Here is a 110,511-nt window from a genome sequence, read left to right as displayed (position 1 = left end):
TGCTCTCCTATCTCCCCCAGAACAACGTCGAGGACCCCCCAAGAGTCGACCCGTGGGACGATCCCGACCGCCAGGACGACGAACTCAAAGACCTCGTTCCCGACGCGCCCCGGAAACCCTACGACATCACGGCGGTCATCGAGCGGATCGTCGACGAGGGCTCGTTCTTCACGGTCGCGGATTCCTACGCCCGCAACCTCGTGACCGCGTTCGCCCGGCTCGATGGCCGGCCGGTGGGCGTGGTCGCCAACCAGCCCCGCGTGAACGCCGGCACGCTCGACATCGACGCCTCGCTCAAGGGCTCGCGGTTCGTCCGCTTTTGCGACGCGTTCAACATCCCGCTCGTGACGTTCGTCGACGTCCCTGGCTTCATGCCCGGCACCGATCAGGAAAAAGGCGGCATCATCAAACACGGCGCGAAGCTCCTGTATGCGTACTCCGAGGCCACGGTCCCCCTCTTGACTGTTATCACCAGAAAGGCCTACGGCGGCGCGTACGACGTGATGGCGTCGAAACATATCGATGCCGACGTGAACTACGCGTGGCCCACCGCGGAGATCGCGGTGATGGGCCCCCAGGGTGCGGTCAACGTGCTCTACGACGACGAACTCGACGCGGCCGACGACACCGAGGCTCGCCGCGAGGAGCTGATCGACGAGTACCGAGACACCTTCGCGAACCCCTACACGGCGGCCGAGCGCGGCTTCGTCGACGACGTGATCGAACCACACACCACCCGCCCGATCCTGATCGACGACCTCGAAATGCTCTCGAACAAGCGCAAATCCGGCCCCGACCGGAAACACGGGAACATTCCGCTGTAATGACGACCGATCAACCCGCCGACGGCCAGGATCGGATGGACGCACTCGCGGCTGCGATCCCCGACGATGCCGACTCGGGCGAGGCCGCCGCGATCGCCGCGGCGCTCGGGGCGCATCTCCGTGACCAAGCTGCGGCGGCCGCCGAGGCAGCGGTGGACGAGGAACCATCGTGGGAGGGGGATCGATGGCGGTTCGCCGGGCGCGTCTCGCAGTTGCAGCACCGTGACGTGCGCGTTCCGCTCGACGCGCCGACCGATCCGTGGGCCGCCGCCGGGCGAACCGACCGACTGTAGTGTGGTCGGACGCGGTCAGTTCCGACAGACGGCGAGGATGTGCTCCGAGAAGTCCACGGCGACCGGGTCCTCTCGAAGCGTCCGCACGACCTCGCGAACGTCCTCGATCGCCTCCCCGTCGGCCCCTGAGAGTTCGTGCTTCATCCGGGCGGCGACGCCTTCGAGGCCGACCAACTGCTCGACAGCGAACCCCGCCTGCTCCAGTTCGGCCTCGAACTCGGCGGCGCGGAAGAAGTGACACTCGGCCCATCCCTCGCCGTCACCGCGTTCGGCGACGAGGTCGGCGGTGTAGTCGCCGGTTTCCGCGATAGGGCCGAGCAGCCCGTGACTCCCATCGAGGTTGAACTTGATGATGTCCTGGAGGGCGGCGAGACGGCCGATGACCGAGACGAAGACGGGTGCGTCGGTGCGGGCGACCCGTCGGAGTTCGGCCATCGCGCACGCGCGCTCGTCGGCGTCGACGACGTGACTCAGCGGGCCGCCGAGACAGCACACCGCGTCGAAGGTGTCGTCGGCGAACGGGAGGGCGCGCATGTCGCCCTGTTCGGCCGTAACGTGGTCGGCGAGCCCTCGCTCGGTGGCGTTTTCGCGAGCGAGTGCGACCTGTGTGGCAGAGAGATCGACGAGCGACACGTCGTGGCCACGCTCGGCGAGCCAGACGGTGTATCGACCCGCTGCACCACCCACATCGAGAACGTGGCTACTGGCACGTCCATCCGCACCCGATCGCTCGCGATCCGACTCGGGCAGGTCGCGAGCCAGGTACGCCGTCGTGTTCGCGAACTCCATGCGGGTCACTGGATCGCGGTCGAGACGCTCCCACTCGCCCTCGGCGAGTTCGTCGTAGTAGCTCTCTGGGTCCATGTCGCTCATCGGCGATGCTCCGTTCGGGATCGGTCGCGGTCGGTGTCTCGTGGTTGAGTGTACATCCGTATCGAATCGCGTGTCGGTCGTCGAACGAATAGGGACAGTGCGTCGGGTTTCACCCCGACCGGCACGATCCGTGCGAGGCTCCACCTGACGAAAAGTTAGGACTGCGGTCCATTGCCACGAGCGCCGACACCGGGTGGAGTAGGTGTCACGAATTCGATCTCACTGCCGTCCAAGAAAGCTCTTTCGTTGAACCGACTGGCGGGACGCTCCGCATGGTTTATCACCCGACTCCCAGTAGCCACCGCCAGGAATGTTCGAGAAGGTTCTCGTCGCCAATCGAGGGGAGATCGCGATTCGGGTAATGCGCGCGTGTGAGGAACTCGGCGTCGACACCGTGGCGGTCTACTCCGAGGCCGACTCCGAGGCGGGACACGTCCGGTACGCCGACGAAGCCTACAACATCGGCCCTGCCCGCGCGGCCGACTCCTACAACGACGGCGAGGCGGTCATCGGGGCGGCCGAGAAGGCCGATGCCGACGCGATCCACCCGGGATACGGGTTCATGGCAGAGAACGCCGACTTCGCCGCCCGCGTCGAGGAGACCGAGGGTGTCACCTGGATCGGCCCGTCCAGCGGCGCGATGGAGCGCCTCGGCGAGAAGACCCACGCCCGGCAAGTGATGGGCGAGGCCGATGTTCCGATCGTCCCCGGAACCACCGAAGCCGTCGAGGAGCCCGAACAGGTCCGCGAGTTCGGCGAGGAACACGGCTTTCCCGTCCTCATCAAGGCCGAGGGCGGCGGTGGTGGGATGGGCCAGAAGGTCGTCCACGGTCCCGACGAGGCCGAAGAACAGCTCGAAACGGCGAAACGCGAGGGAGAGGCGTACTTCTCGAACGATTCGGTCTATCTGGAGCGGTTTCTCGACAACGCCCGTCACGTCGAGATCCAGATCCTCGCCGACCAGCACGGCAACGTCCGCCACCTCGGCGAACGGGACTGTTCGCTCCAGCGACGCCAGCAGAAGGTCATCGAGGAGGGCCCCAGTCCCGCGCTCACCGACGATCTCAGGGAGAAAATCGCCGAGGCCGCCCGACGAGGTGCCGACGCCGGCGACTACTACAACGCCGGGACGTTCGAGTTCCTCGTCGAGGACGAGGATCGCAACGACGACGGACTGCTCGACGCCGACACCGACTTCTACTTCCTCGAAGTCAACACGCGGATCCAGGTCGAACACACCGTCACGGAGGAACTCACCGGCATCGACATCGTGAAGTGGCAGCTCCGGGTCGCCGCCGGCGAGGAACTCACCTTCGCCCAGGACGACGTCGAACTCGAGGGTCACGCGATGGAGTTCCGGATCAACGCCGAGAACGCCGCGGACGACTTCTCGCCCGCCACCGGCGGGGCGTTCGATATCTACGACCCGCCGGGCGGCATCGGCGTCCGGGTCGACGACGCCCCCCGGCAGGGTGACGACCTCGTGACCGCCTACGATTCGATGGTCGCGAAGCTCATCACGTGGGGCGCAGACCGCGAGGAGTGCGTCGCCCGCGGGAAGCGCGCGCTCGCGGACTACACGATCGAGGGCTTCCCGACGATCGTCCCCTTCCATCGTCTGATGCTCACCGATGACGAGTTCCTCGACGGCAGACACACCACGAAGTACCTCGACGACGGCCTCGATCCCGAGCGGATCGACGCCGCCCAGGAGAAGTGGGGACTCGAAGACTCCTCCGCGGACACGGGCGAAGAAGAGGTCACGCGGCGCGAGTTCGTGGTCGAGGTCAACGGCAAGCGCTTCGAGGTCGATCTCGAAGAGCACGGCGCGCCGCCGATCCAGGCGGGCGGCTCCGGTGGCGGTGGCAGCACCCAACAGCTCGACGCCGCGGGGCCGAGCGACGGCGGCAGCGATGACGGCGGCAGCGCGAGCACCGCCGAGGGCGAGCAGGTCACCGCCGAGATGCAGGGGACGATTCTGGACGTGAACGTCGAGGTCGGCGACGAAGTGTCGGCGGGCGACGTGCTCTGTGTGCTCGAAGCCATGAAGATGGAAAACGACGTGGTCGCCTCCCGTGGCGGCACCGTCGCCGAGGTCGCCGCGAGCGAAGGCGAGTCGGTCGACATGGGCGACGTGCTCGTCGTTCTCAACTGAGGGCCACTTTTTTACTTCGTCGGGTGCGCTCGCTCGCCCACCACTCTCTGCTCACGGGTGCGAAGCACCCGTTCGCACGGTACGAGGGACACGAAGCGTCCCTCGCTATCGCCGGCGCGAAGCGCCGGCTGTAAGAGGTTCCGAAGGAACCTCTCTCCTCGCAAAAACCTGTCTTGCTGAGCGTAGCGAAGTCCTTCGAAACGGCTTCGCCGTTTCGTGATGACGAAAATCGAAGACTTCGAACCACAAGGCTCGGAAGACGAGCGGTGAGAGGCGCGACCGACAGGAGCGCCTCAATGCGAACGGCGAGGAACGAGCCGTGAGCGAAGCGAGTCTTCCGGTGGACTAAAAACACCCGCTCACTCGGCCTCCGGAAGAGCGGAGCTCTTCCGTGCTCTCGTTCGCCTCCGGCTCACGAGAACTTCGGCCTCGTTCACGGTTCAGATGCTGGTGCCGACCGCAACCGCGCCCACACCGCGACCGCCGAAGCCCTCGCGCCCGTCAGGGCGCTCGCCCTTCATCCGCTGTCAGAGAAATCTCCGACAAGCCTCGTGCTCGTTTCACTCACACGAGACGCCAGGAGAGCAAAGCTCTCCTGAGCTCTGGCTCGCTGTGCTCGTCAGGACGCCAGGACCGCACCGCTCCGCGGACAAAAACCGATCCCACGCAGACGGTTCGTGTCACACTGATTTATGTCCCGACGACCGTACTCGCCAGTATGCAGGAGACGCGCCGCGAAGTCCTCGACGCCATCGCCGACGGGCCGATTTCGGGCCCCGATCTCGCCGCCAGGCTCGACGTCTCGCGCGCAGCGATCTGGAAACACGTCGAGGCGCTCCGCGAGGCCGGTTTCGCGGTCGAGAGCGACGACACCGGCTACCGTCTGGCTGGCGTCCCCGAGTACGGCGGCCCGGCCATCGAGTTCGGCCTTGACGCGCCCTTCACGGTCGAATACCACGACAGCCTCCCGAGCACGAACGCCCGTGCACGCAAACTCGCCACCGAGGGTGCGACCGACGTCGCGGTGGTCGCCGACGAGCAGACCGGCGGTCGGGGACGACTCGATCGGGGCTGGGTCTCACCACCCGGCGGGATCTGGCTGAGCGTGCTCTGCCGGCCCGATCTGCCGCCGGCCCACGCCCCGATCCTGACGCTCGCGGCGGCGGTCGCAGCGACCGAAACCGCCCGCGAAGCCGGCGTCGACGCCCGGATCAAGTGGCCGAACGATCTCCTCGTTCCCGGGACGGACGGCGACCAGAAACTCGCGGGGATTCTCACCGAGATGGAGGGCGAGGCCGATCGAGTCTCGTGGGTTGTTATCGGTATCGGGATCAACGTCGGTGTGGAGGACCTCCCCGAGGGCGCGACCGGCCTGCTCGCCCACACCGAAAGCGTGGATCGACGACGGTTCGTCCAGCGCCTCCTCGAACGGTTCGACGCGCTCCGGACCGATCCCGAGCGGGTCATCGGGGCGTGGCGCGAGCACGCGCTCACGATCGGGCAGCGAGTACGGGTCGAGACCCCGGCCGACGAGATCGTGGGCGAGGCCGTCGACGTCGAGTTCCCCGGCAGCTTGGTCGTCGAGACCGACGACGGCCCGATCCGTGTTCACGCCGGCGACTGCGAACATCTCCGTCCGGCGTGAAAACCGTCGTCTACGATCCGCTCGCCGGTTCGTCGGTCACGTCGTCCGTCGAGGACTCGTCCGTTTGTTCTCCATTGACCCGCACCGTGAGAACGGGCACCGACGAGGTACGAACGACCCGCTCGGCGACGCTTCCCAGCAGGAGACGGTTGATGCCGCCGCGGCCGTGGGTTCCCATCACGATCAGGTCACACTCCTCGCTCTCCGCGTACTCGACGATCTCCGAGCTCGGTGCGCCGTCGGCGAGCACGCGCTCGAACGGGACGTCATCGACCCATCCCGCGGCCCGATCGAGCGCCGCCTCGCCCTGCTCGTTCAACATCGATCCGAGGCCCTCGATCGCGGTGTCGGCCGGTAGCCCGGCGTAGCCCGCGGTGTTGACCACGTAGATCGCGTGGAGCTCGGCGTCGTGGATCACCGCCAGTTCGGCGGCGTGATCGACCACGCGATCCGCTCCGGGCGAGCCGTCGGTCGGGACGAGGATGCGATCGTACACGCCCCGACGTTCGCACCGGGTCGTGTTAATTCTTCTCGCCCATGGGGAAAAGTGGCGAACGCGAGCGACGCTGCCGACCTACCCGACGTTGACGATCTGATAGCCGTCTTCGACCAGTCCTGCGATGTCCGGCCCGTGTTCGTCAGCGCCGCCGTCGAGCGCGATGCCGGCTGCCTCGACCTCGTCGTCGACCTCGAAGAAGTTCGCACAGAACCCACACGCCCGGCGCTCTTCAGCCCGGAACCGATCCGTTCGCCGCTCCGCTCGGCAGCACCACGCGCTCGACGTCGCCGACCCCCGCCCGGCGGACGACCGCCCGAATGGGGTCGCGTGCGCCGTGGAGGTTGTTCGAGTCGCCGTCGAGCACGAGCACGCGCGCCTCGCGGCCAGGCTCGATAATTCCACAGTCGAGATCCAGGATCTCGGCCCCGTTGATCGTCGCCATCCGGAGCACCTCGCGGGCCGACACGTCCGTGAGCTTCGCGGTGAACTCCATCTCGCGGAACATCGAGGGGCTGTCGAGCATCGCGTTGTCGGTCCCGAGTGCGACCGTCGTCCGGTCGGTGAGATCGTGGACTGGCGGAACGCCGACTCCGGTCACGAGGTTCGAGCGTGGGCAGATTACCACTGGCCGGGCCTCGCGCTCGACGCGATCGAGGTGGTCGGGTTCGGCGTGGACCATGTGGACCAAAAAGTCGGGATCGAGGTCAAGCGCGGGGGCGATGTCGTGAGGGTCGCGCTCGCCGGCGTGGATCCCGAACAGTTTGCCCGCCTCGTGGGTCGTTTCGCGCTCGCGGGCGAACTCGTCGTCGCGCGCGCCGCTCGCGCCGTAGCCGTCGCTCGCCTCCATCGCCGCGACCGAGCCGCGGCCGAGCACTGTCGCATCCAGATCGGAGTCGGCGAGCGCATCCTCGATCGCATGCACCCCCTCCACGTCGCCCTCGCGGAACTCGCAGAACGCGCCCGTCCCGGTCTCGCGCATGAACGTGATCGTCCGGCGCATGGCCGCGACGAGTTCCTCGTGACTTGCTTCCCGGAGCAACTGGTGTTTCAGCCCATCGGGCGGTGCGACGAGATCGTCGAGCGAGAGACCACCACCGGCCTCCTTCGCGATCGAGTCGCCGATGTGGGTGTGGGCGTTGATGAACGCCGGTAGGACGACGTTCGCGGAATCGACGGCGGTCTCTTCGACTGCGACGATTTCGCCGTCCTCGATCACGACCCGGCCCTCGATCGGTTCGAGTTCCCGTCCGCGGAGAATCGTGCCCTCGATGTTCATGCTCGCGCTCGGTCGGCGGCGGCCTTGAATCACACTGTCGGCTATGAACCCGGTCCATCACCGGCGGTGGCGCGCGGGAGCGCCGAAGGCGCGACTCGCGCGAGGGATGAGCGAGCGAAGCGAGCGAATCGGTTGGGGAGGGCGTGGCCCACGGTCTCTCATTTGTATCGCGATTCGTCGTAAAACGATCTGCTTCCGTCACCGGGTTCTGCAGCAAGTCGCTCGGCCATCTTCCGGCCAAGAATCCGTCTTCCGTCGTCACTTGGTCGCAAACTCGTCGAGCGTCGCGTGAATGCCTGGCCGGACGTCCGAGACGAGCGTGCCGTCGATGTCGAGCCCGAGCACCGAAACGGCAGCCGTTCCAACCCGCTCGGTGAGGTCGCCTGGCGCGTACACGCCGAGCCGCCACTGGTCGCGCTGGGTAGTGTTGAGCGCCTCGACCAAGGTCGACTGGCGGCCCAGCGGCCGGATCTCGCTGCTCACCACGACCCGCGAGGAGGACTCGGTCATGCTCGGGCGCGCGGGCACGTCGAGGATCACGTCGCCGGCATCGACCCCGGCGCTGTCGGCGATCTCTGCCTCCCACCCGCGGACGGTCGCGTGATCTGCGTCCACGATCTCGTCGGGCGTATCGCGGAGTTCGGCCCAGACTGCGCGTTTGTAGAGATCCCGTCGACCGAGTCGTGCGGCGTCCGTCGCGGTCCGGTCGTGGCTCCGGAGTGCCACGAGGAGGTCGTGGTCGTCCATCCGGCGGAGATCCTCGGCGTCGATCGCCTCGTCGCCGCGTTCGTTTTCCCCATCGCTGTCGCCGTCGAGCAGCCGCTCGGCCGCGCGCCGGAGCATCGCCTTGCCGATCCGCGCGACGGGGTGGCTGTACACTGTCGGGTTCATCAGCGCCCGCGCGAGCAGCAGCGATTCGGCGGTCTGGACGTTGCCCTCCGCCAGCGCGAGTTCGCCGTCGACGAACCGGAGCTCCCGGACGAGCCGGCCGTGGTCTACAGTCCCATAGGGAACGCCGGTGTGGTGGGCGTCTCGCACCAGGTAGTCCATCCGGTCGACATCGAGTTCTCCAGAAACGAGCTGGCCGAGCCGGCCCTCGCCCGCCACGAGGCCCGCGATCCGGTCGGGATCAAGGTCGTGGGTCGCGAGGATCGTGGCGACCTCCCCGGTCGCGAGGAGCTCGTCGACGTCGTCGTGGAACTTCCCGGTACGGCGGTGAACGAGGGCTTCGAGGTTGTGGCTGTAGGGACCGTGGCCGACGTCGTGGAGCAGCGCGGCCGCCCGGACGCGTTCGGCCTGGCGACCCTCGATGCCGAGATGGGAGAGGGCACGGTCGGCGAGGTGGTAGACGCCGAGGCTGTGTTCGAAGCGAGTGTGGTTGGCGGAGGGGTAGACGAGATCGACAGTACCAAGCTGGCGGACGTGGCGGAGGCGCTGGACGGCGGAGGTGTCGAGGAGGTCCCGCGCGACGCCCGCGACCTCGATGTGGTCGTGGACACTGTCCTTGATCGTCTTCATCGGCGGAGGCTTCGGCGCGTTCGGTGAAAAGGTTACGTGCCCAACCCGTCGCTGTCGTGCCGGTCGCGGTGCGCTCGCTCAGTCGATGTTTTCGATTGCCTCGTCGATATCGAACGACTCGGTGGTTTCGGTGCCGTCCTCGCCGCGTTCGACGGCCTCCTGCTCCTCGTCGATCTCGACTTCCGGGCCTTCCTCGTCGGTGAACTCCGTGTGGACGCCCCAGGGCATCTCACTGCCACCCCGCTGGCACGGACGTCGGTTCTCGCCCCGTCGTGAATCGTTGCGGGAGTTTCTGGTTCATGATCTGGTCACTGGGACGTTACGGTAATCGACGTAGCGATTTATACCCATCGAGACCCCTGACGCTGAGACTGTCGCTGCTCGTGGAAGCTATCGCGGTGGTTCGTTCGCTATCGTCGTCTGGCGTTTATTCGGACACCTCCGCCCCTCGCACAGCCTTATGTCCGGGCCACACTGTACGGGAGTATGTCCGACGTGGCTGCCCCGGATCTCGACGGTCGCACGGCGTTCATCACCGGGACGACACGGGGAATCGGCAAGGCGATCGCCCTCTCTCTCGCCGATCGTGGTTGCAACGTCGTCTCGACAGGCAAGACCGTCGACGACACGGATTCAGATCTCGACGGGACGATCCACGAAACCGCCGACGAGTGCGAGGCGCGCGGCGTCGCTTCCCACGCCATCCAGCTCGATCTCCGCGACGCCGAGGCGGTCGCCGCGGCCGCCACGGAAGCGATCGACGTCTTCGGCGAGATCGACATCGTCATCAACAACGCCAGCGCGATCGAGATCGCGAACATCGAGTCGATGCCCGCGAACCGCTTCGACCTCATGACGGCGGTCAACGTCCGCGGGACGTATCTCACGTCCCGCGCGTTCGTCCCGCACCTGCGCGAGATCGGCGGTGGACGCATCCTGACGAACGCGCCGCCGGTGGCGATGGATCGCGGGCCGGGGAAGGCCGCCTACGCATGGTCGAAAATGGGGATGACGTTCGTCACGCTCTCGCTCGCGGGCGAACTCGAAGCCGACGGGATCGCGGCCAACGCGTTCTGGCCGGTGACCGCGATCGACACCCGCGCGACGCGGTACTTCGGCATGGGCACCGAGGACGACTGGCGCTCGCCCGCCATCGTCGCGGACACGGTGCTCGAACTCCTCGATCGCGACACCGAATACACCGGCAACGCGGTCTACGACGAGGAGATCCTCCGCGAGGCCGGCGTCGACGATTTCGCCGAGTACAACCTCACCGAGGGCGATCCGGCACCGTTGTCCGCGCAGATGTTCGATTCCGACTACGAACGACCCGTGTAGCGAATCGCTCCCCGAATCTTCGAACGCTCGTCTCGGCAGTCCGCACGACGGGACGAGCACAAGCGTTTACTCCGCCCACGGCTCACGCCGAGCTATGGTGACGTTTCTCTCCGGGGGCACGGGAACACCGAAGCTGCTCCCCGGAGCCGAGTCGGTCTTCGATCCTGCCGACACCACAGTTGTCTGCAACACCGGCGACGATGTCGAGATCGCGGGCCATCTCGTCTGTCCGGATCTCGACACCGTGCTGTTCGAGCGCGGCGGCGTCCTCGACCGCGAACGGTGGTGGGGGATCGAGGGCGACACAACCGAAACCCACGACGAACTCCGCGCGCTCTCCGAGGAATCAGGGTTCGACACCGGCCCGCGCTACCTGCCCGACGAGCGCCAGACCGACGGACGCGATCTCGCGCGCTGGCGACGCTTCTCGGGCGTGGGGGAGTTCATGACGATCGGCGACCGCGATCGGGCCGTCCATCTCCTCCGAACGAGCCTGCTTGACGAGGGCCACACGCTCACCGAAACCACCCGATTGCTCGCCGACGCATTCTCACTCGACGTCTCACTACTCCCGATGAGCGACGATCCGGTGGCGACGATGATCCACACTCCCGAGGGGCCGATGCACTTTCAAGAGTTCTGGGTCGCCCACGGTGGCGAGCCGGCGGTCGAGGATGTCGAGTTTCGCGGGGCGGACGGAGGGGAACACGGCAGCCGGAACGGCGATGCAGCCCCGACGGCCGCGGTACGCGACGCGCTCGCCGAACCGGTAGTGATCGGCCCCTCGAACCCAGTGACGAGTCTCGGGCCGTTGCTCGCGCTCGACGGCGTACCCGAAGCGCTCGCAGAAACCACCGTGGTCGCGGTCTCGCCGTTCGTCGGCGAAGAGCTCTTCTCGGGACCGGCCGCGAAGCTGATGGCGGCGGTCGGCGTCGAGCCGAGTACCGCCGGCGTCGCCGAGTCCTACCCGTTCGCCGACGCGTTCGTGATCGACGACGCCGATCCCACGGCTCTCGGCCGGCCAACCGTGACGACCGACATCACGATCGACGATTCGAAGGACTCGACGCGCGTCGCGCACGCGGTCGAGGAAGCCCTCGAACTCGGTCGGGGGGCGCCCTGATGTTCGAGCCCCGACTCGCGCTGGCGAGCCTGAGCGGCGAGTCCGACGCCGCGTGGGCACGGGCGGTCGAAGAACACGTCGGCGCGGCTTTTCTCGGCGGGATCGCGCTCGACGAACCTTCTCGGCGGGCGGCGCGTCAGCTCGTCGCCCGCGACCGCACCGAGTTCCTGCCTGACGACCCGGTCGCGTTTGTCGACGCTCAACTCGCTTCCCTCGACGACGCACCGCTCCGTTCGGGGATCAACGTCCGGAGCGCGTCGCGCGCGCCCATCCACGAGGTCGCGGAAGTCTGCGCCGACCACGACGCCCTCGTCGAGATCAACGCCCACTGCCGTCAGGACGAGCTGTGCGCGGTCGGCTGTGGCGAGACCCTGCTCCGGGACGCCCACCGACTGTGCGAGTACGTCGAGACCGCCGTAGAGGCGGGCGCGACGGTGAGCGTGAAAGTCCGGACCGAGGTGCCAGGCGTCTCGCTCCCCGACACGGCGCGATGGGTCGAGGGGGCGGGAGCCGATGTCGTCCACGTCGACGCGATGGATTCAGAGCCGGTGATCGCCGACGTCGCGAGCGCGACCGATGCGTTCGTGATCGCCAACAACGGCGTCCGCGATGCCGCGACAGCCCACGAATACCTCGATCACGGGGCTGACGCCGTGAGCGTGGGGCGGCCGAGCGACCGACCGGCGGTGCTGGAGCGCGTGCGGAGCGCGACCGACGAGTGGTTCGTGGAGCCGGAGAACGGGATTGAACGAGTCGAGTCGGGTGCGAGCGGATGAGGACGTCGGCCGCAAACGCCCAGCTCGCGCTCCTGCTCGAAGTCACCGCGACGCCCAAGCCGGGCAACGTCGACCGCGCGCGCGAGTACCCCGACCTCCGGTTCGAGCACTTCATGGCCGGCGCGGTCGGCGCGAGCCAGGGACTCCGGATGGCCGCAGCGGGCGATCCTGTCGGAGAATCGTTCGAACGCGCTGTCGAGGGGATGGCCGATCAGCGCGGTGGTAACACCCAGTTCGGCGCGTTGCTGTTACTCACGCCGCTGATTCGGACGGCGAGCGGTGGAAGCGGGTCGCCGTCCGACAACGAGGAACTGACGCCGGAGCGCGCCGCGCGCGTTACGGAAGCCACGACGGTCGCCGACGCCGCCGGGTTCTACCGGGCGTTCGAGCACGTCGATGTCGCGGTCGACGACCCGCCGGCGGACATGGAAGCCCTCGACGTCCGGCGGGGAGCCGACGCCGTGCCGGCGGTCGAGGAGCGGAAACTAACGCTGCATGATATATTCGAACGGAGCGCCGACCGCGACGGCGTCGCCCGCGAGTGGGTGTCGGGGTTCCCACGGACGTTCGCCGCGGCCGATCGCATCGCCGCGCTCGACGGCCCGGTTCCGGAGCGCGCGGCGCGGGTCTTCCTCGAACTGCTCGCGGACGAACCCGATACGTTCGTCGTCACGAAGCACGGCGAATCCACCGCACAGGAGGTCTCGGCGGCCGCCCAGACGGCGCTCGACGGCGACCTCGACCCCGAAACTCTCGCCGACGATCTCGTCGAGCGCGGCGTGAACCCGGGAACGACCGCCGATCTCGTCGCCGCCGGGCTGTTCGTCGCGCTCGAACGCGGGCTCGACGTATGACCGAGTCGAACGAATCCGCGACCGAGAACGAGGCCGAGTGGCCCGTCGCGCTCCGGGGCGTGACCGAGTCCGTGGTGGCGACGCTCGGTCCCAACGGACTGTGGAACTTCGCGGCGCTCGGGCTCCACGCCGGCGATCCCGTGACCGCGCGCACGTGGGGCGCAACGCGGACCCGGCGCAACTTCCGCGAGGAGGGCGAAGGCGTCGTCCAGTTCCTCGCAGATCCGGTGGTGTTCGCCGAAAGCGCGCTCTCGATTCTCGAACGCTCTTCGTCCATCCATCCCGCGGCCGACGCGTGGGTCAGGGTCGCAGTCGAGCGGGTCGACGGGGGCGAATCAGGGGGAACGTCGTGGGCGGAGTGGGAGATCACCCCTACCGAGTCGCGCGTCGAAACCAAGCGTGTGCCGACCACTAACCGGGGCTACGGGGCGGTGATCGAAGCCACGGTCGCGGCCTCGCGCCTCGACGTCGATGCCTACGACACCGACGAACTCCGCGACCGTCTCGACTACTTTTCGGCAGTGGTCGACACCTGTGGCGGCGAGCGCGAGCGCGAGGCGATGCGGAGGGTTCGTGAGTATACTGATGAGCTTTGAGCCAGATAACCATTCGAATGAAGATTACTGGACATCTCGAAGGAGTTTTTCGTAGACGTTTTTTCTGGCAGGGGCGGTCATAAACATCGCCTGGTCGTATGTTCTTAGATAACGACAGCGTGTCATAGAACGGTTGGCACAGTATTCGGATCTCGTCCGAGAGGCCTGCTCCCGCTGGTTCTGAATAACGACACTATTCGGTTCCGTATCAGATACTGTTTCTCAGCCTGCTATTGAGCTGTGTGACGAATTCTATGACACGCTCAACGATGCAATTCTGTAAGATACTGCTGATGATTCTGATCTGATATTGGGTTGTCTACGCTTTGTGAAATGAGATATTGACGAAATGCTGTTGCATACATTCTGGCTATCTCATCTTGATTCACCGCAAGAGATAAATATGTTTCAAGAAAACCACTAGTTACGTATGATTTAAATGAGGTTGGGATTTGCTGGCACATCAATATAGATTTGTGGCTCATCACCAGTGCCCATATGGCTGCTTTTATGATATCATTTTCATATTCAGTATTTGGTTTCGATATTGCAGTTCGCACCTCCGTGTTGGGGTCTATGACTAACTCTATAATATGTTCGAGCATATTCATGATCTCGTTAAGTAAATATGAATAATCATTTGGAAATTCTGCGCTCGGATTGGACTGTGGACCTAATTCGTAGTTACGACAGATGTCTTCTGAAAATGTTCCTATATAATGGAAGAAGAGATGGTGGTTTAATCCCTGCTCCAGGGCGGCCGCAGCCATGATGTTGTATACGCGGACTCCTACGTATATACGATCTCGGAAGATTACACCAGGATTGCCTAGCTGAAATGCACCATCTCTGTTGACGTATGGATCATCACTACTCTTGTTGAGATCGTCTAACTGCGTCCGTACCTCCCTCCTAATCGGATTCCATATGGCCAAATCCTTCGCAATCTCACAGTTTGAGAAAAGCGAATTAAGTAGGCGGTTTGCCGTAGGGAGTTGATATGGACCATACTCGCCATTTCGGTTATTTTCTATTTCATGGTATAATAAACTAGATTTGTCGTCAAAAAGCCCATTTAGATATTTCGTAGTGAACTCACGTCTATCAAAGGGTGCTTTTGTATCTTCGATAATTTTAAAGGCTAGTGATGGATCAAGTTGACTGTAATATGGTACTATTCTTTCATCTGTTAACACGCCTTCTGTAACTGATTTCGATTCTGGATACTGTTGGCTATTTACGTTTTTTATTAGGTTTCTATAATTACCCGATATTACTGAAACGAGTGTGTCAAAGTCGCGCTTTGAGAACAATTGTCGGAGAACCGCAGCAGTTTCCCCGTCGTCTTTTATATCTGATTGGTTTTTTACCAACTTCCAGATGCCGTATCCGGAAACGGAGGCAGCGATGAAAATCTGTCCTGCTTCGATCCAAAATGTGGCAGGGATACAGATATTACCACAAAAGTATCTAAAATCAGGATTCGCTGATTCTATGTATACGCCAGTAAGGTATATTAACAATACTATAATCGATGAGATTGTGGCTACTAACCAGAAACACGTTGAAAATGCAAATCTAATTCGGAGTTTTTTATGATCAGGGAGAATCGAATACACTCCGACAAATGCTGCGACAATAGTAAATATATAAAGCTCAGCCATAATGACATATTTTCGTCGGGCTATGTAGCTACGAAACGATTAGAAACAAGGATTAATAAAAACACTCGTTTTTACAATCTGAGAAGCGCCATTCTCTGTAGAGCCAGAACGCGCCGTTTATACGCCACGCGAAGAAGACGAAGACATGGCGATCAAACCGGCCTACATCAAGAAAACCGGCACACAGCTACTCGAACGGTATCCCGAGGCGTTCTCGACCGACTTCGAGCACAACAAGGAGAGCGTGACCGCGCTCACCAACGTCACCTCGAAGAACGTCCGCAACCGCATCGCGGGCTACGTCACCCGCAAGCAACAGAGCAACGCCGCGGCCTGAGTCGGGACTGAAACCCGGAACGCCCACCCGACACCGACCGCGATACCGATCCCCACCCGACGCCGATACCGACGACACCGACGCGTTCTTACACGGTCGAACGGCGGTGTTTGTGCCGACCAGAACGGTTTTCACCCGCGCTTTCCCTACCCTCGGCAATGTCTTCCACACGCGTCGGCGTTCTCGGAGCCACCGGGGCCGTCGGACAGCGGCTGATCCAGCTCCTCGATCCCCACCCCGAGTTCGAGATCGCGACCCTGACCGCGAGCGACGACAGCGCCGGCAAGTCCTACCGCGAGGCGGCGAAGTGGCGGATCGAGACACCGATCCCCGACGCCGTCGCAGATCTCGTCGTAGAAAAGACCGATCCCGACGCCGTCCCCGACGACGTCGATCTCCTCTTCTCGTCGTTGCCCTCGTCGGTCGGCGAACGAGTCGAACCAGGCTTCTGCGAGGCGGGCTACGTCGTCTCGTCGAACTCCTCGAACGCACGGATGGACAGTGATGTTCCGCTGACGATCCCGGAGGTCAACCACGACCATCTCGATCTCCTCGAGGTCCAGCGCGACGAGCGCGGCTGGGATGGGGCGCTCGTGAAGAACCCCAACTGCTCGACGATCACGATGGTCCCGACGCTCGCGGCGCTCGACGAGTTCGGCCTCTCGACTGTCCACGTCGCCACGATGCAGGCAGTCTCGGGCGCGGGCTACGCCGGCGTGAGTTCGATGGAGATCCTCGACAACGTACTCCCGCATATCGGCGGCGAGGAGGAGAAAATGGAGACCGAGACCCGCAAACTCCTCGGTTCGTTCGACGGTGCGGCGATCGACGACCACGATGTCGACGTCGCGGCCTCGTGCAATCGGGTGCCGACGCTTGACGGTCACCTCGAAAACGCGTGGGCCGAAACCAGCGAAACCATCACCGCCGACGACGCAATGGCCGCGATGCGCGAGGCCCCCTCGCTCTCCCTCCACAGCTCGCCCGATCAGCTCATCGAGGTCTTCGAGGACCCCAACCGTCCGCAGCCCCGCCTCGATCGGATGGTGGGCGGAGGGATGAGCGTCGCGGCGGGCGGCGTCCGCGAGACCAGCGATGGAGTGCAGTACAACTGTCTCGCGCACAACACCCTCCGTGGGGCGGCCGGCGCGAGCGTTCTCAACGGCGAGCTTCTCGTTGAAGACGGCTGGATCTGAGCCGGCGACGACGGTCGGAACCGTTTTCAGACCACCTGATTCTTCAGCCCCTCGTACTCACCCGTGTCCTCGACTCGCCGGATGTTCTCGGTCACGATGTCCGCGAGTCGCTCGTAGTATTCGGGTGTGTGACCCGCGTTGTGTGGCGTGATGAGCACGTTCTCGAACCCCCACAGCGGATGGTCTTCCGGGAGGGGTTCGGGGTCGGTGACGTCGAGCCCTGCGCCGCCGATGGCGTTCGAACGCAGCGCCGACACGAGGGCGTCGGTGTCAATCACGGGTCCGCGCGCGACGTTCACCACGAACGCGTCGGGCGAGAGAGTGTCGAACTCCGCCGCACCGATCATCCCCTCGGTTTCGTCCGTCAGTGGGACCGCGAGGACGAGATAATCGGCGCGGGCGAGCGCGTCGTGGAGGTCGTCGGTGCCGAGGACCTCGTCGGTCGGCCCGCCCTTCTCTGGAGAGTGACGAACGCCGATGGTGTCGACATCGAACCCAGCGAGGCGCTCGACGACGCCGCCGCCGAGCGCGCCCAGGCCGACGATCGTGACCGTCGAGCCGGCGAGCTCGCGGGTCGGGTAGGCCCGCCACTCACGGCGTTGCTGGCGACGCCATCCCTCGTGGTGACGACGACAGAAGGTGAGGAGGAAGCCGAGGACGTGCTCGGCGATGTTCGTGCGGTGGACCCCGGAAGCGGTGGTTACGCTCACACCGTGCTCTTCGAACGCCGCCATCGGGAGATGGCCGTAGCCGGCGTACAGGCACGCAAACAGCCGGAGATTCGTGGCGTGATCGAGCATGGACGGGTCCACGGTCGAGCCGGTGACGACCGTCGCGCGGGCGAGCAGATCACGCTCTTCGTCGGGCGTCGCGGCGCGTCGAACGTCGTACCCCGGCAGGCGCTCGCGGAGCGCCGCCGCGTACTCCGCCATCGGCATCCCGTGGACGCCCCGCCGGAGCACGGCGATGTCGGGGTTCGAATCAGCCACGATACCCGCCTCGTTGTCGATCGTCTCGGCACATGTGGTCCCATTCGACGGCACCTCGTATAAGTCCACTCGGGCTGGCGAGCACCGTCCCGACGCCTTCGTCGCGGGCGAAAAACGGGCAGACCTTTATTCCCCGCGGTGTCCCGGTTTTTATGGAGCGGATCGACGTGGCGGTGGTCGGCGGAGGCCCGGCGGGGACGGCGGCGGCGTGGACGGCCGCGAGGCAGGGTGCCGACGCGGTCGTCTTCGAGAAGGGCGTCCCGCGGGCCGACCGCGAGGGTCCAGGCCCCGACTCGACCGACGCCGCCGGCATGTTGGACTACTGGGTCGACCTGATGGATCTCCCCGAAGCGATCCCCGACGAGGTGATCCTGCGTGACCTCGACGGCGCGACCTTTGCGGGACCGAACGAACGTATGACGATCCGCGACACCGGAGTGGATGCGTCGTACCCCGAGTTCGGGTTCACCTTCCATCGCGCGCGCTTCGACGACTGGCTCCGCGGACGGGCCGAGAGCGCCGGTGCAGGCTACCGGGTCGGCACCGCGATCAAGGACGTCGCGATCGACCCGCGGGACGGCCATACGCTCACCCTGCGCGACGGCCACGAGATCGAAGCCGAGTATCTGATCCTCGCCGACGGACCACAGCGGACGATCACGCGCGGCGTTCTCTCCGAGTTCGTCGCTGAGCAACGCCTCGAAGACCTCGCCTCGAACCGCGCGAACCACATCGCCTACCAGGAGTATCGGGAGTTCCCATCCGAACTGTTCGACGACAACCACATCAAATTCTGGTGGGGGGCGATGCCTGGCCACACCGCGTACCCGTGGGTGTTCCCGAACGACGGCACGGTGGCCCGTGTGGGGCTGACGATGCCGATCGGACTCGATCTCGACGACGTAAAAAACCGAGAGGCGTACCGACTCCTCCGACCCGACGACACGACCGTCCCCTCCGGCAAGGAGTACGTCCAACGACTCCTCGAAACCGAGTATCCCGACTACGACCTCGAAGACTTCCCGCTGGTCGAGGATCGCGGCAAGCGCGGCGGCGTCGAGTCCTACCCCATCTCCTCGACTCGACCGATCGACTCGCCCGTGGGCGCGAACGTCGCGATCGTCGGCGGCGCGATGGGCGCGACCTCGGCGTTCCACGAGGGCGGCGATCACGTCGCGGTTCGGACTGGGAAGATCGCGGGCGCGCTCGCGGGAGCGGGCGCACTCGGGGCGTACAACCGCGAGTGGAAGCGCGCGATCGGCGAGGAGGTCCGCCGGAACGTCGCGATGGCCGACGTCGTCCGCGGGTTCGAGCCCGACGACTGGGATCGGACGTTTCGGTCGATCGGTCGGATGCTCAAGGACGGTCGGTACAGCACGTACAGGACGCCACTGCTTGGCTCCGGCGGTTTCTCGGTGTTCACGCGCTACCAGCGCGCGAAGCTCGGCTACCGGAACGGTGGGTACGTCCAGCTCACCGAATCGGAGTACGCGATCTGAATCGAGCGCAGACGCCGACCGTGTCGTGTGGCGACAGACTGTTGTTTTTCCCGCTCGAATCGGCTGTATGAGCAGCGAGACGTTCGTCTCGGAGAGCCGGGTGTCGGGCAACCAGGCCTCGATTCCGGCCCCGATCCGCCGCGAGCTCGGCATCGACGACGGTGATCTCGTGCGTTGGATCCACGAGGAGGACACCGTTCGCATCGAGGTCGTTCGCGAGACCGAGGGAACGTTCGCCGATTTCGAGGGCTACGAGGGCGAACCGACGAACGCTCCCGCCGAACGTGATGGCTGGGGCATCGAGTGACGCGCGCCTGTTCGATTCGTCGGTGCTGTTCGGTGCGGTCAACGCACGCGATGCGAACCACGATGTCGCGCTTCGTCTGGTGAAAGGCGTCGACGGCGGAACGCTCCCGGACGCCGTCGTCATCGAAAGCGTACTCGCGGAGACACTCAACGGGATCCACGGCCGTGTCTCCCACGAGGCGGCCGTCGATTTCCTCGACCGACTCGAAGTCAACGCTCGCTTTCACGTCGAACGCTCGAACGCCGAGATGATCGCCAGCGCGAAGGCGCTATTCCGCACGAGAGAACGGCTGTCGTTCGTCGACGTGCTGATCGTTGCTGCCGCACGAACGGCCGATATCGAGTACGTGTACTCGTTCGACGACGATTTCGACGGGATCGACGGCGTGACGCGACTCGACACGCCCGCGAACCCGTACGATCCCGAGGAGTAAGGTGTTAGTTCGTCCCGCCCGTAGCACTCGTGCGTGCCGTAGTCCCCGCCCGAGTACGTCCACGAGGACGCGATGACCGTGCGGCGAACCCCGGCGCGCAACACGGGTCGTGCTCTGCACGACCGAACGTGGAGTCGGCACGAGCCGACGACACGGGTTGCGCTACGCGCAACCGACTGCGAGGCCGGCACCGCCGGCCGAGGATGGTCACCCACGACCCGCCCGGCATAGGGTTTACCGGCCGAGACGGCGCACTGCCTGCAATGACGCCGGCTGTTAGTGTTCCGGGCGACACCTTCATTCCCACGAGCAGCGTAGCGTCGCCTGAATGGATCGCAGCCGGTTCGTGTCACTCTCCGCTCTCGCATTCGGATTGATCTTGGTGAGTTTCGTGATCCTCGGTTTCAGCCGGCTCGTCCTCCCCTTCCGGACCGCGCGCCTGCTCGCCGGCCCCGTCGGCCTCGTCGCGTTCGGCCTCGTGTGTTATCTCCTCGTGCGAGCGGTGCTTTCGGCGCTCGGCCTCGTCGAGATCGAGGAGTGAGACCCCAAACCGTTTTCGCGCCGGCCGCAAACGCCCGGTATGGACGCCAACGCCGTCGCGGAGCTCGCGCCCGACGAGCGCCGCGCGCTGTTCGATCGCGACGCCGGGATCGCGGCGATCGAGTCCGACGTGGCCGACATCGTCGATCGCGTGCGCGAGGAGGGCGACGTCGCGCTCCGAGAGTACGCCGAGGAGTTCGACGATACCACTGTGGGCTCGCTCGACGTGACCGATGCGGCCGAACGCGCGTACGACGAGATCGACGACGATCTCCGGGACGCGATCGAGACCGCCGCTGCCAACATCCGAGAGTTTCACGAGCGGCAGATCCCTGCGGACTGGCGCGAGTCGTTCGACGGGCGCGAACTCGGCCGGCGCTACCGTCCGATCGAGCGGGTCGGCGCGTACGTCCCAGGTGGGTCGGCGGCGTACCCCTCCAGCGCGCTGATGACCGTCGTTCCGGCGAAGGTCGCGGGCGTCGAACAGGTCGCGGTGGCGACGCCGCCCGCCGATGAAATCAACCCCGCGACGCTCGCGGCGCTCCACGTCGCGGGCGCGGACGCGATCTATCAGGCCGGCGGCGCGCAGGCGATCGCGGCGCTCGCGTACGGCACAGAGACCGTTCCCCGAGTCCAGAAAATCGTCGGCCCCGGCAATCGGTGGGTGACGGCCGCGAAAGCCGCCGTCAGGAACGACTGTGAGATCGACTTTCTCGCGGGCCCGAGCGAGATCTGTGTGCTCGCTGACGAGACCGCCGACCCACGGTTCGTCGCGAGCGACCTGCTCGCCCAGGCCGAACACGACCCGAACGCGTCGGTCGTCGTGGTCACCGACGACGAAGCGCTCGCGGGGCGGATCGTCGCCGAGGTCGAGGATCGTCTCGCGGGCCGCGAGCGCGAGGACACCATCCGTGAGGCGCTCGAAAACGACGCCAGCGGCGTGTTCCACGCGCGCTCGATGTCCGAGGCCGTGCTGTTCTGTGAGGAGTACGCCGCCGAGCATCTCTCGATCCAGGCCGCCGAGGACGAGGCGCTGCTCGATCGCATCCCGAGCGCGGGGAGTGCGTTTCTCGGCCCTCACTCACCGGTGGCGGCCGGCGATTACGCCGCCGGGCCGAACCACGTCCTCCCGACGGGCGGCCACGCGAAGGTCGCCGGCGGCCTCTCGGTCGACAGCTTCCTCCGCTCGACGACGGTTCAGCGGCTCGATTCGGATGCACTCGACGCGATCGGCGACACCGTGACGACGCTCGCTGCGGCGGAAGGGCTGGAGGCACACGCCGAGAGTGTCGCGCTCAGGCTCCGCGAGTCCGAGAACGCCGCCCGAGACCCCGATCAGCTTCGTGAATAGCTGACCACCACGAATCCGCAAGGCGTACGGTTAGATAGCTGCGCTTCGTACGTTCATACGTGTCGAACGAAGAACGAATACAGGTGGCTGTCAGTCCCGAAACCGCCGACAAACTCGCGGTTCTCGCCGAACAACACGATTTCGAGACGCGTGGCGACGCCGTCGGCTACGCGGTCAACCGCATCCTCATCGACGACGAGATCGACTACTGACCCGGGCAGCCATCGCGGCACGCCCCACACCGGCGCTTCGATTCGGTTCGATCGACGATCGGCTCTTTCTCCCGGTCTTCGATGGTGCGGTTGGCGCGCGGGAGTGCGCCGGAGGCGCGCGACCCGCGCGAGGGATGACTGAGCGAACGGAGTGAGCGAAGGAGCGAGTGGGTGTTTTCAGTCCACCGGAAGACGCGAAGCGTCTTCCGAGCTCTGTCTCGTGGTTCGAGAGAGCGGAGCGCCTCGGGCCGTTCGCGCGGCTCTGCCGCGCGAAGAAGCCGTCTCATAGCACAGTAAAAAGTGGTGGGTCAGCGGCCAGCGCTGACGTACGCCATCGGCGCGATCATCAGGAGTCCGATGCCGAGGTAGAGATAGGTGCCCGGTCCGTCGATGCTCGGGACCAGCATGAACAGGAGCCCAAAGGTCATGGTTTGGAGCGCGATGATCTTCAGCGACCGCTGGGTGAGCGCGGCGAGGGTCGCAAGCACGAAAACGAGCAGCAACACCTGGCCCAGATTGTACTGGAGCAGGAAGTTATCGATCACCTGCAGCGGGAGCGCGAACATCCTCAGCAAAACGTCGGCGGGTCGCCGGCTTCAAGCTTACGAGTCGGGGCGAGCGTTGGCGGGTCGCCGAGCGGCGCCGGAGATGGCTATCCGGCCGGCCCCGAAAGATCGAGCGGCCGAATCCAGCGATACCAGACCACGAGCGCCATCGTGAGGTAGCCGACGGCCCAAACGACCATGCCGGCCGTGTCGAACCCGGCGGTCGAAAGCGCGTAGTCAGCCACCCCGGGAACGACCACGCCGGCGGCGAGCACAGCCCCGAGCAGCACGCGTTCGTCGACCGTCATGGACGGAACGTCCTCGCTCGGCGGCATCGGTGATCGATCATGCGCTCGGCTACGGTCTCGACCGGCCTCAATGACTCGGTTCGGCGCATGTCGTTGTCGACACCCGGTCGAAACCCAGCCCAGTTCGACGCCGGCTTCCGTCCGACCGATACCCGTGGTCAATATATCCCAGTAGTGTGTCCACACAAAGCTTATTATCGCGTGGGACAGAGTAACAGACGGAGCGAGGCGAGCTCCACGGAACAGCAGGGTCCGTTGCGTGGCATCACCTGTAACCTATCCCTGCTGTCTTTTTCCGACGGACTGGCTGGCGAGCTGCGGCTCGCAAAGCAGGAAGTCGCTCGTCAACCACTACCAACTGTCGTTTCACGAGGCACTATATCGCATGCTTCGCCGTCAAAAAACCCATCCAAGCGGGTTTGAACCGGAGTCAGACGTTCCGACTCACTCCGTTCGTCGATTCGCGCACGAAAATGGGCCAACGCGGATTTGAACCGCGGACCTCCCGGTTATCAGCCGAGCGCTCAACCTAACTGAGCTATTGGCCCGGACATTCCGGAGTTGCGCCGTACTGCATGTAAGGGTTTCTCTTCGCGACGCGCCGAAACCTCAGCGAAACTACTCGTGGCCCGGTTCGGGATCGTCGCGCCCGCCATCGACGTCGTAGATGTCAGAATCGTCGGTGTCGGTCCCGCCGGGAAATCCACCGACGTAGACGCCACCGGAGGCCATGCCGCCGGTTTTGCGATCGATGTAGGGGACGACGAGCCAGCGTTTGATCGCCGAGCGGATCGGCCAGCGCGTCACCGGCACGGTGAGGAGGAGTCCCACGGCGTCGGTGACGAGCCCCGGCGTGAGCAAGAACGCGCCGGCGGCGATCAGGAGGCCGCCGTCGAGGAGCTCGTCGCCGGGAAGCTGGCCATGCTCAACCCGTTGTTGTATCTTCCGGGCCGTGTGGCGACCTTCGGCGCGCACGAGGAGCATCCCGATCAGCGCCGTGAGCACCACCAGCGCCACGGTCTGGATCGCGCCGATCCATCCCGCCACCGCGACGAGCAACACGGCGTCGAACAGGGGGATGAGGAGAAGCAGCCCGATGATCCGGAGCACCATACCCTGACTACCTGTTCCGCACGCAAAACCCTTTATCCTCCGACGGGTTCGGAGTCCGAAGCGCTTTGGCCGGTCCGCCGAAGGGAAGACATGGACGCTGGCGCAGTCGATACGCTGGTCGAGTGGCGCGAGTGGGGCGACGCGGCGTTCGCCGAGGCCCGCGAGCGCGACGCGCCGATTCTCTGCAACCTGCGCGCCCACTGGTGTCGGGAGTGCCGCGAGATGGACCGGACCGCGTACGCCTCGCCGACCGTGGCGGCCAATCTGAACGACGGGTTCGTTCCGGTTCGCGTCGACGTCGATCGACGGCCCCGGATTCGGGACCGCTACAACATGGGCGGGTTCCCCTCGACGGTGTTCCTCACTCCCGCTGGAGAGCTCATCACAGGGGCGACGTATCTCGGCACTGACGGGCTCCGTCAGGTGCTCGAACGCGTGCGGACGGCGTGGAACGAGAACGGCGAGGAATCGGGACGGATCCCGCGCGAACTCCGCGACGCCGACCCACCGGCGGGCGAGCTCACCTCGGCGATCGAGGCCCACATGGAACGCGAGATCGAAGCGGCGTTCGACGAGGAGTTCGGCGGGTGGGGCACGGGACCGAAGTTCCCGCTCGCACCCGCGATCGAGTTCGCGCTCGGCCGCGATCCCGACCGGGCGTTCCGGACGCTCGAAGCGATCCGGACCCACCTCCACGACACCTACGCCGGCGGCTTCTTTCGGTACGCGGTCGAACGCGACTGGGGCGAGCGCCAGACCGAGAAGACCCTCGACACCAACGCCGGGCTCTGCCGAGCGTTCGCCGCGGCGGCACGCTACGACGACGAGTACGCCGCACCCGCCGAGCGTACGGCGGAGTTCCTCACGACGACTCTCGCGAGCGGCGACGGGTTCGCGACGAGTCAGGCGGGCGACGAGGCGTACTACGGCCTCCCACCGAGCGACCGCGAGGCCGCAGACGCACCCCCAATCGACGACACCGTGCTCGCCGGGGCGAACGGGCTCGCGATCGACGCACTCCTCGAAACGCACGCCGTCACCGGCCACGAAGGCGCGCGTCACGGGGCCGAGCGCGCGCTCGAACACCTCCTCGATAGCCTCGTCGACGATGGTCGAGTGTGCCACTACCGCGACGGCGACACGGCCGGTCCCCACGGACTGCTCGCCGATCAGGCCCGCGTCCTCGGCGCACTCACGAGTGCCGTTCAGGTGCTCGACGACGACTGGCTCGCACCCGCAGAGCGGATCGCGGAGTACACGATCACGGAACGCCGTGAGGGTGATTCGTTTCTCGACGGGCCCGAAGACGGAGCGGGCCTGCTCTCGCGCCCGCTGCGGCCGCTCGGGACGAACGTCGCGATCGCGGACGCGCTGTACGAGCTGGGCGTGCTGACCGGTGAGGACCGCTACCAGCGGGTTGCGCGCGAGACGCTCGCGGCCTTCGCGGGCGCACACGATCGCCTCGGAATCGAGGTCGCGGGCTACGCGTCCACCGCAGCGCGGCTGCTCTCGGGAACGACGATAAAGGTCGCCGCAGCCGTCGACTCCCCACTCCACCGCGCCGCCCTCGACGTCCCGGACCACGAGGCAGTCGTGGTCCCCGACGCCGACGGCGAGTCGGACACCGCACGAGTCACCATCGACGGTGAATCGACGGTCGTCTCCACTCCATCGGCGCTTCGTGAGTACGTCGCCGGCGAGTGATTCGGTACTATCGAGTCAGGACGACGACTGCTCGTCGAGGATCGTTTCGCTTCCCGCCCACTCGTCGGCGAGGAGGCCGTAGTGCTCCGTGTCGCGGTGCTCGCCCTTTCGGAAAACGTGCTCGCGGTAGGTACCCTCGTGAGAGAAGCCGAGTCGATCGAGGAGTGCCTGGGAGTCCTCGTTGTAGTCGATAGTCCACGCGACGAGGTGGTTGAGCCCGAGCGTGTCGAAGGCGTGATCGATCACGAGCGCGACGGCTTCGGTCGCGTAGCCCTCGCCGTGGAACTCTGGTAGAAGCCAGTACGCGAGCGTAGCGTTTTCTCGGTGGACATCGAAGAGAGTCACTGTGCCGACCGGTTCCTCGTCTACACAGACGAAAAGCAGGGCGGTGTCGTCATTGTCCTCTACGGGCTCTTCGATGAACTCCTCGACCTGCCCCCGAGTCGACGGGGAGCGAAACAACAGCCCTTCGCGGAGGTCGGGGTCGTTGCGCGCCCGCTGGAGGAGGTCAATGTCTTCATCTTCGTTTTCGACGGTGCGGAGGGTCACGCGTTCGCCGCGGAGAAAGACTTTGCCGGGCATGGGCAAGGGGTCGCCGTCCCGACACAAATGACTGCTGGCTATCCAGCGCTCACGGCCGTCACGACCGCGAGAGCAGCGTTTTCAGGCTCTCTGGCGAGAACAGCGTCGTTGGCTTGTCCATATGAACGCCGATCTTCCCGGAAAGAGCAGAGAGACCGGCGTTCTGGAGAGATTTCGGGAGCGAGTACGCCCGACGAACCCAGTGCCCGAGCCGGATTTCACGCGCGAGGTCGTCGCGCCACGCCGTCTCGTAGTCGGCGAGCGACCCCGGACTTCGGGGATCGATCTCGCGGGCGGCGTGGTCGGCCGCGGTCATCCCATACACGATGCCGCCGCCGGTGAACGGTTTGGTCTGGGCGGCGGCGTCGCCGATCAGGAACGACCGATAGCCGGTGACGCGGTCGGGTGGCCCGATCGGGATCATCCCGGCACACGTCTCGCCGGTCTCGATTCCATAGTCCGCGGTGAACGTCTCGAAAAGTCCGGTGGCGTTCTCGCCGGGCGCGGCCGCGAGACCGTACTCGACCCCCGCCTCGGCTCGGGGAATGCGCCACGCGAAGAACTCGGGTACTGAAAGGTGGACATCGACGTGTGCGCCGGGATCGTTTTCGTCGGAGAACGCGAGCACGCCCTGGAGTTTCTCGCCGGGTTCGGGCAGGTCGAGTTCGCGTCGAACCCGCGACACCGGGCCGTCACAGCCCGCCACCATCCGCGCGTCGAAGGTTTGCTTGCCGTCGGGCGTTCTGGCGGTTACCGCGACACGATCGGCGTGCTCCTCGACGCCGATCACGCTGTGATGCTCTCTGAGATCGGCACCCGCCTCGCGGGCCGCCCGCGCGAGCGTCCGGTCGAGTTCGACCCGGTCGATGACATTTGAAATAGTTTCGTCCTTGTAGAACCGATGTGCGCGCTCGCCGGGGCCGCCGGCGTGAAAGCGTGCACCCGAGATCTCGTTCTGGAGGAGGTCCGCACGCGCGCCATCGGGTGTGAATTCCCAGACATCGGTGCTGACGTGGCCCGAACACGCGAGCGGCGTGCCGACTTCGCCGCGTTCGAGGACGAGGACGTCGTGGCCCGCCGCGGCGGCCTGACGGGAGAAGCGCGACCCGGCCGGCCCGGCACCCACGACGACGAAATCGTACATTGTGTGGAGGTATCCGGGGTTCGGCCAAGTATTTTCCTTCTCGTTCCGATCAGCATCTGCCGCTCACGCCGACCTCGAAGGAAGGTGGCCAGATCAGTCGGCGAGAATTTGCTTAGCAGCCAATGGCCCGTTCTAAGACATGATATTGAGTACGCTCTTGTGAAGGAGATCATTGGTAGAGTAGCTGTAGCGGAGAAAGCGTAGGGTGACGCTTCCACGTCACCCAGTAAGATGTTCCCATTTGCTACACTGAGTTCGGAAACGAGCGCTGCGGACCTGCTAGAGCAAGTCCGCTGGCGCGATGAACTCCAGTGCCCGTGCTGCCGATCCTCGTTGGTGGTCAAGTACGGCAGCTACAGAGCTTTTCAACGGTATCTCTGTAAGGATTGTAACCACACGTTCAACGACAAGACCGACGCGATCTTCGTGTGCACGAAGATCGCGCTCAACGAGTGACTTTTTGCGATCTACACGTTCGTCCGGTTCAACACCGGTATCCACCAACTTACCGCCGAACTCGATCTCTCGTATAAGACGCCTCACCGGCGTGTCGAGCGTTTCACCAAAGCGCTCGACACGCCGTCGAGCGAGCTGTACGGTCCCGTCGAGATCGACGAACTGTACGTTTCGGCCGGGCTGAAGGGCTGCGAACGCAACGGCCCGTCACGCCCGCGAGGCCTTCTCCACGCGCGGGCGTGGAACCGTCCTGCGTTCCTCTGGATCGGTTTGTACGAAGACAGGCGGACGACCCGCCGTGTGGGTTGGCTCCGTTCAGAGGTTTCCGTTGATGACGTCCGCAACGCGCTGGCGTTCGAACAGCCTGAGCGACTCCTTGTGTAGCGTCGCCATTCCATCCCACTCGCCGAAGGCATCGGGGTAGAACTGTCTCGCAGCCGCTTCCGTCTGGAAGAAGTTGACAACTGGTCCTTGGTAGGAGCTGCCACCGCGGTAGAGGCGGTCGTTTTGGACGGCGGACAGCTGGCTGCCGACCGGGTTCTCGCGCATCGTCTCCAACCGGGAATCGAACTCAGCCGCCGAAACGTGCGAGAAGCCGTACTGAAACACGATGGCGTCGGGATCGACTTCGAGCAGTTGCTCGTAGTCGAACTCGCCGTAGCCTCCCTCGATGTGATCGTCGAAGGCTCCGCGCATTCCGAGATCGCGGTACTGCTTGTGGTTGTTCCCCTCTTGGACGGGATAGACGTAGAACACGCCGTTCTCGAAATCGGAGTTGACAGACACGAGGCCGACAGTCGGTCGGTCCGTTGAGGGCGGCAGCGTCTCCTCGATGGTCGCCAGCATGTCGTTGTGGATGGATGCAAATGCCTCGTACCGCTCTCGCTCGTCGAAGGCGTCTGCGACGATCTCGAAGGCCTCGTACAACGAGTAGTACTGGTAGTCATGCCAGTCGTCGCCACGTCGCCGGATGTAGTTACCGAGGAACGGACCGACGCCAGTGGCGATTTCTTCGATATCGTCCTCACCCCAGTCATCAGCTAACACGCCGATCCAGTTGGGATCGAGCAGGTGGACATCAGCGTCCAGCTCGTAGAATATTTCCTTGTCAAACTCGCCGCCACCGGAGATCGGCGAGACATTCTCGAAGGAAACGTCGACATCTGGCAGCGCGTCGTAGAACACGGTCGTCATGCCACCGGGGTCCCACAACCCCCGTAGGCCGTCGGCCTTTCCCAGGGCGATTCCCATGTCGCCGTACGTACTGAGGTAGCTCACCCAGCTCTCGGGCGGCTCGTCGAACTCGACGGTTCCCATCGGTGCCATCGTCACCGAATACGAGTTCCCCGTACTGCCGGCCGTCGTGTTTCCACCTTCCGAGCTAGTCGAGCTGGTGGTTTCGTTCCCGGTGGTCCCATTTCTGCTGCTTGAGTTTGTCGTCCCGTTGGCTCCGCTGGAACCACTGCTCCCGGTACACCCCGCGAGCAGGCCGCCACCGACGACTGCTCCACCGTACTTCACGTACTCGCGCCGTGTCGATCCCTCATGCTCCGTGGACTCGGGGTTCATAGAAATTAGGCCAGCCTAAAGTAGTATAACTATTCCGATCTCCGATCGACTGGAGACATCGAAAGTGTGCTTGCTGTAACGAACCCGATAGCAAACAGTGCCGCGAGAACACTCGAATCAGAGGGTGTCCTGATCGAGACAACTGGGCAAGAACGATATCAAGAGTTCGATGCCGTCGAAGTGCTCGAGGTACTCAACAGATCACCCGACGAGCTGCCGGCTCCGAGCGAGTTGATGGCGAGTACGGGCCCACAACTGGAACTGATAGACGGGGATACGGGTTCACTGCACCACTTCCGTCACAATCAGACCGCTTGGTGGCGTTCCGCATGGTTCTGCATCGACCAATCCGTCAGTATTGCTTCCTCACCGATACCCCTCGGTGAGGCGTTCGACGTATTTGGCGATCACGTCGACTTCTAGATTGACCGGGTCGCCGGGCGCTTTCTCGCTCAGCGTCGTCAGGTCGTAGGTGGCTGGGATCACGGCCACGGTGAACGAATCCGGGCGGAGGTCGGCGACCGTGAGACTGATCCCATCGACGGTGATCGATCCCTTCTCGACGACGTAGCGCGCGACCGATTCGGGCAGCGAGAACGCGAACTCCCAGTCGTCGTCGATCCGTTCGACACCGCGGAGTTCGGCGGTCGCATCGACGTGACCTTGGACGAAGTGGCCGTCGAACCGGCCGTCGGCGGGCAGCGCCCGTTCGATGTTGACCACGTCGCCGACTCCGATCGTCGCAAGCGTCGTGCGTTCTATGGTCTCGGTCGAGCAGAACAGTTCGAACGACCCTGAATCGTGGTCCTCGACGGTGAGACAGGTCCCGTCGATCGCGATGCTCTGGCCGTGTGCGAGGCCGTCGAGATCGGCCCCGATCCGAACACGTCGGCCGCCGTCCTCGTCGATGACGTCGCGGACCTCGCCGGTGGTTTCGACGATACCGGTGAACATGGCCGGCGATAGGTGTGGTCGCGGGATGAGGCTACCGCTCGACGGCCGTGGTCCTCGTTCGACGGTATCCTCGTTCGACGATGTTCGGGTCGCGAAACGGGGTTCGCACGGGAGCCACGTCGCTTATAACCGATGGGTGCCTGTTGTGGGCCATGTCTACTGACACGCACGTGACCCGGCTGTTCGGCGGACCGGGGAGCGGGAAGACCACGGCGCTGCTCGACCGCGTCGAGGACATCCTCGACGAGTCGGGCACCACGGTCGACGACGTGCTCGTGGTATCGTACACCCGGGCGGCGGCCGCCGAGATCCGCGAACGCCTCGCCGAACGCCTCGACGCCAGCCCGCGATCGCTCAAGGGCAACGTCTGTACGATGCACGCGAAGGCGTACGAGCTCCTCGATCTCTCGCGCGGGGACGTTGTCGGCGAATCCGACAAGAAGGAGTTCTGTGAGGAGTACGGCATCGAGTTCGAGGACGAGTACGAGGGCTCACGCCGACGGAGCGCGCGCTCGACCACCATCGGCAACAAGGCCATCGCCACGAGCCAGTGGCTCCAGCGCACCACCCGAGAGGTCGCCGACTGGTACGACGTCCCCTTCCAGTGGAACGACGAGGAGGTGCGCCTCCCACCCGAGATCGACGACAACGCCCAGCAGGGCAACAAGTACACGCCGACGTGGCCGAGCGACGACGATCGCATCGACATTCCGGAAGCGATCCGAGCGTGGCGGTCGTACAAGGGCGAGCACGGGCTGACGGGGTTCGCGGACATGCTCGAACGCGTCCACCAGCGCTCGCTCCTGCCGTCGGTCGAGTACCTCGTGATCGACGAGTTTCAGGACATCACGACGCTCCAGCACGAGGTGTACGAGGCGTGGAAGCCCCACGTCGAGCGCGCGCTGATCGCGGGCGACGACGACCAGGTGGTGTACGCGTGGCAGGGCGCGGACCCACAGCTCCTGCTCGACGAGGTGGGAGAAGACGTGATCCTCGACAACTCCTACCGGCTGCCGTCGCGCGTACTGAACGTCGTGAACCGCGAGGTGCGTCACATCGAGCAGCGCCAGGAGAAGAACCTCCGACCCAGAACGGAAGGCGGAACGGTCGAGGCGGTCCACAGCCCGTCGATGCTCGATCTCGTTCGGAACGTCCGATCGACGGTCGAGAACACCGACGAAACCATGATGATCCTCTTTCGAGCGCGCTACCAGCTGTTCCGGTTCATGGACGAGTTCATCGACGACGGGATTCCCTTCCAGGCGCTCACCGACCAGCGGATGTGGACCGATCGGCTCGACGACTACGTCGGCGCGATCGAGCGGGTCGACGAGGGCGAGCCCATCACGGGGCTCGAAGCCCGTCGATTGGCCGACATGCTCGCCGACACCGCCTTCGGAACCAACCACCGCGACGCCCTCTACGACGCGCTCGACGACGAGCAGGAGGCGGCGGGCGTCGAGGACGTTGCCGAACTCACGATCGATCCCGGACTCGTCGAGGAGCACGTCCCGTTCATGCCCGGACCGGCATCGGCCGACGACATGCTTCGGAAGGTCTCCCAGTTCCAGACGCAGTCGGTCGGGGCGTACTTCGGCGGGGAGTATCAGGACGTCGACCGCGATCGCGTCCGTGTCGGCACCATCCACTCCGCGAAGGGTCGCGAGGCCGATCACGTGTTCGTCGCGACCGACCTCACGGAGAAAGTCGTCGAGCAGATGGCGGCCTCGGTCGACGACGACGTCACGATCCCCGGCGACGAGCCGTTCACCAAGAACACCGATCCGGTGCCGATGCTGACCGACAACGAGCGTCGGGTGTTCTACGTCGGGATGAGCCGCGCGCGCGAGCGCCTCGTCCTGCTCGAAGACCTCATCGGCGGCGCGCCAACGCTCCCGATCGACGTGCTGCTCGACAACCGGCCTTCTGGTGTCACGGTTGAGGACGTGCTCAGCGAGACCGAGGCCCCCGCTGCGGATTAGTTCCGCTCGTCCTCGCCGGGGTCTTTCGCGATCGTGTCGACGGTCCGCTCGGCTGCCATCATGGGAAGATCGTCCGGCGTGGTGACGTAGGTTTTGACCACGAACATCAACACCGCGACGGCGATCATCGCGATGCCCGACAGGGTCTGTCCCTGGGCCAGAAAGAGCGTGCCGAGCACCGCCACCGGCAGCGCGAGCACGAGCGTCACGACGGTTCCGAACGTGCTGATGATGCCCATGTCTCGCCGTGAGAGACGGACTGACTTACGGGCTTCGTCGCGTCGTCGAACGGTCGGATTCCAGAATCAGGCCGATCGCGGCGTCCAGCCACACACCGTACAGGTGGTCGCGTCGGCCTCGTGAAGCCCACCGCAGTCCGGGCACTGCTTTTTGTTGTAGCTCTCTCCCCATCCCGGCGACCCGGTTTCGTGGCCGCGCTGCGCGAGGAACTCGTCGACGTCAGCGTCGGCATCGTTGGGTGCGGTCGCCATACATGATACGGTATGACGCACCACTCATATAGCTCTGGTGGTCGGTGCTAACGCTTATCGCGAACGGTGTGACAGAGTGGGACGATGACGGACAGTAGCGGAGGTCGAGAACGGTAGAGCAGTCCGACCGAAATCGGGTCAGAAGCGGACTTCTGCTGCCTCGCTGGCCTACAGATCGTACAGCGCGCCGTACTTCGCCCTGGCGTGATCGAGGAAGTAATCGGCGGTGAACGCCTCGCCGGTGGCCTCCTCGATCAGGTCAGGGGTGGTGTAGCGCTGGCCGTGGCTGTGGACGTTCGCGGTGAGCCAGTCGTGGAGCGCGTCGAACTTGCCGCGCTCGATGTCGCCGTCGAGATCGTCGATCTCCTCGTCGGCGCTCGCGTAGAGCTGCGCGGCAAGCACGCTGCCAAGCGAGTAGGTGGGGAAGTAGCCAAAGGAACCGTGCGACCAGTGGATGTCCTGGAGACAGCCCTCCGCATCGGTGTCGGGACGGATGCCGAGATACTCGTCCATCTTGTCGTTCCAGACCTGGGGCACATCGCGCACGTCGAGATCGCCCTCGATCAGCGCGCGTTCGATCTCGAACCGGAGCACGATATGCATGTGATAGGTGAGTTCGTCCGCCTCGACGCGAATGAGGTTGTCGTCGTACACCCGGTTCGCGGCCTCGTAGGCGTCCCGCGCGGTGACATCGTCGAGCCCCGCAAAGCGCTCTTTGACTTTCGGCAAGAAGAGCGACCAGAACGGCTGCGATCGGCCGACGTGGTTCTCCCAGAGCCGAGACTGGGATTCGTGGACCGTGAGGTTCCGACTCTCACCCAGCGGACTTCCGTACTCCTCGTCGGGCAGTCCAAGAGTGTACGTCGCGTGACCGAACTCGTGGACCGTGCTCGTGAGCGCGCCGAGCGGGTCCTCCTCGTCGAAGCGCGTCGTCACGCGGGCGTCGAACTGCGTGCCGGTCGAGAACGGATGCGGCGCGGTGTCGAGACGGCCCCGCTCCCAGTCATAGCCGAGGGTGTCGAGCGCGTCGCGCGCAAGCGTCTCCTGGGCGTCAGCGTCGAACGTTCCGCTGAACGGGCGGGCGAGCTCGACATCACTCTCGCCGATCTCGTCGATCAGCGGAACGAGCTCTTCGCGGAGCCGGTCGAGGATCGTCTCGGCGGTGTCGAGCCCGAGATACGGTTCGTAGTCCTCGAACAGCACCTCGTACGGCGGCCGGCTCGAATCGATGTGCTCGGCGTACTCCCGTTTGAGATCGAGCAGCTCCTCCAGAATCGGCGCGAACGTCTCGAAGTCGTCCTCGGCTTTCGCCTCCTTCCAGACCGGGAGCGCCTCGCTCGTGGTCTGGGAAATTTCGGCGACGAGATCCGTCGGAACGCGCGCCGCGCGGTCATACTGGCGACGGATCTCTCGGACGACGGCGGCCTGTTCGCCCGAGAGATCCGCGCTCTCAGCCTCCTCGAGTGCGGTCTCGGTCTCGTCCTCGACGAGGAGCTCGTGGCTCGTCGCCGATAGCGCCGAGCGCTGGGCCGAGCGTGCCGGCGTGCCGCCGTCGGGCATCATGACTTCCTGATCCCAGCTCAGCACGCCCGCTGCGCTCTGGATGTTGGAAATCCGCTCGTAGCGTTCGAGGAGATCGTCGTAGGCGTCGACCGTGGCGTCGGATGCCATACCCGACAGCCGGCGCGCCGCCCTATCAATTCTTGCCTACCGGCCGATCGATTCGGCCGCCTCGCGGTAGATCTCGTAACACCGATCGAGGACGGCGAGCGACACGCTCTCGTCTTTGGTGTGGGCCTCGCCCGGTTCGGCGGGGCCACAGATCACGCAGGTCACGCCTGCCTCGGCGAGCCAGCCCGCGTCGGTCGCGTGGGGTTTCGTGACGAGTTCGGGCTCGCTCTCCTGAGCCTCGGCGGCGGCCGCGCGAACCGCCTCGGCGAACGCCTCGTCGTCACACGCCATTGGCGGGAGGTCCTGATCGACCGCCCACTCGACGCGTTCCGAATCCTCGACGGCCGCCAGCGGAGCGCGCTCGCCCGGAACCGTCCGTTCATCCACGGTGATCGAACACGACTCCGGAATGACGTTCCACGCCGAGCCACCATCGATCTCGGTCACGACAACGCTTCCCCGTACCCGCTCACCGAACACGTCGGTGGATGGTGCGTCGATCCCGCGAACGGTCTCGACCGCCTCGCACGCGGTGTAGACGGCGTTCTCGCCGGCTTCGGGTTCGCTCGCGTGGGCTGCCGTCCCGCGGGCAGTGATGGTGCTCGCCCGCCGGCCTTTGTGTGCCACCGCGACATCGGTCGTTCCAGGAGCGGAGTAGCCCGTCGTGCCCTCGCCGATGATCGCGTAGTCGGGCGCGAACCCCTCGTCGATGGCGTGGCGTGCGCCCTCGCCGCCGATCTCCTCGCCGGCGAAACTCGCGAAGACGAGTTCCACTGTAGGGTCGGTGTCGTCGGACTGCGTCCGACTGTCCGAGGTGCGTAGCACCTCGCTATCGCGGAAGGCACACATCGCGGCCGCGACCGCGCCCTTCATGTCCGCCGCACCGCGGCCATAGAGCCGGCCATCGCGTTCCTCGACGACGTACTCGCCGTCCGCTGTCTGTGAATCGTCCGGTGGAACCACGTCGTGGTGACCGACGAGCGCGATCGACTCGTCCGTGTCGGCATCCGTGTTTCGGCGGGCAATGACGTTGCCAACCCCATCGCGGGTCACGTCGGCGTCGGTCCCCTCGCGGAGCCAGGTCTCGATGAAGTCACCAGCATCGGTCTCGTCGTCGTGACTCGGGATCGCAACGAGGTCGCGGGTGAGATCCGTGGCAGCAGCCATGGAAGCACAGTCCACGAGAAACGGCATAAGCCCTTCCGCCCGCGCTTGAACACCCTTTTGATCCTGCCGGCCGAACGACACGCATGACTGTCGTACCGGACACGAGCGCGGTTATCGACGGACGCGTGTCCGAACGAGTGGAGAGCGGTTCGTTCGAGGGGGAGACCGTTGCGATCCCCGAGGCGGTCGTCGTGGAACTCGAATCTCAGGCCAACGACGGCCGCGAGTCGGGCTGGGACGGGCTCGAAGAGCTCCAGCACCTCGCCGAACTCGCTGACGAAGGGACCATCGATGTGGAGTACGTCGGCCGGCGGCCGGGCGACGGCGAGCGCCACGCTTCCGACGAGGGGGCCGTCGACGCGTTGATCCGCGATCTCGCTGCGGAGGAGGAGGCCACGCTACTCACGAGCGACAAAGTCCAGAGTGAGGTCGCCCGCGCGAAAGGACTCGACGTCGAGTACGTCGATCCCGAGATCCGGGGAGACGCGCCCGAGCACCTCGCGATCGAGGACTTTTTCGACGACGAGACGATGAGCGTCCACCTCAAGACCGGGGTCGCACCGATGGCGAAGCGCGGTGCGGTCGGCGAGATGCGCTTCGAGACGATCGGCGACGACCTGCTCACGGAGGACGATCTCCAGGAGTGGATCGCGGAGATCGAGACCGCCACGCGGGCGTCGAGCGACGGGTTCACCGAACTCGATCGGAACGGGATGACGATCGTCCAGTTCGGCAACTACCGGATCGCGATCGCCCAGCCACCGTTCGCCGACGGGCTGGAGATCACCGCCGTGCGGCCGATCGTCGAAACCGAACTCGACGACTACGACTACGCCGACGACCTCCGTGAGCGACTGCTCGATCATCAGCGCGGCGTCCTGATTGCGGGCGCTCCCGGGGCCGGGAAGTCGACGCTCGCTGGTGCGGTCGCGGGCTTTCTGGCCGATTCGGCGTTCTCGGTCAAAACGATGGAGAAGCCCCGCGATCTCCAGGTCGGTCCCGAGATCACCCAGTACACCGAACTCGACGGCCGGATGGAGAACACCGCGGACTCGCTGTTGATGGTGCGGCCGGACTACACCATCTACGACGAGGTCAGGAAGACCGAGGACTTCTCGGTGTTCGGGGATATGCGCCTCGCGGGCGTCGGGATGATCGGCGTGGTCCACGCCACGCGAGCGATCGACGCGCTCGGGCGGCTGGTGGGCCGGGTCGAGCTCGGGATGATCCCCCAGGTCGTCGATACCGTGGTGTACGTCGAGGCGGGCGAGATCGATACGGTCTACGACGTTCGAACCGAGGTCAAGGTCCCAGAGGGACTCACCGAGGAGGACCTCGCGCGGCCGGTGATCCAGGTTCGGGACTTCGAGACCCAGCGACCGGAGTACGAAATTTACAGTTTCAATCGCCAGGTCGTCACCGTTCCGGTGGGCGACGCCGACGAGGAGGACAGCGGCGTGGATCGGATCGCGAAACAGGAGATCGAGCGCGAGATCCGGTCGGTCGCACACGGCAACTGCGAGGTCGACCTGAAAAGCGCGAACACCGCAGTCGTCTACGTCGAGGAGGCCGACATCTCGACGGTGATCGGCAAGGGCGGCGGGCGGATCACCGATATCGAGAACCGACTCGGGATCAGCATCGACGTGCGGACGTTCGACGAGCGACCGGACGGTCGGGGTGGCCGATCGGGAAACGCGAATAGCGGTGGTGGTGGTGGCGGCAGCCACGGCGGGAGCGGCGGTGGCGGAGCGAGCGGCGCGGGCGATATCGTCACGCCCGAGATCACCTCGCGACACGTCGTGATCCCGATGGACGGCTACGCTGGCGAGACGGTCGAGATCCAGGCCGACGGCGAGTACCTGTTCACCGCGACCGTCTCACGGGGCGGCGAGGTTCAGGTCTCGCGTGGCAGCGCGATCGCGGAGGAACTCGAAAACGCGATCGACCGCGGCCGGCAGGTCACCGTCGCACCGTCGTAAACGACAACAGTCGACCGCTTTTTTCGGGATGGTTGCGCTCTGGAGCGGCGGCTGTGGTGCGGGCCTGGCGTCTCGACGAGCGGAGCGAGTCGAGGCTCAGGAGAGCCTGCTCTCCTGGCGGATGAAGGGCGAGGTCACGAACGCCGGAGCACGCGCTGCGCGTGGTTCGAGGGAGCGAAGCTCCCTCGTCATCACGAAAGGCGCGAAGCGCCTTTCGAACGACTTCGAGCTCTCGTTCGCTTCGTCTGCTCACGGGCGCGAAGCGTCCTCAGAACGGCTTTGCCGTTCTGATGGGCTGCACGAGAGCTTCGCTCTCGTGAACGCCCGTTCGCATGGTCCGCGGGACCGAAGGTCCCGCGCTACTCACGAGAACGAAGTGAGTGACCGAGGGCTTCGGGGGTATTGTGCGGTTTGCGGTCGTGGTGCGGTGGGCAACTGGGTTGTACCGCGAGCGACCGCAGGGAGCGAGCGGGGGTTTTTGATCCACCGGAAGACGCGAAGCGTCTTCCGAGCCTTCGTTCGCTCCGCTCACGAAGACACATTTTTGCAAGCGGGGGTCGCGCGAGCGCAGCGAGCGCGATCCCCCGCAGCAAAAAGGTGGGGTCGCATCGTAATGTTCAGTACGCGCCAGTCGATAGGAGTGGTATGAGCGAAACCGACGCCGACGGACCAGTGAGCCGCCGGGGGTTCCTCCGGACGGCAGCGGGGGCGGCGGCCGTCGCGGGCGCGAGCGGTACGGCGGCGGCACAGGAAGGCAACAGTTCGAGCGGAGGCGGTGGCGGCGGCACGACGACGGTGGAGGTCGGTACGGGATCGGGGACCTCCTTCGGTCCCGAGGAAGCCACCATCGCGCCCGGCGGCACCGTCGTCTGGGAGTGGACCGGCGAGGGTGGCGCACACAACGTCGTCGCCGACGACGGTGCGTTCGACAGCGGAAGCCCGGAGGAGGGCAGTGATATCACCTTCGAACACACCTTCGAAGAAGCCGGCGAGTTCGCCTACCACTGCGCACCCCACGAGGCCGTCGGAATGGTCGGGACGATCGTCGTTCAGGAAGGCGGCGCGAGTAGCGGGGGCGGAGAGTCCTCGGGGCCCGCGGTTCCGAACAGCGCGAAGACCCTCGGTGTCGCCACGATGAGTTTCATGCTCTCGACGCTCGGCCTCGCCTACGTCTTCATGAAATACGGCGGGGACTACGACAACGCGCCCGAAGAGTAGTTCGCGCGACGGAGTCCGAACTGCTCCCGTTGTCACCGGGTAGCGATACGGCCATACGGATTCCGAGCCACGGCAAGCGTTCACGCGACCACACGATTGAACAGGATTGGGCCGATAACGCCAGTCGATGGGGCTGTATTCCCGATTTCGACAGCCGGAACACGTCGGCGAGAACCGCTGTGTCCCGTGTACGGTGGTCAACGTCGAGATCGCGGCGGCGGCCTCGTGAGTGTTGATAGTGGTGCCTCCTTTTCGTAGGCCGACCACGCCCGTGCGCGGTCGTTCACGCTGGCACTCCTCCGCGGACGCACCGCTATCATCGGGCTGGAGTGTGTAAGAAGTTTGAATAGTCCCGGGCGGATTCGAACCGCCGTCGTGGGCTCCAAAGGCCCATATGATTGGCCACTACACCACGGGACTCCTCGTTTCACTCGTCGTCCCGTGAGCCTCGCCTCATGGTTCGAAAGACGCGAAGCGTCTTTCGCCATCACGAAACGGCGAAGCCGTTTCGAACGACTACGTTCGGCGAGACACCACGGGACTTCACTTCGGTGTACCTCTGGATCGTACTTGAACGCTTCGAGACTCGTCTTTTTCTGTCTGGATCACCCGAGATCAGGCAGACGTGGCCGACGAACGGACGACATCCCGTGAACCGCCGACGAGGCTGGCCGACGGAGCGCTCGCCGGGGCCGTTCTCGCCATTGCGATCGCGGTCGTCTGGAACCGCGAGATCGACGTCTCGTCATCGGCGATCCTGTTCGGTTCCGGATCGACCGTGGGCTTCGAGGTGCTCGCCGGTCGCGATCCCGAGCGCGTCCGTCGGCTCTGGGCCCGGCCAACACTCAGAGCCGTGATCGTCAGCACCGCCCTCTGTCTCGGCGTGTTTGCCGTGGTCGTTTCCGCTGGTTGGCTCGTTATTGCAGGTGCGGCGGCACTCGGCTGTTATTTCGTCGTCCTCGTACTCGCCGCGTCAGGAATCGTCCCACCGCCGGAGACGTGGGCCGACAGACAGTAAGTTCGATTTTGTGCGCGTTTGCGAAAAACTAGTCCGCCGCGCCGGGCTCGGCGTCGAGCAGCGCACAGACGTCCTCGTCGGGGGCGAAGCAGTCGGGACACTGAGGTTCGCGGTCGATGATGGTGTCGAGGCGCTCGGCCACCGTTTCGTCGATCACGCTTTCGAGCTGGCTCGCCTCGGCGCGGAACTCCTCGACGTCGAGCACTTCTACGAGGAACCGCTCGATGATGCAGTACGTCTGGAGGGAATCACGCGCGCGTTCGATCCCTTCGTCGGTCAGCGTGACGCCCTTGTACTTCTCGTGGTCGGCGAGCCCGCGAGATTCGAGCTTCCCGATCATCTCGTTGGCGCTCGCGGGGCTCACGTCGAGCGTGTCGGCCAATCTGCCTGTGGCCGCCGGGCCGTTCTCGACCTGCTGGACGAGATAGATCGCTTTCAGGTACTGCTCGGCCGTGTTCATGGCGACCACCGCCTGTGGTCGCCGTGAGCCAGTCGAAGCGGCGCTTCGACACTGTTCACGCGAGCCACCTCCGGCACGGAGCGTGTGCTCGTCGATGCTTCGCTTCGACGGTGTTCATTCGCGTTCCTCCATGAGTTTCGTGACCTCCTCCGCTCCCTCTGCTTCCTCCTCGCGAATCGCCGACAGCGTCCCGACGAGTCGTTCGCGCTCGATGCCGAACTCCACAGTACTGGACTCGATCGCGGCGATGAGATCGTCGTAGAACTTGTAGGCGGTTTCCTCGTTGCAAAGCTGATCGTAGAGCACGCCGTCGGTGTCCCGATCGCGCTCGTAGTGGTCGGCGACGAGTGGTTCGATCTGCTCGAACGGGATCTGCTCGGCGTCGAGTTCGTCGATCAGCCCCGAGAGACGGTCGCGGTGCTCGGCCGACTCCTCGGCGGCGTGCTCCAGTAAGTCCTCGATTGCGGGGTCGAGATCCGCCTCGAACGACTGGTAATGCTGGTGGGCGCGCGCTTCGACGACCTCCTCCAACACGACCCCGATCTGGAGGAGACGGGCGAGCTGGTGGTCCGAGGCCACCGGCTGGCTCACGCTCACGGGGACCACCCGGAAAAGATGCGCTCGAAAACCGATGCCTCGTGGACGTCCATACCGTTGTTCGTGAACGGAAGAACTTAAGCGATTACTCCCGCAGCCGCTCGGCCACGAGGTCATCGAGGTCGTCGCGGAACTCCTCGACGGCGATCTCTTCGAGCACCGGCACGAAGAAGCCCTCGACGAGCATGTTCCGTGCCATGCGTGGCGACACCCCGCGCGAGGTCATGTAGAACAGGTCCTGCTGGTCGACCTGTCCCACGGTGGCGGAGTGGCTCGCCTCGGTGTCGTGGTTGTTGATGATGAGCTTCGGTGAGGCGTCGGCCTCGCTCTCGTCGCTCAGCATCAGGGTGTTCTCGCGCTGGTACGAAGACGTATCCCACGCGTTCGATCCGACGTCCTGAACGCCCTCGTACACCGATCGGGCGTCGTCGTCGAGCACGCCACGGGTCACGAGGTCGGCGGTCGTGTGTTCGGCCTCGTGCCAGACCCGCGCGGCGACGTCGAAGTGCTGGTCGTTGTGACCGAAGAACGCGCCAACGATCTGGGACTCCGAGCCCTCGCCCAGAAGTCGGGTCTCGACCGAGGACTTGGTGAGTCGCGAGCCGACGTTCCCTTCGATCCAGTTGATCGTGGCGTGGCTGTCGGCGTGACCGCGCTTGAGGGTGTAGGTGTACGTCTCCTCGTCGACGTTCTGGAGCGAGCCGTACTGAACGTTCGAGTTCTCGCCGGCGTCGATCTCGACGATCCCGGAGTAGTATCGCTCGCCGTCGACGTCCTCGCCCGTCGTCTGACGCTCCAGAATGGTCACCGAACTCGATTGCTCGGTGACGACGAGCGTGTAGTTGAACAGCGACTGGGAGTTCATCCGCGTGCGAACGGTGACGTCCTCGGCATCGACGCCTTCGGGGACGTAGACCACGGTTCCAGTGCTGAAGAGTGCGGTCGAGAGCGCGGTGAGGTAGTTGTCTTCGGGATCGACGACCGAGCCGAAATGCTCCCGAACGAGCTCCTCGCGCTCGTCGAGCGCTTCGGCGATCGACATGACCTCGACCTCGCTGGGCCCGACCTGGTCCTTCTCCTCGGCCGCAGTGAGGGGATCGACGAACCCCTCGAAGTCGAGATCGTAGAGGTTGGTCCAGTTGCGTCCCGGCGTCCGGATGACGTCGGGCATTTCCAGCTCTTCGAGCGTGTCGAGCGCGTCGAGACGTGTCTCCAGCAGCCACTCGGGTTCGTCGAGTCCCTCGGAAATCTGCCTGACCTGCTCCTCCGTGAGGTTTGCGTGTACCTGTGTACTCATTGCGATAATCCGATGGGGAGCTTACCCGAGGCTCCCTTCCATTTCGAGTTCGATCAGCCGGTTGAGCTCGACCGCGTACTCGATGGGTAGTTCTTCGGTGATCGGCTCGATGAACCCGGCAACGATCATCTGCTTTGCGTCGTCGTCGTCCAATCCTCGGGACTGGAGGTAGAACACGTCCTCGTCGCCGATCTTCCCCACAGTAGCCTCGTGGGCGACGTCGACCTTCGACTCCTCGATCTCCATGTACGGCATCGTGTCCGACGTGCTCTCGTTGTCGAACATCAGCGCGTCGCACTCCACGCTCGTGGAGGAGTTCTCTGCGCCGTCGGAGATGTGGACGAGGCCACGGTAGTTCGTGCGGCCGCCGTCCTTGCTGATACTCTTGGATTCGATCGTGGACTTGGTGTCGGGCGCGTTGTGGTAGACCTTCGCGCCGGTGTCGATGTTCTGGCCCTCGCCCGCAAAGGCGATCGTGATGTGGTTGTCCGTCGCGCCGCGGCCCTTGAGAATGGTCGAGGGGTAGAGCATCGTGGCCTTCGAGCCCATCGAGCCCGAGATCCACTCCATCGTGCCCTCGCGCTCGCAGATCGCGCGCTTGGTGTTGAGGTTGTAGGTGTTCTTCGACCAGTTCTGCACGGTCGAATACTGGACGTGGGCGTTCTCGCCGACGAACACCTCAACGCCGCCCGAATGGAGGTTGAACTCGCTGTACTGCGGAGCCGAACAGCCCTCGATGTAGTGGACTTCCGAGTTCTCCTCGGCGATGATGAGGGTGTGCTCGAACTGGCCCATCCCCTCCGAATTCATCCGGAAGTACGCCTGGATCGGCATCTCGACCGTGACGTCCTCGGGGACGTAGACGAACGAGCCGCCCGACCAGATCGCGCCGTGGAGCGCCGCGAACTTGTTGTCGCTGGCGGGCACGCAGTTCGTCATGAAGTGCTCTTTGACGATCTCCTCGTGCTCTTGGACTGCCTTGTCCATGTCACAGAAGACGACGCCCTTCTCCTCCCAGCGCTCCTGCATGTTCTGGTAGACGATCTCGGACTCGTACTGTGCGCCGACGCCCGAGAGCGCGTTCTTCTCGGCTTCGGGGATGCCGAGCTTGTCGAAGGTGTCCTGGATCTCGTCGGGGAGGTCGGTCCAGTCGTCGACACCGCCGCGGGCGTCGATGTCGGGACGGATGTACGGGACGATCTCGCCGATGTCGACCTCCGAGAGGTCGGGCTGGCCCGGCCAGTCGGTCGGCATCGGCATCGCGTGGAACTGCTGGAGCGCGCGCAGGCGGCGCTCCAGCATCCACTCGGGCTCGTCCTTGTCTTCGGAGATCAGGCGGATCGTCTCCTCGTCGAGATCGCCCTTTTCGGCGCGGAACGCCGAACTCTCCTCTTTTTTGAACTCGAAGCGCGCTTCCGAGTCGGTCTCGCGCAGGTGGTCTTGGTCGGAACTCATGGTGTGTGTTGTAGTGGTCGAAGCCTTATCAGGCTGTCTCGTAGGCTTCCTCGCGGACCCAGTCGTACCCCTCGTCCTCGAGCTTGTGGGCCAGATCCGCGTCGCCGCTTTTGGCGATCTTGCCGTCGAGCATCACGTGGACGTGATCTGGCTCGACGTAGTCGAGGATCCGCTGGTAGTGGGTGATCTGGAGGATGCCCGCGCCCTGCTCGTCGCGGAGCGCGTTGATCCCGTTCGAGACGTCCTGGAGCCGGTCGATGTCGAGCCCGGAGTCGATCTCGTCGAGCACCGCGATCGACGGCTCCAAGATTGCGGCCTGGAGCACCTCGTTCTGCTTTTTCTCGCCGCCCGAGAAGCCCGCGTTGAGGTAGCGCTGGGCGAACTGGGAGTCCATGTCGAGCTGTTCCATCTTCTCGGCCATGATCTCCTGGAACTCCGCGACGCCGACGTCGCCCTCCTCGACATCGCCTTCCATCGGCGAGGTGTCGTAGCCCGTGTCCTCGTCGTCCGCGTCGGCCTCTGCTTCCTCGCCCTCATCGTCCTCGAAGAGCTCCTCGCGCTCTTCGAGCTTGGCGTTCAGGGCAGTCCGAAGGAAGTTCACCATCGTGACGCCCTCGATCTCGGCGGGGTACTGGAAGCCGAGGAAGACGCCGAGCGCCGCGCGCTCGTTGGGTTCGAGATCGAGGAGGTTCACCGTCCGCATGTCCTCGGGGATCTCGATGTCCTCGAACTCGTCTTCGTCGAGATGGACGAGCACTTCGCCGTCGGTGACTTCGTAGGCAGGGTGGCCGGCGATGACCTTCGCGGTCGTCGACTTCCCTGACCCGTTCGGTCCCATCAGTGCGTGGATCTCGCCCGATCGAACTTCGAGATTGACCCCGTCGAGGATCTTCTCGCCGCCCTCCGCGACCTGTGCGTGGAGGTCCCGTAGCTCTAAGCGTGCCATTGTCCTATCGTCCGTCTGTTGGCCCGTCGACCTGATAATGGTTTCCATTCACCGGTAACGATTTTCGATGGGGGAAAATTTGTTTGCCGCGAACGGAACTCACGAGCGAGTATCGCGTTGCAGAATCGATGGTGAGCGGCCGCCCGCGGAGCGGGGTGGTGCGGTCGGCGGTGTGGTTCGGTGCGGTCCTGGTGGATGAAGGGCGAGTGAGTGAAACGAACGAGGGCTTCGGCGGTGCTGTGTGGAGCGGTTGCGGGGCGGAGAGTGTCAGCAACTGTACCGCGAACGAGGCCACAGGCCGAGTGAGCGGGTGTTTTTGATGAACCTTTTTGCAAGGGGTTGAGCGCGCCGGAGGCGCGCGAACTCGTTCGAGACGGCTTCGCCGTCTCGTGATGTCATCAGAACGCGAAGCGTTCTGATTGCAAGCAAGAAATCTTCGATGTCTTGCACTGACGAAAATCGCGTAGCGATTTTCGAACCACCCTGAAGTAAAAAGGTGGGTTCTAGGCGGACTTCGCACGCTCGCGGATCAGGTCGCGGAGCGCGTCGGGATCGTCGATCGCCGCGATCTCCTCGCGCTCGATCAGCGCGGTGTCGTCGACGGCGTCGCGCGAGGCGTCGTCGACCACGTACACCGATCGCGTGCGGGTCACGGTGCCGAGCGAACTCATGATCCGGGCGCGCTTCTCGGCGGTCCGCGTGAAGGCGGAATGGCCGGTGAGCACGTTCTCGGCCCCGCCGTCGTCCTCACTGACGGCCTTGAACGGCGCGCGAGTCGTCGGATGGACGTCGAAGCCGACTCGCGTCAGCACCGCGACGAGGCCCTCGTCGTCGGTGTCGGGAGCGTCGGTCGCATCGGTCGAGTCCTCCTCTGTGATCTCGTCCGCGCCGTCGAGCACGTCGACCGGGTTCGCGAGCGGCGCATCGAGGAGGTCTTCCATCCGCGCGGCGACCTCGACCGAGGCGTTCATCCCGTCCTCGTACTTCGAGACCGTGCGCCGCGAGACGCCGAGCTCGTCGGCGAGCCGGCCGAGACTCCAGTCGCGATCCTCGCGTTCGTCGGCGAGCACCTCACCGTCGATGTTCACGTAGAGCCCGCCGGGCGCGGCGTAGATCATCGGCGGCACCTCCTCGACGAACAGATCGAGCGCGGTGTCGGGGCTGAGAACGGGCACGCCGTGGCGGAGGTACATCACGCCCGGTTTCAGCTCCTCGTCGCGCGTCCGCAGCCCGATGACCATGGGCGTCGCGTCGAGGAATCCGCCGAGTCGGCGCATCTCGACCCCGGTGGTGCCGTCGAACGCGTCGATGTTGCCGAGGATCTTCACGAGGAGGAGCTCGTCGCCGCGACGCGCGGCGACATCGAAGCTCTTCGGGCGGACCGCACACCGGTCGCTGACGAGGAACCCCGCGTCCTCCAGCATCGCGGTCACGTTGCCGACCAGTGCGGACCGTGACATGGGCGTACGTAAGTATCGCCACGTATATAGTGGTTGTGCCGTCGCTATATCCCTCTCTTCCGGCGATTACTGCCACGCTCGTCGGTAGATTTATATACGAGATCCGAGCCGGAACGCGGTTGTCCGCCGGGGTCGTGGGAAGGATGTGACCGTCATCGGTATCGACGACACCGACTCGCGCGAGCGGGGGATGTGTACGACGTATCTCGCCGCGCGAGTGGCGGCACGCGTCCGCGGGGAGGATGGTGCCGTCGAGCGCCAGGTACTCGTCCGACTGAACCCCGCGATCGAGCACAAGACGCGGGGCAACGCGGCGCTCGCGATTCATACCGACCTCGACGCCGAGCGTGGGCTCGCCATCGCTCGTGAGGCGGTCGAGACGCTGGCGGCAACCGACGGCCCCCGAACGAATCCGGGTGTCGTGGTCGCGCCCGACGGAGCGGTGTCGGAGAAGGTCGTCGAGTTCGCCCGTCGGGCCGTCCGCGAGCGCCTCACGATCGACGAGGCGCGCCGGCTGATCGAGACTGCCGGGTATCGCCACGCCGACTGGAAGGAAGCGAGAGGGCTGATCGGCGCGCTCGCCGCGGTTGGGTCGTGGGCGGCGTTCGACGAGTGGACCCACGAGCACATCGCGTACCGCGAGGCCCACCGGCGAGGCACGCCGCGCGAGGTCGATCACGAGTCGGTGGTTGCGGCCGCCGACTGGGGGTATCCAGCGGCGTGGGACACCGTCGACCGCGACGAGGGGAGTTCGGTGTGCGTGCCCCACGCTCCCGGACCGATTCTCTACGGTATCCGAGGCGACGATCCCGAGGTCGTGCGCGGCGTCGCCGACCGGATCGAGAGCGAACCGATCGAGCGAACAGGTGTATTCGTCACGAATCAGGGGACCGACGCCCACCTCCGCGAGGGAAGCGTGGGCGAACTCCGCGACGGGCGGGCCTATCGGGTTTCGGTAACGGTCGCGACGCCGCCCGAGACTCGGCGGGGCGGACACGTCTTCGTCGGTCTCGAAGACGGTGACGCGTCGCTCGCGTGTGCCGCGTTCGAACCGACGAAACGGTTCCGGGATCGCGTGCGCGCGCTCCGGGTCGGGGATCGCCTCACCGTCTGTGGCGAGGTCTCGGACGGAACCCTGAAACTCGAGAAGTTCGCCGTCCGTGATCTCGTGACGACCGAACCCGCGGTACCGTCGTGTCCGGACTGCGAGCGGTCGATGAAGAGTGCTGGCCGCGACCAGGGGTATCGGTGTCGGGACTGCGGGACCAGTCAGGATGGAAAGATCGAGCGCACGATCGAGCGCGATCTCGAACTCGGCTGGTACGAGGTGCCGCCGTGTGCGCGCCGCCACATCGCCAAACCCCTCGTCAGGGGTGGGTTCGACGCACCGATCCATCCCGAGCGGTGACAGAGGGAACCCTCGTCCCCGGGAGTGGTTAAGAAGGAGCGTCACGTAGGCGCGGTATGAACGCGATCCGCCGGGGGTTCGTCACTCAGCTCGGGATGGAGTATGAAAAAGCGTTCGAGCATGCCGACGCGCTCGGGCTCGACTATGTGGAACTGATGATGGACGGTGCGCACGAGCGCAGTGCGCTCGCCGACGAGGCCGATCGAGTGCGCGCGCTCGCGGACGAACGGGGGCTCGATCTCGCGGTACATCTCCCCTTCCGGCTCGACATCGCCTCGCCGTTTCAGCACGTCCGCGAGGGCGCGCTCCGCGAACTCCTCGCGGCGATCGAGACCGCCATCGAATGCGGGGCGGAGAAAGGTGTCGTTCACGCGAGCACCGACGCGTGGCCGCCGGCGTGGGAGCACGACCTCCTCCACGAAAACCTCCTTTCGTCGATCCACGACCTCGACACGTTCGGTCGCGACCGCGACTTCGAACTCTGCGTCGAGAACGTCGCCGGCGAGTTCTTTCCCGCCGAGCGGTTCCCGCGACTGTTCGAGGCAACCGACGCGAGCATGACCCTCGACACCGGCCACGCGCGGATGAACGGAATGGACGCAACGGCAATGGCCGACTTTCTCGACGAACACGGCGATCGGGTTGGCCACCTCCATCTGAACGACACTCGCATGCCGAAGGACGAACATCTCCCGTTCGGCGCGGGCACCATCGATTTCGACCGGGTGTTCGAGCCACTCCGGAACGGCTGGACCGGCACGCTCTCGCTCGAAGTGTTCACCAACGACTGGGGCTATATCGAAACCAGCGTCGATCGGCTCGACGAGCTGCTGTGAGCCGTCTCCAAACAACAGCCGCTCTCTGGGTCCGCACAGGATCACCCTTTTTGAGAACGGTCGTCACTACTCCACATGGGACGCGCGCTGTCGCTGAGACGAACACTGGGACTACTGCTTTTGCTGTCTCTACTCGTCCCCACCAACTGGCTGCCGGCATTGGTTCGAAATCTACTCTTGTTGGTGTATCTCGCAGGCATCGGTTATCTGCTCTTCTGGCTGGTGTCGGGGTTAATTCGGGCTCCACAAGCATACCACTCCGGGAAAGACGAAGCTCGCGTCCCAAGGAACGAAACCGGCGATCAGAGCAGATAGCGCCGTTCGGACCGGGGATGTATCGTATTCCACTCCGAATCACGAGCCCCAGTCACGCGTTCGATCCCGCCCCCGTCAGCGGAACGACCACGTGATCGGTGTCGTCCACGACTCCGCGCTCGCGGTACTCGTGGAGCGCGGCCGGCGCGACCGCACACGTCGGCTCGACATCGAAGCCCGCTCGGCCGAGCCGCTCGTGTTCCTCACGGGTGGTCTCGGCGTCGATCGCGATGGCGTCGCCATCGGTGGCCTGGATCGACTCGCAGATCGCCTCGATCCGGACAGGGTCGCGGATCTGGATGCCGTCGGCGAGATCGTTCGGGTCGTCGGGGTCGGTGTGGCCGTCGAGTCTGTCGACGATGGGTGCGTAGCCGGCGGCCTGGGCGCCGAGCAGTCGCGGCATCTCGTCCGTCCAGCCGGCCTCGTGAAGCGCGCGAAAGCCCCGGTACGCCCCCAGAAAGAGGGTACCGTGGCCGAGCGGGGAGACGATCGCGTCCGGCACCTGCCAGTCGCACTGGGCGGCGAGTTCGAGCGCGAACGTCGCGGTGCCGGCGAAGAAGGCAGGGTTCCACGCATGGCTCGCGTACCAGCCCGCATCGTTCTCGACGTTCTCGATCGCGGCCGTTGTGACGGCCGCTCTGGTGCCCTCCACTCGCACGACGTCGGCCCCCGTGCGCTCGATCGCTCGGAGCTTCGCGGCCTTCGCGTCGGCCGGTACGTAGATCTCGCTGTCGAGGCCCGCGCGGGCAGCGTAGGTCGCGATCGCGGTTCCGGCGTTGCCCGAAGAGTCCTCGATCACGCGGTCGGCCCCGCACTCGATCGCGCGCGCGATCGTCGTCGCCGCGCCGCGATCCTTGAAGCTCCCCGTCGGCGAGACGTATTCGAGTTTGAAGGTCGCGTTCCACTCGGGCGCATCGCCGGCCGATGGCCGGCTTTCCGCGGGAAGGCGTCCCTCGCTATCGACGATCGGCGTCCAGCCCGCGCCGAGATCGGCCGCCCGTTCGATCGGGAGGAAGTCCGCGAACGCCCAGAGTCCGTCGCGGGTGTCGAGATCGGCGAACGCGGGCGCGGGGCCGTCCGGCAGTGGCTGGGTGGCGAAATCGAGCGGGTGATCGCACTCGCAGCGCCAGTGGTCGGCGTAGCTGTTTCCGCAGACAGGACAGCGGAGGTCGGTGGGCATGGTTGATGAACTGGGCGCGGTGAACCAGTAGGTGGCGGTTGCGAGGCGGTGCGGCGCGGACCTGGCGTCTCGACGAGCAAAGCGAGTTCGTTCGAAAGACGCTTCGCGTCTTTCGTGATCTTCAAAAGAGCCGTTGGCTCTTTTGGACCTCGTGGCAGCTTCGCTCCCGCTTAGTGACGAAAATCTCTGATTTTCGAACCACGAGGCTCAGGAGAGCTTTGCTCTCCTGGTGGATCGAGGGCGAAGGAGCGAAGCGACTGAGGGCTTGGGCGGTGCTGTGCGGTTTGCGGAAAGTGCCAGCGACCCCACCGCGAGCGAACGGAGTGAGCGAGCGGGTGTTTTTAGTCCACCGGAAGACTCGCTTCGCTCACGGCTCGTTCCTCGCCGTTCGCATTGAGGCGCTCCCGTCGGTCGCGCCTCTCACCGCTCGTCTTCCGAGCTCTGCCTCACTTCGCTCGGCAGAACAGGTTTTTACAAGCGGGGGTCAAGCGAGCGTAGCGAGCGCGACCCCCGCAGTAAAAAAGTGGCTAGAAGCGATCGATATCGGTCCCGACCGAGCAGACGTACTCGCCGGTGGCGACCTGTGGGAGTCGGCGGGTCCGCCAGAACACGCCGTCGACGTCGGCGGTGGTCTCGGCTTGCACCGTGCCGAACGCATCGGTGACGTGGAAGAGCCGGTCGCCCTGTTCGACGTGCTCGCCGAGATCGGGTGCGAAATCGACGAGGCCGCCGGCGGGCGCGCCGTACTGCTCGAACCCGGTCGCACGGACCTGATCGCCGGGATCGACGTCGCCATCGAGGAACCCGTACGCGGTGAGCACGTTGAAGATCCCTTCAACGCCGATCGCGACGCTCTCTTCGTCGAGCCCGACCGCACCGCCGAGCTCGGGATCGATCGTCGGAACGCCCTCATCGGGGGCGGCGCGGGCGAGCTGGCCGTCGGGGCCCTTCTGGTCCAAGATGTGGCCGCAATCGAATGTTTTGGCGAGTTCGAGACACTCGCTGTGGAGGTGGTGGCGCGGGCCACACCGCACGCGGGTCTCGTGGATCATCCGACTCGTCGAGCCCTGGTGGAGATCGAGCACGAGATCCGCGCCGGTGGCGGCCTCGAAGGCGGCGGCGGCGATGCGTTCGGAGGAGGAGCCGTGCTCGTCGCCCGGAAAGGCCCGATTGAGCTTGGTATCGTCGATCGGGTTGCGGTGTTCGGCCACCTGGAAGGCGTGGAGGTTGACGATCCCGACGACCAGAACCGTTCCAGCGAGGTCGTCAGGATCGAGCTGTGGAACCAGCGAGCGCACGACGCCGACGCCGTTGAGTTCGTCGCCGTCGCTCGCGGCCTGGATGTAGAGGGTGTCGCCGTCGGCTGCGCCGTTGACGACACAGACCGGCAGTCCCAGCGGGCTCCCATCGCGGGTCTCGCCGACCGACAGCCGCCCGGTGTCGATCTCACCGGGAGCCGCGCTCGCGGTTCCGAGGCTCGTCATCGTTCGATGACGGCCGCCGAACGTTCTTGAGGCGTTCGATATCCGCGCCGAATCAACGGGGATTTGGGCCCGCCGCTGGGAGGAAGAACGTGTCGAACGACGCTCCGGAACGCCCGCCGACCGCGGAGTTCGCCGCGGCGCTGTCGGTCCCGCGCAACGCGAAGATCGGGCTCGCGGCCGGCGTCGCGGTCGCGGTCCTCGCCTACGCCTATCGCGTGCTCGAACTCGCGGGGCCAGCGGCCGACACGCGCGGCTCGCCGCTGCTCTTTGTCGTCCTCGCCGTGACGCTCGCGTTCGGCAGCGCGGCGCTCGTGACGGTGACCCTGACGCTGATATCCGCCTACCGACTCGCCCGCGAGCAATAGCCGACCATGACGGAGCGAAACGGCCGACGCCTGCGTGCGCTCGGTGCGTCGTCCTCGCAGTAGTCAGCGAAATCGTCATGTGTCGGTTTCTTTTCAATCCGTGGAGCGAACGCCGGAGCATGCCGGAACCGATACTGTTCGGGCTACTAGCCGTCGGTCTGCTCGGCGGCAGTCTCGTTCACGCTCTCGTCGACTGGCGATCGTCGCTTCCGTTCGTCGGTGACTCAGGTAGAAACGACGGAGACGATGCGGACGACGACGATCACGATGCAGACGACCGAGACGATCCGGATGAAGACGACGAGGATCGGGACTGATTACGACATCGCGCCGGCGAGCGTCCGGAGTCGTTCGGCCGCCGTCTGCGGCCCCTTCGCGAGCAGCACGTCGCCGGCGGCGAGTTCGGTGTCCGGCCCGGGCGAAACGATCCAGTCGTCCCGCACTTCGGTCACCGACTCGTCGGTCACTGATTCGACAGTAACGGCCTCATGGGTCGTCCGCCGGACCGCGATCACGCCCATGCCGGTCTCGGTCCGAACCATCCGGCCGCCGAGTGTCGCGCCGTCGAGATCGCTGTCGGGCGCGACGGTCAGCCGGACGATGACCTCGTCGGACTCCTTGACGGCCTCCGCGATCACCGGATGCGAGCCGAGCCCCCGAAGCACGCCCTCGCTGATCTCGACCGCTGCGTCCGAGATGACCTCAGTGCTCCTGGCGAGGTGGACGAGCCCACGGAGCGACACCGGATCGTCGACCTTCGCGGCCGCTTGCAGCGTCCACGCCTCGAAGCGCGATTGGAGTTGGTCGACCTCGGCCTCCAAACTCACCACCTCGCGCGCGAGGTCCTCGCTGTCGAACAGCACCGCGCCGTAGGCGAGATCGACACCGAGCTCGCTCATGTTTTTCATCAACACCACCGAATCCATCGCGCGATCGAGGTCGGCGATACTGGGCTCGGGGGCGTCCGGCGGCGCGTAATGCTCGCCGGTGGTGCTCCGATAGACGCCCGCGATCCCCTCTTCGGGACCGCGGAAGAACACGGCGTCGTCCGGGCGGAGGTGCGTCTCGCGGTCGGGGTTCATCAGCCACTCGCCCGCACGCCGGATCGCGATCGCGCGCACGCCGGTCTCGCTTTCGAGATCGATCTCGCCGAGGGCTGCGTCGGCGAAGCGCGCGTCGGGGGCGACGCGGGCGCGAACCAGCGTCTCGACCGCTGCGGGGAGCGCGGCGCGTATCGCGGGCGGCAGTCCGATGTCCTCGACGACGACCTTCGCGATGTCGCCGGTCGCGTCGCTGATCTTCTCGGTCGCCCCCACGATCCCGAGCACCGGTGCGAGCGCCTCCGCATCGTCGGTGCTCCGGGCGGCCATCAGCAGGCTCATCCGGGTCCGGAGCTGGAGCACGTCCATCTCGGCTTCGAGGTCGAGGACGGCCTCCGCGACCGCATCGCTCCGCAGCAGGACGGCGGAGTACGAGAGGTCGATCATCAGCTCTGCGATGTCTTTCATCTCCGCGAGGAGCTGTTTGACGCTCCGCGGCTCGTACCCGACCGCCCGTGTCATGTCGTGAGGTTCGTCCAGGCCGACAAAAGGGTTCGTGCGTCGCGGCCGATCGTGTCGTCGTTCTCCAGTCAGGGAAACGCTCGACTCTCGCTGGAATTTCAATATAGTGCTCTATGATTTATTGGGTGTATCCATCGCTCGATCCAAGGGTTTGGTGAGATCAGACAGACACTTTTCACGCAGCGAAGGAAGCGAGTAGCTCTGTCAGAGTTCAGTGGTTACCGTGGCCAGCAGTTGCTCTGAACAATGTGCATACCCAGCGGTCGCTGGACATCGGATCGAGGTGACTGTCTTATCGCACAGTCAGGCAGACACCACCCAAACCGGATCAGTGCCAGCCGTACGTTCGCTGGCAGGACCCTCGTCGTAAAACTAGTGGGCGATCTTCGATGAGTAGTGGCGTTCACGGGCCGACTCACCGAAATCAGTCCTTAGATGGTATCAAGCCGCGAGATCACGCTATCCACACAGTAATAAATTTCATACCACGATATCAATACCATCGGTGATCCACGGATCGGCAGTTGATCAGAGAGGTTGATACCGGCGAAGACGGTCGGAAAAGGCGGCTCCGGTCTGGTTCGAGAAGAGCAGTTATCCCGCAGGTCACTCGACGGCCGTCGCGCGGGTCGCCGTCGCCTTGAACGACGCGACGACCGAATCGCCGGCCACGAGGTCGAGCGCCGCGAGCGCGTCGTGGGTCACGAGCACGGCCAGCGGCTCCGTAGCCCCGATATCGACACCGACGCGGACGATCGTCTCGCCACGATCGAGATCGACCACGGTACCACGGAATCGATTGCGGGCGCTCATCTCACCCGTCTCCGGGATGTCGTCCGGCGCGTGGAGCGTGACGGCGTCGGCCCGCAGCGTCACCTGAACTCGCTCTGTGGCCTCGGGAGCCAGCGCGCGCACCGTCCCGGCAGCCGTCTCGACGGTCGCCAGCTCGCCGTCACGGTCGATGACCTGACCTCGGAGAACAGTCTCCTCGACGGTAGCAGTGCCGGTGTACGCCGTTTGGAGGCGGTCGAAGCGTGCGAGCAGGTCGTGTGCAGCGTCGGTGAGTTCGCTGCCGCCCCCGCCGACCCCACCGCGCTGGCGCTCGACGAGCGCGCCGAACTCGTCTTCGAGGACCGTGATTCGCTTGTGAGCGCGTGAGAACGACCGTCCGAGAGCGTCGGCGGCCGCGTTGAGCGACCGGTGTTCGTCGACGGCGCGCAACAGCGCCGCATCCGCCGCCTCGAACGACGCGCCGTCGGTCTGTAAGCGTGCCTCGAACCCCGCGTCCATACCCCTCCCTCGTGATCCGCGAGCAAGAGCTTTATGTCCGGATTGCGATAACGGAGTTGTGTCCGCGCCGGAACAACGCTTGCAGGGATGTTCGCGGCGAGCGTTCCTCGGGAGCGTCGGAGCGATGGGAGTCGCGGGAGCGGCCGGCTGTGTCGGGAGCGGCCGCGAGAGCGGTGGTGGCACGTCCGCATCGATCGCGATCCTCTCGGCGGGGAGCCTGCAGAACGCACTGACGAACGGGCTCGAACCCGCAGTCGACGTGCCCGTGACGATCGAGGCACACGGGTCGGCGACCGTCGCCCGCATGATCGCCGAAGGCAAACGCGACCCCGACATCGTGAGCGTCGCCGACGTGGCGCTGTTCGAGCAGCCGCTCTCCCCGTCGTGGCACTCGGTGTTCACGAGCAACGCCGTCGTGCTCGCGTACAATCCGGACACAGAGGGCGGCCAACGCCTCGCCGACGCCGGGAAGAAGCGGTGGTACGAACCGCTGGCGAACGGTGCGGTCGACATCGGTCGTACCGATCCGAAACAGGACCCGCTCGGCTACCGGGCACTATTTATGCTCGAACTCGCCTCACGGTACTACGACGACGCGTCGAACCTCGAAGAAAGAGTGCTGGAGAACGACCAGATCTATCCCGAGACCGCGCTGATCAGCCAGTTCGAGACCGGCTCGATCGACGCCGCGATCGCCTACCGCAGCATGGCCGTCGAGCGCGGGTACGAGTACATCGACCTCCCCGACGAGATCGACCTCAGCAACCCGCAGTACGACGAGGAGTGGTACGCGACGGTTTCGTACAGCCTTCCGAACGGACGGGAGATCCAGGGTGGCCCCATCAGCTACGGATCGACCATCCGCAGGATGAGCGACGCTGCCCTAGAGGTGTTCGACGTTCACACGACCGGCAGCTATCTCGACGAGCACGGATTCGTCCAGCGCGAGCAGTTCCCGACCTTCGAGGGAGCGGTCCCCGAGCGCGTCATGGAGGCGATCGGTGAGGAGAGCGGAGCCAACACAAGCGCGAAGCAGCCCGACAGCCGATCGAATGCGGCTCGGTCGGCGAATCAGTCACGGCAGCGCACAGCACCGATAGAACTGTCCTCGGCGGTGTCGGATATCACGGTCTTGCTCTGAGATGGCGACGCGCTCGACGGAGTCAGAGACGGCAACGCCGACGATCGATTGGCTCACCGTCGCGCTGGTGCTCGGCGGCGTCCTCTGTCTCTACTACCTCGCGCCGCTGGTGTCGTTGTTTCTCTCGGTTCCCATCGGAGAGGTCATCGGTCGGATGGGCGACCCGATGGTGGTGAACGCGGCGACCACCTCGCTGCTGTCGGCCTCGATCAGCGCGGTCATCGCGACGGTGTTCGGGCTGCCGCTCGCGTACTGGCTCGCACGGAGCGAGACGCGGTGGACGAACGCGGTGCTCGCGGCCGTGATCCTGCCGCTGGTGCTCCCACCGACGGTGAGCGGGATCGTCCTGCTGACCGTGTTCGGGCCGAACGCGCCGATCGGCGCGGCCGCGGTCGACGCCGGGTTCCCGCTCACACGGTCGATCGCCGGTGTCGTGCTCGCCCAGACGTTCGTCGCCTCGCCGTTCGTGGTGGTGACGGCGAAGGCGGCCTTCGAGAGCGTCGATCGAACCCTCGAACACGCCTCGCGCTCGCTCGGGAAGAACCGCTGGACGACCGCCCGCCGGGTGACGCTGCCGCTCGCCGCGCCAGGCATCCTCGCCGGCGTGACGCTCGCCTTTGCGCGCGCGATGGGGGAGTTCGGCGCGACCATGATGCTGGCGTACTACCCCCGGACGATGCCGGTCCAGATCTGGGTGTCGTTCGTCTCGGTCGGCCTCGATGGAGCCTATCCGGTGGCGATCATTCTCGTCGTCATCGCGGTCGCGGCGCTCGTGATTCTCAACACCATCGCGTCGAACCCCTGGGACTGAGATGCTCGCAATCGACGGATTGACGAAGTCGTACGGTGCGTTCGACCTCGGACCGATCGATCTCGCGGTCGACGAGGAGGTGCTCTCGGTGCTCGGGCCGTCGGGGTGTGGAAAAACGACGCTGCTCTCGGCGGTTGCGGGGATCACCGACCCCGACGCCGGAACGATCACGCTGAACGGCAGGGAGCTCACCGGCCGTGTGCCGGAGGATCGCGGGACGGTGCTCGTGTTTCAGGATGGAGCGCTCTTCCCGCATATGACCGCCCGAGAGAACGTCGCGTACGCCGCGGCGTCCACGGAGAACATCGGCGATCTCGCCGATACGCTCGAAATCGGCGACGTGCTCGACCAGCGAGCGGCGACGCTTTCGGGAGGGGAGCGCCAGCGGGTCGCGCTCGCGCGCTCGCTCGCCGCCGACCCCGCGGCGCTGTTGCTCGACGAGCCGCTCGCCAACCTCGACGCGCCGATCAAGCGCCGGCTCCGCGACGAACTCCGACCGCTCCTGTCGTCGCTTTCGATTCCAGTCGTGTACGTCACCCACGACCAGCACGAGGCGACGGCGATCGGCGACCGGCTCGCCGTCGTGAAGGACGGCGCGATACAGCAATGCGACACGCCAAGTGAGGTGTTCGCCCGGCCCGCGACGCCGTTCGTCGCGTCGTTCACCGGCAGCACCAACCTGTTCCGGGCACGGATCGCGGCGGAGAAGAGGACTCCCGCTCTCGAATGGGCCGATCACCGATTCGACGTTGCCGACCACGAGTACCCGGTCGGCGAGGTGGTCTGGTTCTGCATCCGACCCGAGTACGTCACGGTGGTCGACGATCTCGCTGCCGACGGGCAGAACGGGCTGCGTGGAGACGTTCAACGTCGGGTGTTCGAGGGCGACGGCTACCGCATCGACGTCACGCCGGCGGGCACGGACGACGTAGTTCAGGCCACGCTGTCGCCGCCCGACTACGACCGGCTGGGCCTCGACGACCGCGAGCGGGTTCGGCTATCGCTGCCGCGGGACGCGATCCACATCGTCGGCGAGTGTGACGGGATCGACGCCGGCTGAGGAGCAGGCGTCGGCAGGATCGGACATGTGTCGTCGGACGAGTGGCTCTCAGCGGGACGGAAACCGATAGAGACGGGAAGTGGTGACTCGCTCAGAACGTGCCGGCGAACTCCGCGTCGGTCAGCAGCGGCGGGTAGTCGGGCAGCGCACCCAGGAAGTCGTCGCCGGAAACCGTCCGGTTGTAGGCGGCGTACGCAGCGTACTCCGTGCCCGAGACCGACGCCTGTTCGGTGCCACGTTCGCCGCCGAACACCGCCCAGTCGGCCTCGTCGGTCCCGCTTTTGTCGACGTTGAACCAGCAGGTCATCTTGATATCGTTTGCGGCGACGTACTCGTAGGCTGCCTCGATCCATTCGGCTTTTCGCGCGGGTCGATACTCGCCGTCGCCTTTCGATCCCGTGAACGAGCTCGTCGCGAACTCGGTCAGCGTCACCGGCTTGTCGGTCAGTTCGCGCAGCCGGCCGAGCATCGGGTCGAACAGTTCTTCGGGCGTGCGCCAGCGCGAATACGACTGACTCCCACCGAAGTTGAACCCATCGAGGCCGACCCAGTCGGCGTACTCGTCGCCCGGGTAGTACCGTTCCATCCGGATGCCACCGACCTCGTCGGCGTTGACCGCCCAGACCCACTGGACGTTCGTCGCGTCGAGGTCGGTCCGCCCGAACGCGTCGTAGAGCCGCCGCCACATCTCGACGTAGTCCTCCGGAGTTCCGGCTGCCGAGTTCTCGCCACCGCTCCCGTTCGCGCTGCCGGAGCCGTTCGGGGCGGGTGTGACGGTCGTGTCGATCCGGGAGGAATCGACCGCGCTCCACGGGAACCAGCTGCCGTTCATCTCGTGGGCCGGTCGGAAGTAAAACCGCCGTCCGCGCGTGCGGTCGCCGTACGGCCGGGCCCACGCTTCGAGCAGCGTCGCCCACGACGACAGGTGGTCGTCGTGTTCGCCCGCGGCGATCGCGCGCTCGACGGTCTCGCTCGTTTGCTGTTTCTCCTGTGCGAACGGCTGCCACGTGATCATGGGAACGTGGCCCGCGTTCCAGATGTCGGTCAGCGGTCCCTCGACGAACCCCTGCTTCGCGCCGTCGGGGATCAGCCCGTCGACGAACACGACCGCGACCGCGGGCGGCTGGTCGAGCCACTCCGTGTACAGTCCGAGGTTCGCGATCGCGTCCTCGCGGTTCGGCCCGCCGGGATACATCCCGGTGAGTGCCGTCCCCGCACGGGTTGCTGGTGGTTCGGGCGTCGGCGTGAGCTCCGGCGTCGGTGTTTCGGCGACCGGGTTGAGCTGTGCCGCACAGCCGCTCGTCCCGACAGCGCCGATCACCCCCACCGATCGGAGAAACGTCCGGCGATTCATCGGCTGTGGGGGAGGAGAGTGGCGTTTCGATCGCCGGGCGGCCAGTGGGCGATCGTCGGGAGCGGTATCTGGATGGCGGACATCGGTGAGTTCTGGAACGGTTGGTCGGGGACAGTTGGTCAGGGGACGATTGGACGGAGAGCGTCGGTTACCGTTCGTCTCGGTGTGGACGACGGATATACGTACTGGATTCGACAGGGGCGTGGCCCTCGGAGCCGTGATCGGGCCGCCTTCGGACCAGAACGCGGACGCGACGCATCGGATCGCGGACGCGACACGTCGGAAAATGATCCAAAACGACGGTTCGTCAGTCGAGACGCGCGATCTGGTTGAGCGCGTAGACGATCCGGAGGATCTCGGCGGCATCGCCCTGATCGTAGACGAGTTCGTCGGTGCGGATGACGTGATCGAGGACGTCGATCGAAGCGTGTTCGGGCGCGGCCGCGATCCCCATATCATTCTCGGCGACCCACTCCATCACCCGGAGATCGCTCTTCGAGTCACCCATCACGAGGGCAAAGGGATCGTCGAGCCCGAGCACGTCGAAGGCGGCCTCGACGCCGACCACCTTGTTGAGTTCGCGGCTCCCAATCTCGGCGGCGTCGCCCTCGTAGTAGGCGACGTCGATGCGCTCGAAGAGATCCCGGAGGTCGTCGGGCACCTCGTCTGCCGACCGGTCGGGAAGTTCGCCCTCGGCTTCGAGCACGGTCCGGATTTCGGGATCGGCATCGGCGTAGAATGCACGCGCCCATGCCGTAGCGTCGTCTTCGCTCGCATCGCACGCTTCGCTCGCCGCCCTTCCGAGCAGTCGGAGCTGGTGGACCAGCGCCCGGTCGATCACGTGGGTTGCGTCGGCCGAGCCGATCTCGAAGTTGGGTTTGAGCGTGACGTTGAACTCGTTGCCCTGGAGGTGACAGCCCCGCCGGATCTCCTCGGGCGCTTCGGAGAGCACGTCGGAACGGAGCCGGTAGAAAATGTTCTGAATGGTTTCGTCCAACTCCTCGTAGAGAAGCTGTTTGGTCTCGGGGCCGTGGCCGGGCGTGAACGCACCAGTGCCCGCCTCGTACACCACGCTGAGGTCGCCGGAGTGGAAGATCTCGCTGCCGAGACCCTGGATCAGAAACCCCTTCACGTTTTCCAAGGTCTGGCCGGTACAGATCACGATCGGCACCCCCGCTTCGTGGAATTCGGTCAAGAAGCCGAGCGTCTCGCGGGGAATCTCGTTGTCGGTGCTGCCCGCCGAGCGCAGCGTCTCGTCGACATCGAGGACGAACGCCGACACCGGTCGACCGTGGCGCTCACAGAGATCGAGCGCGGTGAACGCCTCGTCGCGCGAGGCGTGGGCCGCGATCGTCGCGAGCGGTTCGCCCCGATCGAACGACTCCCGGATCTCGGCTTTCGACTCCGAGAGCGCGCTTTCGGCGTCCTGCCAGTGATCGAGCGCGACCCGCGAGTCCACCGGCGGAAACACGTCGACGAACGTCTGGTACGCCCGGAGCGTCCGGGTGTCGAACCGATCGTAGAGCTCGTAGAGGAGATCGTAGCGGTCGTGGGTGCGGTTCATACGAAAGGACGGCGACACGGCAGTATAAATCTCCGCCAGCGATACCGAACCACAGTCTCCTGTGACAGCACAACGGTGTGGCGCTCAACCGGTGTTCTCGCGACGAGTTTGCTCGTCGGATGCGCTACACGGGCGCAGTCGTTCGAATACCAGATGCGAGTTCGTTGCTGGAGTGTGATGCTTGCCGGATGAGGATCGTCGAGACGATCCAGCGCGGGCAGAGCAGGGATCGGAGTCGAGGCAAACGATTCGCCCACCGACAGCGTATTTCACCGTCGGGACGCTACGGGCGGCATGATCGATCTCCGGAGCGACACCGTCACCCATCCCAGCGACGAAATGCGCGTGGCCGCAAGCGAAGCCGACGTCGGCGATGACGTCTACCGCGAGGACCCGACCGTAAACGAACTCGAAGCCGAGGCCGCGGCGGCAGTCGGGATGGAGGCTGCCCTCTACGTGCCGACCGGGACGATGGGCAATCAGGTCGCGGCGCGCACCCACACCGACCGGGGCGAGGAACTGCTCTGCGAGCGTGAGAGCCACGTCTACAAGTGGGAGGTCGGCGGGCTCGCCCAGCTCTCGGGGCTCCAGCCCCGTACCGTCGACGGCGGGTCACGTGGGACGATCACGCCAAGCGACATCCACGAGGGGTACGTCGAGGAGGACACCCACCGACCCGGGACAGGGCTGCTCTGTCTCGAAAACACCCACAACAGCAAGGGCGGCGTCGCGATCGCTCCCGAGGAGATCGACGCCGCGGCCGACGCGGCGCACGAGCTCGACATCCCCGTTCACGTCGACGGTGCGCGGGTGTTCAACGCCGCAGTCGCCCACGACGTGGACGCGAGCCGGGTCGTTCGGGAAGTGGATTCGGTGATGTTCTGTCTCTCGAAGGGGCTCGGCGCACCCGTCGGCTCGATGCTCGCGGGGAGCGAAGCGTTCATCGAGCGCGCCCGCCGTCACCGGAAGCTGTTCGGCGGCGGGATGCGCCAGGCGGGGATCATCGCTGCGCCCGGCCTCGAAGCCCTCTCGAACGTCGACCGTCTGGCCGAGGATCACGAAAACGCCGCAGTGCTCGCCGAGGGGCTCGACGACATCGATGGGCTCGCTGTCCAGTCGCCCGAAACCAACATCGTCCTGGTCGAGACCGAGCCGACCGCCGAGGCGTTCCTCGAACGAGTCGCCGACGAAGGAGTGCAGGGAACGGCGTTCGGCGAGCACGTCGTCCGGTTTTGTACTCACCTCGACATCGACCGATCGGACGTCGAGCGCGCCGTCGAGGACGTTCGTCGGGCGATGGCCTGAGAAGGCGTTCGGTGGCAGCGTTCGTCGCGTCGGCTACCGCCGGCCGCGTCTGCTGCCCTCGCGGAACGCGGTCGCAGTGCGTCGGAGCAACAGATAGGCGGCGAAGACGACGAGCAGGATGGCCGCGAGAAGCCCGAGGAGCACCGGGTCGATGCCAAAGACCATGTGAGACGATACCGACGCCGGCCTAAAGCCGTTTCGGGCGGTCGGGGCGGATCGGGCTACACCGAGATCCGGAACTCCTCGAAGACAGTTCCGTCGGGATCGCGGAGTCGGCCGTCGAAACGGGGTTCGGCGTCGTGCGCGAGTTCGGCGTAGCCGGGACGGTTCCATCGCGGATCGGCGTGGCTCCCCGGATTGAGGAGCGTGCATTCGCCCGTGTCGACGATCCTGGGTCGATGTGAATGGCCCGAGATCACGAGGTCGGCCCGTTCCTCGCGGCCGAACAGGCTCAGCCCCGTTTCGTCGCGGTCGTCACCGTGGGTGAGCGCGATCCGAACGCCCTCGTGTTCGACGACGCACTCTGTGGGCAGGCGATCGCGGACCGTCGGCGTGGCGTTGTTGCCGTGGACGGCGACGAACTCCCGACATTCGGTCTCGAACGCGTCGAGAACGGCTTCGGTGGTGAGATCGCCGGCGTGAACCACGAGATCGGCCGCACGGACGGCTTCGAGAAGGTGGTCGTCGAGGCGGTGGGCGTCCGTTCCGTGGGTGTCGGCGAGGGCGACGATCACGACCGAAGCTACGCGTCGGAGAGCAAAAATCGTCCGCAATCAGAGGAATTCGCGAACCTCGGCGTACCACATGTCGTGGTGGTCGAGCGCGTCGATTCGGCGGGCGATCGCGACCGCGAGGGCGTGCCAGCACGCCTGGTCGGGGTCGTCAGCATCGAGATTGTACGCCGAATCCTTGCAGGTGCAGCCGCCGTCCTCGACGACGTACTCCTCGGTGTGACCCACGACGACGGTAAAATCACGGTACTGCTTCACGCGGCGCTCGGCGACCGCCTCGATCGCGCGCACGCCTCGGTCGCCGTGGGCGCGGATGATGCGCTCGGTCACGTCCGAGTCGAGTTCGCCCGTCTCGGCGAGCGCCGCTCGCCACTCCTCGGTCGCCGTCACGGCCGTCCGTTCGGGCGGATCGGTCAAAACACGTTCGATGGTCGGGCGGCAGTGGTGTCCCAGTCGAGCGATTCAGAGACGCTCTTCGGGTGGGACGAACGGCCCGACCGAAATCGTGTAGCGAGCCACCGAGGCGGCCCGGAGGATGTAGCTGAGGAGGATCGCGAGCGGGACGAACACGACCGCGACGCCGAGGCTGACGACGACGGGCAACAGCGGCTGTGCGACCGTCGTCGTCGGAGTCGTCGTGTAGATCGTGGTCACGAAGAAGGTCCCCAGCAGGACGGGAACGCCGAAGTACGCCAACAGTCGCGAGAGCTGGGCGAGGTCCTGCTGGATCGCGATCGTCTTGAAGAACTGGCGTGCCACCGCGACCGACTTGACGAGTTCGAGGATCGCTTCGAGCTCGTCCCGTGCAGGGTCGGGAAGCTCTCCGTCGTATTTCCGGAGCAGGCGATCGGTCGCGGTCAGGTTCTGGGCGTAAGCGGGACCCAACAGCGTCGAAACGATTTCGAGGGTGTCCTCTGTTCCTTCGACGTCCTCGACACGGTCGGCGTACGCGCGGATGTCGGCGAGATACTCGTCGATCTCCTCGCGTGACTCGCCATCGAACTCCTCACATTCGTCCTCGAACGCGCTGGCTCGTTCGGAGATCGTCTCGCCGATGAGCACGAGGAACTCGTCGGGCTGGTTCGGGCTCGACGGAACCCCCGCGATGTCCTCGACCGTGTGCCGGAAGTCGAGCGAGCCGTCGATCCGGTCGGCCAGCCCGTCGATCGTGCCGAACACCCGCGAGAGGATCATCTGATTCACCGTGAGCGTGATCGTGATGAGCGAGAACACGCCGGAGACGATCCCGCTCGCGAACAGCGATTTGACCGCGCTCGCTGGTTCGAACGTGATGAGATCGGCGCTGACGAGCCAGAACGTCACGAGAAAGGCTCCGAGAACGAACAGACCGGAAACGAGCAGCCGATTGCCGTCGATCAGAAACCACTTCTTTGCCGTGTTCATGGATTGGCTCGGTTCGAGGGAGGAGTTTGCACCGTTCAAACCACCGACTCGCCGGTTATCGTGGCGTTTCTCGTCTCGACCGTCGTTCCGTTGACCGTGTTGGCCGCGACGACCGTTGCGGTCCCGTTGGTCGGGAGGAGAATCGTCGCGCTCGACTGGCCGCTGTCGAGGACCGCCGTATCGAACGTCTGCCCGTCGGCGATCACGTTCAGCCGAGTCACGCCCGCACTCGTCGTGGCGTTCGACGTGAAGGTGACGTTCGTCGCGACCTGGCCAGCCGCCCACGATCCCGACGTCGAGGCGCTCTCGAAGACGGCCGAGTCGGCCGTATCGAGGCTCACTCGCGGGTCGAGTGCGAGACAGCCACTGCTCGCCGAGACCACGACGACGAGCGCGGCGAGCAGTCGGAGCCGGTATCGCTCGGCCACTGCCCCCACCGACGGCGGTTCGGTTCTTAGTCTCTCTGGTGGCGTGTGCCGGTCGCGGGGCACACCGACCGAAAAGACGGGCCGACGAACGCGACCACGATCGGGTCACACCGAGTCGGCGAAGAACGGGTCGCTTTTCGCGTTCGGCGACCCAGCCCCGTCATGCAGGTTTCGGAGGGGGGCCTCTCCGTTCGCGTCCCCGAACAGCCCGACGCGGGGATCGGCGACGACGTCTTCTTCAATCCCGACCAGGAGTTGAATCGGGACCTCACCGTCGCCGTGCTCCGGACCGCCCGCGACCGCGAGGACCGCGAATCATATCTCGACGCGCATGCCGCGACCGGCGTGCGGGGCGTGCGCGCGGCGAACGAGGACTACGACGCGACGCTGTGTGATCGGGACCCCGACGCGACCGAACTCTGCCGGACGAACCTTGATCGGAACGATCTCGACGGTACGGTCGAAACCCGGAACGCGAACGCCCTCATGCACGAGGAGCGCTTCGACGTGGTCGATCTCGACCCGTTCGGCACGCCGATCCCCTTCGTCGACGCCGCCGTCCAGAGTACGCGCCACCTCCTGTGTGTCACCGCGACCGACACCGCGCCGCTGTGTGGCGCACACAAGGAAAGCGGCATCCGGTCGTACAGCGCCGTCCCGCAGAACACCGAGTACCACGCCGAAATGGGGCTCCGCGTGCTGCTGGGAGCGCTCGTCAGAACTGCCGCGCGGTACGACGTCGCCGCCATTCCCGTCCTGAGTCACGCCACGAGTCACTACGTCCGGACGTATCTCGACTTCTCCCGGCGCGCGAGCGACGCGAACGTCGCGCTCGAATCGCTGGGGCACGTCCACCACTGCTTTTCGTGTCTCCACCGCGAGTCCGAAACGGGCCTCACCGCTCGTCCGCCGGACGAATGCCCAGCCTGTGGCGGAACCGTCCGGACCGCAGGCCCGCTCTGGCTCGGTCAGCCCCACGACCGCGAGTTCATCGGGGACGTCCACGAACGGCTCACTGACGAGCTGGGCACCGCCGACCGCGCCCGCGACCTCCTCGACACGCTCGATGGCGAACTCGATAGTCCGACTCACTACGACCAGCACCGGCTCTGCCGGGAGTGGGGCCGCTCGGCGCGTGCGATGGACGAGTTCCTCGATCGACTCCGCGGTACGGGCTTTGCGGCCTCGCGCACCCACTACGGCGGGACGACGTTCAAGACCGACGCGAGCGTGGCGGAGATCGAGACCGCGACCGATCCGGACGGCGACTCGGACTGATCGGATCGGATCCGACTCGGCCGGGTCAGGTCTCGCTGTCGCTCGGGGGCGGTGCAAGGGTGAACTACTTGTCGTCGGGGACGGAATCCGGCCGCGTGGGAGTTCGCAAACGCGCGCTCCGGCGGTTCGAGGGGATGGAGCCGGTGGCGCGGACGGTCGTCGCGGTGGCCCGCGAGGAGCAGATCACGCTGCTGGCGGCGAGCCTCGCGTACTACCTGTTCCTCGCCCTGGTCCCGCTCGTGCTCTTCGCCGTGATCGCGCTCTCGCTGTTCGGCAACGGTCTCCTCTCCCAAGCGAGTACGGCGGCATCGGGGACGGTACTTCCGAGCGGGACGTCGGTACCGCGACAGCTCCTGACCCAGACCAGCGGCCGGGTCCGGGCTGCGGCGCTCGGAGCCGTCATCCTCGCGTGGAGCGGGCTTCGGATGTTCGGTGCGCTCGACGGGGCGTTCGCAGCAGTCTACGACGAGCGCGGGACGGTTTCGCTCACGGGGAAGGTGAGAGACGCGACGCTCGTGCTCGTGACGGTGACGGCCGCGGCCGCAGCGCTTGCCGGGATCAGCCTCGCGTTCGCAGTCGTCGTCGAGAACGGCTCCGTGCTCCGACTGCTGAGTCCGCTTCTCCTGTTCGCCACCCTGACCGTCGCCTTCCTCCCGATGTTCTACGTCCTCCCCGAGGTCGACGGCGTCTCGATCCGCGAGATCCTTCCCGGAACCCTGTTCGCCGCGCTCGCGTGGACGGTATCGGGCGTGGTGGTTCGGCTGTACGCCACCGCGTCGAGCAGCGTCGCTCTCTACGGTGCCGTCGGCGGTCTGTTGCTCGTACTTACCTGGCTGTACATCGGCGGTCTCGCGCTGCTGGTGGGGGCGGCGCTCAACGCGAGCCTCGTCGGACGGGTCGATCCCGATACCGAGTGGCTGCCGGCGCGATAGCGTCGGGCCGCGAGCGGCGTCGCGGCCGCGACGCGGGGCTCGCGGGACGTGGGTTCCCGCCGATTATATATACGCCTCGGTCGAAAGCGCGGTCGTGAGTACCAGCGCGCGCGCGACCTCCTTCGGCCGAGCGTTCGTCGGGGAGGTACAGGAAAAAGAGATCACGTTCATCGCGGCGAGCATCGCGTACTACGCGTTCGTCTCGCTGATTCCCCTGCTGTTGCTCCTGCTCGTCACGGTGTCGGTCGCCGTCGATCAGTCGACGGCAAACGAGATCGTGAGCGGGGCGACGAGCTCGCTGCCGGCGAGCGCGCAGGAGCTCGTGGAGGGAGCCGTCAGCAACCAGGACGGCGCGGGCGGGGCGACGGCCGTTAGCCTGGTTGCGCTGCTCTGGAGCGCGCTCAAACTGTTCCGCGGACTCGACACCGCATTCTCTCGGGTGTACGGCCGCGAATCCGGCGGAATCGCCGCGCAGGTCAAAAACGGCGTCATCACGCTGGCCGCGGTGATCCTCGGGGCGATCGTCGCGGTCGGGATCGGCGTCGCAGTGTCGTTCTGGCCGGTCGAAGCCACCGTTGCCGGCGTCTCCGCGGTCGCGGTCGTCGGGACGCTCGCGACGCTGCTCGCGCTCGTGGCCGTCTTGTTGCCGCTCTACTATTTCCTTCCCGGTGGCGACGTGACGCTCCGCGAGGCGGTGCCTGGAGCGGCGCTCGCCGCCATCGGTTTCACCGTCCTCCAGATCGTGTTCCGAGTCTACGCTGCGCGGGCCAGTGCGTTCGAGGCCTACGGCGTTCTCGGCGGAGTGTTGTTGCTGGTGACGGTGCTGTATTTCGCCGGGATGGTGCTCCTGCTGGGGGTCGTGTTGAACGCCCTCCTCGCCGGGCGGATCGCGGGCCACGAAGGGTCGAGCGGCGGTGGGCTTGCAGCGCGGCTGCGGTCGGGAGGCCAGGCATGAGCGACGAGGCAACCGACGACGTCGGCGATCCGGTCCGAGAAGAGGAGGACTTCGACGAACGGGTCGATGACGACCGGACCGAAACCGCGACCGTCGAGGACGTCGAGACGCTGCGGGCCGACGTGGTGGCGTTCGCCGACGAGGTCGAAGACCGGATCATCAAACGCGACACGCTCGAAAGCGATCTCAAAGGCTACGTCCGCAAGCGCCAACGCCGCGGCCACGCCCGGGGCTGGGGCCCGTATCTCGTCCTGCTCTACGGTACTGCGATGACGATCGGCGCGTTCGCGCTTCTCAACGGTGGATGGGCGATCCTCGCGATGATCGTGGTCTGGCTCTCGACGCTCGGCCTCTACGTGGTGATGGTGGTCGTCGGCCTGATCGGCGGCGCGCTCGGCCTGCCCGGGCGGTTCCGGGACTGGGTCAGCGGACTGCGATCGTAGATCGGAAAGAAAACAGGAGTCGTCGAGCGCTGGTCGAGAGGATCGCAGCTCAGAACGTTTCGAGGTAGCGGTCTTTCTCCCACTCGCTGACCGACACCCGGTAGTCGGTGACTTCCTCGCGTTTCGCCGCGACGAACGTCTCGGCGGCGTGGTTGCCGAGCGCGTCAAGCACGACCTCGTCGGCTTCGAGCGCGTCGATCGACTCGGCCAGCGTCGTCGGCAGGGTGTCGATCCCGTACTCCGCGCGGCGCTGCTCGTCGAACTCGTAGATGTTCTCACGAACGGGATCGGGGGCGTCGAGTTCGCGTTCGATCCCGTCGATCCCGGCGGCGATCATCACTGCGAGTGCGAGATACGGGTTACAGGAGGGATCGGGCGAGCGAAGCTCGATCCGGGAGGCCGCCGGCGTGCGCGCGGCGGGTTTGCGAACCAGCGCCGAGCGATTGCGATCCGACCACGCAACGTAGACGGGAGCCTCGTACCCCGGAACCAGGCGTTTATAGCTGTTGATCGTGGGGTTGCAGATCGCGGTGACGGCGGGCGCGTGATCGAGGATGCCCGCGACGAACTGTTTAGCGATCTCGCTCAAATCGAACTCGTCGGCCCCGTCGTGGAAGACGTTCTCACCGTCGTCGAACAGCGAAAGGTGAGTGTGCATCCCAGACCCGTTGACGCGCGCGATGGGTTTGGGCATGAACGTGGCGTGGAGGTCGTGCTGGGCCGCGATCGCCCGGACCACCGACCGAAAGGTGGCGACGTTGTCCGCGGTCGTGAGCGCGTCGTCGTAGGTGAAGTTGATCTCGTGTTGGCCCTGGGCGACCTCGTGGTGGGAGGCCTCGATCTCGAAGCCCATCTCCTCCAGCCCGTAGATGATGTCGCGGCGGACGTCGCTCGCGAGGTCCTTCGGCGCGAGATCGAAGTAGCCACCGGCGTCGTTGGTCTTCGTGGTCGCGCCGCCCTCCTCGTCGTGTTCGAACAGGAAGAACTCGGGTTCGGGCGCGGCGTTGACTTCGTAGCCCATCCCTTCGGCGCGATCGAGCACACGCTGGAGCACCCCACGTGGATCGCCGGCGAACGGTTCGCCCGTCGAGGTGTTCATCACGTCGCAGATCAGGCGTGCGCTCGCGGTGCCGTCGTCGCGGTCACGCCACGGCAGGATTGCGAACGTCGAGGGATCTGGCGTGAGCCGCATGTCGGACTCCTGGATCCGGACGAACCCCTCGATCGAGGAGCCGTCGAAGTAGATGCCCTCGGTGAACGCCTTCTCGGCCTGAGAGGCGGGGACGGAGACGTTTTTCACCGTGCCGAGGATGTCGGTAAACTGGAGCCGGAGGAAGTCGACGTTGTGCTCGTCGATGCGTTCGAGAACGCGGCGGGCGTCGGTCGAGAGATTGCCGTCAACCGGAGTTTCGTTTGTCATGCTTCGTGCCTACTCGGTGGGAGACCCGCGAATACAAAAACACTACCCTTCGTCGCAAATATTGAGTTACGGACTGGAAATGGATATTCGTAAAGTTTTACTCCCCCGAATCGGTACCGGAGTGTGATGACGTACGAAAACCTCGATACGGAACTCGTGAACGCGCTGTTGGGCGACGGTCGTGCCAGCCTTCGGAGTCTCGCCGACGATCTCGACGTCTCGGTGACGACGGTGTCGAACCACCTCGCTGATCTCGAAGACGAGGGCGTCATCCGAGGATACTCGCCGACGGTTGATTACAACGCGCTCGGCTACGACGTCACTGCCGTGATCCAGCTCAAGGTCGACGGCAGCGCGCTGCCCGACATCACCGACCGGCTCCGCGAGCACGACCAGATGATCTCGGTGTACGAGGTCACCGGCGATCACGACGTCGTCGCGATCGGGAAGTTCGAGGACACCGACGACATGAACGACGCGATCAAGACGCTGCTCGCCGACGCCGACATCCGTGAGTCGAACACCAACGTCGTGCTCAATTCGGTGAGCGAGCACGAGCAGTTCGAACTCGACGTCGAGGGTTAGAGCGCTCCGATCGCGACGCCGAGGTTCAGCCCGGTGACGACCGTTCCGAGGCCGATCAAGACGAAGAAGAACCATCGCCAGCCCGGAACGGTGCGGACGAACCGCTCGCCGGCGAGCGCGACGAGTCCCGCGAGCACTGCCGCGGCGAGTTTGACGCCGAGCGCGAGCGCCGGCGTCGAGAGCAACGCCCGAACGATCGGGTTCGTCTCGAACTCCACCCCGACGAGCGACGCGGCCAGCAGCGTCGAGACGCCGTCACAGACCCCCCAGACGAACACCATACCGACGACCAGTGCGGCGTAGTCGGCGTCGCGTTCGGTCTCCGAGGAACGGAACTGCACGAAAAGACAGGGGGCCACACACGGAAGTAGTCACTGGCTAGTGACGACAACGCGGAGCGACGCGCAAAAATTCGGTGTCGTTCGGACGAGGCGGTGCTGACGAGTGGTGTGAGTGGATGTGTGACCTGACCGGGCTTACATCATGCCGCCCATGCCACCCATACCGCCCATGCCGCCCATGCCACCCATACCGCCCATGCCGCCGCCGGGGCCGCCAGCGGGCGGGCCGCCGTCGTCGTCGCCGCCGGTCTGGCCGCCCTTGAGATCGCCCGCGGCGATCACGTCGTCGATTCGGAGGATCATCACGGCCGCCTCGGTGGCGGACTCGATCGCCTGGGTCTTGACGCGGAGGGGCTCGACGACGCCTTCCTCCTCCATGTCGACGACCTCACCGGTGTAGGCGTCGAGGCCGGTAGTGGTCTCGCCGCCGTCGTGTTTCGAACGGAGATCCACCAGCGAGTCGATCGGGTCGAGGCCGGCGTTCTCCGCGAGCGTGCGCGGGATGACGTCGATCGCGTCCGCAAAGGCCTCGACGGCGAGCTGCTCGCGGCCGCCCACGCTGTCGGCGTGGTCGCGCAGGCCGAGCGAGAGCTCGGTCTCGGGTGCGCCGCCGCCGGGCAGCACCTTGCCGTCTTCGAGGGTCGTCCGGACGACGCCCAGCGAGTCGTCGATGGCGCGCTCGACCTCGTCGACGACGTGCTCGGTGCCGCCGCGGAGGATGAGCGTGACCGCTTTGGCGTCCTCGACTTCCTCGACGAAGATGCGCTGGTCGCCCGCGATGTCGCGTTCCGCGACCGATCCGGCGTAGCCGAGATCGTCCGCGGTGATGTCGTCGAGGTTCGAGACGACGCGGCCGCCCGTCGCGCGGGCGAGCCGGCTCATGTCGCTGGATTTGGCCCGTCGAACGGCGAGGATGCCGTTCTCGGCGAGGTAGTGCTGGGCCATGTCGTCGATGCCGTTCTGACAGAACACGACGTCAGCGCCGACCTCGGTGAGCTGGTCGACCATCTCCTGGAGCTGTTCCTCTTCCTGGTCGAGGAACTGCTGAAGCTGATCGGGATCGGTGACGTTGACTTCGGCGTCGATCTCGGTCTCCTTGACCTCGATCGCGCTATCGAGAAGCGCGACATCGGCGTCCTCCTTGAAGTACGGCATGTTGTCGTGGACGCGCTCCTTGTCGATGATGACGCCCTCGACCAGCTCGGACTCGTCGACGCTTCCGCCGACCGCCTTCTCGACTTTCACGTTGTCGGTGTCGACACCCTCGTCGTCGCTGACCGCGGTCACGGCGTCGACGACGATCTCCGCGAGCAGGTCGCGGGCACTCTCCGCGCCCTTGCCCGTCATCGCGGTCGCGGCGATCTGCTGGAGCGTCTCGGTGTCCTCGGCGTCGACATCGATCGCGACGTCTTCGAGGATCGATTTGGCTTCCTCGGCGGCCTCTCGGTAGCCCTGCGCGAGCGTGGTGGCGTGGATGTCCTGATCGAGGAGCTCCTCGGCCTCTTCGAGGAGTTCACCGGCCTCGACGACTGCGGTCGTGGTGCCGTCGCCGACCTCGTCCTCCTGAGTTTCGGCGACCTCGACGATCATGTTCGCCGCCGGGTGCTCGATGTCCATCTCCTTCAGGATGGTCACGCCGTCGTTCGTGACCACGACGTCGCCCGCATCGGAGACGAGCATCTTGTCCATTCCTTTCGGGCCGAGTGTGGTGCGGACGGCCTCGGCGACCGCCTGGCCCGCCGTGATGTTCATCGACTGTGCGTCCTTCCCGGACGTTCGCTGTGAGTCGTCCGAGAGCACGATAAGGGGCTGGTTGCCCATCTGCTGAGCCATAGTCACCTACCGATTGAATGGAGTTCTATATAAGTCTGTTGGAACGGTTCTGATGGATCGGCACACGCGGGTGTTTGTAGCCGCGTGATAGCGGGTGACAAACGTTCGTTTATATACCGAACACAGGGGTTAGCCGAACCGATCGAGTCCCGCCTGGCGACGGCGCTGCCCGTCGGGCTCGCGGACCCACGGCGATCGGCGGTCGCGTTCGCTTTCGAGGTCCACGTCCGGCGGGTCGTCGGGATCGTGGCCCGGACAGGAGATCCCACACTCGGCCGCCGGGTGGACGAATCGACCCTTCCAGCGGCAGAACGGGAGTTCGTTCGTGCCCGCGTACGCGCGAGGTTCGATCTTTTCGCACGGCGGGAACTCGTAGGTTCGCCAGCCCTTCCCGTAGGCGCGCTCGGCGAGCCGACGGCGGGTACGAGCCTTTTCAGCCACGGACACCACGCGAACGTCGGTCTTCGTCGCGCCGCGGTCGAGGGGTTCGATTCCCGGTTCCGCGGGCGCGAGCGGCGTCGGTTCGCGGACGACCTCGCGGGTTTCGGTTTCGGGATCGAACCGCCAGACGCCGATCTCCTCGGGGATGCGATTCAGGTGCGCGCCGGTGACGTGAGAGGCGGTCGCGAGGATCGCCGTATCGAACAGCCCGAGACTCGCGTCGGTCCGGAGCTGGTTTTCGAGGTCGCCCGGCGTACCCAGATCGGGCTTGTTCTCGATCCCGACGATCCGCCCGAACCAGTCCTCGGGGTAGCGCGCGACCTGGCGGACGTACTCCCGGCCGCCACGGCGCTCGGACTCGAAGAAGCCGATCTCGATCGCACGATCGGTCACGCTCCGCGCGTGGTCGGGATGGCAGTCGAAGCAGTCCTTCCAGTAGCGTGCCTCGCCAGCGCCGACACGGCTCTCGATGGCGGTATCGGGGATCGTTTCGGGCGTGATCCGAGCGCGATCGTCGAAGCCGGGGCCCGGCTCGATGCAGGCGACGTCGATCACTCGGTTTCCTCCCGTGCTCGCGCCGAGCTGACGGCTCACGATCCCGTCGAACCCGGCTTCGAGGTGGGCACACAGCGCCAGCTCGAACGCGAACTCGCGCACGTTCGGTGTTCGGGCTGCGAGCAGGAAAAGCGTCGCGCCGTCGATCACGACATTCATGCTTCGGGGTTCTCGACTACCACTCCGTGACGAGTACGAACGTCCGTGCCGGCGGTCGAACCCAGATGGGGATAGGATGATCGACCTCGCGCTGTCGTTCGGGGTGGCGGCCGCGCTGGTCGGGATCGCCTTCGTCTCCGGCATCGGAATCACCACGATCGGTCCCGGCGGCATCTTCGTCACCATCGCGCTGTACGCGCTCACGCCGGTGGGTTCGGACGTCATCGCCGGCACCGTACAAGTGGCGTTCATCGCCACCGGGCTACTCGGGACGGTCGCGTACGTCCGCTCGGGCGAGCTTTCCGGCGAGAACCTGCGGCTGACCGGGTTGCTCTGCGGCGGGAGCGTCGGCGGTGCGCTGTTCGGCGCGTGGCTGAACGGGTTCGTCTCGCGCGACCTGTTCGGCCTGCTGCTCGGCGCGCTCGCCGGCACGGCAGGGCTGCTCATCATCTACCGCGAGCACCGGGATCTCGGCACGATGCGATCGATCGATCCCGAGACAGCGCGGGGGTCGATCGGCTACGCCGTGCTCGGGTTCGCCCTCGGCACGTTCAGCGGCCTGCTCGGCGTCGGCGGACCGGTCATCGCGGTGCCGGCGCTCGTCGTGCTCGGCGTCCCGATGCTGTTCGCGGTCGCGGTCGCGCAGGCCCAGGCCGTGGTCATCGCCACCTTCGCCGCGCTCGGCTACCTCGTCCAGGGTGCGGTGTCGTTCGGACTCGTCGCGCTCATCGGCGTCCCGCTGCTCGCCGGCGTCGCCGTCGGGTGGCGCGTCGCCCACCGGGTCGATCCCGCCCGGCTGAAGGTGGCGCTCGGCGGCGTACTCCTCGTCGTCGCGCCGTATCTCGCGCTGTGACCGAGCCGCTCAGTGACTCCCTCGGAACGAGCTTCGACCTCAAACTCCGAGTTCGTCGGCGAGATCGTGGAACGTCTCGATCGTGCAGTCCGGGTCGCCGTCGAAGGAGTCCCATGGCGATCCCTTCCGATCGACCCAGACGCCCTGCATGCCGGCGTGCATCGCGCCCTGAACGTCGAACCAGCCGGCCGAGACGTGGGCGATCTCGTCGATCGGCGTCCCGGTTCTCCCGGCGGCGTGGCGGTAGATTTCGGAATCGGGTTTGAACGTCCGGATCTCGTCGGCGCTGATGGTGTCTTCGAGCAGGTCGCCGATCTCGGCCCCCTCGACCATCGAGTCGAGCATTGCGGGGTTGCCGTTCGAAACCACGTAGCAGTCGTAGCCACCCTCTCTGAGGCGTTCGATCCCGTCGCGCACGTCATCGAACACATCGAGGTCGTGGTAGGTTTCGAGGATCGCCTCGCGTTCCTCCTCAGTGAGATCGACGCCGTGGGCGGCGAGGGAATGTTCGAGGGCGTCGCGGTTCATGGCGTAGAACGGCTGGTAGGCGTCGGTCTGGTTGGCGACGAACGTGTATTCGAGCGAGCGCGCGCGCCAGAGTCGCGAGACAGGTTCGGGATCGTCGACGTGGGCGGCGAGGGCGGCCTCCACCGCGTCGACGTCGACGATGGTGCTGTACGAGTCGAAGGTGATGGTCGAGACTCGGTCTGGATCGAAGGCCATACTCGGGGATGCGGCCGATCGGTCTTCAACCCTCCCCGAGCGTGCACCGAGTGTGGGGTTCCGGTGGTCGAGATGGCGATCGAGCCGGATTCGACTGGGGATCGTCCGCGGAACAGCAGGCTTATGAACGGTTCGGGGCTAATGGACCGTATTACTACATGACACGGAACGACCGACACCCGGAGGTGAACATCGGCCTGGTGGGCCACGTCGACCACGGCAAGACGACGCTGGTCGAGGCGCTGAGTGGCTCGTGGACCGACCAGCACTCCGAGGAGATGAAGCGCGGGATCTCGATTCGGCTCGGCTACGCCGACGCCACCTTCCGGCGGTGTCCGGACGTGGACGCCCCCGAGTGTTACACCGTCGACGAGACCTGTCCCGACGGCTCCGAAAGCGAACCTCTTCGTACTGTTTCGTTCGTCGACGCGCCAGGCCACGAGACGCTGATGGCGACCATGCTCTCGGGCGCGTCGCTGATGGACGGTGCGGTGCTCGTGGTGAGCGCGACCGAGACCGTGCCCCAAGCACAGACCGAGGAGCACCTGATGGCGCTCGACTCGATCGGGATCGAGAACGTCGTGATCGCCCAGAACAAGATCGATCTCGTCGATAGTGACCGCGCGCGCCAGAACTACGAGGAGATCGCATCGTTCGTCGAGGGAACGGTCGCGGAGGACGCGCCGGTCGTTCCGATCAGCGCGGGCCAGGAAGCCAACCTCGATCTCCTGATCGAGGCGATCGAAGAGGAAATTCCCACACCGGAACGCGATCCCGGGGCCGACCCTCGGCTGCACGTCGCCCGGAGCTTCGACATCAACAAGCCAGGCACGCGCGCCAACGAGCTGCTCGGGGGCGTGCTCGGCGGCAGCCTCGTTGCGGGCGAGCTCGACGTGGACGACGAGATCGAGCTCCGGCCGGGCCGCGAGGTCGAACACGGCGGCGAGGCCGAGTGGCAGCCGATCACCACCGACGTCCGCTCGCTCCAGGCCGGCGGCGAGTCCGCCGACACCGTGACGCCTGGCGGGCTGCTCGGCGTCGGGACGGGGCTCGATCCGAGCCTCACCAAGAGCGACGGGCTCGCGGGCCAGATTGCCGGGCCGCCGGGGTCGCTCCCGCCGACTCGCGAGAGGTTCACGATGGACGTCGAACTCCTCGACCGGATCGTCGGCGAGGGCGACGCGATCGAGCCGATCTCGACGGGCGAACCGTTGATGCTCACGGTGGGGACGGCGACGACTGTGGGGTCGGTGACGAGCGCGCGCGACGACGAGTGTGAGGTCCAGCTGAAGCGGCCGGTGTGTGCGGCCGACGGGACTCAGATCGCGATCAACCGCCGGGTCGGCACGCGGTGGCGGCTGATCGGCATCGGCACGCTTAGGGGATGAACCCGAAGGTACTCATGGACGCGAACGGGCTGATGATGCCGGTCGAATCCAACGTGCGAGTGTTCGAGGAGCTCGATCGCGTGCTCGGCCCCCACGACCGGCTCGTGCCGCGCGCGGTCCTCGACGAACTCGACGGGCTCGCGGGCGGGCGCGGTGCGGCGGGGGTCGCGGCGAGCGTCGGGGCCGATCTCGCGCGCGATCGCTGCCGGACGATCGATCACGAGGCCGCGGATGCGGACGATGCGTGTGTGGAACTCGCGGAAGGACGAGCCTGCGATCTGGTGTTGACGAACGACCGCCCGCTGCGCGACCGAATACTCGACATCGGCGTGCCGGTCGTCGGGCTGCGGGGGACGGATACGCTTGCGATCACGGAGCCTTGACATCCTCCCACGCCTGAAGGCATGGGAATCCCGACCGCCGTTGGGATATTAAGATTCGCAGCGCGCCCGCTCTTGTGGAAGGAACTGACCATCCGTCGCATCGAACGAACATACTGCTGGCTGTGCCAAACAGCCGTTATCCCTATCTAGACGGTCAAATGCGTCCGGATTCGGGAGTAGCGTTTGTCTGATGTTCTCCGCACCGTTCGCGTCAGCGTTCGCTGTCCGACCACACTGCTGGCAGTGGTACAGCCCGCGTTCGACACGCTGGTTGCCGTTCTTGTAACTGCATACCGAGCAGGTTTTCGATGTGTCTCGTTCGGAGTCCACGACCACATCGATACCGGCGGCTTCGCCCTTGTATGCGAGCATCGTCGTGAGCAGGTCGAAGCCCCACCCGTGGAGGCGCTTGTTCCCGTGACGGCCCCAGTCCCGGCCGGAGCCGTCGTCTTCGGAACGGATACCGCCGAGGTCGCCGATCATGAGTCGACCGACGTTACGCTCAACGCATTCGGCGACGATGCGTTTTGAGAGGACGTGATGGAAGTGACGGCGTCGGTCCTTGAGCGTGCGCTTCGCGTTTCGAGCACGGTGTGAAAGACCGTTCTCGCCTTCGCATCCGTACTCGACGCGCTTGTAGTAGTGCTTGGACTCTTTGAGCCATCCGCCGGGGAACAGCAACGTTTCATCACCGAACGACACGGCAGCGATGTTGCTGATTCCGAGGTCCACGCCTGCCGTGCGGTCGCCCGGCGCGTCGGGATCAATCGTCGTTCGGCAGACGAACTGAAGCCGCCACTCGCCGCGCTTGTGGACGACCCGAACCTGCTGGATGTCCCACTCGGTTAGATCCACGTCCGGGCGCGTTTCGTACTCGCAAAGCACGAAGTCCGAGCGGTGTTCTTTGAGGTTGCGGCCTTTCGAGAGGCGAACGCGCTGGTACTGTGCGTCGTGTTTGAAGCCAGCCGCTTTGAACGACACCGTGGAGCGTGGGTGCGAATCGCCGCGTTTGCGGTAGCCGGGCGGTCGGGCATGACTATCGCCGTTCCGACGCTTTGTGAACCAGCCGTTGAACGCTTCAGCGAGTTCTTCGAGAACGCGCTGACTGGACTGAGAATGAAGATCCGTGTAGCGTTCGTGGCTCTTGAGTTCGCGTTTGAGTTCCCCGTCATCGGGAATCTCGCCCGTTTCGTCCCACACACCCTGTGCGTAGTAGCGACCGACGTTCCAGAGCTTCGACGCGGCGTGCCCGAGTTTGTCGAGGTCGTCACGAACCTGTTGGTGGTTCGGAACGGACGCCTCGAATGTTCGGACGGTTCGCATCGAAATATATCTCCAAACCTGATTAGAAGGTCTATTAGTATAAATATATCGTACTGTCGCTAACGAATAATATCCGATCAGCCTCTCACGGAGCCGCTATGGTTCCCGGAATGGGAGCAGCGGGGGAGTCCAGCCGGGCTTGAAACGATAGCCATTTCAGAGGTCGGGGCCATACTCCGGTATCCTAATGCAGCAAAGTCCGATAGTTGATGTGAAATCTGCCCGAGAAGCAGGAAGAGTCTATTAGTAGAAACCGAACTCCATGTACAAACGAGTCGAACTCACGGACACGATCGAGGTACCGCCACCCCTGCTCGGCGACGTTTCGCCGGCGCTGGTGAAACAACTGCTTCAGGACAAGCTCGAAGGCCGGCTCGACGAGGACGTGGGCAGCGTCGTCAGCGTGATCGACGTCCAGGACATCGGCGACGGCCGCGTGCTGCCGGGCCGGCGCGGCCACGAGGGCTCGGTCTACTACGAGGCGACGTTCGACGCGGTCACGTTCGACCCCCAGATGCAGGAGGTCGTCGACGGCGAGGTCGTCGAGATCGTGAACTTCGGGGCGTTCGTCGGGATCGGCCCCATCGACGGCCTGCTCCACGTCTCCCAGATCAGCGACGAGTACCTCGCCTTCGACGAGGAGAACCAGCAGCTCGCTTCCCGAGAGTCGGACCAAACCTTGGGGGTGGGCGACGCGGTCCGCGCCCGGATCGTGACCAAGAGCATCGACGAGCGCAACCCGCGCGACTCGAAGATCGGGCTGACCGCGAAGCAGGTCGGACTGGGCAAACACGGCTGGCTCCGCGAGAAGCGCGCACCCGCGGCGGGTGAGTGAGTATGTCCGACAGACGCGTATGCCGCGAGTGCCACCGGGTGCTCGACTCGCCCGACCAGCAGACCTGTCCCGCGTGTGGCTCGTCGAGTCTCACCGAGGACTGGGCGGGCTACGTGGTGATCACCCACCCCGAGACCAGCCAGATCGCAGAAGAGATGCAGGTCACCGAACCGGGCCGCTACGCACTGAAGGTCCGGTAACGTGCCGGCGGACGGCGACGGCGGAACCGACGACTCACTGGATTCGAGCGACGAGCGTGACAACCCGGAGCCCGCAGCGGACGCCATTCTCACGCTGCCCGACGAGCTACGCGCGGCGTTCAAGGACCCGATGGGGCCGGTCTACACCGATCCCGACCAGTTGCGCGGAGAGCTCGGCACGCCGGTCGTGGCGGTCGGCGACGTCGTGACCCGCCACCTCACCGATGCGGGCGCACGCCCCGATCTCGCGGTCGTCGACTGGGTGACCGAGCGCGAAACGCTCCCGGCGGCCGAGCGGCCCGAGATCGAGGGCTACGACATCCGGGTCGACGTGACGAACCCTGCAGCGGTGCTCACCGGCGACCTCCTGACTGCGCTCCGAGAAGGCGTCGAACGTGACGGAACCACCGTGATCGTGGTCGACGGCGAGGAGGATCTGGTCACGCTTCCGGCGCTCGTGGCGGCTCCGACGGGCGCGAGCGTGGTCTACGGCCAGCCTGGTGAAGGGATGGTCCACGTCCCGGTCGACGACGCGTCGAGCGAGCGGGCACGCGACCTGCTCGCACAGATGGACGGCGAGCACGACCAGGTGTGGAGCGCGCTCGGCGTCGAGCCGAGCGACTGAGCGGCGAGCAGTCGTTCGGTAGTGGGTCGTGATCTGTCGTCGTCAGAACAATTATACCATCCGTTCGAGTGTGTTTAGCTATGGCCAACACTCGTGTGGGGTCGTTCGCCCGCGACGCCGTGATCGGGACGCGGTCATCGTCGGTCTGTACGGGTTGGCCTTCGGTGTTCAGTTCCAGCCGCTCCAGATTCCGGGCTATCTCATCATCGTGGGGTTCGACATGCTCGAAGGGGTTCTCGGACCCGTACAGTCGAACTTCGATCTGGTGTTCGGGCTGTATTTCGTCGGGCTCGGGCTGGTGGGAGCAGCCGTCGTCACCGGTGTTCGGGAGACGACGGGCGACCGCGGGCGTCCCGCGTGGCAGTCGGGCGTGGCCGGTGCGCTCGCCGTGGTCGGCGTCCTGTCGCTCGTGTTCGCGCTGTTCGTCCTCTTCGGCTCCACCCAGTTGGACCCCGTTCTCATCACCGGCGCAGTGGGGCTGGTCTTCCTCGCGCTCGCGGCCTGGCTCGTCGGAGTGTTCGGCGAGAGTACGGCCTCAGCCCCGAATTGAGGACGTCACACCGGGTTTCGTGGTGACGGAAACAACCGACACATCTACACCCGCCACGGCCGGATCGGGGATCGATGGACGAACGAGAGCTCGGTTCGATGGGGTACGGCGTTTCCGAAGTGGGGCTCGGGACGTGGAACGTCGGCGGCGACTGGGGCGACGTCTCCGAGGACGAGGGCCGCGCCGCGATCGACGCGGCGATCGACGAGGGCGTGACGTTCGTCGACACCGCCGACGTCTACGGCGACGGCCGGAGCGAGCGCCTCATTCGTGAAGTGCTCGCCGACCGACCCGAGGACCCGATCGTGGCGACGAAGGCGGGCCGCCGGCTCGATCCCCACGAGGCCGCGAGCTACACCGAGGACAACCTTCGAGAATTCGTGGATCGCAGCCGTGAGAACCTCGGGGTCGACACGCTCGATCTCCTCCAGCTCCACTGCCCGCCGACCGACGCGTACTATCGGCCGGCGACGTTCGAGGCGCTCGACACGCTCGCCGACGAGAACCGGATCGCGGGCTACGGCGTCAGCGTCGAACGAGTCGAGGAGGGGCTGAAGGCGATCGAGTACCCCGGCGTCGAGACGATCCAGGTGATCTGCAACCCGTTCCGCCAGCGCCCGGTCGAGCGGCTGTTCGACGCGGCCGACCGGGCGGACGTGGGGATCATCGTGCGCGTGCCGCTGGCCTCGGGACTCTTGACCGGAACCATCGACGCCGACGACGAGTTCCCCGCAAACGACCACCGGAACTTCAACCGCGACGGCGAGGCGTTCGACGTCGGCGAGACGTTCGCGGGCGTCCCGCTCGAACCGGGCGTCGCGGCCGTCGAGGAACTCCGGCGGATAGTACCAGAAGAGCTGACGCTGGCGCAGTTCGCGCTCCGGTGGATCCTCGATTTCGATGCAGTCTCGACGGTGATCCCCGGCTCGACCGCACCGGACCACATCGCGGAGAACGTCGCGGCCGCCGCGGCCGACCCGCTGAGCCACGAACGCCACGGCGCAGTCCGGGATGTCTACGAGGAACGAATCGCGCCACACGTCCACCAGCGGTGGTGAAGGGGCGATTGAGGGGCGATTGAGGGGACTTCTGAAAGCGCGAACGGCTGCGAGCGGCTTCGAAATCCTTTTTGCTGCTTCCGGGTGAGGTAGCCGTAATGGACATCGAAATCGCCGCCGAGGAGGAGAACCCCATGCTCCACCGGACGGACGTCCGCTTCGAGGTCAGCCACGACGAAGCCACGCCGTCGCGGCTCTCGGTCCGGGACAGTCTCGCCGCGATGCTCAACAAGGACGCCGGCGAGGTCGTGATCCACGAACTCGACACCAAGTTCGGGCTCCGGAAAACGCTCGGCTACGCGAAGGTGTACGAGTCGACCGAGGCTGCCCACGACGTCGAGCAGGAGTACATGCTCGAACGCAACAAGATCTCGGGCGAGGACGGCGACGACGAGGCCGACGTGGAAGCGGGTGAGGCCTGAATGACGCGCTACGAGATCTACAACGACGACGGCACGACCGAGCGCGAGCAGTGTCCCCGGTGTGGCGACGCGTTCCTCGGCTCGCACGGCGACCGGCTCCACTGCGGTCGGTGTGACTACACCGAGTGGGACTGACGCCGGCTGAGTGAACGAGGGACACGATGCGCGTGCTCGGCATCGAGGGCACCGCGTGGGCCGCGAGCGCGGCGTGCTACGACACCGCGACCGACGAGGTGTCGATCGAGACTGACGCCTACCTCCCGGAGAGCGGCGGTATTCACCCGCGCGAGGCCGCCGAGCACATGCGCGAGGCGATTCCCGACGTGGTCGAGACGGCGCTCGACGAACAGGGAAAACCGATCGACGCGGTCGCGTTCTCGCGGGGGCCCGGGCTCGGTCCGTGTCTCCGGATCGCCGGGACGGCCGCTCGCGCGCTCGCCGGCTCGCTCGACGTACCGCTCGTTGGCGTGAACCACATGCTCGCTCACGCCGAGATCGGGCGACACCGATCCGGGTTCGATTCTCCCGTATGTCTGAACGCGAGCGGCGCGAACGCCCACGTCCTCGGCTACACCAACGGGCGCTACCGGATCCTCGGCGAGACCACCGATACGGGGGTTGGCAACGCGCTCGATAAATTCACCCGCCACGTCGGCTGGTCCCATCCCGGCGGACCGAAGATCGAGCGCGCGGCGGCCGAGGGCGAGTACGTCGATCTCCCCTACGTCGTCACCGGGATGGATTTCTCCTTCTCGGGGATCATGAGCGCAGCCAAGGCGGCCGTCGATGAGGGAACCCCCGTCGAAGACGTCTGTTTCTCGCTCCAAGAGACCGTGTTCGGGATGCTGACCGAGGTCGCCGAACGCGCGCTCTCGCTGACGCGCTCGTCCGAACTCGTCCTCGGTGGAGGGGTCGGCCAGAACGCGCGACTCCGAGAGATGCTGACGGCGATGTGCGAGGCGCGCGGTGCGGAGTTCTTCGCGCCCGAAGCACGCTTTCTCCAGGACAACGCCGGGATGATCGCGGTGCTCGGCGCGAAGATGGCTGCCGCGGGCGACACCATCGCGATCGCCGACTCGCGAGTGGATTCGGGATTCAGACCCGACGAGGTTCCCGTGACGTGGCGTGAGGATCGCGGCGGACGCGGGGCCATCGAGGAGCGCCGGAACGACGCGGCGCGCGAGATAGGGAGCGCGGACGCGTACCAGGGTGCCGAGGCCACAGTCGAGATCGCGGGCGACCGCGTGGTGAAACGTCGCCATCCGAAAGCCTACCGTCATCCGGAGCTCGACGAACGGCTGCGTCGCGACCGGATCGTTCAGGAAGCGCGTCTCACGAGCGCAGCGCGGCGCGAAGGCGTGCCGACGCCGGTCGTTCACGATGTCGACACTCACGAAGCGGCGTTGACGCTGGAACACGTTGGCGAGTGTGATCTGCGTGAGATCGTCGAAGCCAGCGAGGACGACTCCGATGCAACTGCCGCAACCGCCGCGACCGCACGCGGCGAGCGGGCAGTACGGACGGTGGCCGACCATCTCGCAACGCTTCACGCCGCCGGGTTCGTCCACGGCGATCCCACGACGCGGAACGTCCGGGTGAGCGATCCGTTGGCGTCCGGCGACGGGGACGAAGGGGACCGCAATACGGACGAGGGGCTGACCTACCTGATCGACTTCGGACTCGGCTATCACACCGACAGCGTCGAGGACTACGCGATGGACTGTCACGTGTTCGAGCGGAGCCTCGACGGGACGGCGGCCGCGCCCGATCCGCTCCGGGCGGCCTTCGAGGAGGGCTACGGGGAGGTGGGGAGCCCCGACGTGCTCGATCGGCTCCGCGAGATCGAGGGTCGGGGCAGATACCAGTAAATCACTTAACGGGGGCGCGCGTATGCCGGAGTATGGCCGACAGACCATCGTCGGGCGAGATCTTCGGAATCCCGTACAACTTCGAGCGACCCAGCCTCGGGCGGATGCTTTCGGCGTACTGGCAGCCCGGCGAGGAGATGCTGGTCGAGAAGCCGTTCGGGGTCGGTTACACCCTGAACCTCGCCAACTGGCGGTCGTGGATCGCGCTCGCCGTCGTCGCCGCGCTGCTCGCCCAGGAGAGCCGGAGCGAGGACGAAGCGGACGAAGCAGACGAGGCCGACGAGGAGCCGGTCGAGGTCGTGGTCGACTGAACCGACGGCTACTTCTCCCCGAGCGCCCCCCATCGCACGTGCTCCGCTACGTCACCACCAACGAGGGGAAGGTCGCCGAGGCCCGCGAGTATCTCGACGACGTGTCGGCGCTCGCGTTCGACTACACCGAGATCCAGAGCGACAGCCTCGCCGACATCGCTGCGCGGGGCGCGCGCGAGGCCCACGCCCACGCCGGCGAACCGGTGATCGTCGACGACGCCGGCCTGTTCGTGGATGGGCTCGGTGGGTTTCCGGGCCCGTACTCCTCGTACGTCGAGGACACGGTCGGGATCGAGGCCGTCGGGCGACTCGCCGAACGCGAGCGTGACGAGGAGGCGGACGATCGGGCGGCCTTCCGGTGTGTGATCGCGTACTGCGATGGCGAAGAGTTCACCGCCAGCCCCGACCCCGTCGATCGGGGCGACCGCGTGACTGCGGCCGCGACGGGCCCCGACGAGGGCGCAGACGACGGCAGCAGTTCGAGCGGCCCGCCGGTCAAGCTGTTCGAGGGCGTGGTCCGCGGGCGGATCGTCGAACCGCGTGGCGACGGCGGGTTCGGCTACGATCCGATCTTCGAGCACGACGGCACGACGATGGCGGAGATGAGTACCGTGGAGAAAAACGCGATCTCGCATCGTGGGCGTGCGCTGGCGAAGTTCGGGGAGTGGTATCATGAACGAAGTGAATGATACCTCGTCGGACGAGTGAAGCGAGTCCAACGGTGGTTTGCTGAGCGGTAGCGAAGCAAACCAGACGGGTCGCAGCGCGAGCGAAGCGAGCGACCGTCTTGGCGGTGGTTCGCCGAACGTCAGTGAGGCGAATCAGACACGTCGCAACGTTCGCCATATGCCATGCCAGAGAGATAACCGGATATTCGCGGATACCACACGAGACTCGACGACAGCAGCCGACACATCTGTGACGAATCACGACACAACTGAGAGACCGCAGCCACACGTCTCCCCAACCGATTCCTTCGTTCGCTCACTCCGTTCGCATCACTCAGTCATTCCTCGCGCGAGTCGCGCACTCCGTGCGCTCCCGCGTGCCACCGCCGCCACAAATAGACGGATCTCCGACGGAGAGGTACTCGACAGCTATCGCTGCACGATCGCGTGATACGAGTACGCTCAACCGGAAACCACGGTATGTACGTCCGTCCCGCGACCAGCGAGGACCGCGCCGCGCTACCCGCCCTCCACACCGCCGCCGTCGAGGCGTTCGGTCCCGATAGCTACGACGCCGACGAGGTCCGGGCGTGGGCGAAGGCCGACGATCGCTCGCCCGACGATTACAATGTCGCTGCCCCGAACGAACACTTCACCGTCGCGGTTCGTGACGGCGAGGTCGCGGGGTTCGGCCACCTCGTCCTCGATTTGGGCAAGATTCACGCGGTCTATGTTCATCCCGACCACGCGGGCCACGGCGTCGGGAGCGCACTACTTGCCGAGTTAGAGGGGTACGCCCGCGGACGGGGCTGTTCGACGCTCGTCCTCCAGTCGTCGCTGAACGCGGTCGGGTTCTACGAGCAGGCGGGCTACGAGCGAGTTTGCGAAGGCGAGAGTCCAGGCGGGTTGGCGGTCGTGGAGATGCGCAAGGAGCTGTGAGGAACGAAGTCGACTCCGCTGCGTCCATCTCGACGGTCGTGTTAGCGAGAATTTTATTGAACATCCGTGTCGTATGTAGGTATGGATCGCGCAACTGGGGTTGCCGCGACAACGGCCATCGTGTACGTGCTCGTCATGCTTCTCGTCGGGTTCTGGATCTTCTGGGGCGATCTCCTCCTTCTCGGTTCGATCGTCTTCATTACCGCCGTCCTCGCGCCACCGTGTTTTTTCATCACCCGCCACGCCGTGCGCACACAACAACCCGATCCGAGCTGACGCTATGCCCGCGGATCGCGGTCCGGGCCTGGATACTCGCCGTCGCCGACCACCGGCCACAGCCGCTCGGGATCGAACAGGCGGGCGAAGGCGGCGGGCGCTTTGACACTGGTGGCGACGTGCGAGCGGATCTCGACGCCGGCCGTGGCCCCCTGGAAGCGATCGTCGAACGAGAGGACGTGAGCGGCGTCGCCTGCGGCCGCCGACGCAATCGCAGGATGATCGTCCTCGGGATGGGTGACGCGCAGCCGGAGGGCGGCGAGCTTGTCGCGGTGGGCGGCGGCGAGGTCGGCGTCGGCGAGTGTCGCAACGATCGCCTCACAGTCGTCGAGCAGCGGGTCGCTGGCGACGAGATCGACCCACGAGTGGCTCCGGACGAGATCGAGCGCGTCGCGTGCGGGGCCACCGACGAGGAGGTCTGCCGCGAGCACGTCGGCGTCGGCGACCACCCGTGCCGGATTCGGCTCATCCATCCCGGCGCTCCGCGAGCGCGTCTTGGAGGGTGTCGAGCGTCACGTCGTGGTCGTTCGCACGATCGAACAACCCTTCCCACGAGTCGGTCATATGATGGCTCGCGGCGCGATCGGCAAAACGGCTCGGGCCCGTGGCTCGGACCGGCGACTCACCCGGTCGCGGTAGGTGAAGAGTCGCCAGCGCTCGCGGCCCGTGGCCGGCGGACGAGCCGCGAGCGGGGGAACGAGTACCGGCGCTCGCTACCGGGATAGACGGCTTCGACCACCGGCTCTGCGGGGTCGTACGCACGATTCGTCGGGTGGGCCGCGACGGTCGAGTCGGTGGCCGTGATCTCCACTTCGTCGGCCCGGTGATCGGTGGTTTCGACCACGGTGAGCAGATCGCCGGTCTCGCGGTCGCGGACCCGATCGCCGGACTCGAACCCGCAGGTGGGACAGAGCGGGAGTCGGACCGCGTCGGGAACGAGCGTCTCATGGCCACAGGCGAGACAGTCAGCGGCGCGGAATCCGGGTGGTGGGACCCGTCCCTCGGTCACCTCGATCGCGACCCGACGGCGGTGTTTGCACCGCTCGCCACGGATCGAATGGTCGGGACACGAGCACCGGCTCTCGGGGAGCGAGACGATGTAGGTCGCACCGCTCTCGCTCTCGACGACGTACCGACCGCCGCCGAGCGATCCGACCGCCATGCGTTCGCGCCACGCGCGGGCTGCCCGATCGGCCATCGCGTCGAGATCGGGGGCGAGTGACTGCTTTCGTGACACGGGTGTGTTTCGAGTGTGTGTCATGGTTCTGTCGACGGCTCGTTCGCCGTTATCCGTTGTTCCGCCTACAAAGGAAATAGGGGTTGAAGCATCCTAAATCCGTCGCCCGTCGACTTCGACGCGCTTTTCTCGCGTCCGCCGAAAGTGGAGGTATGGAACGGGAGACGTTCGTCGAGGCTGCCGTCTCTACCACTGCGGTCGCGCTGTTTCTCGTGGCCATCGTGGCCGTCGGTCTGGTGTATCCGAACCTCGAGGGCGCGGGCGGGTTCGCGCTGGTCGGGAGTCTCGTCTTCTTCGTGGTGGTGATGGTGACGACTGGGTACTGGCTCTCGAGGCAGTAGAGTCGGTTCGATCGGCGTGGTCGACAGCAGCCACGGATCGCCGCTCAGGCGTCGGCTTCGGTCTCGCGCCAGTCGGCGATCTCCTCGTCGTCGGCGTCGTCGAGCGCGCCCTCGTAGTACGCCATCGGATGCGAGATCGTCTCGCAGCGGTCGTCCATGTTGACACAGTCGCCGTAGGACTGCATCGTGGCACACGACGGCGGCGAATATTCTGTTGGACTCGTCTCGCCACGGATGTGGTCGGTCTGGTATCTGGTGATGTCCTCGCCGAAGCCCGGGTTCACCGAGTAAAAGTCCACGATCTCGTCGGTGGTCATCCCGATCGAGGTCAGGAAGGCCGTGATCGCGAACCGCGAGTGGTGTTCTAAATGTTCGCCCTTCCGGACCGAATCGAGCAGCGCGCGCATACACGGCGGGAAGAGGTCGGGCACCACGGTGTCGATCTCGCGGGTGAGTTCGAGTTCGGAGAGCGTTTCGCGGATGCCGGCCTCGGCGTCGTCGAGGAGGTCGCCGACCGACTCGGGCACCGCGAGCGGGAGTCCATCGGTGATCCGGCGTTCGATCGCCTTTTCGAGGAGATCACCGAGTTCGGCGTGGGTGATCGGGACTCGGCCCTCGGCAAGCGGGCGGTTGACCAGCCGCCACTCGTCGCCCCACATGTCGGCAGCGAGACCGAGATACGCACCGACGTCGACCCGGTAGGCGTCCTCGCTTCCGGTGCTTGTGTCACGACTGCCAGCCCTGGGTCCGCCGTCCGCACCGCCAGCCTCGGCGTCGACGGCGTGGACGTGGCGGGCGAGGTCGAACTCGGCGAGGAGTTCGGTCGTGGTCACGCGATCGTCGCGGGTGCTCTTGAGTTCCGTGCCGTCGGCAGCCGTCTCGAAGCGCTCGTGGGCGGCGCTGGCTTCGGCGCGGGCGTACTTTCTCGTCAGGACGTGCTCGTCGACCAGCGAGACGAGCACGCGTGCGAGCGGGTACGAGAGGAGTTCGACGCGCGTGCTCCGACGGGGATCGCCGATCGATCCGTCGGTGAGGGCGCGCTCGACGCGTTCGGTGGCGCGTTCGACCACCCGCTCCTCGTCGCGGGCGATGGCGAGCAGGTCGACATCGGCGCGTTCGACCGCCTCGCGGGCCGCGTCGAGAAACGGGTAGCGGGCGTGGCGGCGTTCCATCCGTCGTCCATTGCGTGGCGCGTTCAATAAGTGCGGTGGTCGATGGGGTGGGGCCGTTGATGCGGTAGCGTTGCGGATGCGGGGGGATGCTCGATGCGGTAGCGTTGCGGATGCGGTGGGGTGGGATGGTTCGGCGGGGGCCCGCTCGGACCGGAAGACATTCCTTTCCCATGGAAATAACGAGTATCGATGCGGATCGCGTCCCACGCGTGGCGGTACGCCGCGCCGGCGTTCGTCCTCGCGCCAGTCGCGGGCCTGCTCTCGCCCATTGCGGGCGTGGCGGCGCTCGCGCTCGCCGGCCTCGTGCTCGTCTTCCATCGTGATCCCGAGCGGCAGGTGCCGTCATCGGGGATCGTCGCGCCCGCCGACGGTCGAGTGTCGGTCGTGCGCCGGGAGGGCGAGCAGTTGCGCGTCGGGATCTACATGGGCGTGAGCGATGTCCACGTGAACCGCGCGCCGCTTGCGGGCACGGTCGAGGCGGTGACACACTCTCCAGGCGCGAACCGACCGGCGTTTTCGAAGGACTCCGACCACAACGAGAACGTCGTGATCGACTGCGGCGCGTTCTCGATCGTCCAGATCGCCGGCGCGTTCGCGCGGCGAATCCATCCCGCGGTCGAACCGGGCGACGAGATCGCGCGCGGCGAGCGGATCGGTCACATCAGCTTCGGGAGCCGGGTCGATGTCGTGTTTCCCGAGGGGATCGAACGCGAGGATCTCGACGTACGGAAGGGCGAGCGCGTCGTCGCCGGCGAGACGGTGCTCGCCGAATACGAGGAAGCGATCGCCGAGCGGGGAGTGCAACGGCGCGCGCCCCGGGAGTAGGCGGGAGCGGTGCGGGCCTGGCGTCCTGCGTTCGCGGAGCGAACGCAGGGTTCAGGAGAGCTTGCTCTCCTGGCGGATGAAGGGCGAGGGCGTGAGCGAAGCGAACGCCCGAGGGCTTCTGCGGTGCGGACCTCGGTGGATCGAGGGCGAGCGACCAGCGGGAGCGAGGGCTCGGGCGGTACTGTGCGGTGGCGGCAAGCGCCAGCAGACCTACCGTGAACGAGCGCCGCAGGCGCGAGTGAACGGGTGTTTTTAGTCCACCGGAAGACTCGCTTTGCTCACGGCTCGTTCCTCGCCGTTCGCATTGAGGCGCTCCCGTCGGTCGCGCCTCTCACCGCTCGTCTTCCGAGCTCTCCTTCGCTTCGCTCAGGAGAACAGGTTTTTGGACGGGGTTCGAGGCGAGCGAAGCGAGCCGAGGACCCCGTGTAAAAAAGTGGGTTTCAGTCCGACTGGATCCGCGGCGCGAGCATGAACGTGACCGAGCCCTCGGCCTCGGCGATGTCGAAGTGGAACTTCACGGGGAACTCCTCGCCGAGATCGAGCGTGACCTCGGCGTTGCTCGGGATCGCCTTGTTCATGTCCTTCAGGTAGTCGAGGCTGTACAGCGAGTGCGCCGGGCCGGCGGTGAGATCGATGAGGTCGTCGCGGTCGAGCTCGAAGTGGACGTCGTCGGTGTCGCCCTCGGCGTCGACGTAGAACTGTTCGTCGTCCTCGTTCACGCCGAGCGCGATGTGATCGCTCACCATGTCCGCGGCAGTCACCGCGCGGTCGATATCCCGCCCTTCGAGCACGATCGTCGCGGGGAGATCGAGATCGGGGATGTCGGGCTCCTGACGAATGGAGTCGGGATCGATCAGCGCGAGCGTGTATTCGAGGCCGTCGATCGAGATGTGGAGCTTGCGGGTCTCCTCGTCGAGTTCGAGATGCACGAGGTCGTCGGAGCCGGCCATCCCGGCGATGTCCTGGAGTCGCGAGAGATTGACGCCGATCACGCCACCGTCGGCCTCGTAGGACTCGAAGGCCGCTTCAGAGAGCGTGAGGTCGACCATCCCGACGTTCGCGGGATCCACCGCTCGGATGGCGATCCCGTCGTCGTTGAGATGGATCTTACACTCCTCGACCAGGACGCTCACCGAATCGAGAGCCGTTCCGAGCGTCCCGGCGCTCACGATGGCGTTGAACATGGACGCGGTACGACCAGCCGGGTTATAAAAGGTGCGCGTTGCGGGCGGCCGGAACCGGCCCGATCCGCCGTCGGAGATCGAACGGGCAAGGATCGGGCCGATTGAGTGGACGAAATCGGACAGCCGCGAGGGCGTCTGCCGAGTCGGAGAAAGATCAAGACAGTTGGCAAGATATTCGGTGTATGGTTTCCGAATCCGGCGGTGACCGCGGGTGTCCGAAATGTGGCCACACCGAGACCGATGTCGGCGAGATCTCGACGACCGGCGGCGGCCTCTCAAAGATGTTCGACATCCAGACGAACAGTTTCAAGGTCGTTTCCTGTGTGAACTGTGGGTACTCGGAGCTCTACCGTGACACGACCTCGGGCTCCAGCGACATCGTCGACGTCTTCCTCGGATGATGGCTGCGTCGGGGGTGTTCGTCGTCTTCGCGCTGCTCGCGGTGGCAGCGCCCTTCGCGCTGTACTACTTCGTACGGGCCGAACACGACGAGCGCGAGGAGATGGATCGACGGGACGCCGAGCGAGCAGCACGACGCGACACGCGCGATCGGCAGTGAGAGCGGGAGAGAACGACGTTCAGCCGAACTTCCCCGTAATATAGTCCTCGACGCGCTGACTCTCGGGGTTTTCGAAGATCTGGTTGGTGTCGCCGTACTCGACGAGCTCGCCGCCAGTGAGAAAGACAGCGGTCTGGTCGGAGATGCGGGCGGCTTGCTGCATGTTGTGGGTGACGATCACCACGGTGTACTCCTCGGCGAGATCCTCGATGAGGTCCTCGATCTTCGAGGTCGCGATGGGGTCAAGCGCGCTCGCGGGCTCGTCCATCAGGATGACTTCGGGATCGACTGCGAGACACCGTGCGATACAGAGACGCTGCTGTTGGCCGCCCGACAGTCCGAGCGCGTTGTCGTCAAGTCGATCTTCGACTTCGTCCCAAATCGCCGCCTGCCGGAGCGACCGTTCGACGATCTCGTCTTCCTTCTCGTTCGTGTCCCGACCGAACAGCCGCGAGAGAAGTCCTGTTTTGATATCGCCGTGTTTTCGCGGGCCGTAGACGACGTTGTCCCGGATCGACTTCGGGAACGGGTTCGGCTGTTGGAACACCATCCCGACGCGCTTTCGCAGCTCGACGAGGTTCGCTCCGTCGCGGTAGATCTCCTCGCCGTCGACCGTGACCGAGCCGTCGATCGCCGCGGCACGGATGCGATCGTTCATCCGATTCAGACACCGGAGGAACGTCGATTTCCCGCAGCCCGACGGCCCGATCAGCGCGGTCACGCTCTGCTCGGGGATCTCGATCGAGATGTCCTCGATCGCGCGATCGTCGCCGTAGTGGACGTTGAGATCCGTGGTAGTGACCTTCGCCGCACCGGCGTAGTCGTACTCGACCCACTCGTCGTGGACCGTTTCTTCGGTCTCGCCGGCCGTCGTTTGCCGTCCCGATGGCCGCGTATCGGTTGCTGTGCTGTCCGTTCGGTCGGTTCGGTCAGCCTGGTCGGTTCGGTCGGTCCCGTTCGTCGCAGTGTCGGGTCGTGGTTGGTTCTCTGTTTCACTCATAGCGTAGTTTCCTCCGAAAGTACGCCCGCGTCGCGATCCCGATGGCATAGAAAGAGAGCACGACGAGCAGCAAGACCAGCGCCGTTCCCCACCCGAACGCCTCGACGTCGGTCGCGCCGACGCCCGCGGTGATCGTCGCGTAGAGCTGGTAGGGGAGTGCGCTGGCCGAGGTCAGCAGTGCGTCGTTGGTGATAAAGGGTGGCGTCGTGGTGAACGCGAACGAACCCAACACGTTCGGTGTCGAGTTCGGGAACGGCGACCCCGCCATCACGACGAGGATCGGCGCTGTCTCGCCCGCGATCCGGCCGACGCCGAGGATGACGCCCGTGACGATACCCGGCACCGACGCCGGCAGCACGACGCTGCGGATGGTCTGCCACTGGCTCACTCCGAGCGCGGCGCTCGCGTCGCGGTACTCGTCGGGAACACTGATGATCGCCTCACGGCTCGTGATGAGCACCAGCGGGAGTAGCATGAACCCGAGCACGAGCATTCCGGCGAACAGCGACGTGGTGTTGCCGAAGCGCGGAACGAGAAAGGCGTATCCAAACAGCCCGAAGACGATACTCGGCGTGCTCCAGAGCCCGTTGGTCGCGATCTCGACGATCCGGGTGAACCCACCTTCGTCGGCGTATTCGGTGAGAAAGAGCGCCGCACCGACGCCGAGCGGCACCGCAAAGAGCACTGCACCGACGACGAGCCACGCGGTCCCCAAGATTGCAGGCAGCACGCCCGGGATATCGACGTAGATGCCCTGCGAGACGTTCGTGATGAACGGCCACGCGAACCCATCGAGACCGATCTCGAAGCCGTCGGTGAGCTTCGGCAGCCCCTGCATGGCGACGAACGCGATCAGCAGGACGAGGATCGCGAGAATCGAGAACGTGTTGATTCCGATCAACAGGTACGCACCGGTCTGCCGGCCCCGGCTGCCAAAGCCCGCGCTCGCCTTCGCGGCCGGCCACGCCGCGAGCAGGCTACAGAGGATCGTCAGCAACGGGACGACCACCGGCGCATGAAAGGACGCCGCAAAGCCCGTCGGGGACCACACCCAGTCCGGACCGATGATACCCGTGAGAAAGAGGAGACCGACGCCGACGGCGAGGATTCCCGCCGGGATCGTCGCAGCGATGTCCTCGCGCGCGCCCACCACGCCGACCGCCGTCACCGCCCCCGCGGCCAGCGCGGCCGGCAGCCACGCGATCACACCTAGCCCGAGCGTCTGTGAGACGAGCAGGCCAGCAGCGACGAGTGCCGAGAGGCCGAACGCGGTCGCGGCGGCGATTCCTCCTGTGTCGCTCGGTGTCGTCGTGACGACATCGGTTCGCGAGGCGACGCCGAGCCCGAGAACGATCGCCCCGACGACGACCAGGCCGACCCCAAAGAGGTCGTAGAGAGTGAAACCGAGGAGTTCGGACGTGGGCGGCGTGATCCGGAACAGCGCCGTCCACGAAAACAGGAAGGCGAGGAACGAAAGCCCGACCGCGAGCGCACTCGCACGCTCGAACGCTGATGAGCGCCCCTCAACGAGCGTCGCATCAGTTCCGTACGCGTCACTCATTGGTTCCCACCGAGGTTGCGTTCCATTCGCTCCTCGATCAGCTGGGAGCCGATCGAGAGGAAGAGCACGGTGACGAACAGCACGACGCCTGCGCCGAACAGCGCGCTCAGGTGGAGTCCCTGGGCGACGCCGTACTGGTTGGCGATCACGCTGGTGAGCGTGATGGTGTTGTCGAAGGCGTCGAACAGCGGCCCAGGGAACTCGGTGACGTTGGCGAGGATCACCGTCGCGGCCATGGTCTCGCCGACTGCACGACCGACGCCCAACAGGACGGCGGCCGAAACGCCCGAGAACGCCGCCGGGATCGTGATCCCCATCGTGGTCTGCCACTCGGTCGAGCCGAGCGCGAGCGAACCGCTCTTCATCGACTCCGGAATGGACGTCAGTGCGTCCTCGGCGACCGAGACCACGGTGGGCAGCGCCATCAGCCCGATCACCATCCCCGCGACCACGAGGCTCCCGTTCGAGGCGAGATCGAACGTGTCCGACCGGCTGAAGTAGCCGTTGATGACGATGAATCCGAGCCAGCCGTAGACGATCGACGGGATCCCCGCGAGGATCTCGACGCCCGGCTTCACGATGTCCCGAAGCCACCCGGGCGCGATCTCCGCGAGGAACACGGCGCTCGCGATCCCGAGCGGACCGGCGATAGCCATTGCGAGGATCGTCGTCACGACCGTGCCCCAGATCATCGGGGTGAGCGAGTACACCGAGCTTGCGGTGTCCCACAGTCCAGCCTCGCCGGGATTGATTCGTGTGATGAGATCGAGTCCCATCAGCTCGAACACCGGCCACGCCTCCCGGAAGAGGAAGACGATGATGAGCCCCATCACGGCGACGGTGAACGCCGTCGCGAGGAAGGTCAGCGCCTTCGCCGTTTCGGCCTGGTGGGCGTACCAGCCGAAGCCCACCACGACGAGGAACCCCAGCAAAAACACCGCCGTCAAGCTCGACTGGACGAGAAACCCGACCGCGACACCCGCGAGGGTGAGCGCGCCGATCGCACCCGCAACGAGGGCACTCCGGTCGGTGTCGGTGGTCCTGTCGCCGAGGCTGCCCGGCAGCCACTGTTCAGGGATGGTCGGCATGCGAATATGGATGTTTCATTTGATGTCTCAGTTGTGTGAGGGTCGGCCGACCGGCCGACGACCTCAGCTGCTCGCGTTGTCCGAGGACGCGTTGCCGGAGGACGCATTGCCGCCGCTGTACTCGATCTGCTTTTCGGGATCGGCGAGTTTGCTGCGCTCCTCCTCGCGGCGGTTGGGTGGCAGTTTGAAGTAATCGTTCGCCGCGACGAACTGCTGCTGGCCGAACTCGGTGAGCAGCATGTTGATGAACGCGGACTCCTTCGGCGAGGTGTCCTTCCACGTGTAGCAGTGGAGGTCGCGCGAGAGCGGGTAGTCCTTCGAGCCGAGGTTCTTGCCGAGCTCGTAGGTGGTCCCGTCGAGTTCGAGCGCGATCGCGGGTGCGCCGTTGCCGGTGAACGCCAGCGCGATGTACGCGATCGCGTTGTCGGCGTTGAGCACCGTCGAGCGGACCTGCTGGTTCTGGCCGATCCGTTGGGAGCAGGCGATCTCGGCGTTCGGATCACCGAGGAAGTTCGCTCGAAAGGCGGTATCGGTGCCCGACCCCTCCGCACGACAGATGTTCTGGATCTCCTTGTCGTCGCCGGAGTACGAATCGATCTCGGACCAGTTGGTGATCTCACCCGTGTAGATGCCGCGGAGCTGCTCGTCGGTGAGTTTCGTCACGCCGGCATCCGCGATCGCCTGGCTGACGATGACCGGCTGGCCGTCGACGCCGACGACGTGATCGACGAAGTCGTCGTAGCTCTCGCGCTCGGGGAGTTCGTCCTGGACGGGCGCGCTGGAGTCACCGATGTCGACCTGGTCGTTCATCAGCTTCTCGATCCCCGTCCCCGAGTGGCTGAGACCGACGTTGACCTGGTAGGGATCGAGCCCGTAGATGCTCGCGAAGAACTCGGTCATCGGCATGTCGGGGCTGCCGAGCGCCTCGTAGCCGGGGGCGGTCCCCTCGTCGTTCGATCCCCAGTACTCGCCGTCATCGGCCGGCGGGTTGGAGTTCCAGACCGACGATCCGTCGCTCGTGATCGGATAGACCGTCGAGGAGCCGTCGGCGGTCAGCGCGCCGCTCGACTGCTGTGCGCTGCCCCCGCTGGTCCCCTGGCCACCGCTCGTGGAACCGCTCCCGCCGCTCTCGTTGCCGCCGCCACTACCGTTGCCGCCGCCACTACCGTTGCCACCGCTGCCGTTGTCACCACCGCCGTCGTTGCCGGAACCACCGGTACAGCCAGCAACCCCGATCGCGGTTCCGGTGCCGATCCCCATCAGTACGCGGCGTCGCGTCGCTTTGCGCGTCATCGCGTGAAAACGAGGGGGGTTACTACATAGTTGCTTCTAATATATATAAATTGGTGGGCGGAGCAGGACAGGCTGCTATATATCGATACAGCGTGGTTCGGACAGTCGGTGGAAAGTCGTCGTTCTCCCGTGGTTGTCGATAGCACCGCCTGCCGACCGAAACGGGATGACGGCTGAACGAGTGACAGTTGAGCGAATGACGGCTGAGCGAGTGATGGGTGAACGAATGACGGCTGAGCGAGTGACGGCTGAACGAAGGGCGTTTACGCACACACGGTCTACGCCAACCAACGAATGTCGGGTCGGGACGAATACTACAACAAGGCCAAACAGCAGGGTTACCGCTCGCGGTCGGCGTACAAGCTCCAGCAGATAGACGACACCGCCGACCTCATCGCTCCGAGCGACACCGTGATCGATCTCGGGGCCGCGCCCGGCGGCTGGCTCCAGGTCGCCGCCGAACGTGCGGACGGCGGTCGCGTGGTGGGCGTCGACCGCCAGCGCATCGAGTCGATCGACGGTGTCGAGACGGTCCGCGGGGACCTCACCGAGGAGAGTACCCAAGCGGAGATCGCAGAGCGGGTGGGAAAAGCTGATCTCGTGCTCTCGGATATGGCTCCGAACATGACCGGCGAGTACGAGCTCGATCACGCCCGCTCGATCCATCTCGCGCGTCAGGCGCTCGACGTGGCGCGAACGATCCTCACACCGGGCGGCGATCTCGTCGTGAAAGCCTTCGACGGCCGCGATCTCGACGACCTCGAAGCCGATATTGAGGACGAGTTCGAGTACGTTCGGACTGTGCGCCCCGACGCCTCCCGGGACGAATCGTCCGAGCTCTTCCTCGTAGGGAAAGGTCGGATGACCGCGCCGGTAGCGGTGGATGACGAACTGACCGTCGAGATCACCGACACGGGCGACGAGGACGACGGGATCGCGAAAGTCGACGATTATACGCTGTTCGTTTCGGATGCAGAGGAAGGCGAGACGGTTGAGGTTCGGATCGAGGGCGTGAAACCGCGCTTCGGGTTCGCCGAACGGATCGATTGAGTCGGGTTGTGGCTCGGACTCACGAATCCGGTGGAATGATTCGTACTCACGAGTCCGCGACGAGACCGCGAATCCCGACACAACTGAGAGACCGCAGGCCACACGCCTCCCCAACCGACTCCTTCGCTGCGTTCGCTTCGCTCACTCCGCTCAGTCATCCCTCGCGCAATGTCCGCGCTCGGTGTTCGCTGTCGCTCACACACGAGCGCGAGCGCGCGCCAACCGTAAAATCAGTCGGCGCTAGCCGTCGGTCGGGCGTCGCTCCGCGAGCGCGCGTAGCCGACGATGGCGTAGACCACGGGCGTATCGAAGACCGCGATCAGGAGTTTGAGGAGGTACTGGCCGACACCGAGCGCGAGCAGGACGGAGGCAGGGAGGGCGCTGCCGAGACCGAGCAGCTCCGGCGCGAGGTAGAAGGCGACGCTCACGAAGATCACGGTGTCGAGCGCCTGGCTCGTCGCGGTCGAGCCGACGTTCCGGAGCCAGAGCGCGCGCCCCTCGGTGTAGTCGCGAAGTTGGTGAAACACGAACACGTCCCAGTTCTGGCTCACGACGTACGCGAGCAGGCTCCCGAGCACGACGTTGGTGCTCGCGCCGAGCACCGTCGCGAACGCCGCGGGATCGACGCTCGACGTGGCGGCGGGCGCGGCGATCGTCCCCCAGACTAGTCCTAAGAGAACGAGATTCATCGCGAAACCGATGTTCACGAGGACGTGGGCCGCACGCCGGCCGTAGAGTTCGGCGTAGCAGTCCGATGCGAGGAACGTCAGCGCGTACGCGAGCGACGCACCGGGGAGGATCAACATGTCGCCCGTGATCGGGAGCGAGAACGGGATCGAAAACCCGAGGATCTTGGTGGCGGTGAGCTGGGCGGTCACGAGCGCGGTGACGAACAGCGCGATCAGCGCCACCTGCATGCCGGATGCACGTCCACTGTGGGACGTGCTCATCGGTCGGTCCTCCTGCGTGTGGCTGCGTGTCGCCGGATCATACCCGGGAGTTCCCGGGCGAGCAGTTAGGCCGTTCGATCAGTCGGCGCTCTCGCCCGGCTCCTCGCCCCACGAGGCGCGCCGGCCGCCGAGGGTGTAGAGCCAGAGCAAGCCGAGCCCCAGCCCGTAACACAGCATGATCGGGATCCCGAGGATGAACATCATGAACACGCCGCGCGGCGAGACGTAGGCGGTGATCGCGAACACGCCGACCGTGACCTCGCGCCACCGATTGCGCATTCCCCGATAGGGGATCAGGCCACCGCGATGGAACAGCAGCATCGTCACTGGCACGAGCGCGAGCAGCCCGATCCCGGCAGTGGTGAAGAAGACCAGCCAGCCGGCGGCCGAGATGCGGTAGGATACCACCATCCCCGCGCCGATGGCGTCGCCGGCGAGCCACGAGATCACCGCGGGCGCGATCGTGGTGTAGCCAACGGCGATCCCCCCGATGAGACTGACGAACAGCGCGCCGGCCCAGACGATGAGCACGCGCCGGTCGCCGGCCGTGATCCCGCGCTCGCGCAGCGCCGGCCACGCGTAGTAGAGCAGGAGCGGCAGGACCGCGAGCGCCGCGAACAGCGTACTCAGCTTGATCGCGAAGACGAGCCCCTCGGTCGGATGGAGTTCGACGATCCCCACCTGCTCGGGACGAACGGTTGCGGGCAGCCGGCCGAGGAAGTCCCCACGGATCTGGTCGATCCCGGGAGCCGACTGCCCGGGGAGGTTCCCGAGGAACCAGAGGAAGGTCCCGGCGAGCACCGACATGAAGATCGCGAGCAACAAGAACGCCCGCGATCGGAGGCTGTCGAGCACGAACGCGATGTCGTAGTAGTACCCGCCGACGTCCTCCTCGGTCGTCTCCTCGGTGGTGAACGCGTCCACGACGCCCGTCGTGCGGCTCAACACCGGGTTCGCGTCGTTCCCCGCATCGGGTGCCGAACCAGGTTCGCCCGGATGTTCGGCTTCGTCGAGGGCCGTGTCGGACCCATCCTCCGTCTCCGCGGCTGCTTCCGCCTCGTCGAACCGATCGAGGATCGCCCGGGCCTTCTCGGGTTCGCCGTCGCTCGTCGCCATACTGGCCTGAGCGACCGCCTCCTGTTCGCTCAGACCGCGAAACGCCTCGGTCGGGGCGGCCCGAACGCCAGCGGCGTCGAGGGGTTCGAGATCGATCGCGGTCGGATCACCGGCTCGGCCGGTCTCCGTCGCGGCGCTGCCGGCGGCGCGGTAGAGCGCGTACGCGAACGAGAGCACGAGAACGGCGACGAACGCCGCTCCCGCGACGACGGCGATCGCGAGATCGCGCGGGAGCCCGAGCAGCGGGCCGATGTACGTGAACACCGGCTCGCTCGGCGAGATGTAGGGGATCGCCGGCACCACGGTTTGGTTGACGAACCCGCCGAAACCGGCGACGATCAGGGCGGCGATCGCGCCCGCCACGATCGTCGGAACCGCGAGGATCGCGCGCCAGCGCTCGCGGAGCACCCGCCCCGCGTCGACCGCGCTGCCGCCGCGCTGGAGCGTCACCACGACCTTGGTGAGACCGAGACTGAGCGCGTAGAGCGCGATGATCGGTACCGCCCAGAGCACCTGCGTGAAGGGATCGGGTGGTGAGAACAGCGCACCGAAGCCGAACGCGCCGATGATGGCGTACTTCCACTTCTCACGCCACGTCTCGTAGGGGACGATACCGGTGAGCGAGAGGCCGGTCATCGCGAGCGGGAGCTGGGCGGCGAGCCCGAAGGAGAGCATGAGCAGGAAGACGAACTGCGCCCAGAGCGTGATCGAGTAGGTGGGCTGGAAGCCGGCCCGGACCGAAAGCTCCGCGAGGAACGAGAACATCAACGGGAAGAACACGAAGTAGCCGTAGGCGACGCCACCGAGAAAGAGCAGCGCAGCGATCAGCCCGATAGCAGCCACTTTCCAGCGCGAGCCGACCGTGACCCAGTAGCCGCGCTCGCGGAGCGCCTCGCGCGAGTAGTAGAGCAGGGCGGGGAGTGCAACGATCCCGCCGACCGCGAGTGCGATCTTCGCCTGCAACAGCGGCACTTCGAACGGGGTGGTGCCGATAACCGTGGTCTCCTCGGCGACGCCGGGCGGGAGCTGGGAGAAGAGATCCGTCTTCAAGCGATCCCAGACGTAGAGCCAGAGCGCGTAAAACGAGCCGAGAAACCCAATCAGAAAGACGATAGCGACCTTCTGGAGATGAGTCTGGGCGGCCGACAGCATCGCCCCAAGCGTCTCCCGGCCGCGTGCGACCGATCGGCGGACATCGTCGTCGACGGCTCCCGACATTCGTTGCTTCGGTGGGCGTAGCCGACACCTCGTTATCAATCTTGTCTACCAGTGCTCGCGTTCTCCGGGATGCCGAGAAGAAAGTTTACAACGCTCACCGGCAAACCCACCGTCAGATGGCCGAGTCGACGGAGACGGGCGGGACCACCGCAAACGAGCCCGCCGACACCGCACCGCTCAACGACAGCGAGATGCCGCTCGCCGATCACATCGAGGAGATGGTCAAACGCCTCGGAATCGTGATCGTGGCGATGGGCGTCGTGAGCGGCGTCGTCTTTCCGTTTGCCGACGACCTCATCAACTTCATCTGGTACGCCTTCCTCCCCGGCTCACCCACAGCCTGCCCGGTCACGGCTGACCAGGCGAGCGCAGCCTGTCCGTACGTTTACGACCCGCTAGCACTCGTTCTCGCCCGGCTGAAGGCGGCGTCGCTCGCGGGGTTCGTCGTCGCGCTGCCGCTGTTCGTCTATCAGACCTATCGGTTCATGCGCCCTGGACTCTACCACAAAGAGCGCCGGTACTACCTCGCAGCCGTCCCCACGAGCCTCGTGTTCGCGATAATCGGGGTCGGCTTCGCCTTCTTCCTCGTGCTGCCCGTGATGTTCAACTACTTCCTGGGCTACTCGAAGCCCGTCGCGGAGATCGCGTTCGGGCTCGGTGATACGTTCGGCCTGATGACGCTGCTGATGGGCTTTTTCGCGCTGGTCTTCCAGATCCCGCTGTTCGTGATGCTCGCGATCATGATGGGACTCACGACGCGGGCGTGGCTCACGAGCCGGCGGCTCTACTTCTGGGGTGGGTTCGCCGGGGTCGCGTTCCTGTTCAGCCCCGACCCGACCGGGATGGCCCCCATCATCGTCGCCGCGACGATGATCGGACTGTTCGAGGGCACACTCCTGTTGCTCAGATGGACCGGGCGCGGCTGATCGGGCGCTGAGGACGCAGCCGAGCGAAAACGGATCGAGACGGTCTCAGAGCCGGTCGAGGATCACGTCGGCGTCGTGGGCGAGCGAGAGTTCGCGCGAGCGTCCACGACCCTCGACGCTGGTGTAACTGGCGTCGACGAGCCCCAACTGATCGAGCTTGTTGATAAGTTCGGAGTAGCGGGTGTAGCCGAGGTCGGTTTCGTCGTGAAACGCCTCGTACACCGTGCCGGCGCGCTCGCCATCGTGATCGGCGATCACCCGCAGGAGGTCGCGTTCGGGATCGGTGAGTTCGCCCAGCCGCCGCGAGAGGTGGACGTGTTTGGCCTTCTCGTAGGCCGACTCGACGTCCTCGATCGTGACGGTGCGGCTCCCGCGCGACTCGGCGTGGAGTCCCGCACGCCGGAGGAGATCGATCCCCACCCGGAGGTCGCCGGTCTCGGCGGTCAGCTCGGCCACCAGATCGAGCGGGCGTGGGCCGAGCACGTCGTTACGGAAGCCGCGCTCGACGCGCTCACGAAGGATATCGACGATCTCGCTTTCGTCGTACGCCGAGAAGTACACCTCCTCGGGCCGGAACACCGACTGGACGCGTTCGTCCAGATCGGCGATCACGTCGAGATCGAGATCGGAGGAGACCAGAATGACGCCGACCTTCGCGCCCGCGTGGGTCTCGTGGGCGCGCAGGAGCGAGTAGAGGGTTTCGGAGGCCTCGCCCTCGTAGAAGAGGTAGTTCACGTCGTCGAGGCACACGACCAGGACCTCGCCCTCGTCGGTGAGATGGTCGGTGATCTGCTCGAACAGGCTCTTGAAGGAGATCCCGCTCGCGGGCGGTTCGTACTCGAAGATCGCCTCGAAGAGCCGCGAGAACACCGCATACCGGGTCGAATCGACCTGGCAGTTCACTCGCACCGCTCGGACCCCACGCCGTGCGTCGAGCTCGCCGAACAGCTTCTGAACGGCGGTGGTTTTGCCGGTGCCGGGCGGCCCGCGAACCATCGCGTTCAGCGGACGCGAGCCCCGGACGGCGGGCCGGAGCGCGTACTGGAGGCCGTCGAGCTGGTCGTCGCGGTGGTGGAACGTCTCCGGGAGGTAGTCCACCTCGAACACCGACTCGTCCCGGAAGACCGACTCGTCCCACGAGAGCATGTCGCCGTCGTCGGCCATCACTTTCACCTCGCTCCCGGCCGGCTTCAAGGCTTCGGCGGCCTCTGCTTGGAGAGGATCTGCGTCTGGCCGTTCAATGGGGTTCCACACGGTGAATCATGCCGTCTGTATGGGAATTCCTCTTGGGTGCAAAATATAAATCTGTCTTGGATCTATGCTTTGATTGCACATGGTTCAGTTCGGCCTGATTGAGAGTGTTCTAGCGCTAATTGGCGGTCTCGCTGGTGGAGCGTTCAGTCCCTGGTTTAGTGCTCGTATCGAGAAAGCGAGAAAACGACGAGATTTGTTCGAGCCAATCTATAATAATATATCAAATATAGCAGAGAATGGGCTGTACAGGGACAATGCTAAAAAATGGGACACACTGAGTGCATCTAACCAATTATTGGTGTCTCCCAGAGTTGAGGATAAGCTCGGGAAATACTCAGAGATGTGTTCAGACTTCCAAACTAAATACGGACAGTTGTTCCATGCAAGGGGGAAGTTCGATTCTGTTCTCAATGATGATCTCTATCGACCTGGTGGTTCCCAAGGGGGACCCCGTCTTCGGGTTGATCCATCAGACCACGAAATTCGAGTGGTCAGTATCCCGCTCCCAGATATGATCCATCGTTTGAAGTTGTATGAATGTAACAGTCCGCAAGAACTTCGTGCAAGAATCAATCAGGATGCAGAAAACCGTAACGAGGATCCTTACTCGAACACTGTGCAGTATCTCAACACCAATCATCATAGTTGGACTTCCGACATCCATGAGGTGTTGCAGTCTGAGGTAGGACGTCAGTGGATTTCCCATAAACAAGACGTTCAAGAGTATGCTGAGGAATTGAAGCCGCTGCTCAGGAAAAGCGTTCTATCGAGTACCGATCGAATAAATCGGAGGATATCTGGCTTGTTCTGAAACCCACTCTTTAGGGTCGCCGATTGCCGATTGGGACTACTCAAACTTCTCCAGCAACCGATCGTAGAACGGCTCCACACCCTCACCGGCCTCGCCATCCTGGGTGGCGAGCTTCTCGACGATGAGTTCCGGCGTCGAGCGTGCGAGCACGTCCTTCTTCGGCGAGCGCTCGACCACGAGCTCGCCCCCTTCCAGTCCGACCGCCTCGATGCCGTCGACGGGGACCTCGAACCCGGCAGCCTCGCGGATTTCGCCGGCGAGGTGGGAGACGAATACGGCAGTGGTCTCGTCGCCCGCGAGCTCTTCGAGGATGCCCGCGATGATCCGGGCCGACGCACCCGGTTCGGTGATGCTTTCGAGTTCGTCGACCAGCACGAGCCGGCGACCCACCCCCGAGACGAGGCCGGCGAACTCCCGGAGAGTGGACTCGAACGCGCCCGCGTCGAGAGTGCCCTGGCTCTTCTCCTGGTAGTGCAGCGAGTCGTAGCGCTCGACTACCGCCCGCTCGGTGGGGACGGGCAGCCCCATGTGCGCGAGGATCGTGACGAGCGCGAGGAGATCGAGGGTCGAGGTTTTCCCGCCGCTGTTGACCCCCGAGAGCAGCGTCGGGCCCGCGACTTCGTAGTCAATCGGCTCGACCGCGTCGAAGTCGACGTCGAGGAGGGGCAAGCGGCCGGCTTCGATCGCGACTCCTCTTCCGCCAAACTCGGGCAGCGTACACTCGAACTCGCGGGCGAAGCGCGCGACGGCGAGTTCGACGTCGCGTTCGAGCGCCGCGCCGACGAGCGCCTCGCAGTCCTCGCGCAGATCGGCGAGGTCCGCCGCGAGGTCGCGCTTTATTCTACTCGCTCGCCGGTCGCGCGCGGCGGTGAGCTCCTCGCGGAGTCGGCTCACGACATCCTCGTCGTGTTCCACAGGAAAGGTGGGCTCCTCGGGGAACGCCCGCGCGGCGATCTCGCTTTCCCCAGGATCGAGATCGAGCGCGTCGACGAGATGTTCGCGTGCGGCCTCGATCGCTTCGGCGTGCTCGTCGGCGAGTTCCCGCGAGAGCAGCGAGTCGACGCCAGCGCCCTGCTCGACCAACGAGAGCAGGTCCGAACCCTCGATGGTGACATCGCGCTCCTCGATCGCGGCGCGGAGCCGATCGTTCGCCACGCTTTCACCTGTGGAGATCGCCGCGTCGAGGTCGTCGACTGCCTGACGCAGCCGCGCAAGCTCGTCGTCGGGAACCACGCTTCTCTCGTCGTCAAGCCGGCCGAGTGCGTCGTCAAGCGCCGCGAGATCGCAGGGCGTGTCGAGATCGGCGGCCCGTGCAACCGCGGCAGCCGCCTGAAGCCGATCGCGGTTCTCGGCGAAGAAGGCGAGCAGCCGTTCGGGCACCACCATTGCGGGGCGTTCGAGCGCGTCGGGTTCGACCCGGACGTCGCCCGCGATATCGATCCCGGCGAAGGATTCGTCGAGGACGATCACCGTCGAGTACCCCGTCGCGAGGTCAGCGAGGTCGCGGGCGTCCTCAACGATCTCGACCGAAATCTCGGGGTAGGCGGTCTCGGCCGCGGCGTGGCGCTCGGCATCGGCGGTGGCGAGACACCGCTCGCGGACTCTGAGTCCCGAGGGCGATTCGAGCGGTTCGACGCCAGAGAGTGCGTCGAGCACCTCGGGACCGGGTTCGCGCGCCATCGCCTCCGTGGTCCACTCACGCACTTCTTCGATCCGTGACTCGCTGCTGGCGGGGTAGAGCGTTTCGAGCCGCCGTGCGGCGTAGTCGGTGACCGCGCGTTCCTGAAGCAGGGAGAGCGCGTCACGGTAGATCTCGCGGGCGCGGTCGGTCGCGAGGAACTCCCCGGTGTCGTCGTGCTCGGCCTGGATCGCCGCCCGCGCGATGGTCGCGGCTCGCCCCGGCGAGACGCCGGGAGCCTCGGCGAGCGCCGCCACGTCGCCCGCCGCGAGCGCGCGCTCGGGCTCGTCGAGCGCCGCGAGGCGGTCGGCGGTTTTCGGACCGACGCCGGGGACCGATTCGAGGTCCATCGCTCGCGTCAAGCCCCGCCGGGGGCAAAAACCATCCGGGGAGCGATCGATTTGTCGGTGGGCAGTGCTACTTACCGACCACCGTGGATTTGAGGCGTTGGCGCGCGGGAGTGCGTCGAAGACGCGCGACTCGTGCGAGGGATGACTGAGCGAGGGAGCGGAGCGACCGATGCGAAGGAATCGGTTGGGGAGGATGTGGCCTGCGGTTCTCATTTGGGTCGGATATCGACCGGTGCGTGGATTTCAGCACCAGTACACAGTCACGATCGGCGGTTCAGGAAGCAGTCTGTGGGTCTCGCTGCAAAGAGAAGATGTGGACTGGTCCTCCCGCAAACGCAACGCGCTTTTGGCCCGCGGCCCCGAATCTGAGCCATGAACGTCGAGGCGAAGGCAGCCGCCGTCCGTGCCGATCTCGCCGAACGCGACGGGGTCTTGATCGCGTTCTCGGGTGGCGTGGATTCGAGCGTCGTCGCGGCGCTCGCCCACGACGCGCTCGGCGAGGATGCCGTGGCCTGCACCGCGAAAAGCGAGACGCTGCCGGCCGCCGAACTCGACGACGCGAACCGAGTCGCCGACGAGATCGGCGTTCGCCACGAGATCGCGGAGTTCTCGGAGCTCAGTAGTGATGAGTTCGTGGCGAACGACGGCGATCGGTGCTATCACTGCCGCACGATGCGGCTCTCGGCGATGTTCGACGCCGCACGGGAGCTGGGGATCACGACGGTCTGTGACGGGACGAACGCCTCCGATCCCGGCGAGGGCCACCGACCGGGTCTCCGGGCGGTCGAGGAGCTGAACGCCTACTCTCCACTATTGGAACACGACATCACGAAGGAGGAGGTTCGGGGGATCGCCCGCGAGTACGGGCTCTCGGTCGCGGACAAACCCGCAATGGCGTGTCTCTCCTCGCGGATTCCCACTGGGTTGGCTGTCACCGAGGAGCGCCTCTCGCGGGTCGAGAAGGCCGAAACCCTGCTCCGAACGTGGGGGTTCGAGCAGTTCCGGGTGCGCGATCACGACGGCCTCGCGCGCATCGAGGTCGCGCCCGAGGAGTTGGAGCGCGCACTCGATTCGGACTTCGTTCGAGCGGCCCGCGAGCATCTCGCCGACATCGGCTTCGAGCACGTCACCCTCGATCTCCACGGCTACCGCACCGGAAGCGTCAGCCCAGGGGATGATGGGGGAGCCGAGACGGCGGCCGAAGCAGAAGGCGACGCGTCGGACACCGTTTCCGGCGACCTCGATCTCGGTGCAGAGTACCCGACCGCCGAGGACTGAGATCGACGGCAGCCCGGGACGATCTCACTCCCGGTAGCTCGTGTCGTTCTCGCGGACGATCTCGAACCCCCCGTTCTGGCCGCCCCGGAGTTCGTTCACCGCGCAGTTTCCCTGTGACTCGCCGGCGATCGATTCCACGTAGTCGATTCCCTTCAGGTGACCGAGCAGCGCGTAGAGCGGGCCGCCGTGGGTGACGATCAACACCGTTTCGTCCCCCGCATCGGCGACGAGACGATCGAACGCGCGGAGCACGCGCTCGCGGCAGTCGAGCAGACTCTCGCCACGCTCGGGGACGGCTTCGAGCGCCGCGATGCCGGACTCAGTGACGGCGAACTCGGGGTAGGTCTCGAACAGCGCCTCGTAGGAGAGCCCCTGATACACCCCGAAATCGCGCTCGCGCCACGCCCGGTCGAAGGTCGGTTCGACATCGACGCCGGCCCCTCGGATCAACGCCGCCGTCTCGCGGGTCCGCCGGAGGTCGGAGGCGACGAGCCGATCGACGTCGTACGTTGCGGCGAGATGATCGCCGAGGCGCGTGGCCTGCTCGCGCCCCTGTTCGGAGAGCGGAACGGGTGCCCAGCCCTGGATTCGTCGGGCCGCGTTCCACGGGGTCTCGCCGTGGCGGACGAGGAGAACGGTCATGACTGTGTTTGGGTGGCTGCTCGAATGAGCGTTGGTATCCCGACCCCCCCGAGCGGAGAGTGGAAACTGGCCGTTCGGTGTTATATGGGTCGTGTTGACACTCGAAAGCGTGAGAGACCGTATCGTGGAGTATATATCCGGTGACGTGGAATCGAAAGCGTATGCCTGAATGCCAGAACTGTGGTGCGTTCGTGACGGCGGCGTACGCCAGGGTTTTCACACCGAGTGAGATCGAGGAGCCCCGGGTGTGCCCGCAGTGTGAGGACAAGATCCGCGACGGCGCGGAAGTCAGGCAAGCGCGGTCGACGCGGCGCGGCTAGTTCTCGGCGTCAACGACGATTTCTCGAACGGTCTCGAAGACCTCCCCAGCACGCGCTTCGTCGCGCGCCTCGGCGGTGATCCGCACGAGCGGCTGGGTTCCGCTCGCGCGCACCAGAAACCACGCGTCCCCGCAGTCGGCGCGGACGCCGTCGAGCGTCCGGACGTCGTCGTACTCCGCGAGCACTCGTTCCTCGACACGTTCCATCACCGCTGCTTTCTCGGTTGTCTCGACGTTCGCGCGTCGGATCGGGTAAGTCTCGATCTCGCCGGCGCGCTCGTCGAGCGAGCGCTCGGCGGCGAGCGCCGCGAGGCGACAGGCCGCGAGCGGACCATCGGGACAGAGGGTCTCGTCGGGCCAGATCCACGCGCCGCTCGGCTCGCCGCCGAACACCACGTCCGACTCGGTCGCACGCTCGGCCACGAACACGTCGCCGACTTTCGTGTGGGTGACCGTCGCCCCGAGCGGGGCGAGTGCGTCGTCGACCGCCAGACTGGTGTCGACGGGAACGGCGACGCGGGGTTCGTCGACATCGCTCCGCGCGACCGCCTCGCGTGCAAACAGTGCGAGCAACTCGTCGCCCGAGAGGAACTCGCCCGCACCGGTGACGGCCCGCAGCCGGTCGGCGTCGCCGTCGTGGGCGATCCCGAGATCGGCGTCGGTCGTCTCCACAAGGGTTCGAAGCGAGCCACAGTTTTCTGCCGTGGGCTCGGAGGGCCGGCCCGGGAACCCGCCATCAGGTTGGGCGTTGAGCGTCTCGACCTTACAGTTCAGGGCCTGGAGCGCGTCGACGGTGACGCCGCCGGCCCCGTTGCCGAGATCGACGATGACCGAGAGTGGGTCGTCGATCGAAACTGCTTCTACGAGCGATTCGACGTGGCGCTCGGCGGCGTCGGTTCGGGTGCGATCGCCGAGCGAGTCCCATGCTTGGAGATCGGTCTCGTCCTCGCGGACGCGCCGAGTGATCGTCTCACGGGCGGCCTCGTCGAACGCCTGGCCGCTCGGCTGCCAGAGCTTGATCCCGTTGTCCGGTGCGGGGTTGTGCGACGCCGTGACCGAGATTCCGGCGTCGGCGTCGTGCCAGCCGACCGCGCGTGCCACCGTCGGGGTGGCTGCGAGCCCCAGATCGAACACATCAGTGCCGGACTCACGGAGGCCGGCGGTCAGCGCGTCGGTGAGGAGCCGACCGCTCTCGCGCGGGTCGCGACCGACCACGGCGCTGTCGGCGTCGATCCCGACCGCCCGGCCGACCGCGAGCGCGAGATCGGCCGTCACCGTCTCACCGACCGGCCCGCGGATGCCGCTGGTGCCGAACATGAGCGTGGTCTGGGAGCGTGCGGGTCAAGACAGTACTGGTGTTCGGCGAGAGTGCGTGCGCGTCGTCACTCCGCGAGCGCGGTCAGTTCCTCGACATCCGGGATTTGCTCGCTCGCCGTGGTGATCTGCCGCATCCGCTGTTCGTGTTTGGTCGTCGCGTACTCGACCAGCTCGGTCGGCGTGACGCCGGGGCCGTCGGGCTCGTGGCTCGGGATCGACGCCTGCACCAGCGGGAGGAGGTCGCCGACGGTTTCCTCGACGACGGCGGGGTCGACGCGCTCGGTCCGGATGAGTGCCTTGAGCTTCGCCATCCCGAACCCGACGTGGCGGCCTTCGTCGCTCCGGATGGACGTGAGCCCGGCGACCAGCCCCGGCAAGTGTGGGAGGTCGGGATACGTGTCCGCATCGAACTGGCGCGTGAGCCCGTAGTACCCCGTCTGAGCGAGGATTCCTTCGACAGTCATGTGGTAGTGTGAGTACGCTTTCGCTCGGTTCTCGGGAGTGTCGTCGTCGAGCAGACGGGCCATCGCGCGTTCGTTGCGCTCGAACAGTTCGTCGTACTCGGCGGGGAACCACCGTTCGTCGGTCGGCGAGGACCGCTCCTGTCCGCGGTCGTCCTCGGCAGGGTGGATCACCTCGCGCCAGTACCGATCGAAGAAGTCGGCGTGTTTGGCCTCCTCGTAGAGCTGGGTCGTGACGAATAACTGGTCCTCGAACTCGTCGAGTGCGACCGCGAGCGGGGCGAGATCGGTCGTCACGGAGTCCTCGCCAGCGCCGAACAGCGCGAGCGTGCGCTTGAGTCCCTCGAAGCCGCCGTCGTCGACCCGGCGATGGCCTCGCGATCCGTCGCGAGATCGATCTCGTGGGGATCCCAGTGTTTCTCGACGGCGTGGCGGTAGTAGTTGAACGCCCGTGCGTCGGTGTCGATGCCCATCGGTGCCTCCATGTCCGACATGACGATACCCAGTACGCACTCCAGCTATACAGCTTCGTGCCTCGCTGGCGTGATGAGGGTGCTGTCGCTCGGCGGGCGAAAAACGTGAAAAGGGGAAACCGAATTACAGGTCGCGCGGCTGGACCGTCTTGCGGTCGTTCTCGTCGGCTCGTCGCGCGGCGTCGTCGAGGAGCTCCGTGACCTCCTCGTCGAGCGCGTCGTAGAAGTCCGACGCAACGTTCATGTCATTGAGCTCTTCTTTCACGGCGGCTTTGACGATCAGGTCTGCCATACGCAGCTTTGTTCCGAAGGGACCTTTATAAACGTTCCCATAATCGTTCGATTCTGGGGTTCTCGACCCGTTTCGCGGTCAAACGAGGAGTCGATGG

115 protein-coding genes, 2 tRNA genes and 2 pseudogenes (1 of these 119 running past the window's edge) are annotated in these 110,511 nt (G+C 65.6%); 60 read left to right on the top strand and 59 right to left on the bottom strand.

All coding sequences use genetic code 11. The features are described from left to right. Positions 1-824, top strand: the 3' portion of a protein-coding gene (locus PHA81_RS09955; protein WP_005044148.1) for an acyl-CoA carboxylase subunit beta. The gene continues 733 nt to the left of window position 1, outside the view; the window shows 824 of its 1,557 coding nt (coding positions 734-1,557); its start codon lies off the left edge, out of view; the stop codon is at positions 822-824. After that, positions 824-1,117: a hypothetical protein gene (locus PHA81_RS09950; RefSeq protein WP_005044149.1), complete on the top strand. Its 294-nt coding sequence runs from the start codon at positions 824-826 to the stop codon at positions 1,115-1,117. The genes PHA81_RS09955 and PHA81_RS09950 overlap by 1 nt, the downstream gene beginning before the upstream one ends. 15 nt (positions 1,118-1,132) lie before the next feature. Here the strand turns inward: PHA81_RS09950 and PHA81_RS09945 are convergent, their stop codons facing one another. Next, positions 1,133-1,990, bottom strand: a complete 858-nt coding sequence (locus tag PHA81_RS09945; protein WP_273836653.1) for a class I SAM-dependent methyltransferase — start codon at positions 1,988-1,990, stop codon at positions 1,133-1,135. A 310-nt stretch (positions 1,991-2,300) separates the two neighbouring features. On the opposite strand from PHA81_RS09945, the gene PHA81_RS09940 reads away from it, so the two are divergent. Continuing rightward, on the top strand, positions 2,301-4,145 hold the full coding sequence (locus tag PHA81_RS09940; RefSeq protein ID WP_005044153.1) for a biotin carboxylase N-terminal domain-containing protein: 1,845 nt from the start codon (positions 2,301-2,303) through the stop codon (positions 4,143-4,145). Between the two features lie 718 nt (positions 4,146-4,863). After that, on the top strand, positions 4,864-5,790 hold the full coding sequence (locus PHA81_RS09935) for a biotin--[acetyl-CoA-carboxylase] ligase (protein ID WP_273836652.1): 927 nt from the start codon (positions 4,864-4,866) through the stop codon (positions 5,788-5,790). A 10-nt stretch (positions 5,791-5,800) separates the two neighbouring features. On the opposite strand, the gene PHA81_RS09930 is transcribed toward PHA81_RS09935, so the two are convergent. The 4 genes from PHA81_RS09930 to PHA81_RS09915 form a co-directional block, all read right to left on the bottom strand. Beyond that, positions 5,801-6,286 carry a universal stress protein gene (locus tag PHA81_RS09930; RefSeq protein WP_273836651.1) on the bottom strand — a complete coding sequence of 162 codons (486 nt, stop codon included), beginning with the start codon at positions 6,284-6,286 and terminating at the stop codon, positions 5,801-5,803. Positions 6,287-6,518: 232 nt separating this feature from the next. Continuing rightward, positions 6,519-7,565 carry an amidohydrolase family protein gene (locus PHA81_RS09925; protein ID WP_273836650.1) on the bottom strand — a complete coding sequence of 349 codons (1,047 nt, stop codon included), beginning with the start codon at positions 7,563-7,565 and terminating at the stop codon, positions 6,519-6,521. Positions 7,566-7,823: 258 nt separating this feature from the next. Next, the gene (locus PHA81_RS09920) at positions 7,824-9,083 is read right to left on the bottom strand and encodes an HD domain-containing protein (protein ID WP_273836649.1); all 1,260 of its coding nucleotides are present in this window, start codon (positions 9,081-9,083) and stop codon (positions 7,824-7,826) included. A 78-nt stretch (positions 9,084-9,161) separates the two neighbouring features. Next, positions 9,162-9,311, bottom strand: coding sequence for a hypothetical protein (locus PHA81_RS09915; RefSeq protein ID WP_161606967.1), 150 nt, complete (start codon positions 9,309-9,311; stop codon positions 9,162-9,164). A gap of 258 nt (positions 9,312-9,569) precedes the next feature. Between PHA81_RS09915 and PHA81_RS09910 the strand changes: the two genes are divergently transcribed. From PHA81_RS09910 to PHA81_RS09890, 5 genes are all read left to right on the top strand, one after another. Further along, a complete protein-coding gene (locus PHA81_RS09910; protein WP_273836648.1) occupies positions 9,570-10,421 on the top strand; it encodes an SDR family oxidoreductase in 852 nt (283 codons plus the stop codon). Between the two features lie 94 nt (positions 10,422-10,515). Beyond that, positions 10,516-11,544 carry a 2-phospho-L-lactate transferase gene (gene cofD / locus PHA81_RS09905; RefSeq protein ID WP_273836647.1) on the top strand — a complete coding sequence of 343 codons (1,029 nt, stop codon included), beginning with the start codon at positions 10,516-10,518 and terminating at the stop codon, positions 11,542-11,544. Then, on the top strand, positions 11,544-12,320 hold the full coding sequence (locus PHA81_RS09900; RefSeq protein ID WP_273836646.1) for a tRNA-dihydrouridine synthase: 777 nt from the start codon (positions 11,544-11,546) through the stop codon (positions 12,318-12,320). Before cofD ends, PHA81_RS09900 begins: the two co-directional genes overlap by 1 nt. Further along, positions 12,317-13,174, top strand: a complete 858-nt coding sequence (locus PHA81_RS09895; RefSeq protein ID WP_273836645.1) for a triphosphoribosyl-dephospho-CoA synthase — start codon at positions 12,317-12,319, stop codon at positions 13,172-13,174. The genes PHA81_RS09900 and PHA81_RS09895 overlap by 4 nt, the downstream gene beginning before the upstream one ends. After that, complete coding sequence (locus PHA81_RS09890) at positions 13,171-13,770, top strand: DUF447 domain-containing protein (RefSeq protein ID WP_273836644.1); 600 nt, start codon at positions 13,171-13,173, stop codon at positions 13,768-13,770. The genes PHA81_RS09895 and PHA81_RS09890 overlap by 4 nt, the downstream gene beginning before the upstream one ends. A 263-nt stretch (positions 13,771-14,033) precedes the next feature. Here the strand turns inward: PHA81_RS09890 and PHA81_RS09885 are convergent, their stop codons facing one another. Next, positions 14,034-15,434 (bottom strand): hypothetical protein, encoded by a 1,401-nt coding sequence (locus tag PHA81_RS09885; protein WP_273836643.1) that lies wholly within the window; start codon positions 15,432-15,434, stop codon positions 14,034-14,036. Positions 15,435-15,579: 145 nt separating this feature from the next. On the opposite strand from PHA81_RS09885, the gene PHA81_RS09880 reads away from it, so the two are divergent. Both PHA81_RS09880 and asd read left to right on the top strand, forming a co-directional pair. Continuing rightward, positions 15,580-15,771 (top strand): 30S ribosomal protein S17e, encoded by a 192-nt coding sequence (locus PHA81_RS09880; protein ID WP_005044177.1) that lies wholly within the window; start codon positions 15,580-15,582, stop codon positions 15,769-15,771. Between the two features lie 158 nt (positions 15,772-15,929). Continuing rightward, positions 15,930-16,967 (top strand): aspartate-semialdehyde dehydrogenase, encoded by a 1,038-nt coding sequence (gene asd / locus PHA81_RS09875; protein WP_273836642.1) that lies wholly within the window; start codon positions 15,930-15,932, stop codon positions 16,965-16,967. A 26-nt stretch (positions 16,968-16,993) separates the two neighbouring features. On the opposite strand, the gene PHA81_RS09870 is transcribed toward asd, so the two are convergent. Next, positions 16,994-17,956 (bottom strand): D-2-hydroxyacid dehydrogenase, encoded by a 963-nt coding sequence (locus PHA81_RS09870; protein ID WP_273836641.1) that lies wholly within the window; start codon positions 17,954-17,956, stop codon positions 16,994-16,996. Between the two features lie 152 nt (positions 17,957-18,108). Here PHA81_RS09870 and PHA81_RS09865 point away from each other — a divergent pair, with 152 nt between their 5' ends. The 6 genes from PHA81_RS09865 (at position 18,109) to PHA81_RS09840 (ending at position 22,298) form a co-directional block, all read left to right on the top strand. Continuing rightward, positions 18,109-19,455: an NAD(P)/FAD-dependent oxidoreductase gene (locus tag PHA81_RS09865; protein ID WP_273836640.1), complete on the top strand. Its 1,347-nt coding sequence runs from the start codon at positions 18,109-18,111 to the stop codon at positions 19,453-19,455. 67 nt (positions 19,456-19,522) lie between these two features. After that, positions 19,523-19,762, top strand: coding sequence for an AbrB/MazE/SpoVT family DNA-binding domain-containing protein (locus PHA81_RS09860; protein ID WP_273836639.1), 240 nt, complete (start codon positions 19,523-19,525; stop codon positions 19,760-19,762). Then, positions 19,743-20,195: a PIN domain-containing protein gene (locus PHA81_RS09855; protein ID WP_273836638.1), complete on the top strand. Its 453-nt coding sequence runs from the start codon at positions 19,743-19,745 to the stop codon at positions 20,193-20,195. Before PHA81_RS09860 ends, PHA81_RS09855 begins: the two co-directional genes overlap by 20 nt. A 328-nt stretch (positions 20,196-20,523) precedes the next feature. After that, complete coding sequence (locus tag PHA81_RS09850) at positions 20,524-20,736, top strand: hypothetical protein (RefSeq protein WP_273836637.1); 213 nt, start codon at positions 20,524-20,526, stop codon at positions 20,734-20,736. 39 nt (positions 20,737-20,775) lie between these two features. Next, complete coding sequence (gene hisD / locus PHA81_RS09845) at positions 20,776-22,086, top strand: histidinol dehydrogenase (RefSeq protein WP_273836636.1); 1,311 nt, start codon at positions 20,776-20,778, stop codon at positions 22,084-22,086. A gap of 83 nt (positions 22,087-22,169) precedes the next feature. Continuing rightward, positions 22,170-22,298: a hypothetical protein gene (locus tag PHA81_RS09840; protein ID WP_273836635.1), complete on the top strand. Its 129-nt coding sequence runs from the start codon at positions 22,170-22,172 to the stop codon at positions 22,296-22,298. Positions 22,299-22,606: 308 nt separating this feature from the next. Here PHA81_RS09840 and PHA81_RS09835 read toward each other — a convergent pair whose 3' ends face one another. From PHA81_RS09835 to PHA81_RS09820, 4 genes are all read right to left on the bottom strand, one after another. Then, on the bottom strand, positions 22,607-22,864 hold the full coding sequence (locus PHA81_RS09835; RefSeq protein ID WP_005044193.1) for a hypothetical protein: 258 nt from the start codon (positions 22,862-22,864) through the stop codon (positions 22,607-22,609). Between the two features lie 86 nt (positions 22,865-22,950). After that, the gene (locus tag PHA81_RS09830; RefSeq protein ID WP_049910241.1) at positions 22,951-23,151 is read right to left on the bottom strand and encodes a hypothetical protein; all 201 of its coding nucleotides are present in this window, start codon (positions 23,149-23,151) and stop codon (positions 22,951-22,953) included. Positions 23,152-23,625: 474 nt separating this feature from the next. Next, a tRNA-Ile gene (locus tag PHA81_RS09825) sits at positions 23,626-23,699 on the bottom strand. A gap of 70 nt (positions 23,700-23,769) precedes the next feature. Beyond that, the gene (locus PHA81_RS09820) at positions 23,770-24,264 is read right to left on the bottom strand and encodes an FxsA family protein (RefSeq protein WP_005044198.1); all 495 of its coding nucleotides are present in this window, start codon (positions 24,262-24,264) and stop codon (positions 23,770-23,772) included. 90 nt (positions 24,265-24,354) lie between these two features. On the opposite strand from PHA81_RS09820, the gene PHA81_RS09815 reads away from it, so the two are divergent. Continuing rightward, positions 24,355-25,968, top strand: a complete 1,614-nt coding sequence (locus PHA81_RS09815) for a DUF255 domain-containing protein (RefSeq protein ID WP_273836634.1) — start codon at positions 24,355-24,357, stop codon at positions 25,966-25,968. Between the two features lie 15 nt (positions 25,969-25,983). Here the strand turns inward: PHA81_RS09815 and PHA81_RS09810 are convergent, their stop codons facing one another. Both PHA81_RS09810 and PHA81_RS09805 read right to left on the bottom strand, forming a co-directional pair. Continuing rightward, a complete protein-coding gene (locus PHA81_RS09810) occupies positions 25,984-26,550 on the bottom strand; it encodes a GNAT family protein (RefSeq protein ID WP_273836633.1) in 567 nt (188 codons plus the stop codon). Between the two features lie 58 nt (positions 26,551-26,608). After that, a complete protein-coding gene (locus PHA81_RS09805; RefSeq protein ID WP_273836632.1) occupies positions 26,609-27,694 on the bottom strand; it encodes a geranylgeranyl reductase family protein in 1,086 nt (361 codons plus the stop codon). A 231-nt stretch (positions 27,695-27,925) separates the two neighbouring features. On the opposite strand from PHA81_RS09805, the pseudogene PHA81_RS09800 reads away from it, so the two are divergent. After that, positions 27,926-28,397, top strand: a pseudogene (locus PHA81_RS09800) (transposase); the annotation flags it as partial. Between the two features lie 68 nt (positions 28,398-28,465). Here the strand turns inward: PHA81_RS09800 and PHA81_RS09795 are convergent. Together PHA81_RS09795 and PHA81_RS09790 are read right to left on the bottom strand one after the other, a co-directional pair. After that, positions 28,466-29,719 (bottom strand): ABC transporter substrate-binding protein, encoded by a 1,254-nt coding sequence (locus tag PHA81_RS09795; RefSeq protein ID WP_273836631.1) that lies wholly within the window; start codon positions 29,717-29,719, stop codon positions 28,466-28,468. A gap of 366 nt (positions 29,720-30,085) precedes the next feature. Continuing rightward, positions 30,086-30,673, bottom strand: coding sequence for a riboflavin synthase (locus PHA81_RS09790; protein WP_273836630.1), 588 nt, complete (start codon positions 30,671-30,673; stop codon positions 30,086-30,088). Positions 30,674-30,825: 152 nt separating this feature from the next. Between PHA81_RS09790 and PHA81_RS09785 the strand changes: the two genes are divergently transcribed. Beyond that, positions 30,826-32,655 carry an ATP-dependent helicase gene (locus PHA81_RS09785; RefSeq protein WP_273836629.1) on the top strand — a complete coding sequence of 610 codons (1,830 nt, stop codon included), beginning with the start codon at positions 30,826-30,828 and terminating at the stop codon, positions 32,653-32,655. Here the strand turns inward: PHA81_RS09785 and PHA81_RS09780 are convergent. The 4 genes from PHA81_RS09780 to PHA81_RS09765 all read right to left on the bottom strand — a co-directional run bounded on the left by PHA81_RS09780 (position 32,652) and on the right by PHA81_RS09765 (position 35,984). Continuing rightward, positions 32,652-32,894, bottom strand: coding sequence for a hypothetical protein (locus tag PHA81_RS09780; RefSeq protein WP_005044219.1), 243 nt, complete (start codon positions 32,892-32,894; stop codon positions 32,652-32,654). The genes PHA81_RS09785 and PHA81_RS09780 overlap by 4 nt on opposite strands. 66 nt (positions 32,895-32,960) lie before the next feature. Beyond that, positions 32,961-33,146: an HVO_0416 family zinc finger protein gene (locus PHA81_RS09775; protein WP_005044221.1), complete on the bottom strand. Its 186-nt coding sequence runs from the start codon at positions 33,144-33,146 to the stop codon at positions 32,961-32,963. Positions 33,147-33,314: 168 nt separating this feature from the next. After that, the gene (locus PHA81_RS09770; protein WP_273836628.1) at positions 33,315-34,817 is read right to left on the bottom strand and encodes a carboxypeptidase M32; all 1,503 of its coding nucleotides are present in this window, start codon (positions 34,815-34,817) and stop codon (positions 33,315-33,317) included. Between the two features lie 36 nt (positions 34,818-34,853). Further along, complete coding sequence (locus PHA81_RS09765; RefSeq protein ID WP_273836627.1) at positions 34,854-35,984, bottom strand: M20/M25/M40 family metallo-hydrolase; 1,131 nt, start codon at positions 35,982-35,984, stop codon at positions 34,854-34,856. Positions 35,985-36,067: 83 nt separating this feature from the next. On the opposite strand from PHA81_RS09765, the gene PHA81_RS09760 reads away from it, so the two are divergent. Next, the gene (locus PHA81_RS09760) at positions 36,068-37,966 is read left to right on the top strand and encodes a PINc/VapC family ATPase (protein WP_273836626.1); all 1,899 of its coding nucleotides are present in this window, start codon (positions 36,068-36,070) and stop codon (positions 37,964-37,966) included. Between the two features lie 645 nt (positions 37,967-38,611). Beyond that, positions 38,612-39,184, top strand: a complete 573-nt coding sequence (locus PHA81_RS09755) for a plastocyanin/azurin family copper-binding protein (protein ID WP_273836625.1) — start codon at positions 38,612-38,614, stop codon at positions 39,182-39,184. 347 nt (positions 39,185-39,531) lie between these two features. Here the strand turns inward: PHA81_RS09755 and PHA81_RS09750 are convergent. Further along, positions 39,532-39,604: transfer RNA gene (locus tag PHA81_RS09750), tRNA-Gln, on the bottom strand. 205 nt (positions 39,605-39,809) lie between these two features. Between PHA81_RS09750 and PHA81_RS09745 the strand changes: the two genes are divergently transcribed. Further along, a complete protein-coding gene (locus PHA81_RS09745; protein ID WP_273836624.1) occupies positions 39,810-40,202 on the top strand; it encodes a hypothetical protein in 393 nt (130 codons plus the stop codon). A 28-nt stretch (positions 40,203-40,230) separates the two neighbouring features. Here PHA81_RS09745 and PHA81_RS09740 read toward each other — a convergent pair whose 3' ends face one another. The 6 genes from PHA81_RS09740 to PHA81_RS09715 form a co-directional block, all read right to left on the bottom strand. After that, positions 40,231-40,662 (bottom strand): metal-dependent transcriptional regulator, encoded by a 432-nt coding sequence (locus PHA81_RS09740; protein ID WP_005044233.1) that lies wholly within the window; start codon positions 40,660-40,662, stop codon positions 40,231-40,233. A gap of 114 nt (positions 40,663-40,776) precedes the next feature. Then, the gene (locus PHA81_RS09735) at positions 40,777-41,259 is read right to left on the bottom strand and encodes a hypothetical protein (protein ID WP_005044236.1); all 483 of its coding nucleotides are present in this window, start codon (positions 41,257-41,259) and stop codon (positions 40,777-40,779) included. An 85-nt stretch (positions 41,260-41,344) separates the two neighbouring features. After that, positions 41,345-42,556, bottom strand: coding sequence for a Fe-S cluster assembly protein SufD (gene sufD / locus PHA81_RS09730; RefSeq protein WP_005044238.1), 1,212 nt, complete (start codon positions 42,554-42,556; stop codon positions 41,345-41,347). Positions 42,557-42,577: 21 nt separating this feature from the next. Further along, positions 42,578-44,011, bottom strand: a complete 1,434-nt coding sequence (sufB, locus tag PHA81_RS09725) for a Fe-S cluster assembly protein SufB (protein WP_005044239.1) — start codon at positions 44,009-44,011, stop codon at positions 42,578-42,580. Positions 44,012-44,039: 28 nt separating this feature from the next. Next, positions 44,040-44,957 carry an ABC transporter ATP-binding protein gene (locus PHA81_RS09720; RefSeq protein ID WP_273836623.1) on the bottom strand — a complete coding sequence of 306 codons (918 nt, stop codon included), beginning with the start codon at positions 44,955-44,957 and terminating at the stop codon, positions 44,040-44,042. Positions 44,958-45,460: 503 nt separating this feature from the next. Further along, complete coding sequence (locus PHA81_RS09715; protein WP_005040290.1) at positions 45,461-46,417, bottom strand: transcriptional regulator; 957 nt, start codon at positions 46,415-46,417, stop codon at positions 45,461-45,463. 145 nt (positions 46,418-46,562) lie between these two features. Between PHA81_RS09715 and PHA81_RS09710 the strand changes: the two genes are divergently transcribed. After that, positions 46,563-47,825, top strand: a complete 1,263-nt coding sequence (locus PHA81_RS09710; protein ID WP_273836622.1) for a tRNA(Ile)(2)-agmatinylcytidine synthase — start codon at positions 46,563-46,565, stop codon at positions 47,823-47,825. Between the two features lie 56 nt (positions 47,826-47,881). Then, entirely contained in the window at positions 47,882-48,661 is a 780-nt protein-coding gene (locus PHA81_RS09705; protein ID WP_005040287.1) for a sugar phosphate isomerase/epimerase family protein, read from the top strand. A gap of 367 nt (positions 48,662-49,028) precedes the next feature. On the opposite strand, the gene PHA81_RS09700 is transcribed toward PHA81_RS09705, so the two are convergent. Next, positions 49,029-50,156 (bottom strand): pyridoxal-phosphate dependent enzyme, encoded by a 1,128-nt coding sequence (locus tag PHA81_RS09700; RefSeq protein WP_005040284.1) that lies wholly within the window; start codon positions 50,154-50,156, stop codon positions 49,029-49,031. 527 nt (positions 50,157-50,683) lie between these two features. Beyond that, the gene (locus PHA81_RS09695; protein WP_005040281.1) at positions 50,684-51,640 is read right to left on the bottom strand and encodes a succinylglutamate desuccinylase/aspartoacylase family protein; all 957 of its coding nucleotides are present in this window, start codon (positions 51,638-51,640) and stop codon (positions 50,684-50,686) included. Positions 51,641-51,729: 89 nt separating this feature from the next. Here PHA81_RS09695 and PHA81_RS09690 point away from each other — a divergent pair, with 89 nt between their 5' ends. Beyond that, entirely contained in the window at positions 51,730-52,005 is a 276-nt protein-coding gene (locus PHA81_RS09690; protein ID WP_005040278.1) for a hypothetical protein, read from the top strand. Positions 52,006-52,124: 119 nt separating this feature from the next. After that, positions 52,125-52,322, top strand: a complete 198-nt coding sequence (locus PHA81_RS09685) for a hypothetical protein (RefSeq protein ID WP_241430249.1) — start codon at positions 52,125-52,127, stop codon at positions 52,320-52,322. On the opposite strand, the gene PHA81_RS09680 is transcribed toward PHA81_RS09685, so the two are convergent. Then, entirely contained in the window at positions 52,323-53,567 is a 1,245-nt protein-coding gene (locus PHA81_RS09680) for a TrkA C-terminal domain-containing protein (RefSeq protein ID WP_005040272.1), read from the bottom strand. A 606-nt stretch (positions 53,568-54,173) separates the two neighbouring features. Next, entirely contained in the window at positions 54,174-54,857 is a 684-nt protein-coding gene (locus tag PHA81_RS09675; RefSeq protein WP_273836621.1) for a TOBE domain-containing protein, read from the bottom strand. A 58-nt stretch (positions 54,858-54,915) separates the two neighbouring features. On the opposite strand from PHA81_RS09675, the gene PHA81_RS09670 reads away from it, so the two are divergent. Genes PHA81_RS09670 through PHA81_RS09660 form a run of 3 tightly spaced genes read left to right on the top strand, consistent with a single transcriptional unit; the run spans position 54,916 to position 57,869 of the window. Next, positions 54,916-55,998, top strand: coding sequence for an extracellular solute-binding protein (locus PHA81_RS09670; protein ID WP_273836620.1), 1,083 nt, complete (start codon positions 54,916-54,918; stop codon positions 55,996-55,998). Between the two features lies 1 nt (position 55,999). Continuing rightward, positions 56,000-56,809 carry an ABC transporter permease subunit gene (locus tag PHA81_RS09665; protein ID WP_273836619.1) on the top strand — a complete coding sequence of 270 codons (810 nt, stop codon included), beginning with the start codon at positions 56,000-56,002 and terminating at the stop codon, positions 56,807-56,809. Between the two features lies 1 nt (position 56,810). Beyond that, positions 56,811-57,869 carry an ABC transporter ATP-binding protein gene (locus PHA81_RS09660; protein ID WP_273836618.1) on the top strand — a complete coding sequence of 353 codons (1,059 nt, stop codon included), beginning with the start codon at positions 56,811-56,813 and terminating at the stop codon, positions 57,867-57,869. 91 nt (positions 57,870-57,960) lie between these two features. Here the strand turns inward: PHA81_RS09660 and PHA81_RS09655 are convergent, their stop codons facing one another. Together PHA81_RS09655 and PHA81_RS09650 are read right to left on the bottom strand one after the other, a co-directional pair. Then, the gene (locus tag PHA81_RS09655; RefSeq protein WP_273836617.1) at positions 57,961-59,223 is read right to left on the bottom strand and encodes a glycosyl hydrolase; all 1,263 of its coding nucleotides are present in this window, start codon (positions 59,221-59,223) and stop codon (positions 57,961-57,963) included. Between the two features lie 307 nt (positions 59,224-59,530). Continuing rightward, complete coding sequence (locus tag PHA81_RS09650; RefSeq protein ID WP_005040256.1) at positions 59,531-60,787, bottom strand: hypothetical protein; 1,257 nt, start codon at positions 60,785-60,787, stop codon at positions 59,531-59,533. 294 nt (positions 60,788-61,081) lie between these two features. On the opposite strand from PHA81_RS09650, the gene ltaE reads away from it, so the two are divergent. Next, a complete protein-coding gene (ltaE, locus tag PHA81_RS09645) occupies positions 61,082-62,092 on the top strand; it encodes a low-specificity L-threonine aldolase (RefSeq protein ID WP_273836616.1) in 1,011 nt (336 codons plus the stop codon). 33 nt (positions 62,093-62,125) lie between these two features. On the opposite strand, the gene PHA81_RS09640 is transcribed toward ltaE, so the two are convergent. The 5 genes from PHA81_RS09640 to PHA81_RS09620 form a co-directional block, all read right to left on the bottom strand. Next, a complete protein-coding gene (locus tag PHA81_RS09640; protein WP_273836615.1) occupies positions 62,126-62,257 on the bottom strand; it encodes a hypothetical protein in 132 nt (43 codons plus the stop codon). Between the two features lie 56 nt (positions 62,258-62,313). Next, entirely contained in the window at positions 62,314-62,826 is a 513-nt protein-coding gene (locus PHA81_RS09635; protein ID WP_273836614.1) for a metallophosphoesterase, read from the bottom strand. Between the two features lie 39 nt (positions 62,827-62,865). Beyond that, positions 62,866-63,213: a hypothetical protein gene (locus tag PHA81_RS09630; RefSeq protein WP_273836613.1), complete on the bottom strand. Its 348-nt coding sequence runs from the start codon at positions 63,211-63,213 to the stop codon at positions 62,866-62,868. 72 nt (positions 63,214-63,285) lie between these two features. Then, a complete protein-coding gene (locus tag PHA81_RS09625; RefSeq protein ID WP_273836612.1) occupies positions 63,286-64,227 on the bottom strand; it encodes a hypothetical protein in 942 nt (313 codons plus the stop codon). 35 nt (positions 64,228-64,262) lie between these two features. Further along, a complete protein-coding gene (locus PHA81_RS09620) occupies positions 64,263-64,655 on the bottom strand; it encodes a hypothetical protein (protein ID WP_273836611.1) in 393 nt (130 codons plus the stop codon). 162 nt (positions 64,656-64,817) lie between these two features. Here PHA81_RS09620 and PHA81_RS09615 point away from each other — a divergent pair, with 162 nt between their 5' ends. The 4 genes from PHA81_RS09615 (at position 64,818) to PHA81_RS09600 (ending at position 68,263) form a co-directional block, all read left to right on the top strand. Then, positions 64,818-65,933 carry a tRNA (guanine(26)-N(2))-dimethyltransferase gene (locus tag PHA81_RS09615; RefSeq protein ID WP_273836610.1) on the top strand — a complete coding sequence of 372 codons (1,116 nt, stop codon included), beginning with the start codon at positions 64,818-64,820 and terminating at the stop codon, positions 65,931-65,933. A gap of 95 nt (positions 65,934-66,028) precedes the next feature. Further along, on the top strand, positions 66,029-66,865 hold the full coding sequence (locus PHA81_RS09610) for a YihY/virulence factor BrkB family protein (RefSeq protein WP_273836609.1): 837 nt from the start codon (positions 66,029-66,031) through the stop codon (positions 66,863-66,865). A gap of 94 nt (positions 66,866-66,959) precedes the next feature. Continuing rightward, positions 66,960-67,820 carry a YihY/virulence factor BrkB family protein gene (locus tag PHA81_RS09605; protein WP_005040238.1) on the top strand — a complete coding sequence of 287 codons (861 nt, stop codon included), beginning with the start codon at positions 66,960-66,962 and terminating at the stop codon, positions 67,818-67,820. After that, entirely contained in the window at positions 67,817-68,263 is a 447-nt protein-coding gene (locus tag PHA81_RS09600; protein WP_273836608.1) for a ribonuclease BN, read from the top strand. The genes PHA81_RS09605 and PHA81_RS09600 overlap by 4 nt, the downstream gene beginning before the upstream one ends. 49 nt (positions 68,264-68,312) lie before the next feature. Here the strand turns inward: PHA81_RS09600 and glnA are convergent, their stop codons facing one another. Beyond that, complete coding sequence (gene glnA / locus PHA81_RS09595; RefSeq protein WP_273836607.1) at positions 68,313-69,683, bottom strand: type I glutamate--ammonia ligase; 1,371 nt, start codon at positions 69,681-69,683, stop codon at positions 68,313-68,315. A 126-nt stretch (positions 69,684-69,809) separates the two neighbouring features. On the opposite strand from glnA, the gene lrp reads away from it, so the two are divergent. Then, positions 69,810-70,268 (top strand): HTH-type transcriptional regulator Lrp, encoded by a 459-nt coding sequence (lrp, locus tag PHA81_RS09590; RefSeq protein ID WP_005040231.1) that lies wholly within the window; start codon positions 69,810-69,812, stop codon positions 70,266-70,268. On the opposite strand, the gene PHA81_RS09585 is transcribed toward lrp, so the two are convergent. From PHA81_RS09585 to PHA81_RS09575, 3 genes are all read right to left on the bottom strand, one after another. Beyond that, a complete protein-coding gene (locus tag PHA81_RS09585) occupies positions 70,265-70,609 on the bottom strand; it encodes a hypothetical protein (RefSeq protein WP_273836606.1) in 345 nt (114 codons plus the stop codon). The two genes, lrp and PHA81_RS09585, sit on opposite strands and share 4 nt — an antisense overlap. A gap of 135 nt (positions 70,610-70,744) precedes the next feature. After that, entirely contained in the window at positions 70,745-72,430 is a 1,686-nt protein-coding gene (thsA, locus tag PHA81_RS09580; RefSeq protein WP_273836714.1) for a thermosome subunit alpha, read from the bottom strand. Positions 72,431-72,571: 141 nt separating this feature from the next. Then, entirely contained in the window at positions 72,572-73,540 is a 969-nt protein-coding gene (locus PHA81_RS09575) for a DUF5787 family protein (protein WP_273836713.1), read from the bottom strand. 133 nt (positions 73,541-73,673) lie between these two features. On the opposite strand from PHA81_RS09575, the gene PHA81_RS09570 reads away from it, so the two are divergent. Continuing rightward, positions 73,674-74,450 (top strand): sulfite exporter TauE/SafE family protein, encoded by a 777-nt coding sequence (locus PHA81_RS09570; RefSeq protein WP_273836605.1) that lies wholly within the window; start codon positions 73,674-73,676, stop codon positions 74,448-74,450. A 39-nt stretch (positions 74,451-74,489) separates the two neighbouring features. On the opposite strand, the gene PHA81_RS09565 is transcribed toward PHA81_RS09570, so the two are convergent. Next, positions 74,490-75,173, bottom strand: a complete 684-nt coding sequence (locus PHA81_RS09565; protein ID WP_005040218.1) for a haloacid dehalogenase type II — start codon at positions 75,171-75,173, stop codon at positions 74,490-74,492. 158 nt (positions 75,174-75,331) lie between these two features. Between PHA81_RS09565 and PHA81_RS09560 the strand changes: the two genes are divergently transcribed. Next, the gene (locus PHA81_RS09560; protein WP_273836604.1) at positions 75,332-76,561 is read left to right on the top strand and encodes a translation initiation factor IF-2 subunit gamma; all 1,230 of its coding nucleotides are present in this window, start codon (positions 75,332-75,334) and stop codon (positions 76,559-76,561) included. Further along, entirely contained in the window at positions 76,558-76,944 is a 387-nt protein-coding gene (locus PHA81_RS09555) for a hypothetical protein (protein WP_005040213.1), read from the top strand. The genes PHA81_RS09560 and PHA81_RS09555 overlap by 4 nt, the downstream gene beginning before the upstream one ends. 48 nt (positions 76,945-76,992) lie before the next feature. On the opposite strand, the gene PHA81_RS09550 is transcribed toward PHA81_RS09555, so the two are convergent. Next, entirely contained in the window at positions 76,993-78,267 is a 1,275-nt protein-coding gene (locus PHA81_RS09550; RefSeq protein ID WP_005040210.1) for an RNA-guided endonuclease TnpB family protein, read from the bottom strand. A 262-nt stretch (positions 78,268-78,529) separates the two neighbouring features. Here PHA81_RS09550 and PHA81_RS09545 point away from each other — a divergent pair, with 262 nt between their 5' ends. The 12 genes from PHA81_RS09545 to PHA81_RS09490 all read left to right on the top strand — a co-directional run bounded on the left by PHA81_RS09545 (position 78,530) and on the right by PHA81_RS09490 (position 86,019). Further along, entirely contained in the window at positions 78,530-79,102 is a 573-nt protein-coding gene (locus PHA81_RS09545; protein WP_005040208.1) for a DNA-directed RNA polymerase, read from the top strand. A gap of 2 nt (positions 79,103-79,104) precedes the next feature. Continuing rightward, a complete protein-coding gene (spt4, locus tag PHA81_RS09540; protein WP_049909811.1) occupies positions 79,105-79,302 on the top strand; it encodes a transcription elongation factor subunit Spt4 in 198 nt (65 codons plus the stop codon). Between the two features lies 1 nt (position 79,303). Continuing rightward, positions 79,304-79,927, top strand: a complete 624-nt coding sequence (locus PHA81_RS09535; protein WP_273836602.1) for a GTP-dependent dephospho-CoA kinase family protein — start codon at positions 79,304-79,306, stop codon at positions 79,925-79,927. A 70-nt stretch (positions 79,928-79,997) separates the two neighbouring features. After that, a complete protein-coding gene (locus PHA81_RS09530; RefSeq protein ID WP_273836600.1) occupies positions 79,998-80,477 on the top strand; it encodes a hypothetical protein in 480 nt (159 codons plus the stop codon). Between the two features lie 74 nt (positions 80,478-80,551). Further along, positions 80,552-81,535 (top strand): aldo/keto reductase, encoded by a 984-nt coding sequence (locus PHA81_RS09525; protein WP_273836599.1) that lies wholly within the window; start codon positions 80,552-80,554, stop codon positions 81,533-81,535. Between the two features lie 98 nt (positions 81,536-81,633). Then, positions 81,634-81,957 (top strand): 30S ribosomal protein S24e, encoded by a 324-nt coding sequence (locus PHA81_RS09520; protein ID WP_005040194.1) that lies wholly within the window; start codon positions 81,634-81,636, stop codon positions 81,955-81,957. Next, positions 81,958-82,092: a 30S ribosomal protein S27ae gene (locus PHA81_RS09515; RefSeq protein ID WP_005040192.1), complete on the top strand. Its 135-nt coding sequence runs from the start codon at positions 81,958-81,960 to the stop codon at positions 82,090-82,092. A 26-nt stretch (positions 82,093-82,118) separates the two neighbouring features. After that, positions 82,119-83,825 (top strand): bifunctional N(6)-L-threonylcarbamoyladenine synthase/serine/threonine protein kinase, encoded by a 1,707-nt coding sequence (locus PHA81_RS09510; protein WP_273836598.1) that lies wholly within the window; start codon positions 82,119-82,121, stop codon positions 83,823-83,825. Positions 83,826-83,857: 32 nt separating this feature from the next. Next, positions 83,858-84,136, top strand: a complete 279-nt coding sequence (locus PHA81_RS09505) for a DUF5808 domain-containing protein (protein WP_005040188.1) — start codon at positions 83,858-83,860, stop codon at positions 84,134-84,136. Positions 84,137-84,174: 38 nt separating this feature from the next. After that, positions 84,175-84,825, top strand: coding sequence for a non-canonical purine NTP pyrophosphatase (locus PHA81_RS09500; protein ID WP_273836597.1), 651 nt, complete (start codon positions 84,175-84,177; stop codon positions 84,823-84,825). A gap of 459 nt (positions 84,826-85,284) precedes the next feature. Continuing rightward, a complete protein-coding gene (locus PHA81_RS09495; RefSeq protein WP_273836596.1) occupies positions 85,285-85,743 on the top strand; it encodes a GNAT family N-acetyltransferase in 459 nt (152 codons plus the stop codon). A gap of 81 nt (positions 85,744-85,824) precedes the next feature. Then, positions 85,825-86,019 carry a hypothetical protein gene (locus tag PHA81_RS09490; protein ID WP_273836595.1) on the top strand — a complete coding sequence of 65 codons (195 nt, stop codon included), beginning with the start codon at positions 85,825-85,827 and terminating at the stop codon, positions 86,017-86,019. A 2-nt stretch (positions 86,020-86,021) separates the two neighbouring features. Here PHA81_RS09490 and PHA81_RS09485 read toward each other — a convergent pair whose 3' ends face one another. After that, a complete protein-coding gene (locus PHA81_RS09485; RefSeq protein WP_273836594.1) occupies positions 86,022-86,492 on the bottom strand; it encodes a hypothetical protein in 471 nt (156 codons plus the stop codon). Positions 86,493-86,641: 149 nt separating this feature from the next. Beyond that, the gene (locus PHA81_RS09480) at positions 86,642-87,280 is read right to left on the bottom strand and encodes an SWIM zinc finger family protein (RefSeq protein ID WP_273836593.1); all 639 of its coding nucleotides are present in this window, start codon (positions 87,278-87,280) and stop codon (positions 86,642-86,644) included. 128 nt (positions 87,281-87,408) lie between these two features. Here PHA81_RS09480 and PHA81_RS09475 point away from each other — a divergent pair, with 128 nt between their 5' ends. Then, positions 87,409-87,597, top strand: a complete 189-nt coding sequence (locus PHA81_RS09475) for a hypothetical protein (protein ID WP_005040176.1) — start codon at positions 87,409-87,411, stop codon at positions 87,595-87,597. A 44-nt stretch (positions 87,598-87,641) separates the two neighbouring features. Here the strand turns inward: PHA81_RS09475 and priL are convergent, their stop codons facing one another. Then, positions 87,642-88,769: a DNA primase regulatory subunit PriL gene (priL, locus tag PHA81_RS09470; RefSeq protein WP_273836592.1), complete on the bottom strand. Its 1,128-nt coding sequence runs from the start codon at positions 88,767-88,769 to the stop codon at positions 87,642-87,644. A gap of 189 nt (positions 88,770-88,958) precedes the next feature. On the opposite strand from priL, the gene PHA81_RS09465 reads away from it, so the two are divergent. After that, positions 88,959-89,594, top strand: coding sequence for a protein sorting system archaetidylserine decarboxylase (locus PHA81_RS09465; protein WP_273836591.1), 636 nt, complete (start codon positions 88,959-88,961; stop codon positions 89,592-89,594). A gap of 440 nt (positions 89,595-90,034) precedes the next feature. Here PHA81_RS09465 and PHA81_RS09460 read toward each other — a convergent pair whose 3' ends face one another. Continuing rightward, entirely contained in the window at positions 90,035-90,778 is a 744-nt protein-coding gene (locus PHA81_RS09460) for a DNA polymerase sliding clamp (protein WP_273836590.1), read from the bottom strand. 182 nt (positions 90,779-90,960) lie between these two features. Here PHA81_RS09460 and PHA81_RS09455 point away from each other — a divergent pair, with 182 nt between their 5' ends. Together PHA81_RS09455 and PHA81_RS09450 are read left to right on the top strand one after the other, a co-directional pair. Next, positions 90,961-91,179 carry a zinc ribbon domain-containing protein gene (locus PHA81_RS09455; RefSeq protein ID WP_005040168.1) on the top strand — a complete coding sequence of 73 codons (219 nt, stop codon included), beginning with the start codon at positions 90,961-90,963 and terminating at the stop codon, positions 91,177-91,179. Further along, entirely contained in the window at positions 91,179-91,337 is a 159-nt protein-coding gene (locus PHA81_RS09450) for a hypothetical protein (protein WP_005040165.1), read from the top strand. Before PHA81_RS09455 ends, PHA81_RS09450 begins: the two co-directional genes overlap by 1 nt. A gap of 19 nt (positions 91,338-91,356) precedes the next feature. Here the strand turns inward: PHA81_RS09450 and pstB are convergent, their stop codons facing one another. From pstB to PHA81_RS09430, 4 genes are all read right to left on the bottom strand, one after another. Then, entirely contained in the window at positions 91,357-92,337 is a 981-nt protein-coding gene (gene pstB, locus PHA81_RS09445; RefSeq protein ID WP_005040163.1) for a phosphate ABC transporter ATP-binding protein PstB, read from the bottom strand. Beyond that, positions 92,330-93,898, bottom strand: coding sequence for a phosphate ABC transporter permease PstA (pstA, locus tag PHA81_RS09440; protein WP_005040160.1), 1,569 nt, complete (start codon positions 93,896-93,898; stop codon positions 92,330-92,332). Before pstA ends, pstB begins: the two co-directional genes overlap by 8 nt. Then, complete coding sequence (gene pstC / locus PHA81_RS09435) at positions 93,895-94,986, bottom strand: phosphate ABC transporter permease subunit PstC (RefSeq protein ID WP_005040158.1); 1,092 nt, start codon at positions 94,984-94,986, stop codon at positions 93,895-93,897. The genes pstA and pstC overlap by 4 nt, the downstream gene beginning before the upstream one ends. 63 nt (positions 94,987-95,049) lie before the next feature. Next, positions 95,050-96,279: a substrate-binding domain-containing protein gene (locus tag PHA81_RS09430; RefSeq protein ID WP_273836589.1), complete on the bottom strand. Its 1,230-nt coding sequence runs from the start codon at positions 96,277-96,279 to the stop codon at positions 95,050-95,052. A gap of 294 nt (positions 96,280-96,573) precedes the next feature. Between PHA81_RS09430 and PHA81_RS09425 the strand changes: the two genes are divergently transcribed. Continuing rightward, positions 96,574-97,329: a 23S rRNA (uridine(2552)-2'-O)-methyltransferase gene (locus PHA81_RS09425; RefSeq protein ID WP_005040153.1), complete on the top strand. Its 756-nt coding sequence runs from the start codon at positions 96,574-96,576 to the stop codon at positions 97,327-97,329. 230 nt (positions 97,330-97,559) lie between these two features. Here PHA81_RS09425 and PHA81_RS09420 read toward each other — a convergent pair whose 3' ends face one another. Both PHA81_RS09420 and PHA81_RS09415 read right to left on the bottom strand, forming a co-directional pair. Further along, on the bottom strand, positions 97,560-98,279 hold the full coding sequence (locus PHA81_RS09420; RefSeq protein ID WP_273836584.1) for a queuosine precursor transporter: 720 nt from the start codon (positions 98,277-98,279) through the stop codon (positions 97,560-97,562). 78 nt (positions 98,280-98,357) lie between these two features. Next, the gene (locus tag PHA81_RS09415; RefSeq protein ID WP_273836582.1) at positions 98,358-100,613 is read right to left on the bottom strand and encodes a twin-arginine translocase subunit TatC; all 2,256 of its coding nucleotides are present in this window, start codon (positions 100,611-100,613) and stop codon (positions 98,358-98,360) included. Positions 100,614-100,729: 116 nt separating this feature from the next. Between PHA81_RS09415 and PHA81_RS09410 the strand changes: the two genes are divergently transcribed. Beyond that, complete coding sequence (locus PHA81_RS09410) at positions 100,730-101,539, top strand: twin-arginine translocase subunit TatC (RefSeq protein ID WP_005040145.1); 810 nt, start codon at positions 100,730-100,732, stop codon at positions 101,537-101,539. Positions 101,540-101,584: 45 nt separating this feature from the next. Here the strand turns inward: PHA81_RS09410 and PHA81_RS09405 are convergent, their stop codons facing one another. Continuing rightward, positions 101,585-102,703, bottom strand: a complete 1,119-nt coding sequence (locus PHA81_RS09405) for an ORC1-type DNA replication protein (protein WP_273836579.1) — start codon at positions 102,701-102,703, stop codon at positions 101,585-101,587. 169 nt (positions 102,704-102,872) lie between these two features. Between PHA81_RS09405 and PHA81_RS09400 the strand changes: the two genes are divergently transcribed. After that, positions 102,873-103,604: a hypothetical protein gene (locus PHA81_RS09400; RefSeq protein ID WP_273836578.1), complete on the top strand. Its 732-nt coding sequence runs from the start codon at positions 102,873-102,875 to the stop codon at positions 103,602-103,604. A gap of 36 nt (positions 103,605-103,640) precedes the next feature. Here PHA81_RS09400 and PHA81_RS09395 read toward each other — a convergent pair whose 3' ends face one another. Continuing rightward, complete coding sequence (locus tag PHA81_RS09395; protein ID WP_273836577.1) at positions 103,641-105,632, bottom strand: helix-hairpin-helix domain-containing protein; 1,992 nt, start codon at positions 105,630-105,632, stop codon at positions 103,641-103,643. Positions 105,633-106,004: 372 nt separating this feature from the next. On the opposite strand from PHA81_RS09395, the gene larE reads away from it, so the two are divergent. Beyond that, a complete protein-coding gene (gene larE, locus PHA81_RS09390; RefSeq protein WP_005040139.1) occupies positions 106,005-106,910 on the top strand; it encodes an ATP-dependent sacrificial sulfur transferase LarE in 906 nt (301 codons plus the stop codon). Between the two features lie 24 nt (positions 106,911-106,934). Here larE and PHA81_RS09385 read toward each other — a convergent pair whose 3' ends face one another. Then, positions 106,935-107,552, bottom strand: a complete 618-nt coding sequence (locus PHA81_RS09385) for a histidine phosphatase family protein (RefSeq protein WP_005040137.1) — start codon at positions 107,550-107,552, stop codon at positions 106,935-106,937. Positions 107,553-107,713: 161 nt separating this feature from the next. Here PHA81_RS09385 and PHA81_RS09380 point away from each other — a divergent pair, with 161 nt between their 5' ends. Then, positions 107,714-107,872 carry a hypothetical protein gene (locus PHA81_RS09380; RefSeq protein WP_005040135.1) on the top strand — a complete coding sequence of 53 codons (159 nt, stop codon included), beginning with the start codon at positions 107,714-107,716 and terminating at the stop codon, positions 107,870-107,872. Here the strand turns inward: PHA81_RS09380 and glmM are convergent. From glmM to PHA81_RS09360, 3 genes and pseudogenes are all read right to left on the bottom strand, one after another. Beyond that, positions 107,869-109,188 carry a phosphoglucosamine mutase gene (gene glmM, locus PHA81_RS09375; protein ID WP_005040133.1) on the bottom strand — a complete coding sequence of 440 codons (1,320 nt, stop codon included), beginning with the start codon at positions 109,186-109,188 and terminating at the stop codon, positions 107,869-107,871. The genes PHA81_RS09380 and glmM overlap by 4 nt on opposite strands. A 65-nt stretch (positions 109,189-109,253) precedes the next feature. Next, positions 109,254-110,143, bottom strand: a pseudogene (locus PHA81_RS09370) (ribonucleoside-diphosphate reductase). A gap of 103 nt (positions 110,144-110,246) precedes the next feature. Further along, positions 110,247-110,414 carry a hypothetical protein gene (locus PHA81_RS09360; RefSeq protein WP_005040131.1) on the bottom strand — a complete coding sequence of 56 codons (168 nt, stop codon included), beginning with the start codon at positions 110,412-110,414 and terminating at the stop codon, positions 110,247-110,249. Between the last annotated feature and the right edge of the window lie 97 nt (positions 110,415-110,511).

It is taken from the genome of Halococcus sp. PRR34 (genome assembly GCF_028617175.1).
Lineage (GTDB): Archaea > Halobacteriota > Halobacteria > Halobacteriales > Halococcaceae > Halococcus > Halococcus salifodinae.
This window is presented reverse-complemented; position numbering and strand designations above follow the sequence as displayed.

Excerpts from the sequence above, each read along its gene's own strand:
- PHA81_RS09950 (WP_005044149.1), top strand. The coding sequence starts at position 824 with ATGACGACCGATCAACCCGCCGACGGCCAGGATCGGATGGACGCACTC.
- PHA81_RS09945 (WP_273836653.1), bottom strand. The coding sequence starts at position 1,990 with ATGAGCGACATGGACCCAGAGAGCTACTACGACGAACTCGCCGAGGGC.
- PHA81_RS09940 (WP_005044153.1), top strand. The coding sequence starts at position 2,301 with ATGTTCGAGAAGGTTCTCGTCGCCAATCGAGGGGAGATCGCGATTCGG.
- PHA81_RS09935 (WP_273836652.1), top strand. The coding sequence starts at position 4,864 with ATGCAGGAGACGCGCCGCGAAGTCCTCGACGCCATCGCCGACGGGCCG.
- PHA81_RS09925 (WP_273836650.1), bottom strand. The coding sequence starts at position 7,565 with ATGAACATCGAGGGCACGATTCTCCGCGGACGGGAACTCGAACCGATC.
- PHA81_RS09920 (WP_273836649.1), bottom strand. The coding sequence starts at position 9,083 with ATGAAGACGATCAAGGACAGTGTCCACGACCACATCGAGGTCGCGGGC.
- PHA81_RS09915 (WP_161606967.1), bottom strand. The coding sequence starts at position 9,311 with ATGCCCTGGGGCGTCCACACGGAGTTCACCGACGAGGAAGGCCCGGAA.
- PHA81_RS09910 (WP_273836648.1), top strand. The coding sequence starts at position 9,570 with ATGTCCGACGTGGCTGCCCCGGATCTCGACGGTCGCACGGCGTTCATC.
- cofD (WP_273836647.1), top strand. The coding sequence starts at position 10,516 with ATGGTGACGTTTCTCTCCGGGGGCACGGGAACACCGAAGCTGCTCCCC.
- PHA81_RS09900 (WP_273836646.1), top strand. The coding sequence starts at position 11,544 with ATGTTCGAGCCCCGACTCGCGCTGGCGAGCCTGAGCGGCGAGTCCGAC.
- PHA81_RS09895 (WP_273836645.1), top strand. The coding sequence starts at position 12,317 with ATGAGGACGTCGGCCGCAAACGCCCAGCTCGCGCTCCTGCTCGAAGTC.
- PHA81_RS09890 (WP_273836644.1), top strand. The coding sequence starts at position 13,171 with ATGACCGAGTCGAACGAATCCGCGACCGAGAACGAGGCCGAGTGGCCC.
- PHA81_RS09885 (WP_273836643.1), bottom strand. The coding sequence starts at position 15,434 with ATGGCTGAGCTTTATATATTTACTATTGTCGCAGCATTTGTCGGAGTG.
- PHA81_RS09880 (WP_005044177.1), top strand. The coding sequence starts at position 15,580 with ATGGCGATCAAACCGGCCTACATCAAGAAAACCGGCACACAGCTACTC.
- asd (WP_273836642.1), top strand. The coding sequence starts at position 15,930 with ATGTCTTCCACACGCGTCGGCGTTCTCGGAGCCACCGGGGCCGTCGGA.
- PHA81_RS09865 (WP_273836640.1), top strand. The coding sequence starts at position 18,109 with ATGGAGCGGATCGACGTGGCGGTGGTCGGCGGAGGCCCGGCGGGGACG.
- PHA81_RS09860 (WP_273836639.1), top strand. The coding sequence starts at position 19,523 with ATGAGCAGCGAGACGTTCGTCTCGGAGAGCCGGGTGTCGGGCAACCAG.
- PHA81_RS09855 (WP_273836638.1), top strand. The coding sequence starts at position 19,743 with ATGGCTGGGGCATCGAGTGACGCGCGCCTGTTCGATTCGTCGGTGCTG.
- PHA81_RS09850 (WP_273836637.1), top strand. The coding sequence starts at position 20,524 with ATGGATCGCAGCCGGTTCGTGTCACTCTCCGCTCTCGCATTCGGATTG.
- hisD (WP_273836636.1), top strand. The coding sequence starts at position 20,776 with ATGGACGCCAACGCCGTCGCGGAGCTCGCGCCCGACGAGCGCCGCGCG.
- PHA81_RS09835 (WP_005044193.1), bottom strand. The coding sequence starts at position 22,864 with ATGTTCGCGCTCCCGCTGCAGGTGATCGATAACTTCCTGCTCCAGTAC.
- PHA81_RS09830 (WP_049910241.1), bottom strand. The coding sequence starts at position 23,151 with ATGACGGTCGACGAACGCGTGCTGCTCGGGGCTGTGCTCGCCGCCGGC.
- PHA81_RS09820 (WP_005044198.1), bottom strand. The coding sequence starts at position 24,264 with ATGGTGCTCCGGATCATCGGGCTGCTTCTCCTCATCCCCCTGTTCGAC.
- PHA81_RS09815 (WP_273836634.1), top strand. The coding sequence starts at position 24,355 with ATGGACGCTGGCGCAGTCGATACGCTGGTCGAGTGGCGCGAGTGGGGC.
- PHA81_RS09810 (WP_273836633.1), bottom strand. The coding sequence starts at position 26,550 with ATGCCCGGCAAAGTCTTTCTCCGCGGCGAACGCGTGACCCTCCGCACC.
- PHA81_RS09805 (WP_273836632.1), bottom strand. The coding sequence starts at position 27,694 with ATGTACGATTTCGTCGTCGTGGGTGCCGGGCCGGCCGGGTCGCGCTTC.
- PHA81_RS09795 (WP_273836631.1), bottom strand. The coding sequence starts at position 29,719 with ATGAACCCCGAGTCCACGGAGCATGAGGGATCGACACGGCGCGAGTAC.
- PHA81_RS09790 (WP_273836630.1), bottom strand. The coding sequence starts at position 30,673 with ATGTTCACCGGTATCGTCGAAACCACCGGCGAGGTCCGCGACGTCATC.
- PHA81_RS09785 (WP_273836629.1), top strand. The coding sequence starts at position 30,826 with ATGTCTACTGACACGCACGTGACCCGGCTGTTCGGCGGACCGGGGAGC.
- PHA81_RS09780 (WP_005044219.1), bottom strand. The coding sequence starts at position 32,894 with ATGGGCATCATCAGCACGTTCGGAACCGTCGTGACGCTCGTGCTCGCG.
- PHA81_RS09775 (WP_005044221.1), bottom strand. The coding sequence starts at position 33,146 with ATGGCGACCGCACCCAACGATGCCGACGCTGACGTCGACGAGTTCCTC.
- PHA81_RS09770 (WP_273836628.1), bottom strand. The coding sequence starts at position 34,817 with ATGGCATCCGACGCCACGGTCGACGCCTACGACGATCTCCTCGAACGC.
- PHA81_RS09765 (WP_273836627.1), bottom strand. The coding sequence starts at position 35,984 with ATGGCTGCTGCCACGGATCTCACCCGCGACCTCGTTGCGATCCCGAGT.
- PHA81_RS09760 (WP_273836626.1), top strand. The coding sequence starts at position 36,068 with ATGACTGTCGTACCGGACACGAGCGCGGTTATCGACGGACGCGTGTCC.
- PHA81_RS09755 (WP_273836625.1), top strand. The coding sequence starts at position 38,612 with ATGAGCGAAACCGACGCCGACGGACCAGTGAGCCGCCGGGGGTTCCTC.
- PHA81_RS09740 (WP_005044233.1), bottom strand. The coding sequence starts at position 40,662 with ATGAACACGGCCGAGCAGTACCTGAAAGCGATCTATCTCGTCCAGCAG.
- sufD (WP_005044238.1), bottom strand. The coding sequence starts at position 42,556 with ATGAGTACACAGGTACACGCAAACCTCACGGAGGAGCAGGTCAGGCAG.
- sufB (WP_005044239.1), bottom strand. The coding sequence starts at position 44,011 with ATGAGTTCCGACCAAGACCACCTGCGCGAGACCGACTCGGAAGCGCGC.
- PHA81_RS09720 (WP_273836623.1), bottom strand. The coding sequence starts at position 44,957 with ATGGCACGCTTAGAGCTACGGGACCTCCACGCACAGGTCGCGGAGGGC.
- PHA81_RS09715 (WP_005040290.1), bottom strand. The coding sequence starts at position 46,417 with ATGTCACGGTCCGCACTGGTCGGCAACGTGACCGCGATGCTGGAGGAC.
- PHA81_RS09705 (WP_005040287.1), top strand. The coding sequence starts at position 47,882 with ATGAACGCGATCCGCCGGGGGTTCGTCACTCAGCTCGGGATGGAGTAT.
- PHA81_RS09700 (WP_005040284.1), bottom strand. The coding sequence starts at position 50,156 with ATGCCCACCGACCTCCGCTGTCCTGTCTGCGGAAACAGCTACGCCGAC.
- PHA81_RS09695 (WP_005040281.1), bottom strand. The coding sequence starts at position 51,640 with ATGACGAGCCTCGGAACCGCGAGCGCGGCTCCCGGTGAGATCGACACC.
- PHA81_RS09685 (WP_241430249.1), top strand. The coding sequence starts at position 52,125 with ATGCCGGAACCGATACTGTTCGGGCTACTAGCCGTCGGTCTGCTCGGC.
- PHA81_RS09680 (WP_005040272.1), bottom strand. The coding sequence starts at position 53,567 with ATGACACGGGCGGTCGGGTACGAGCCGCGGAGCGTCAAACAGCTCCTC.
- PHA81_RS09675 (WP_273836621.1), bottom strand. The coding sequence starts at position 54,857 with ATGGACGCGGGGTTCGAGGCACGCTTACAGACCGACGGCGCGTCGTTC.
- PHA81_RS09665 (WP_273836619.1), top strand. The coding sequence starts at position 56,000 with ATGGCGACGCGCTCGACGGAGTCAGAGACGGCAACGCCGACGATCGAT.
- PHA81_RS09660 (WP_273836618.1), top strand. The coding sequence starts at position 56,811 with ATGCTCGCAATCGACGGATTGACGAAGTCGTACGGTGCGTTCGACCTC.
- PHA81_RS09655 (WP_273836617.1), bottom strand. The coding sequence starts at position 59,223 with ATGAATCGCCGGACGTTTCTCCGATCGGTGGGGGTGATCGGCGCTGTC.
- PHA81_RS09650 (WP_005040256.1), bottom strand. The coding sequence starts at position 60,787 with ATGAACCGCACCCACGACCGCTACGATCTCCTCTACGAGCTCTACGAT.
- ltaE (WP_273836616.1), top strand. The coding sequence starts at position 61,082 with ATGATCGATCTCCGGAGCGACACCGTCACCCATCCCAGCGACGAAATG.
- PHA81_RS09640 (WP_273836615.1), bottom strand. The coding sequence starts at position 62,257 with ATGGTCTTTGGCATCGACCCGGTGCTCCTCGGGCTTCTCGCGGCCATC.
- PHA81_RS09625 (WP_273836612.1), bottom strand. The coding sequence starts at position 64,227 with ATGAACACGGCAAAGAAGTGGTTTCTGATCGACGGCAATCGGCTGCTC.
- PHA81_RS09615 (WP_273836610.1), top strand. The coding sequence starts at position 64,818 with ATGCAGGTTTCGGAGGGGGGCCTCTCCGTTCGCGTCCCCGAACAGCCC.
- PHA81_RS09600 (WP_273836608.1), top strand. The coding sequence starts at position 67,817 with ATGAGCGACGAGGCAACCGACGACGTCGGCGATCCGGTCCGAGAAGAG.
- glnA (WP_273836607.1), bottom strand. The coding sequence starts at position 69,683 with ATGACAAACGAAACTCCGGTTGACGGCAATCTCTCGACCGACGCCCGC.
- lrp (WP_005040231.1), top strand. The coding sequence starts at position 69,810 with ATGACGTACGAAAACCTCGATACGGAACTCGTGAACGCGCTGTTGGGC.
- thsA (WP_273836714.1), bottom strand. The coding sequence starts at position 72,430 with ATGGGCAACCAGCCCCTTATCGTGCTCTCGGACGACTCACAGCGAACG.
- PHA81_RS09570 (WP_273836605.1), top strand. The coding sequence starts at position 73,674 with ATGATCGACCTCGCGCTGTCGTTCGGGGTGGCGGCCGCGCTGGTCGGG.
- PHA81_RS09565 (WP_005040218.1), bottom strand. The coding sequence starts at position 75,173 with ATGGCCTTCGATCCAGACCGAGTCTCGACCATCACCTTCGACTCGTAC.
- PHA81_RS09560 (WP_273836604.1), top strand. The coding sequence starts at position 75,332 with ATGACACGGAACGACCGACACCCGGAGGTGAACATCGGCCTGGTGGGC.
- PHA81_RS09555 (WP_005040213.1), top strand. The coding sequence starts at position 76,558 with ATGAACCCGAAGGTACTCATGGACGCGAACGGGCTGATGATGCCGGTC.
- PHA81_RS09550 (WP_005040210.1), bottom strand. The coding sequence starts at position 78,267 with ATGCGAACCGTCCGAACATTCGAGGCGTCCGTTCCGAACCACCAACAG.
- PHA81_RS09545 (WP_005040208.1), top strand. The coding sequence starts at position 78,530 with ATGTACAAACGAGTCGAACTCACGGACACGATCGAGGTACCGCCACCC.
- spt4 (WP_049909811.1), top strand. The coding sequence starts at position 79,105 with ATGTCCGACAGACGCGTATGCCGCGAGTGCCACCGGGTGCTCGACTCG.
- PHA81_RS09525 (WP_273836599.1), top strand. The coding sequence starts at position 80,552 with ATGGACGAACGAGAGCTCGGTTCGATGGGGTACGGCGTTTCCGAAGTG.
- PHA81_RS09520 (WP_005040194.1), top strand. The coding sequence starts at position 81,634 with ATGGACATCGAAATCGCCGCCGAGGAGGAGAACCCCATGCTCCACCGG.
- PHA81_RS09515 (WP_005040192.1), top strand. The coding sequence starts at position 81,958 with ATGACGCGCTACGAGATCTACAACGACGACGGCACGACCGAGCGCGAG.
- PHA81_RS09510 (WP_273836598.1), top strand. The coding sequence starts at position 82,119 with ATGCGCGTGCTCGGCATCGAGGGCACCGCGTGGGCCGCGAGCGCGGCG.
- PHA81_RS09505 (WP_005040188.1), top strand. The coding sequence starts at position 83,858 with ATGGCCGACAGACCATCGTCGGGCGAGATCTTCGGAATCCCGTACAAC.
- PHA81_RS09495 (WP_273836596.1), top strand. The coding sequence starts at position 85,285 with ATGTACGTCCGTCCCGCGACCAGCGAGGACCGCGCCGCGCTACCCGCC.
- PHA81_RS09490 (WP_273836595.1), top strand. The coding sequence starts at position 85,825 with ATGGATCGCGCAACTGGGGTTGCCGCGACAACGGCCATCGTGTACGTG.
- PHA81_RS09485 (WP_273836594.1), bottom strand. The coding sequence starts at position 86,492 with ATGGATGAGCCGAATCCGGCACGGGTGGTCGCCGACGCCGACGTGCTC.
- PHA81_RS09480 (WP_273836593.1), bottom strand. The coding sequence starts at position 87,280 with ATGACACACACTCGAAACACACCCGTGTCACGAAAGCAGTCACTCGCC.
- PHA81_RS09475 (WP_005040176.1), top strand. The coding sequence starts at position 87,409 with ATGGAACGGGAGACGTTCGTCGAGGCTGCCGTCTCTACCACTGCGGTC.
- priL (WP_273836592.1), bottom strand. The coding sequence starts at position 88,769 with ATGGAACGCCGCCACGCCCGCTACCCGTTTCTCGACGCGGCCCGCGAG.
- PHA81_RS09465 (WP_273836591.1), top strand. The coding sequence starts at position 88,959 with ATGCGGATCGCGTCCCACGCGTGGCGGTACGCCGCGCCGGCGTTCGTC.
- PHA81_RS09460 (WP_273836590.1), bottom strand. The coding sequence starts at position 90,778 with ATGTTCAACGCCATCGTGAGCGCCGGGACGCTCGGAACGGCTCTCGAT.
- PHA81_RS09455 (WP_005040168.1), top strand. The coding sequence starts at position 90,961 with ATGGTTTCCGAATCCGGCGGTGACCGCGGGTGTCCGAAATGTGGCCAC.
- PHA81_RS09450 (WP_005040165.1), top strand. The coding sequence starts at position 91,179 with ATGGCTGCGTCGGGGGTGTTCGTCGTCTTCGCGCTGCTCGCGGTGGCA.
- pstB (WP_005040163.1), bottom strand. The coding sequence starts at position 92,337 with ATGAGTGAAACAGAGAACCAACCACGACCCGACACTGCGACGAACGGG.
- pstA (WP_005040160.1), bottom strand. The coding sequence starts at position 93,898 with ATGAGTGACGCGTACGGAACTGATGCGACGCTCGTTGAGGGGCGCTCA.
- pstC (WP_005040158.1), bottom strand. The coding sequence starts at position 94,986 with ATGCCGACCATCCCTGAACAGTGGCTGCCGGGCAGCCTCGGCGACAGG.
- PHA81_RS09430 (WP_273836589.1), bottom strand. The coding sequence starts at position 96,279 with ATGACGCGCAAAGCGACGCGACGCCGCGTACTGATGGGGATCGGCACC.
- PHA81_RS09425 (WP_005040153.1), top strand. The coding sequence starts at position 96,574 with ATGTCGGGTCGGGACGAATACTACAACAAGGCCAAACAGCAGGGTTAC.
- PHA81_RS09420 (WP_273836584.1), bottom strand. The coding sequence starts at position 98,279 with ATGAGCACGTCCCACAGTGGACGTGCATCCGGCATGCAGGTGGCGCTG.
- PHA81_RS09415 (WP_273836582.1), bottom strand. The coding sequence starts at position 100,613 with ATGTCGGGAGCCGTCGACGACGATGTCCGCCGATCGGTCGCACGCGGC.
- PHA81_RS09410 (WP_005040145.1), top strand. The coding sequence starts at position 100,730 with ATGGCCGAGTCGACGGAGACGGGCGGGACCACCGCAAACGAGCCCGCC.
- PHA81_RS09405 (WP_273836579.1), bottom strand. The coding sequence starts at position 102,703 with ATGGCCGACGACGGCGACATGCTCTCGTGGGACGAGTCGGTCTTCCGG.
- PHA81_RS09400 (WP_273836578.1), top strand. The coding sequence starts at position 102,873 with ATGGTTCAGTTCGGCCTGATTGAGAGTGTTCTAGCGCTAATTGGCGGT.
- PHA81_RS09395 (WP_273836577.1), bottom strand. The coding sequence starts at position 105,632 with ATGGACCTCGAATCGGTCCCCGGCGTCGGTCCGAAAACCGCCGACCGC.
- larE (WP_005040139.1), top strand. The coding sequence starts at position 106,005 with ATGAACGTCGAGGCGAAGGCAGCCGCCGTCCGTGCCGATCTCGCCGAA.
- PHA81_RS09385 (WP_005040137.1), bottom strand. The coding sequence starts at position 107,552 with ATGACCGTTCTCCTCGTCCGCCACGGCGAGACCCCGTGGAACGCGGCC.
- PHA81_RS09380 (WP_005040135.1), top strand. The coding sequence starts at position 107,714 with ATGCCTGAATGCCAGAACTGTGGTGCGTTCGTGACGGCGGCGTACGCC.
- glmM (WP_005040133.1), bottom strand. The coding sequence starts at position 109,188 with ATGTTCGGCACCAGCGGCATCCGCGGGCCGGTCGGTGAGACGGTGACG.
- PHA81_RS09360 (WP_005040131.1), bottom strand. The coding sequence starts at position 110,414 with ATGGCAGACCTGATCGTCAAAGCCGCCGTGAAAGAAGAGCTCAATGAC.